The sequence below is a fragment of the Pseudomonas sp. LJDD11 genome (assembly GCF_024584215.1).
Taxonomy (GTDB): Bacteria; Pseudomonadota; Gammaproteobacteria; order Pseudomonadales; family Pseudomonadaceae; genus Aquipseudomonas.
In genome coordinates, this window is the sequence record NZ_JANJFL010000024.1 from 3,757 (window position 1) to 104,595 (window position 100,839).

The 100,839-nt window shown below is 60.6% G+C and carries 90 protein-coding genes, 1 other RNA gene and 4 pseudogenes; 49 read left to right on the forward strand and 46 right to left on the reverse strand.

Features of this window, described 5'->3' with window-relative positions; genetic code table 11:
* Positions 1-52 precede the first annotated feature (52 nt).
* The 4 genes from NRB16_RS22425 to NRB16_RS22440 all read right to left on the reverse strand — a co-directional run bounded on the left by NRB16_RS22425 (position 53) and on the right by NRB16_RS22440 (position 3,626).
* Positions 53-391, reverse strand: a complete 339-nt coding sequence (locus NRB16_RS22425; protein ID WP_045489934.1) for a ribonuclease E inhibitor RraB — start codon at positions 389-391, stop codon at positions 53-55.
* Between the two features lie 248 nt (positions 392-639).
* Entirely contained in the window at positions 640-876 is a 237-nt protein-coding gene (locus NRB16_RS22430) for a hypothetical protein (RefSeq protein WP_045489932.1), read from the reverse strand.
* A gap of 209 nt (positions 877-1,085) precedes the next feature.
* A complete protein-coding gene (locus NRB16_RS22435; RefSeq protein WP_257106977.1) occupies positions 1,086-3,173 on the reverse strand; it encodes an LTA synthase family protein in 2,088 nt (695 codons plus the stop codon).
* Between the two features lie 261 nt (positions 3,174-3,434).
* The gene (locus tag NRB16_RS22440; protein ID WP_045489929.1) at positions 3,435-3,626 is read right to left on the reverse strand and encodes a PLDc N-terminal domain-containing protein; all 192 of its coding nucleotides are present in this window, start codon (positions 3,624-3,626) and stop codon (positions 3,435-3,437) included.
* A gap of 145 nt (positions 3,627-3,771) precedes the next feature.
* On the opposite strand from NRB16_RS22440, the gene NRB16_RS22445 reads away from it, so the two are divergent.
* Complete coding sequence (locus NRB16_RS22445; protein WP_257106978.1) at positions 3,772-4,698, forward strand: ZIP family metal transporter; 927 nt, start codon at positions 3,772-3,774, stop codon at positions 4,696-4,698.
* Position 4,699: 1 nt separating this feature from the next.
* On the opposite strand, the gene NRB16_RS22450 is transcribed toward NRB16_RS22445, so the two are convergent.
* Positions 4,700-5,224 (reverse strand): hypothetical protein, encoded by a 525-nt coding sequence (locus NRB16_RS22450; protein ID WP_045489924.1) that lies wholly within the window; start codon positions 5,222-5,224, stop codon positions 4,700-4,702.
* A 74-nt stretch (positions 5,225-5,298) separates the two neighbouring features.
* Positions 5,299-5,823, reverse strand: coding sequence for an ankyrin repeat domain-containing protein (locus tag NRB16_RS22455; RefSeq protein WP_045489922.1), 525 nt, complete (start codon positions 5,821-5,823; stop codon positions 5,299-5,301).
* A 326-nt stretch (positions 5,824-6,149) separates the two neighbouring features.
* On the opposite strand from NRB16_RS22455, the gene NRB16_RS22460 reads away from it, so the two are divergent.
* The gene (locus tag NRB16_RS22460; protein ID WP_045489921.1) at positions 6,150-6,428 is read left to right on the forward strand and encodes a DUF3509 domain-containing protein; all 279 of its coding nucleotides are present in this window, start codon (positions 6,150-6,152) and stop codon (positions 6,426-6,428) included.
* A 100-nt stretch (positions 6,429-6,528) separates the two neighbouring features.
* On the opposite strand, the gene NRB16_RS22465 is transcribed toward NRB16_RS22460, so the two are convergent.
* The 4 genes from NRB16_RS22465 to aroC all read right to left on the reverse strand — a co-directional run bounded on the left by NRB16_RS22465 (position 6,529) and on the right by aroC (position 10,319).
* Positions 6,529-7,218: a LuxR family transcriptional regulator gene (locus NRB16_RS22465; RefSeq protein ID WP_045489919.1), complete on the reverse strand. Its 690-nt coding sequence runs from the start codon at positions 7,216-7,218 to the stop codon at positions 6,529-6,531.
* A 239-nt stretch (positions 7,219-7,457) separates the two neighbouring features.
* Positions 7,458-7,994, reverse strand: a complete 537-nt coding sequence (locus NRB16_RS22470; RefSeq protein ID WP_257106979.1) for an acireductone dioxygenase — start codon at positions 7,992-7,994, stop codon at positions 7,458-7,460.
* A 76-nt stretch (positions 7,995-8,070) separates the two neighbouring features.
* Entirely contained in the window at positions 8,071-9,231 is a 1,161-nt protein-coding gene (locus tag NRB16_RS22475; protein WP_045489916.1) for an MFS transporter, read from the reverse strand.
* Positions 9,228-10,319 carry a chorismate synthase gene (aroC, locus tag NRB16_RS22480; RefSeq protein WP_045489914.1) on the reverse strand — a complete coding sequence of 364 codons (1,092 nt, stop codon included), beginning with the start codon at positions 10,317-10,319 and terminating at the stop codon, positions 9,228-9,230. The genes NRB16_RS22475 and aroC overlap by 4 nt, the downstream gene beginning before the upstream one ends.
* A 111-nt stretch (positions 10,320-10,430) precedes the next feature.
* Here aroC and NRB16_RS22485 point away from each other — a divergent pair, with 111 nt between their 5' ends.
* Both NRB16_RS22485 and NRB16_RS22490 read left to right on the forward strand, forming a co-directional pair.
* Positions 10,431-11,417 (forward strand): alpha/beta hydrolase, encoded by a 987-nt coding sequence (locus NRB16_RS22485; protein ID WP_257106980.1) that lies wholly within the window; start codon positions 10,431-10,433, stop codon positions 11,415-11,417.
* A 91-nt stretch (positions 11,418-11,508) separates the two neighbouring features.
* The gene (locus NRB16_RS22490; protein ID WP_045489910.1) at positions 11,509-12,297 is read left to right on the forward strand and encodes a hypothetical protein; all 789 of its coding nucleotides are present in this window, start codon (positions 11,509-11,511) and stop codon (positions 12,295-12,297) included.
* 42 nt (positions 12,298-12,339) lie between these two features.
* Here the strand turns inward: NRB16_RS22490 and prmB are convergent, their stop codons facing one another.
* Positions 12,340-13,248, reverse strand: coding sequence for a 50S ribosomal protein L3 N(5)-glutamine methyltransferase (gene prmB, locus NRB16_RS22495; RefSeq protein ID WP_045489908.1), 909 nt, complete (start codon positions 13,246-13,248; stop codon positions 12,340-12,342).
* Between the two features lie 299 nt (positions 13,249-13,547).
* Between prmB and NRB16_RS22500 the strand changes: the two genes are divergently transcribed.
* The 5 genes from NRB16_RS22500 (at position 13,548) to NRB16_RS22520 (ending at position 17,138) form a co-directional block, all read left to right on the forward strand.
* Positions 13,548-14,138 (forward strand): cysteine hydrolase family protein, encoded by a 591-nt coding sequence (locus NRB16_RS22500; RefSeq protein ID WP_045489906.1) that lies wholly within the window; start codon positions 13,548-13,550, stop codon positions 14,136-14,138.
* A 75-nt stretch (positions 14,139-14,213) separates the two neighbouring features.
* Positions 14,214-14,771, forward strand: coding sequence for a Smr/MutS family protein (locus tag NRB16_RS22505; RefSeq protein WP_045489904.1), 558 nt, complete (start codon positions 14,214-14,216; stop codon positions 14,769-14,771).
* 437 nt (positions 14,772-15,208) lie between these two features.
* The gene (gene folE / locus NRB16_RS22510; protein WP_045489902.1) at positions 15,209-15,754 is read left to right on the forward strand and encodes a GTP cyclohydrolase I FolE; all 546 of its coding nucleotides are present in this window, start codon (positions 15,209-15,211) and stop codon (positions 15,752-15,754) included.
* A gap of 60 nt (positions 15,755-15,814) precedes the next feature.
* Complete coding sequence (locus NRB16_RS22515) at positions 15,815-16,186, forward strand: glutathione S-transferase N-terminal domain-containing protein (RefSeq protein ID WP_045494558.1); 372 nt, start codon at positions 15,815-15,817, stop codon at positions 16,184-16,186.
* A 202-nt stretch (positions 16,187-16,388) separates the two neighbouring features.
* Entirely contained in the window at positions 16,389-17,138 is a 750-nt protein-coding gene (locus tag NRB16_RS22520) for a YkgJ family cysteine cluster protein (RefSeq protein WP_257106981.1), read from the forward strand.
* 1 nt (position 17,139) lies between these two features.
* Here NRB16_RS22520 and NRB16_RS22525 read toward each other — a convergent pair whose 3' ends face one another.
* The 3 genes from NRB16_RS22525 to NRB16_RS22535 all read right to left on the reverse strand — a co-directional run bounded on the left by NRB16_RS22525 (position 17,140) and on the right by NRB16_RS22535 (position 19,584).
* Positions 17,140-17,526: a lysozyme inhibitor LprI family protein gene (locus NRB16_RS22525; protein WP_257106982.1), complete on the reverse strand. Its 387-nt coding sequence runs from the start codon at positions 17,524-17,526 to the stop codon at positions 17,140-17,142.
* A 238-nt stretch (positions 17,527-17,764) separates the two neighbouring features.
* A complete protein-coding gene (locus NRB16_RS22530) occupies positions 17,765-18,367 on the reverse strand; it encodes a glutathione S-transferase family protein (RefSeq protein ID WP_045494553.1) in 603 nt (200 codons plus the stop codon).
* A 47-nt stretch (positions 18,368-18,414) separates the two neighbouring features.
* Positions 18,415-19,584, reverse strand: a complete 1,170-nt coding sequence (locus tag NRB16_RS22535) for a PLP-dependent aminotransferase family protein (RefSeq protein WP_045489898.1) — start codon at positions 19,582-19,584, stop codon at positions 18,415-18,417.
* 82 nt (positions 19,585-19,666) lie between these two features.
* Between NRB16_RS22535 and NRB16_RS22540 the strand changes: the two genes are divergently transcribed.
* Positions 19,667-20,125 carry a MarR family winged helix-turn-helix transcriptional regulator gene (locus tag NRB16_RS22540; RefSeq protein WP_045494551.1) on the forward strand — a complete coding sequence of 153 codons (459 nt, stop codon included), beginning with the start codon at positions 19,667-19,669 and terminating at the stop codon, positions 20,123-20,125.
* 114 nt (positions 20,126-20,239) lie between these two features.
* Positions 20,240-21,433, forward strand: coding sequence for a benzoate/H(+) symporter BenE family transporter (locus NRB16_RS22545; RefSeq protein ID WP_045489896.1), 1,194 nt, complete (start codon positions 20,240-20,242; stop codon positions 21,431-21,433).
* A gap of 32 nt (positions 21,434-21,465) precedes the next feature.
* Here the strand turns inward: NRB16_RS22545 and NRB16_RS29835 are convergent, their stop codons facing one another.
* The 3 genes and pseudogenes from NRB16_RS29835 to NRB16_RS22555 form a co-directional block, all read right to left on the reverse strand.
* Positions 21,466-22,347 carry a methyl-accepting chemotaxis protein gene (locus NRB16_RS29835; RefSeq protein ID WP_373568497.1) on the reverse strand — a complete coding sequence of 294 codons (882 nt, stop codon included), beginning with the start codon at positions 22,345-22,347 and terminating at the stop codon, positions 21,466-21,468.
* Positions 22,324-23,427, reverse strand: a pseudogene (locus NRB16_RS29840) (HAMP domain-containing protein); the annotation flags it as partial. The gene NRB16_RS29835 and the pseudogene NRB16_RS29840, both read right to left, overlap by 24 nt.
* Before the next feature lie 182 nt (positions 23,428-23,609).
* Complete coding sequence (locus NRB16_RS22555) at positions 23,610-24,545, reverse strand: LD-carboxypeptidase (RefSeq protein WP_257106983.1); 936 nt, start codon at positions 24,543-24,545, stop codon at positions 23,610-23,612.
* A 162-nt stretch (positions 24,546-24,707) separates the two neighbouring features.
* On the opposite strand from NRB16_RS22555, the gene NRB16_RS22560 reads away from it, so the two are divergent.
* Positions 24,708-25,712, forward strand: coding sequence for an NADP-dependent oxidoreductase (locus tag NRB16_RS22560; protein WP_257106984.1), 1,005 nt, complete (start codon positions 24,708-24,710; stop codon positions 25,710-25,712).
* Positions 25,713-25,715: 3 nt separating this feature from the next.
* Here NRB16_RS22560 and pyrF read toward each other — a convergent pair whose 3' ends face one another.
* Positions 25,716-26,414, reverse strand: coding sequence for an orotidine-5'-phosphate decarboxylase (pyrF, locus tag NRB16_RS22565; protein WP_162484337.1), 699 nt, complete (start codon positions 26,412-26,414; stop codon positions 25,716-25,718).
* 155 nt (positions 26,415-26,569) lie between these two features.
* Between pyrF and NRB16_RS22570 the strand changes: the two genes are divergently transcribed.
* Positions 26,570-26,737: a DUF2897 family protein gene (locus NRB16_RS22570; RefSeq protein WP_084710019.1), complete on the forward strand. Its 168-nt coding sequence runs from the start codon at positions 26,570-26,572 to the stop codon at positions 26,735-26,737.
* A gap of 49 nt (positions 26,738-26,786) precedes the next feature.
* Here NRB16_RS22570 and NRB16_RS22575 read toward each other — a convergent pair whose 3' ends face one another.
* Positions 26,787-27,599, reverse strand: a complete 813-nt coding sequence (locus tag NRB16_RS22575; protein WP_257107008.1) for a transporter substrate-binding domain-containing protein — start codon at positions 27,597-27,599, stop codon at positions 26,787-26,789.
* Between the two features lie 292 nt (positions 27,600-27,891).
* Here NRB16_RS22575 and NRB16_RS22580 point away from each other — a divergent pair, with 292 nt between their 5' ends.
* On the forward strand, positions 27,892-28,434 hold the full coding sequence (locus NRB16_RS22580; protein ID WP_045489888.1) for an exonuclease domain-containing protein: 543 nt from the start codon (positions 27,892-27,894) through the stop codon (positions 28,432-28,434).
* 81 nt (positions 28,435-28,515) lie between these two features.
* Positions 28,516-28,797, forward strand: coding sequence for a pyrimidine/purine nucleoside phosphorylase (locus NRB16_RS22585; RefSeq protein ID WP_045489886.1), 282 nt, complete (start codon positions 28,516-28,518; stop codon positions 28,795-28,797).
* A 73-nt stretch (positions 28,798-28,870) separates the two neighbouring features.
* Here the strand turns inward: NRB16_RS22585 and NRB16_RS22590 are convergent, their stop codons facing one another.
* Positions 28,871-30,637, reverse strand: a complete 1,767-nt coding sequence (locus NRB16_RS22590; protein ID WP_257106985.1) for an ABC transporter transmembrane domain-containing protein — start codon at positions 30,635-30,637, stop codon at positions 28,871-28,873.
* A 215-nt stretch (positions 30,638-30,852) separates the two neighbouring features.
* Here NRB16_RS22590 and NRB16_RS22595 point away from each other — a divergent pair, with 215 nt between their 5' ends.
* Positions 30,853-31,029, forward strand: coding sequence for a PA1571 family protein (locus NRB16_RS22595; protein ID WP_045489882.1), 177 nt, complete (start codon positions 30,853-30,855; stop codon positions 31,027-31,029).
* A 53-nt stretch (positions 31,030-31,082) separates the two neighbouring features.
* On the opposite strand, the gene pdxB is transcribed toward NRB16_RS22595, so the two are convergent.
* Genes pdxB through rlmM form a run of 3 tightly spaced genes read right to left on the reverse strand, consistent with a single transcriptional unit; the run spans position 31,083 to position 33,656 of the window.
* Positions 31,083-32,234 carry a 4-phosphoerythronate dehydrogenase PdxB gene (pdxB, locus tag NRB16_RS22600; RefSeq protein WP_257106986.1) on the reverse strand — a complete coding sequence of 384 codons (1,152 nt, stop codon included), beginning with the start codon at positions 32,232-32,234 and terminating at the stop codon, positions 31,083-31,085.
* Between the two features lie 48 nt (positions 32,235-32,282).
* The gene (gene tusA, locus NRB16_RS22605) at positions 32,283-32,537 is read right to left on the reverse strand and encodes a sulfurtransferase TusA (RefSeq protein ID WP_045489878.1); all 255 of its coding nucleotides are present in this window, start codon (positions 32,535-32,537) and stop codon (positions 32,283-32,285) included.
* Positions 32,538-32,591: 54 nt separating this feature from the next.
* Complete coding sequence (gene rlmM, locus NRB16_RS22610; protein WP_045494544.1) at positions 32,592-33,656, reverse strand: 23S rRNA (cytidine(2498)-2'-O)-methyltransferase RlmM; 1,065 nt, start codon at positions 33,654-33,656, stop codon at positions 32,592-32,594.
* 158 nt (positions 33,657-33,814) lie between these two features.
* On the opposite strand from rlmM, the gene acnA reads away from it, so the two are divergent.
* The 5 genes from acnA to NRB16_RS22635 all read left to right on the forward strand — a co-directional run bounded on the left by acnA (position 33,815) and on the right by NRB16_RS22635 (position 40,958).
* Positions 33,815-36,559, forward strand: a complete 2,745-nt coding sequence (acnA, locus tag NRB16_RS22615; protein WP_253142088.1) for an aconitate hydratase AcnA — start codon at positions 33,815-33,817, stop codon at positions 36,557-36,559.
* A 104-nt stretch (positions 36,560-36,663) separates the two neighbouring features.
* On the forward strand, positions 36,664-37,449 hold the full coding sequence (locus NRB16_RS22620) for a CPBP family intramembrane glutamic endopeptidase (RefSeq protein WP_257106987.1): 786 nt from the start codon (positions 36,664-36,666) through the stop codon (positions 37,447-37,449).
* A 111-nt stretch (positions 37,450-37,560) separates the two neighbouring features.
* Complete coding sequence (locus tag NRB16_RS22625) at positions 37,561-39,126, forward strand: PAS domain-containing methyl-accepting chemotaxis protein (RefSeq protein ID WP_045489873.1); 1,566 nt, start codon at positions 37,561-37,563, stop codon at positions 39,124-39,126.
* Between the two features lie 308 nt (positions 39,127-39,434).
* On the forward strand, positions 39,435-40,091 hold the full coding sequence (locus tag NRB16_RS22630; protein ID WP_257106988.1) for a hypothetical protein: 657 nt from the start codon (positions 39,435-39,437) through the stop codon (positions 40,089-40,091).
* Between the two features lie 402 nt (positions 40,092-40,493).
* Positions 40,494-40,958 carry a hypothetical protein gene (locus NRB16_RS22635; RefSeq protein ID WP_253142065.1) on the forward strand — a complete coding sequence of 155 codons (465 nt, stop codon included), beginning with the start codon at positions 40,494-40,496 and terminating at the stop codon, positions 40,956-40,958.
* A gap of 116 nt (positions 40,959-41,074) precedes the next feature.
* On the opposite strand, the gene NRB16_RS22640 is transcribed toward NRB16_RS22635, so the two are convergent.
* On the reverse strand, positions 41,075-42,715 hold the full coding sequence (locus NRB16_RS22640) for an autotransporter outer membrane beta-barrel domain-containing protein (RefSeq protein ID WP_257106989.1): 1,641 nt from the start codon (positions 42,713-42,715) through the stop codon (positions 41,075-41,077).
* 892 nt (positions 42,716-43,607) lie between these two features.
* Between NRB16_RS22640 and NRB16_RS22645 the strand changes: the two genes are divergently transcribed.
* From NRB16_RS22645 to NRB16_RS22655, 3 genes are all read left to right on the forward strand, one after another.
* Positions 43,608-45,446, forward strand: a complete 1,839-nt coding sequence (locus NRB16_RS22645; RefSeq protein ID WP_257106990.1) for a hypothetical protein — start codon at positions 43,608-43,610, stop codon at positions 45,444-45,446.
* A 230-nt stretch (positions 45,447-45,676) separates the two neighbouring features.
* Complete coding sequence (locus NRB16_RS22650) at positions 45,677-48,463, forward strand: Ig-like domain-containing protein (protein ID WP_373568496.1); 2,787 nt, start codon at positions 45,677-45,679, stop codon at positions 48,461-48,463.
* 80 nt (positions 48,464-48,543) lie between these two features.
* A complete protein-coding gene (locus tag NRB16_RS22655) occupies positions 48,544-49,023 on the forward strand; it encodes a hypothetical protein (protein ID WP_257106992.1) in 480 nt (159 codons plus the stop codon).
* Here NRB16_RS22655 and NRB16_RS22660 read toward each other — a convergent pair.
* Positions 49,020-49,709: an alpha/beta family hydrolase gene (locus NRB16_RS22660; protein WP_045489868.1), complete on the reverse strand. Its 690-nt coding sequence runs from the start codon at positions 49,707-49,709 to the stop codon at positions 49,020-49,022. The genes NRB16_RS22655 and NRB16_RS22660 overlap by 4 nt on opposite strands.
* Before the next feature lie 85 nt (positions 49,710-49,794).
* On the opposite strand from NRB16_RS22660, the gene ccoN (NRB16_RS22665) reads away from it, so the two are divergent.
* From ccoN (NRB16_RS22665) to NRB16_RS22745, 17 genes and pseudogenes are all read left to right on the forward strand, one after another.
* On the forward strand, positions 49,795-51,219 hold the full coding sequence (ccoN, locus tag NRB16_RS22665) for a cytochrome-c oxidase, cbb3-type subunit I (protein WP_045489866.1): 1,425 nt from the start codon (positions 49,795-49,797) through the stop codon (positions 51,217-51,219).
* A gap of 10 nt (positions 51,220-51,229) precedes the next feature.
* Positions 51,230-51,838, forward strand: a complete 609-nt coding sequence (gene ccoO / locus NRB16_RS22670; protein WP_045489864.1) for a cytochrome-c oxidase, cbb3-type subunit II — start codon at positions 51,230-51,232, stop codon at positions 51,836-51,838.
* A gap of 3 nt (positions 51,839-51,841) precedes the next feature.
* Entirely contained in the window at positions 51,842-52,039 is a 198-nt protein-coding gene (locus NRB16_RS22675) for a cbb3-type cytochrome c oxidase subunit 3 (protein ID WP_045489862.1), read from the forward strand.
* On the forward strand, positions 52,036-52,983 hold the full coding sequence (ccoP, locus tag NRB16_RS22680) for a cytochrome-c oxidase, cbb3-type subunit III (protein WP_045489860.1): 948 nt from the start codon (positions 52,036-52,038) through the stop codon (positions 52,981-52,983). The genes NRB16_RS22675 and ccoP (NRB16_RS22680) overlap by 4 nt, the downstream gene beginning before the upstream one ends.
* Before the next feature lie 221 nt (positions 52,984-53,204).
* Positions 53,205-54,653, forward strand: coding sequence for a cytochrome-c oxidase, cbb3-type subunit I (gene ccoN / locus NRB16_RS22685; protein WP_162484336.1), 1,449 nt, complete (start codon positions 53,205-53,207; stop codon positions 54,651-54,653).
* Positions 54,650-55,258, forward strand: coding sequence for a cytochrome-c oxidase, cbb3-type subunit II (gene ccoO / locus NRB16_RS22690; protein ID WP_045489856.1), 609 nt, complete (start codon positions 54,650-54,652; stop codon positions 55,256-55,258). The genes ccoN (NRB16_RS22685) and ccoO (NRB16_RS22690) overlap by 4 nt, the downstream gene beginning before the upstream one ends.
* 4 nt (positions 55,259-55,262) lie before the next feature.
* A complete protein-coding gene (locus tag NRB16_RS22695; RefSeq protein WP_045489854.1) occupies positions 55,263-55,439 on the forward strand; it encodes a CcoQ/FixQ family Cbb3-type cytochrome c oxidase assembly chaperone in 177 nt (58 codons plus the stop codon).
* Positions 55,436-56,398, forward strand: coding sequence for a cytochrome-c oxidase, cbb3-type subunit III (gene ccoP / locus NRB16_RS22700; protein WP_257106993.1), 963 nt, complete (start codon positions 55,436-55,438; stop codon positions 56,396-56,398). The genes NRB16_RS22695 and ccoP (NRB16_RS22700) overlap by 4 nt, the downstream gene beginning before the upstream one ends.
* Before the next feature lie 214 nt (positions 56,399-56,612).
* Positions 56,613-56,774, forward strand: a pseudogene (locus tag NRB16_RS22705) (type II toxin-antitoxin system VapC family toxin); the annotation flags it as partial.
* 162 nt (positions 56,775-56,936) lie between these two features.
* Positions 56,937-58,352 (forward strand): cytochrome c oxidase accessory protein CcoG, encoded by a 1,416-nt coding sequence (gene ccoG, locus NRB16_RS22710; protein WP_257106994.1) that lies wholly within the window; start codon positions 56,937-56,939, stop codon positions 58,350-58,352.
* Positions 58,353-58,367: 15 nt separating this feature from the next.
* On the forward strand, positions 58,368-58,895 hold the full coding sequence (locus NRB16_RS22715; protein ID WP_257106995.1) for a FixH family protein: 528 nt from the start codon (positions 58,368-58,370) through the stop codon (positions 58,893-58,895).
* 38 nt (positions 58,896-58,933) lie between these two features.
* Positions 58,934-61,402, forward strand: coding sequence for a heavy metal translocating P-type ATPase (locus NRB16_RS22720; RefSeq protein ID WP_257107009.1), 2,469 nt, complete (start codon positions 58,934-58,936; stop codon positions 61,400-61,402).
* Positions 61,381-61,581 carry a cbb3-type cytochrome oxidase assembly protein CcoS gene (ccoS, locus tag NRB16_RS22725; RefSeq protein WP_045489846.1) on the forward strand — a complete coding sequence of 67 codons (201 nt, stop codon included), beginning with the start codon at positions 61,381-61,383 and terminating at the stop codon, positions 61,579-61,581. Before NRB16_RS22720 ends, ccoS begins: the two co-directional genes overlap by 22 nt.
* Complete coding sequence (locus NRB16_RS22730; protein ID WP_045489844.1) at positions 61,574-62,248, forward strand: sulfite exporter TauE/SafE family protein; 675 nt, start codon at positions 61,574-61,576, stop codon at positions 62,246-62,248. The genes ccoS and NRB16_RS22730 overlap by 8 nt, the downstream gene beginning before the upstream one ends.
* A gap of 81 nt (positions 62,249-62,329) precedes the next feature.
* Positions 62,330-63,712: an oxygen-independent coproporphyrinogen III oxidase gene (gene hemN, locus NRB16_RS22735; protein ID WP_257106996.1), complete on the forward strand. Its 1,383-nt coding sequence runs from the start codon at positions 62,330-62,332 to the stop codon at positions 63,710-63,712.
* Between the two features lie 101 nt (positions 63,713-63,813).
* Complete coding sequence (fnr, locus tag NRB16_RS22740) at positions 63,814-64,548, forward strand: fumarate/nitrate reduction transcriptional regulator Fnr (RefSeq protein ID WP_257106997.1); 735 nt, start codon at positions 63,814-63,816, stop codon at positions 64,546-64,548.
* Positions 64,549-64,785: 237 nt separating this feature from the next.
* A complete protein-coding gene (locus NRB16_RS22745) occupies positions 64,786-65,334 on the forward strand; it encodes an adenine phosphoribosyltransferase (RefSeq protein WP_045489838.1) in 549 nt (182 codons plus the stop codon).
* A gap of 70 nt (positions 65,335-65,404) precedes the next feature.
* Here NRB16_RS22745 and recR read toward each other — a convergent pair whose 3' ends face one another.
* The 4 genes from recR to dnaX form a co-directional block, all read right to left on the reverse strand.
* A complete protein-coding gene (recR, locus tag NRB16_RS22750; RefSeq protein WP_045489836.1) occupies positions 65,405-66,007 on the reverse strand; it encodes a recombination mediator RecR in 603 nt (200 codons plus the stop codon).
* Between the two features lie 62 nt (positions 66,008-66,069).
* The gene (locus tag NRB16_RS22755) at positions 66,070-67,104 is read right to left on the reverse strand and encodes an NADP-dependent oxidoreductase (RefSeq protein ID WP_045489834.1); all 1,035 of its coding nucleotides are present in this window, start codon (positions 67,102-67,104) and stop codon (positions 66,070-66,072) included.
* A gap of 130 nt (positions 67,105-67,234) precedes the next feature.
* Entirely contained in the window at positions 67,235-67,561 is a 327-nt protein-coding gene (locus NRB16_RS22760) for a YbaB/EbfC family nucleoid-associated protein (protein ID WP_045489832.1), read from the reverse strand.
* A gap of 64 nt (positions 67,562-67,625) precedes the next feature.
* The gene (gene dnaX / locus NRB16_RS22765; protein ID WP_257106998.1) at positions 67,626-69,770 is read right to left on the reverse strand and encodes a DNA polymerase III subunit gamma/tau; all 2,145 of its coding nucleotides are present in this window, start codon (positions 69,768-69,770) and stop codon (positions 67,626-67,628) included.
* Positions 69,771-69,942: 172 nt separating this feature from the next.
* Here dnaX and NRB16_RS22770 point away from each other — a divergent pair, with 172 nt between their 5' ends.
* Entirely contained in the window at positions 69,943-70,686 is a 744-nt protein-coding gene (locus tag NRB16_RS22770; protein ID WP_045489828.1) for an ABC transporter substrate-binding protein, read from the forward strand.
* Here NRB16_RS22770 and NRB16_RS22775 read toward each other — a convergent pair.
* From NRB16_RS22775 to NRB16_RS22805, 7 genes are all read right to left on the reverse strand, one after another.
* The gene (locus tag NRB16_RS22775; RefSeq protein WP_257106999.1) at positions 70,662-71,405 is read right to left on the reverse strand and encodes a GNAT family N-acetyltransferase; all 744 of its coding nucleotides are present in this window, start codon (positions 71,403-71,405) and stop codon (positions 70,662-70,664) included. The genes NRB16_RS22770 and NRB16_RS22775 overlap by 25 nt on opposite strands.
* A 186-nt stretch (positions 71,406-71,591) precedes the next feature.
* Positions 71,592-71,688: signal recognition particle sRNA small type (gene ffs / locus NRB16_RS22780), an RNA gene on the reverse strand.
* Between the two features lie 176 nt (positions 71,689-71,864).
* On the reverse strand, positions 71,865-73,028 hold the full coding sequence (locus NRB16_RS22785; RefSeq protein ID WP_253110073.1) for a putative zinc-binding metallopeptidase: 1,164 nt from the start codon (positions 73,026-73,028) through the stop codon (positions 71,865-71,867).
* A gap of 163 nt (positions 73,029-73,191) precedes the next feature.
* Positions 73,192-75,552 (reverse strand): NAD-dependent DNA ligase LigA, encoded by a 2,361-nt coding sequence (gene ligA, locus NRB16_RS22790; protein WP_257107000.1) that lies wholly within the window; start codon positions 75,550-75,552, stop codon positions 73,192-73,194.
* 100 nt (positions 75,553-75,652) lie between these two features.
* Positions 75,653-76,543 (reverse strand): cell division protein ZipA, encoded by an 891-nt coding sequence (gene zipA / locus NRB16_RS22795; protein WP_045489821.1) that lies wholly within the window; start codon positions 76,541-76,543, stop codon positions 75,653-75,655.
* A 239-nt stretch (positions 76,544-76,782) separates the two neighbouring features.
* The gene (smc, locus tag NRB16_RS22800; RefSeq protein WP_253140193.1) at positions 76,783-80,271 is read right to left on the reverse strand and encodes a chromosome segregation protein SMC; all 3,489 of its coding nucleotides are present in this window, start codon (positions 80,269-80,271) and stop codon (positions 76,783-76,785) included.
* A 4-nt stretch (positions 80,272-80,275) separates the two neighbouring features.
* Positions 80,276-80,935: a GntR family transcriptional regulator gene (locus tag NRB16_RS22805; protein WP_045489817.1), complete on the reverse strand. Its 660-nt coding sequence runs from the start codon at positions 80,933-80,935 to the stop codon at positions 80,276-80,278.
* Positions 80,936-81,091: 156 nt separating this feature from the next.
* Between NRB16_RS22805 and guaD the strand changes: the two genes are divergently transcribed.
* Entirely contained in the window at positions 81,092-82,414 is a 1,323-nt protein-coding gene (guaD, locus tag NRB16_RS22810) for a guanine deaminase (RefSeq protein ID WP_253140192.1), read from the forward strand.
* A gap of 10 nt (positions 82,415-82,424) precedes the next feature.
* Here the strand turns inward: guaD and NRB16_RS29845 are convergent.
* Positions 82,425-82,940, reverse strand: a pseudogene (locus NRB16_RS29845) (methyl-accepting chemotaxis protein); the annotation flags it as partial.
* 339 nt (positions 82,941-83,279) lie between these two features.
* Positions 83,280-84,458, reverse strand: a pseudogene (locus NRB16_RS29850) (HAMP domain-containing protein); the annotation flags it as partial.
* A 460-nt stretch (positions 84,459-84,918) separates the two neighbouring features.
* Between NRB16_RS29850 and NRB16_RS22820 the strand changes: the two are divergent.
* On the forward strand, positions 84,919-85,983 hold the full coding sequence (locus NRB16_RS22820) for an LLM class flavin-dependent oxidoreductase (protein WP_257107010.1): 1,065 nt from the start codon (positions 84,919-84,921) through the stop codon (positions 85,981-85,983).
* Positions 85,984-85,996: 13 nt separating this feature from the next.
* The gene (locus NRB16_RS22825) at positions 85,997-86,944 is read left to right on the forward strand and encodes an ABC transporter substrate-binding protein (protein WP_257107002.1); all 948 of its coding nucleotides are present in this window, start codon (positions 85,997-85,999) and stop codon (positions 86,942-86,944) included.
* Between the two features lie 29 nt (positions 86,945-86,973).
* On the opposite strand, the gene NRB16_RS22830 is transcribed toward NRB16_RS22825, so the two are convergent.
* From NRB16_RS22830 to NRB16_RS22845, 4 genes are all read right to left on the reverse strand, one after another.
* Positions 86,974-89,172, reverse strand: coding sequence for a TonB-dependent siderophore receptor (locus NRB16_RS22830; protein WP_045489809.1), 2,199 nt, complete (start codon positions 89,170-89,172; stop codon positions 86,974-86,976).
* Positions 89,173-89,357: 185 nt separating this feature from the next.
* Positions 89,358-90,305, reverse strand: coding sequence for a DNA-binding transcriptional regulator DsdC (gene dsdC, locus NRB16_RS22835; protein ID WP_253140185.1), 948 nt, complete (start codon positions 90,303-90,305; stop codon positions 89,358-89,360).
* Between the two features lie 32 nt (positions 90,306-90,337).
* Entirely contained in the window at positions 90,338-91,687 is a 1,350-nt protein-coding gene (locus NRB16_RS22840; RefSeq protein WP_045489805.1) for a D-serine ammonia-lyase, read from the reverse strand.
* An 18-nt stretch (positions 91,688-91,705) separates the two neighbouring features.
* Positions 91,706-93,049, reverse strand: a complete 1,344-nt coding sequence (locus NRB16_RS22845; protein WP_045489803.1) for a gluconate:H+ symporter — start codon at positions 93,047-93,049, stop codon at positions 91,706-91,708.
* 322 nt (positions 93,050-93,371) lie between these two features.
* Between NRB16_RS22845 and NRB16_RS22850 the strand changes: the two genes are divergently transcribed.
* The 3 genes from NRB16_RS22850 to NRB16_RS22860 all read left to right on the forward strand — a co-directional run bounded on the left by NRB16_RS22850 (position 93,372) and on the right by NRB16_RS22860 (position 96,601).
* The gene (locus NRB16_RS22850) at positions 93,372-95,003 is read left to right on the forward strand and encodes a methyl-accepting chemotaxis protein (RefSeq protein WP_257107003.1); all 1,632 of its coding nucleotides are present in this window, start codon (positions 93,372-93,374) and stop codon (positions 95,001-95,003) included.
* A 102-nt stretch (positions 95,004-95,105) separates the two neighbouring features.
* Complete coding sequence (locus NRB16_RS22855; RefSeq protein WP_257107004.1) at positions 95,106-95,927, forward strand: aldo/keto reductase; 822 nt, start codon at positions 95,106-95,108, stop codon at positions 95,925-95,927.
* Positions 95,928-96,073: 146 nt separating this feature from the next.
* Positions 96,074-96,601 (forward strand): hypothetical protein, encoded by a 528-nt coding sequence (locus tag NRB16_RS22860; protein ID WP_253110053.1) that lies wholly within the window; start codon positions 96,074-96,076, stop codon positions 96,599-96,601.
* 30 nt (positions 96,602-96,631) lie between these two features.
* Here NRB16_RS22860 and NRB16_RS22865 read toward each other — a convergent pair whose 3' ends face one another.
* Together NRB16_RS22865 and NRB16_RS22870 are read right to left on the reverse strand one after the other, a co-directional pair.
* Positions 96,632-97,612, reverse strand: coding sequence for an arsenic resistance protein (locus NRB16_RS22865; protein ID WP_253110051.1), 981 nt, complete (start codon positions 97,610-97,612; stop codon positions 96,632-96,634).
* Between the two features lie 36 nt (positions 97,613-97,648).
* Positions 97,649-98,269: a hypothetical protein gene (locus NRB16_RS22870; RefSeq protein ID WP_253110048.1), complete on the reverse strand. Its 621-nt coding sequence runs from the start codon at positions 98,267-98,269 to the stop codon at positions 97,649-97,651.
* Positions 98,270-98,523: 254 nt separating this feature from the next.
* On the opposite strand from NRB16_RS22870, the gene NRB16_RS22875 reads away from it, so the two are divergent.
* Positions 98,524-99,270, forward strand: coding sequence for a transporter substrate-binding domain-containing protein (locus tag NRB16_RS22875; RefSeq protein WP_257107005.1), 747 nt, complete (start codon positions 98,524-98,526; stop codon positions 99,268-99,270).
* A gap of 19 nt (positions 99,271-99,289) precedes the next feature.
* On the opposite strand, the gene NRB16_RS22880 is transcribed toward NRB16_RS22875, so the two are convergent.
* Entirely contained in the window at positions 99,290-99,919 is a 630-nt protein-coding gene (locus NRB16_RS22880; protein ID WP_257107006.1) for a LysE family translocator, read from the reverse strand.
* Positions 99,920-100,051: 132 nt separating this feature from the next.
* On the reverse strand, positions 100,052-100,839 hold a 788-nt coding region (locus tag NRB16_RS22885; protein ID WP_257107007.1), incomplete at its 5' end, for a transposase.

Below are 100,839 nucleotides of genomic sequence, written 5' to 3' on the forward strand. Positions count from 1 at the left end.
CGGCCCGGCGGGAGCAATGTTCCCGCCGGGCCGTCAAGGGTGAATCTGCTGTTCAGTTCAAGCGTCTGAGTTCATGTTTGACTCCCCAGCCTTCAACCTCCCCGTCAAGCGGGGAAATCGCAGACTGCAGGTCTTGCTCAAAGTCCCCGATCCCGTGGTAAGTGGCGTACATCATTTTGCTGACCTGTAAATGCCAGGCACCGTCATCGCGCTCGTTGACCTGAGCGTTCAGCGATTCGCCGCGAAATTTTTGCGCGGCCTGGCGAGCGCGTTTTTCGTCGGGAAAGATGGCGTAGAACTCAATGGGATGAATCCGGGCAAAATCAAAACCGCCCTCTTTCATGCAACGCAGCACGTGAGTGCTGATGTCTTCAGGGTGGGCTGTGCTCATGAAACATCCTCCTATGCAACGATAGATAGAGTTTCAACGCTGGCTGTGCGGCCGTGCCGCCAGCCTGGCGATCAAGCATGGAGCTGGGTGAAGTCGGCCTGCAAAGGGCCGGACACCCGCCGGGAAGAGTCCGTCAGACGATGCACTCAAGTGGCTGTTCAGCGACTTTACGTACGCCCTCTGGCGGCCCCGTTTGCAGAGTAGCCTTAGCCTGAGCACCTGCCAAGCGGTTGGCAGAGCATGGTCGCTCAGGAAAGCTCTGTAATCGAAAGGATCTGCACGCTGTTCTGCTCTCTGAGCGTCTTCACCGTCGGCTCTGACGCTCGCCCCTCCAGATCATTGAGATCGAGTTCACCGGCCACCGGGAACAGTTTCGGGCGCAGCAGACGGGCAGCCTCCTCATGTGTAGGGCACTGCTGCGAATCAATCTCCAGGCGTTGTTGCACGCCATCCTTATCCAGATACGAAACGGCCCACAGTTTCATCAGTACCTCCGCAACAGCCGGACAATCGGCTTACGTGATCTTGACCGGTCCGTGAGGCGGTTTGTTCAGCCTGATACAGGGTGTTTTTTTACCAGACGGCGGCAAGGTCGGGCAGACACTTGGGTGACGCCCAAGCAAACGGGAATCTGCATGTCGGCGGTTTTTACACCGGCAGAAAAAAGGCCCCGGAGGGGGCCTTTTCATGCTGCTCAGTTCTTGCTGGCCTCTACGCCTGCGGTGTTGTCCAGCAGGCTCTTGGTCGCGGTTTGCAGGAAGCTTTCAAGTTTTTGCTTGAGTTCTTCAGTCTGCGCCGCATTTTCGATCACTTCGGCCGACGGTGTAGTGCCCAAGGTGTACTTGAGAACCTTCGCAGGCATGTCTACCGGCTCGATCAGGATGTGATTGCCACTGAGAATGGCCACCACCTGCTCACTGCCAGACGGCTTGATCACGCCAAAGCCCTGATCACCCTCGGGCAGGTTCAGCAGGTCACGCCCCCAGCATTGATGACGGGTCTTGCCACCCAGACGGCCCATGATGGTCGGCACCACGTCCACTTGAGTGCCGACGATGCTGCTGCGCTTGCCGAACTTGTCCTGAATACCCGGTGCGATCAACAACAACGGCACGTTGAAGCGGCCCAGGTCCATTTCGGTCAGTTGGCGGTTGTTGCCAAAGCCATGGTCGCCCAGCACCACGAACAGGGTCTCGTTGTAGTAAGGCTCTTTCTTGGCCTTCTCGAAGAACTGCCCCAGCGCCCAGTCAGAGTAACGCATCGCCGTCAGATGCTCGTCCATCGAGCCGTAGCCGGTAACCCGCTCGACCGGCAAATCCTTGGGCAAGGCATACGGCGTATGGTTGGACAGACTCTGCAGCAAGGCATAGAACGGCTTGCCCTGGCCCTGACGGGCTTTGAGCTCTTCAGCACCACGGTCGAACATGTCCTGGTCGGACACACCCCAGGTCGGGTCGGAGAACACCGGGTTGACGAAGTCATTGCGACCGACAAAGTTGGTCATGCCCTGGTTGCTGAAAAAGCCCGACTGGTTGTCCCAGGCGAAGTCGCCGTTATAGACGTAGACGTCGTCGTAATCGCGACCGGTACTGAGCAACTGCGGCAGGCCGGACAACTTGTGGCTGCCTTCAGGTTCTTGCATCAGGTATTCGAAGCCAGGCAGGTTCGGGAAACAGGCCATGGTCGCGAACATGCCCTGATGGGTATGCGTGCCGTTGGAGAAGAAGTGATCGAACAGCAGACCCTCTTCGGCCAGCTTGTCGAAGTACGGCGTAATGTTCGCCTGGCTGCCCAAGGCACCCACCGAGTGACCGGCGAAGCTCTCCAGCAGGATGACCACCACGTTGCGAATTGGCAGCGTGTTCTGCGCCGGCGGGTTGAAGTCACGGCGCACGACAGCGATATCCGGCTCGACCAACTGGTCGTTGGCAGTCAACAGCATGTCACGCACGGTCTGTTGGGCCTGATCCTGTGGCAGGGTGGCTTTCCAGATATTGTCACGGTCCTCCGAGAACCGGCTCTTGCCTGCTGCAATCAGGGTCAGGGTGCCATTAAGGCCCAACTGGTTGGCGAAGTTCGAATCGGTTGTGTAGGCATCGCCCCAGCGCAGTGGCGGGCCTTGACGCAAGGTGCCACGGGCGGCGACCACAGCCACCAGCAGGATGACCACGAACACGCTGGCGCGCATGTACCAAGGGGCGACGGCACCAGAAAAACCGCGGCTGGCAGTCACGCCCTGCGCAGGCCGGGCCAGACGATCGAAACCTTTGAATACCAGGCTCAACAGCCAGGTGACCAGCGCCCAGGCCAACAGGTAGCGAACCACAGGGAAGCCGTACCAGAGCATGCTCAGTACAGTTTTCGGATCTTCTTTGACGTACTGGAACACCAGACCATTGAGGCGCTGGTGGAATTCGCGATAGAAGTCCATTTCCATCAGGCCCAGGAACAGCGTGATACTGCCGACCAGGGTCAGCCAGAAACGGAAAAAGCCCCGGGCACGCATCGCCCGCACGCTGAACACCGAGAAGAACAGCGGAATCAGCAAGTAGATGGTCAGACGCAAGTCAAAGCGCATGCCATTGATCAACGCCTCGACGAAGGTCGAGATCGGCGTATCGCCGATCATCTCGCGGTTATACACCAGCAGTGCAATGCGCAGCAGCGTGTACATGACCATCAGGGTCAGCCCGCTAAGCAGTGTATAAAGCAGATGATGTTTCAGCGTTGGGTCAGGCAGCCGGGACAAGGCATGCCGACTCTGGGCGTCCGATTTGGCCATAAAGGGAGATCCGAAGGATTCAGGGTTGGAATTGTTACAGACCACAGAGGGGTGCAATGCCGATCAGGCTGAAGTGCGCACCGCCCCATCCATGGTGTGCTGCCGACGCACTGCGACGGCGGTCAATGATCGCCGCGCATCATGAGCCACGCAATGTGAAAATTGTGTGGGCTTACAGTCAGTTACGAACAATGTGAAGATAAACAGGCGGTCTGCCGGATCAGACCGCCCACACCCAGCCGCGCCAGGCCTGATAATCGCTCAGACACGCAGGTCGCCGCGCGGCCCGGCAAGGGCCCAGATGATCAACCCCAGCACTGGCAGCAGTGCGATGAGCAGGATCCACAACACCTTGATACCCGCCTCGCTGCCACTTTTAAGTACTTGCAGAATGGCCCAGATATCCAGGGCCAGAATAATCAAGCCGATCAGGCTGTTGAAAGTCGATCCCACCGATATTGCTCCAAAGCATTTATTGGTACAGGTTGTACGCCAGCAGACCGCTGCGCGAGAAAAAGTTTGCATTGAACCAACCTGCCACCTGCAGGCTCGGACATCCAGATAGCCGCCATTGCTTCCCTATTAAGGTGCCGTTTTCATGCCTACATCTGCGCCATTGCGCTCGCTACGCTCTACCTGGACCGCTCAGTTCCAGTCTTCGCCGCTGCTGAGCCTGGGGTTTTTCCTGGCCCTGCTGATGATCCTGGGCCTGGGCATCGCCAGTCTTTACAACGCCTTTCAGGGCGCCAACAAGATTAACCTTGAGCACGCCCTGCTCGGCGGCAGCGCCGGCTTCGCAGCCACGGCATTGGGCGCTATCGCGGCGGTGTTACTGCGCGACATCAGCCAGCGCACCCAAGACATCATGCTCGGCTTTGCCGCCGGGATGATGCTGGCGGCCAGCTCTTTTTCGCTGATCCTGCCAGGCCTTGCAGCGGCCCGGGAAATCACCGGTAGCGGGCCTCTGGCAGCGACCACGGTCGTCTGCGGGCTGGGGCTCGGGGTGCTGCTTATGCTGGGCCTGGACAAGTTTACCCCGCACGAGCACGAGAGCGTGGGCCGGCAAGGCCCGGCTGCAGAACGCATCAACCGGGTCTGGCTGTTCGTTCTGGCAATTACCCTGCACAACCTGCCCGAAGGCATGGCCATTGGCGTGAGCTTTGCCGGCGGCGACATGAATGTCGGCTTGCCGCTGACCAGCGCCATTGCCATTCAGGACATTCCGGAAGGGCTGGCCGTGGCCCTGGCGCTGCGCTCAACCGGGCTTTCTGCGCTGAAGGCGATGTTGGTGGCGATCGGCTCCGGTCTGATGGAACCACTGGGGTCAGTGGTGGGCCTGGGCATCTCCAGCGGCTTCGCCATCGCCTACCCGCTGAGCCTGGGTCTGGCCGCTGGCGCGATGCTGTTCGTGGTGTCCCATGAAGTGATTCCGGAAACCCATCGCAACGGCCACCAGACCTCTGCCACACTGGGCCTGATGGGCGGCTTTGCGGTAATGATGTTCCTCGATACCGCACTGGGCTGAATCAGGCCTCGCCGCGCAGCGCCTTCAGAGCGGGCGCGGCATGAATACCCAGCTCGGCGGCCAGTTCCAGCACCCGCTGCTCGTCACAGCCATACACCAGCACCGCCTGCAATTCATCGTCCAGTGGCTGGCTGAAGTCCATCAGTACATAGCCACCCGCCTCTTTGTTCATGCTGCTCAACTGCACCTGAATACGGTTGAGTGCCGTCAGTGGCTCGGTTTTGGCCAGTTGTTTAGGCTTGATATTGAAAGCGACGCCCGGACCAAAGGATGCAGTGATCTGGCTGAACAGGTCCATGTAGTTATCGGCCTGGAACAGCACGGTATCGGGCAGGCTGCCCACCACCACCCACTCTCCCAGCGCAATTGGAAAGGTATCGTCATAATTGATGTCGGGATTGGCGGCCAGAAAGCCATCGGCATCGGCGTAAGCCTGGGCCGCTTCATCGGCGATGCGCTGGATGTCCTGCTCGCCCATGCAGCCGGAGCTGATTTTACTGATGAGTTCGACGAGTGCAGCGTTCATTGGCGCAGATCCTTGGGCAAGCGTAAGAGGCGCGCAGGATAGCGGGAAATCCGGCACGCCTCTATCAAATGCGCTCAGATACGAGCCAATTGCTCGGCAGTGTCTGTCGCCCCCATGGCCTGGGCCGCCCCCAGCGGGGTGACACCGCGAGCGTCGCGGGCCTGCGGGTCAGCGCCGTTGGCGATCAGGTAATCAACCATCGCGGTGCGGTTGAACATCGCTGCCATCATCAACGCGGTACGCCCGTCGGCCGAGGCACCTTCAACTTGCGCCCCCGCCTCGACCAGCGCCTGAACAACCGCCAGATCGCCCTTGAAGGCGGCCCCGGCAATCGGGCTCTGGCCGTTGTCATTACGAATTTCCGGATCGGCCTTGAACCTGAGCAGCACCTGCACGGCAGCCAGGTGGCCGTGGTAACAGGCCAACATCAGCAAAGTGTCGCCTTTGTGATTACGCAGATTGACCGGCAGGCCTTTTTCCAGCAGACGCTCAAGCATGTAGGCATTGCCTTGGCGAGCAACATCGAACACCTGCTCGGCAAACTCGGCAGCCTCATCGTCGGTCATCAACTGCGGCGGGTTGCGGTGGGCATTGGTCATGAATCACTCCTTGGCAGAATCAGGCTTTACACACTGTGCAAACAATGACCGCCAGTCTGTCCGGGGGTTCGCCTGGGGTCAAAGCAGTGTCTTCTATGGCGCTGATAGAAAATACGTTTTGCAGGGAACCATTCGCGCTTGCAAAGGTACTACGACTGGCAAAATGCAGTGCCCAGGATGGCCATTCATGCAATTTGCACGAAGAGTGAAAAACCAGAAAAATATAAACCCTTGATTTATAAGCATTTTATTTAAATTCAATACTGGCACAGACACTGCAATCCATTGATCAAGTTTGTTAATACTGATCAACGGAGCCGCCAGACATGACTTTCATCCAGGAAAAATTCGCCTCTGTATTCTCCGACTACAACGTCAGCACCCAGGCTCGTCCTGATGGCGGTGTACTGCTGACCCTGCGCGATCAAGAAGGCAAAGTGACCCGCCGTTGCGTGTCCTATGCCCAGCTTCACACCCCGGTCCAGCTGGAATGGGTAATCAGCGCCATCCGTCGTGACCTGGCCGCCCAGGCCAGTGAGCTGCCAGCCATCTCCATGCTGCAAAGCCAGCATCGTTTCGACCTGCCGACCTACCACAGCCGTTGATTGGACCCTGCTGCCTGAGTGCAGCGCTGTTCGCTTTGCGTTTCCACACCCTCGCTTGTACCGCGGCCTCAACGCCGCGGTTTTTTTTGCATGGCAAAAACTAGATCAGGCCGCGGCACAGCGCCTCGCCGACCGCTTGCGCTCTGTTGGCGACTCCCAGCTTGCCGTAGATGGTCTTGAGGTGATATTTCACCGTCGACTCGGAGACCTCGCGGATCAGGGCGATTTCTGCGGTCGTGCGGCCTTCTCGTGCCCAGCGCAGAATTTCCAGCTCACGCTCGGTCAGACTATGGCCACGCATCCGGGTTCCGCGCCCAACCATGTGCAGCACCGGCACCAGGCTGCTCAGCAGGTACTTGTCGTCACTGTTAAGGCTGCGTTGCATAGCGCCCAGGGTACAGACCGAAATCACCCCGGAGGTCGCGCTGCACTGGCTGGTATACCCGTAAGACTGCGCCGGCAGCAGCCCCGAACGCTGGAGCATCTGCAGGTACTCGGCAGACGCCGGGTACTGGCGCAGCGCATCGCGCCAGTCGAGAAAACCCAACTGGTTGCGATAGCAACGAATGACCGGATCTTCTGCAAGCTGGCGTTCGCCACGGAAAAAGTCGGCTTCGGCCGGCGCCAGATTGGACGCCGCGAACGTCAGCAGCAGCGAGCCCTTGAACTGGTAGAACATGGCCCGCTCGCAACGGCACTCTTGCCTGAGCCACTGCAGTGCGTTTTCGATGGCCAACAAACCATCGCGTTCGGAAATGCTGCTGACCATCTGTCGTATCAGTAAGTCCATTGTCGTCTTGATTGTCCTGGCCCTTGCCGGTCGCAGCCATGGCGAAACTCGCCGCAGCCCGCGTGGTGATGAGTGATCCAGAACCAACTTACACGAATAAATCCGTTTAAAACCCTAAGGCAAAACAAACAGGATTTACTGACTTTTATACGAAAAACGTCCTACTTTCCGAACGGATATACCTGACACTCAACACAGATAATGAGCATCAACAGCGCGCCAGTGAGGCCGCTGTGTAATCAATCATCCAGGCGTGGAAAGCGACTGGCCAGCCCGTCACCGCTGGCAACTGCGCGCAGCCCATCTGCGCTGGCCGACAGACGAATGGCCACCAGATAAGGATGCTCACCAACATCGAACCACTGCGCCGTCCCGGCGGGCAGGCTGATCAGGTCGTGCTTTTCACACAGCACGGCGTAGACATACTCTTCCTTGCGCAGATAAAGCAGTCCGCGACCGGCCACGAACCAGCGCACTTCATCGCCCGCATGATGATGCTCCTCACTCAGCAGTCCAACGCCCGCCTCTGCAGGCCGGTCAAGGCTGATGACCTGCTGCACGCTGACCTGGCGCTGCCGGGCAAGTTGCTCAAGCGACGCCTGGCAACTGGCAAGCACCTGTTCGCTGGAACTGCCCGCCGCCACCGCAGTCGAGACCGGCCAGCGCTCGAAGGTGATGCCCTGTTCGGCCAGCGTCGGTGCAATGTCCTCCAGGTGGTTGAGCACTTTCAAAGGGACTTCGGGGCTGGAAACGTGATAGACGAACAGACTGCTCATCAGGCAACTCCTGAACGGAAAATGCAGCGCCACAACGACGCCTGCGAAAAACAACGGCAGAACCGATCGGCAAGGCTCATACCGCCCGCCCTCGCCTGCCAGACAGTATCAATGCGCTTGCCAGCAGCGCCGCCAGACTGGCGATCGCGAACGTCCAGGCCGGCCCCAGGCTGTTCCAGCTATAGCCGGCATACAGCGCGCCCAGCGCCCCGCCGGTTCCGGACAGCGCGGCGTACAGCGCCTGACCCTGGCCTTGCTGGCGTCCGGCAAAACTGCGGCGTACGAAATCAATGGCAGCGGCATGAAAACTACCAAAAGTGGCGGCATGCAGCAGTTGGGCAAACAGCAGCACGACAGGCAATTCAGCCCATTGACCGAGGATCATCCAGCGTAGTGCAGCAAGCAGGAAACTGACCACCAATACCTGACGCACGGAAAAACGCTGCAGGATGCGGCTCATGACCATGAAAATCAGCACTTCAGCCACCACCCCCAGCGACCACAGCAAACCGATTGCACCGCGTCCATAGCCCAGGTACTCAAGGTGCAGGGTCAAAAAGGTGTAGTACGGACCATGGCTGAACTGCATCAAGGCGACACTGAGGTAAAACGCAATGACGCCCGGGCGGGTCAACTGACGAAAAAAACCGTCGCCATCGACCTTGCTCTGTTCATCGACAGGCCGGGCGTTGGGAACCTGCCAACTGGCCAGGACAATACCGGCCAGGATCACCAGCAACAGGTACGGATACAGGTCAAGGCTGAAGTGTTCGAGTAAAAAGCCCACCGCCACCACTGCCAGCAGGAAGCCGACCGAGCCCCAGACCCGCACCTGACTGTAGCGGCCGGGCTGGTCGTGCAAATGCGCCAGGGTAATGACTTCGAACTGGGGCAATACCGCGTGCCAGAAAAAGGCATGCACAGCCATGACCATCGCCAGCCACGCATAGCTTTTATCAAACACAATCAAGGCGAACGCCAGCAGCGTGCAGACCGCGCCGAAGCGCACGATCGCCAGCCGCTGGCCACTGTAATCACCCAACCAACCCCACAGGTTCGGCGCGATGCAACGCATCAGCATCGGAATGGCGACCAGTTCACCGATACGCGCACTGGAGAAGCCTAAATGATGGAAATACAGGGCCAGAAACGGCGCCGAAGAGCCCAGCAGGGCGAAATAGAACAGGTAAAAGCCGGACAGCCGCCAATAAGGCAACTGCCCGCCATGCTCCGTCACAGCTGGCCCAGCACCGGTGTAGTCACTTGCACATCGGCGTTCTGCCCGCGATGGCGCAGCAGGTGGTCAAGCAGCACGATGGCCATCATGGCTTCAGCAATCGGCGTGGCACGGATGCCGACGCAGGGGTCATGACGGCCCTTGGTGATCATCTCCAGCGAATTGCCATCGACGTCAATGGAACGGCCCGGCGTGGTGATACTGGAGGTCGGTTTGAGCGCCAGATGAGCCACGATGGGCTGGCCCGAAGAGATACCGCCGAGAATGCCGCCCGCCTGGTTGGACAGGAATCCGTCCGGTGTCAGTTCGTCGCGGTGCTCGCTGCCACGCTGAGCCACACAGGCGAACCCGGCGCCGATTTCGACGCCCTTGACGGCGTTGATGCTCATCAGCGCGTGGGCCAGTTCGGCGTCCAGGCGGTCGAAAATCGGCTCGCCAAGCCCCGGCATCACACCTTCGGCCACCACGGTGATCTTCGCCCCGACCGAGTCCTGGTCACGGCGCAACTGGTCCATATAGGCTTCCAGCTCAGCAACCTTGTCCGGGTCAGGTGAGAAGAAGGCGTTCTGCTCGACGCTGTCCCAGGTTTTGAACTCGATCGGGATCGGCCCCAACTGGCTCATGTAGCCGCGTACGGTAATACCCTGGCTGGCCAGGTACTTCTTGGCGATCGCACCGGCCGCTACGCGCATAGCGGTTTCCCGCGCAGAGCTGCGGCCACCGCCACGGTAATCGCGGACCCCGTACTTGTGGTGATAGGTGTAGTCAGCATGCGCCGGGCGGAACAGGTCCTTGATTGCCGAGTAGTCCTTGGACTTCTGGTCGGTGTTGCGAATCAGCAGACCGATCGAGGTACCGGTGGTCTTGCCCTCGAAGACGCCGGAGAGAATCTCGACCTGGTCGTCTTCCTGGCGCTGGGTGGTGTGCCGACTGGTGCCGGGCTTGCGCCGGTCCAGGTCGCGCTGTAGATCATCGAGCGACAACTCAACGCCAGGCGGGCAGCCATCGACGATAGCGACCAGCGCCGGGCCATGGCTTTCGCCGGCAGTGGTTACAGTGAAAAGCTTGCCGAAAGTGTTGCCGGACATGCGGGGGCTCCGAGAAAAACCAGTTCGATTTAAGCAGGTGCGCAGTATACACACTAGAACCTTCGCCGAACGCATGCGTCCAAGCGTTACCTTCCTGATGATGGCTTTGTGATGCACCCGAAACGAACCACGATTCAAGCCCTGTCAGCATGGCTATTGCTGGCTGTGGCGCTGCTCAGCACCGCAGCCCAAGCCGCGACACCCAGTGTTATGCAGCGCCCGATCAGTGTGCAGACCGGCAACGGCACGCTGTATGGCACCCTGCTGCTGCCGCGCGCCAGCCGCCCGGTGCCAGTGGTGCTATTGATTGCCGGCTCCGGCCCCACCGATCGTAACGGCAACAACCCCGAAGGCGGACGCAACGACAGCCTCAAGCAACTGGCAATCACCCTGGCCAGACACAACATTGCCAGTGTCCGTTACGATAAACGCGGTGTGGCCGCCAGCAAGCCTGCCACCCCTGATGAGCGCAATCTGAGCGTTGAGCGTTACGTCGCCGATGTGGTGGCCTGGAGTCGACTGCTCAAGGCCGATTCGCGGCTCGGCCCGCTGATACTGCTCGGCCATAGCGAGGGCGCACTCATGGCTTCGCTGGCCGCGGGACCGGCCGGCGCCAGCGCGGTGATTACCATCGGCGGCACGGGCCGGCCGGTGGATCAGGTCCTGCGCGAGCAACTCAATGATCGACTGCCACCGGAGCTGGCGCAGCGCAGCCAACAGTTACTCGACAGCCTCAAGGCCGGCCGCACCGACGCGCAAGTGCCGGCCGAACTGATGGTGGTGTTTAGGCCCAGCGTCCAGCCGTATCTGATCTCGCTGTTACGCCAAGACCCGGCTGCGGCCTTCGCCCGGATCAAGGTCCCGGCGCTGATCGTGCAGGGACGCAACGATATTCAGGTCGGGGTCGAAGACGCGCAACGCCTGCAGCAAGCCAAGCCGGATGCGCAACTGGTGTTGATCGACGGCATGAACCATGTGCTGCGCATCGTACCTGACGATCTGCAGCAACAACTGCAGTCGTATCGCAACCCCGATTTGCCGCTGGCCAGCGAGTTGACCAGGCAGATCCTGCAGTTCATCGAAAATCTGCAGCCTTGAAGGCTGTGCGCTTAAGTGTTGCTGCTGCCAGCCGATAGCGAGGCACTGGCAGAGTGTGTGCCGCAACAGGCCATGGACAGGATCGCCACGAATGACCGATACCATTGACGCTGTAGAAAAGACCGCTGAAAGCGAAAACGCCGCACCGCCAAAGCCATGGGACGATGTCGTCCCGGAACATTTCCAGATGCTGCGCTTGGCGCCCTTGCCCACCGATCGCGCGACCGGCGGCCGCCCGCTGCGCTTCGTCCAGATGGGTCAGGCTGAGCGGCACAGCAAAGAATTGAGCCTGTTGCGCCTGAATATCCAGTTGCCGGGGCAACGGGTGCGGCGCGAACAAAACCACCTGGATATCTGGGTCGACCACCTTGAGCATGTGGTGCGCTTCGGGCCGGACTCGGGCCTGCAGATCGAACCCTGGAACCGCGGCCTGGGTCGTTTTCTGATCGCAACCGGCATCCATTGGGCGCAAAAGCGCTGGGCAACCTACAAGGTCGAGAGTTTTGACCTGGCCAGCAAAGACGGCTTGAATGAAGACACCCGGATGCGCCGCGACCACTTCCTGCGCACCCAGGGTTTCGAGGTCGGCTACGCTGACGCGCAACACATGAAGGGCAGCGTCAAGCAAGTCCAGGTCGGCAACCTGCACAGCACCTGGAACAACGAAAAAGTCCAGATCGTTGAAATACTCGATGCGGCGCAGATGCTTGAAAAAGCCGAGCAGCGGCTACAAGAGCAGGACGTGACCATCCGCAAACATGAAGAGCGGGTCAACAAGTACCGCCGCGATGATGCCGGTTTGCGCTTTACCATCGCCTGCCTGGTGACCTTTGCGGTGTTTCAGGCCGGGCTGTTGATCTGGATCGCCACGCATCGCTAAGCCGATAAGGCCGGGAATTGGCCCGGCCTTGGCGGTAGCGTCTTACAGACGCGACTCGAACAGCGCGCGATGCTCGCGGCACTGCTCGGCCGAGAGCATGAACACCCCGTGACCACCGCGCTTGAAGTCCAGCCAGGCGAAATCGACCTCTGGATACAGCGCCTGGACATGCACCTGGCTGTTGCCTACCTCAACGATCAGCAAGCCTTTCTCGGTCAAGTGGTCAGCCGCCTCGGCGAGCATGCGGCGCACCAGGTTCAAGCCATCGCTGCCGCAGGCCAGGGCCAGTTCAGGCTCATGCTGGAACTCATCCGGCATGTCAGCGAAATCTTCGGCATCGACATACGGCGGATTGGACACGATCAGGTCGAAGCGCTGCCCTGGCAGGCCATCGAAGCCATCGCCCTGCACGGTGTAGACCCGCGAATCCACACCATGGCGCTCGATATTCTGATTAGCCACTTCCAGTGCGGCATAGGACAGGTCGGCCAGCACCACCTCTGCATCCTGGAACACGTCGGCACAGGCAATACCGATACAGCCCGAGCCGGTGCACAGGTCCAGAATCCGCGCTGGCTCCTGGGCCAGCCAGGGTTGAAAACCGTCCTCAATGAGTTCGGCAATCGGAGAACGCGGGATCAACACACGGTCATCGACAATGAACGACATGCCGCAGAACCACGCCTCCCCCAACAGATAAGGGGTTGGCACACGCTCATCGATACGGCGGCGAATAAGCCGCTGCAGTTCGGAAATCTCGTCGATTTCCAGGCGGCAATCCAGATAGCTGTCGGCAATCTCCCAAGGCAGGCTCAGGGCGCCAAGCACCAGTTGCCGTGCTTCGTCCCAGGCATTGTCGGTGCCGTGCCCGAAAAATACGTCTTCCTCGTGAAAGCGGCTGACGGCCCAGCGGATATGATCGCGTATGGTGCGCAAACGGGAAGTGATCATGGGCAAGCTCCTTGGAGGAAAACGGCGGGCGATTCTAGCAGGACTCGCAAACCCGCGAGTGACGTAAAGCAACGGAGTGTCTACCATTGCGCAACATCCAGCAAGGCAAACAGCCATCACCTTTTGCTCCATCTTCTGCCCTGCAGCCCGCTAAAACCGCGGTTCTCAATTGTCAAGATTCACAGAATGACTCGGGGAGAGGACAATGCGCCAAAAAGGGCACCTCTAAACGTGTTGGCAAGGCCGGCAACGCGGGCAGTTTTTAGAGGCGTCCCCAAGCCCCACTTGAAGGAGCCCCCATGTCTTCTCCCAAGACCATGTTTCAACTCAGCGGCCGGGTTCACGCCCAGGCCAGCCTGAGCAATGCCACGCTGATTATCATCGATGCCCAGAAAGAGTACCTCAGCGGTCCGCTGGCGCTGAGCGGCGTCCATGAGGCACTGACCAACATCGGCCTGCTGGTAGAAAAGGCACGTGCCGCCAAATGCCCGATCGTGCACATCCGCCATCTGGGTACTGTGGGCGGTCTGTTCGACCCGCAAGGCGAGCGTGGCCAACTGGTCCCGGAACTGCTGCCGCTGCCCGGTGAACACGTCGTCGAAAAACGCCTGCCCAATGCCTTCAATGGCACCGGCCTGCATGATCTGCTGCAAAGCCTGGGCCGCCTGGACCTGATCGTGTGCGGTTTCATGAGCCATTCGAGCATCAGTACAACCGTACGTGCCACCAAGGACTACGGCTATCGCTGCACGCTGGTCGACGATGCCTGTGCCACCCGCGACCTGCCGACCCCAGACGGCGTGGTCAGCGCGCACGTCGTGCACCGTACCGAAATGGCGATCATGGCGGACAACTTCGCCACCCTCGCACTGACCAAAGACCTGATTTGACGCTTCCCGGGCTGTTTGCCATGAAACAGCCCGCATCATGGCCCGTTGAACTGGATGGCTTAGGGGAGGCCCTGCATGCAAGACGATGATTTTTCCCTGTTCAAGAACGAGATGCGTGGCGTCAAGCGTATCGAGCAGGCTTATGCCGACACCGGCAAGGCAAAGGCTGACCGCCGCCAGCTCAGTCGTTTGCGCGAGTCGGCCACCGCCAGCCACGAGTCGATCAAGGTCGATGGCCTGTCCGATCAGTTCGTTATTGATGTAGGCCCGGAGGACGTTCTGCACTGGGCCCGTGACGGGGTTCAGGAAGGGCAGATGCGCAAGCTGAAACTGGGCCAGATCAGTTTCGAAGGCAGCCTGGACCTGCATGGCATGAACGTGGAAGTCGCTCGCGAAACCCTCTGGGCGTTTCTTGCCGAAGCCACCAGGCTTGAAATCCGCTGCGTGCGTGTCACCCACGGCAAGGCGGTGCGCCTCGATGGCAAGCGGCCGATGATCAAAAGCCACGTCAACACCTGGCTGCGTCAGCACCCGCAGGTGCTGGGCTTTTGCTCATGCCAGGCACGGCATGGCGGAGCGGGCGCGGTCTATGTGATGTTGCGGCGGACCATGCTTGAAGGGCGCGACGAGTAACGTCGCGCCGCAGCCCCCCACATGGCAGACTCAGCGCGGGCCAAAACCTGGCCCACCGCCGCCCGGCCCGCCATGGCCGCCCGGCCCACCCTGATGATGGCCACCACCGCCACCCCCGTGCCCACCCGGCCCCGGCCCCCAGAACGGCCAGCAGCCGGTTACGACCGACAAGACGGCAACGACCATCGCAATTTTCACTACTCGACTCAACATGCGTTTCATACTCTCGAATCAGGGTCAGGAATGACCTGCCGCATGAGACTGCATGGCGGGGTAAAAGTAGGTAGCGAGCGAGTCGCACGATGGTAAGCAAACGGATACACGGACGTAAGACGAGGACATTGTGCCTGACCGATTTGCACAGCGGCCATACACCTGACCGTCCGGCTCGGGTAATATGTGCGCCCTGATCGCTATCCATACGGAAACACAGCCCCGTGACACTGGAACAGAATTACACCGACATCTTGGGTCAACTGGGTGAAGACGTCACCCGCGAAGGCCTGCTCGATACGCCAAAACGCGCTGCCAAGGCCATGCAGTACCTGTGCCGCGGCTATCAGCAGACCCTCGAAGAAGTCACCAACGATGCGCTGTTCAGCTCCGATGCCAGCGAGATGGTGATGGTCAAGGACATCGAGCTGTATTCGCTGTGCGAACATCACCTGCTGCCGTTCATTGGCAAGGCTCACGTGGCCTATATCCCCAACGGCAAGGTACTGGGCCTGTCCAAGGTCGCACGCATTGTCGACATGTATGCCCGCCGCCTGCAGATCCAGGAAAACCTCAGCCGCCAGATTGCCGAAGCCATCCAGCAGGTCACCGGCGCCCTGGGCGTTGCGGTGGTCATCGAAGCCAAGCACATGTGCATGATGATGCGCGGCGTCGAGAAGCAGAACTCGGCGATGATCACCTCGGTGATGCTCGGTGAATTCCGCGACAACGCCGCCACGCGCAGCGAGTTTCTCAGCCTGATCAAGTAAGCCCCAACCCTGCAGGGCACCTGGTGCCCTGCCCGCTCCGCCACACTCAGAGGTATGCCTGTGATCATCAAAGCCCTGCGGGTTGGTCTTGGCCAACTTATCGTCTTCGGCGACTTCATCACCCGCCCGGCCCGCAAGAAGCGCAGCCCGCAGGCCCAGGCCAGTGTCGAGCAGGCCGCCCGAGAGCTGAGCCTGTATCAGTTCCATGCCTGCCCGTTCTGCGTAAAAACCCGCCGCACCCTGCACCGTCTCAATGTGCCAGTGGCACTGCATGACGCAAAGAACGACCAGACCGCTCGCCAGGCTTTGCTCAACGAAGGTGGCCGGATCAAAGTGCCCTGCCTGCGCATTCAGGAAGGCGAAAAAGTGACCTGGATGTACGAATCCAAAGTCATCATCGACTATCTCAATCAGCGCTTCGGCGCAGTCTGAAGCGCTCAATCCTCCTGCCTTGAATACAGCCCCCTGGCCGTCCTGAACGGCACGGGGGCGGTTGTATTCATTTTGATACAAATGTTAACGGTACGGATACAAATCCGCCGGATAAGCTGCCTGCCTCGATAAATCAGCGGGTCGCGGCGTGTTCATCTAATGCCCAAGCCAAAGCGACCGCTCCGGCAGAAGATCGATTGCGATGTCAGATGATGGCTTGAGGTACAACTGCACGGCCTGTGGCAAATGCTGCCGTGGCAAATACGTGCCACTGACGGTCGATGAGGCGCAGGCCTGGGCAGCGCGCGGCGACAATGTGGTACTCATGACCGAAACCATCAGCGACTCGCTGTGGTCAGGAAGGCCAGGAGAGTACCAGCACCAGACCTTGCGCGCGTTTGCGGCCAGCTTTGGAGATCAGGACGCAGAGGTCATCACCCTGCTGGTAGCCGATATCGTTGCCGGCTGCCCCAATCTGGGCGCCGACAACCTGTGTACCATTTATGAACAGCGCCCATTGGTGTGCCGCATCTATCCGCTGGAGATCAACCCGACCATTCTGCCCTCGCCTGTCGGCAAGGACTGCCCGCCCGAAGCATGGGGCACCGGTGAAATCATCTGGCGCGAGGGCAAGTACACCGACCCTCAAGCGGTCGAGCTGATCGAGCGCTCCCGCCAGCAGGATCGACAGGACGCTGAGCGCAAAAAGCGTCTATGCGAAGCGCTGGGCATTCATAAGGCAGGATGGAAAAACGACGGCATACTGGCCTGGCACATTACCCCAGAACAACTGCTAGAGGCCCTGAGCAGCCTGGACGAGCCAAACCTGCCAAGCGAGCAACCCTGGGCAGTGGTCAGTAACTCAGCCAACCTCAAAGCGCATTTGCTGGCTGCCGGGCTCAATGTCACCGAGCACATCAACTCGGACGCGGTGTTTCATTCGATGCACTGAATCAACGCGGGCACCCCTGCTGGCGACAGGCCGTATAGGCCTGCAACTGCCTGACTCTTGCCTCGGTATGCGCGGCCAGACAACGGGCTTGCAGCATCGGCCCAAGGGTTCCGGCATCCGCCAGCTTACCCACCTGATACAGACAGTCAGCATCACGAAAGGCGATCCACTGCCGCTGTGCACTGCGCAATTCGAGTTTTTTTCGGGCGTCCTGTAACCAGGCCAGCTGGTTCTTGAACGTCTCGTTCAGTTGCCGGTCAAGCCTTGCCAGCTCAACCGCCGCACAGCGATTCATCGCCGCCTGGTTGTCGTCGCAGTCGTCGGCCCGTGCCTGAACAGCAAACGTCAGCAAAACAATGACCGCCGCGGTCCGGATTACGTCGAGCATGAGCCCTTACTCCCCTGCTGGAAAAAGCCATTGTGTTGTCGACCTTTGCCAGCAGTGGGCCATGAAAAATCATTGCGATTGATTCCGGAGCGAGAGCGGGTATTGCAGAAACTGCGCCACTGCAAGCCCTACTGAAAAGCCCCTCATCAGTAGGTAAAAAATCTTACGCAAAGAGACGCAGTTTCTATTCGTGCGCGTCTAGGTTTCACTCGCTCGGGCAAGGCGATCCAGCGTCGGATCAGTCCAGCATTCCGACATAACCAGGTTGCGCCCGGACCCGCTCGAGCCAGCTCGAAATGGCCGGATACCGCGCCAGATCAAAACCACCCTGGTGCGCGACATGGGTATAAGCGTAGAGGGTGATATCGGCAATAGAAAACTGCTCAGCCACCAGAAACGGCGTACGTTGCAGTTGCTGCTCCATCACGGCGAGCGCACGGTAGCCTTCCTTGAGCTTGCGCCGATGCTCTTCAGCCCGCTCGGCAGGCAGGCCAAGATAAAACTGGATAAACCGCGCCACCGCGACACTGGGCTCGTGACTGTATTGCTCGAAAAACTGCCATTGCAGCACCTGGGTGCGCAAACGCGCATCGCTTGGCAGGTAGGCGCTGCCATCGGCCAGGAAATTGAGAATCGCATTGGACTCCCACAGGCAGGTGCCGTCTTCGAACTCCAGTACCGGAATCTTGCCGTTGGGGTTCTTGTGCAGGAACTCCGGAGTCTGTGTTTCACCCTTGAGGATATCCACCGGCACCCACTGATAAGGCTGGCCCAGCAAGCTGAGCATCAGCTTGAGTTTGTAGCAATTGCCGGAGTTGTAATCGCCATGAATCTTGTACATCAGCCGTTCCCCCATGAAATCAATGCACTTTTGAAGACGATCGACACTTACTTGACCAGCCCCTTGGCCAGAGCTTGACGCACCACGTCAGCCAGACGCCGTAGCCCCTCGTCCAGACGTGACGGGTCAATATGGCTGAAATTCAATCGCAGGTATCCAGGGTTCGCCTGCGGGTCGGCAAAAAACGGCTCACCCGGCATGAAAGCTACATCCTGGGCCAACGCCGCATCCAGCAAGGTGCGAGTGTCCAGCGGTTGCTTCAGGGTGAGCCAGAAGAACAGCCCGCCTTGCGGTGTGTTCCACTCAGCCAGATCAGTGAAATGGGTCTGCAGGGCGGCGTCAAAGGCATCACGGCGCTCGCGGTAAAAATCGCGCAAAACACCCAGATGATCGCGATATTGCTGGGTGCCGATCCATTGCAGCGCCTGCCACTGACCAATGCGGTTGGTGTGCAGATCGGCCGCCTGCTTCAAGCGCAGCAGGTGCGGGAACAGATCAGGACTGGCAATCAGGTAGCCGACCCGCAGGCCGGGCAACAGAGTCTTGGACACAGTACCGGTGTAGATCCAGCTCGACTTGCGCAAGCGCGCCACGATGGGCCGGGCACGGCCATCATCGAAGGTCAGTTCACGATAGGGTTCATCCTCGATCAGGGTCACACCGAACTCATCGAGTAACGCCGCTACCGCCTCGCGACGTTGTTCGCTGTAACGCACGCCGGACGGATTCTGAAACGTCGGAATCAGGTAGGCGAACGCGGGTGCATGCTGTTCGAGCTTCTGGCGCAACGCTGCCAGGTCGGGCCCTTCGGCTTCTACCGGTACGCTAAGGCAGGCAGCACCGAACAACTGAAAGATCTGCAAGGCGGCCAGATAGGTGGGGCCCTCAACGACAATCTCGGTGCCTCGATCGATGTACAGCTTGGCGGCCAGATCCAGAGTCTGCTGCGAGCCGCTGACAACCAGTACCTGGCTGGCCTGACAGTCAAGCCCCAACGCCCGCGCTTCGGCCGCCAGCGCTTCGCGCAACGCCGGCTCGCCCTCACTCATGCCGTATTGACCCAGACCTACCGGCATCTCGGCCCACTGTACGGCCGGCAGCATCGACTCGGCAGGCAGACCACCGGCAAACGACATGACCTCGGGACGCTGGGCAGCGGCAAGGATCTCGCGAATCAAGGAACCTTTGAGGCGTGAAACTCTTTCAGAAAAAGCCATCACTTTCACCTGTAGCCGGGTAGAAGGGAATACGTCAAAATTGTTGACCAAAACTTACGATGCTATTGGCAGATACGTCAACATGCTTGACCTTAAAAACTGCACCAATCAACAAATGGCCATGGAAGCTTTTTTCTTCGGCTATCAGGCGTTCACCGCAAAACCGGATGAAATGCTGGCCAAACGCGGGTTCAGTCGCGTTCACCAGCGCATCCTGTTCTTCATCGCTCGCTACCCGGAACTCAGCGTCAAGGAGCTGCTGACCGTGCTCGGGGTCAGCAAACAGGCACTGAATGTGCCCTTGCGTCAGTTGATTGCCATGAACATGGTGCACACCACCACGCCCGAAACGGACAAACGCAAGCGTCTGCTGGGGCTCAGTGCCGAGGGGCAGAAGTTCGAGGCCGCCCTGCGTCGCGAGCAGGTCAGGCTCTTGCAGAGAGTATTTGCCGAGGTGGGCCTGGAGGCTGTCGAAGGCTGGCTGACCGTCAACCAGGCGCTGGGCAAGACCCAGCATCCAGGTGACGGGCCGCTGGGCTGACGACAGGCGGCCAACTGTACGGGCCAATACGCCTGTCGCTGTATCGCAATACGCTGCCGGGCTTGGGTTTAGGCTGTGCGCCCTGTTACCTGCGCGCTTTAAGGAAATTCCCGCATGTCCGAGACCGCCCTGCAGACTCCTCTGCGTCCATTGGCTGACTCTTCGCTATCTTCGGTAGTCGCCGGCTTCATCGCGATGATGACCGGCTGCACCAGCTCACTGGTGCTGATGTTTCAGGCCGGCCAGGCGGCGGGCCTGACCGGCGGGCAGATTTCTTCATGGCTATGGGCGCTGTTCATGGGCATGGCGGTGTGCAGCATCGGCCTGTCGTTGCGCTATCGAACACCGATTACCGTCGCCTGGTCGACACCGGGTGCGGCGTTATTGGTGACCAGCCTGGGCGGTGTAAGTTACCCGGAAGCTATAGGCGCCTTTATCACCTGCGCGGTGATGGTGACCCTGTGCGGCCTGACCGGCAGTTTCGAGCGGCTGGTCAAGCGCTTGCCCGCCTCGCTGGCCGCTGCGCTGCTGGCCGGCATTCTGTTCAAGATCGGCAGTGATATTTTTGTCGCCGCGCAACACCGCACCGGCCTGGTGCTGGGCATGTTCTTTACCTATCTGCTGGTCAAACGCGTTTCGCCGCGCTACAGCGTACTGGCAGCGTTGCTGGTGGGGATTGCGCTGGCCGCCGCGCTGGGGCTATTGAATTTCAGCGGCTTCGTTCTGGAGCTGGCCGTACCCGTGTGGACCACACCCAGCTTCTCGCTGGCCGCTACCATCAGCATCGGCATTCCGCTATTCGTGGTCGCCATGGCCTCGCAGAATATGCCAGGGATTGCGGTACTGCGCGCCGATGGCTATCACACCCCCGCCTCGCCACTGATCACCACCACAGGCCTGGCCTCGTTGCTGACGGCACCGTTTGGCTGCCACGGCATCAACCTGGCGGCCATCAGCGCAGCCATTTGCACCGGCCCGCATGCCCACGAAGACAAAAGCAAACGCTATACCGCTGCGATCTGGTGCGGGGTGTTCTATGCCATTGCCGGCCTGTATGGCGCGACCCTGGCCGCGCTGTTCGCGGCCTTCCCGAAAGAGCTGGTGCTATCGATCGCTGCGCTGGCGTTGTTCGGCTCGATCATCAACGGCCTGACCGTGGCCATGAGCGAGCCCAACGAGCGCGAAGCGGCCTTGATCACTTTTATGGTCACTGCTTCAGGCCTGACCCTGTTTTCGGTCGGCTCGGCGTTCTGGGGAATTGTTGCCGGCGGCCTGACCCTGCTGATTCTTAATGTACGCAAGGGCTGAGCAAACGCTACCGCAACGCAACAGCGCCGACGCTACAAACGAAAATGCCCGACCATGCCTTTGAGCTCATTGCCCAGCGCCGCCAACTCTACGCTTGAGGCGGCGTTGCCGCGCATGGCCAGCGCCGATTGATCGGCGCTGCTGCGAATGCTGGTGACGCTGCGGTTGATTTCCTCGGCCACCGAGCTTTGCTGTTCGGCAGCGGCGGCGATCTGCTGATTCATCTGCTGGATGGTCGATACCGCACTGGCAATACTGCTCAATGCACGCTCGGTCTGCTGCGCTTCACCCACCGCGCGCTTGACCAGCTCACCACTGCTCTGGATCTGTTCCACCGAAGCCCGTGCACCGCCACGCAAGCTGGCCACCAGGCTTTCGATTTCCTCGGTGGACTGCTGGGTACGCCGTGCCAACGCCCGCACCTCATCTGCCACCACGGCAAAACCCCGGCCCTGTTCACCGGCCCGCGCGGCCTCGATGGCGGCGTTGAGCGCCAGCAGGTTGGTCTGTTCAGCGACACTTTTGATCACCCCCAGCACCTGATCGATGTTCTGCACCTGCGCGCTGAGGTTTTCGATCCCCTCACAGGCAGACGCCGAAGAGCGTGACAGCGCATCGATACACTGCATGCTCTGACGCACCACAGCCTGGCCACTGCTGACTTTCTCATCAGCGCTCTGCGCGGCCAGCGCGGCCTCTTCGGCATTGCGCGCCACATCATGCACGGTAGCGGTCATCTGGTTCATGGCCGTGGCGACCTGCTCGGTTTCTTCCTTCTGACTGCCGACCTCCAGATTGGTCTGCTCGGTCACTGCTGACAGCTCATGGGCCGAGTGGGCAAGCTTCTCGATGCCCGCCTGCAGGCCACTGACGATCTGGCTCAGGCCGTTACTCATCTGCTGCATGGCCGCCATCAACTGGCCAATTTCATCACGCCGGTCCACCTCAACACGGCCACTGAGGTCTCCGGCAGCGATGCGCTGCGCCTGACCGATCACCAGCCGCAGTGGCGCGACAATCAGCCGGGTGATCAGCCACGAAGCCAGCAGCCCTACCAGCAATGCGGCAATGGAGGAGCCAATGATCAACAGAGTGTCGGCGCGCAGTTGAGCTTGCATTGACTGGTCTTCGGCAGCGTAGGCTTGCCCCACCAGCTCGACCACCTGACGAGCACTCTCGCCCAGTTGTGTCGCCACACCAGCCTGTTTGCCCAGCAGCTCGGTGTACTCCTTGAGCTTTTCGTTGAAATTGGCGATGTGACCGACCACCTCATTGATCACGGCCTGGTAGCCAGGATCGGTGATCGCCGACTTGAGTTCCTCGGCCAGCGCACTGGCCTGCTGCGCTTGTTCGATCGTGCCGGTAGCGGCCTCTTCGCCTGTTCCAGTGCGGCGGTTTTTTTCCAGGCGCACCCTGGCCTCGTCCATGGCGAGCAACATCAGGCGCCCGACCTGGCTGATCTTGCCGGCCTGTTCGATAAATTGCGCGCCATCCTGGCCCTGAGAGTCCTTCAGGGTCCAGGTGCCATCGTCGGTCAGTCCTGACTGCAATAACTCCAGACTGTTGGACACACTGGAGACTGACCAGTTGGCCATTTCCAGTGCCAGGTCTTTGCTTTGGTTGATATCTACATAGGCATCGAACGAACTGCGATAGGCCACCAGGGCTTGTTGCACGCGCTCCACCACCGCAGCATTGCCAGGCATGAGAATCTTGAGGGCCGCAGCACGCTCATCAAGAGCCTGCAACTGCGCATGCAACTGCTCGATGAGCTTCGGATCGCTGCGCAGCGCGTAATCCTGCTCCAGCACACGCACGCCAAGTACCGCCGTATTGAGCGCCGAGGTCTGTTTGAGGCCATCGAAATGCTGAGTGATACGCTGCAGCGACCAGACACCGATACCGGCCACCAAGGCGGTGAGCAGCAACACCAGGCCAAAGCCCAACCCCAACTTCTTGGCCATCCCCAAGTGGGTAAATCCGGTCGACCTCATAGCATCCCATCCCCATATAAGCTCGTCATGCCACGCAAGCCCGCGATATCCGTGCAGATTCGCGCCGGGCGGTCAGCCGCACAAGCAGGGAATGGGTCAGAGGTGGCAATTAGCTATGCGAAGGTCGCTTTCAGGATCAGCAAAGGCCGCCAACGATCGTTGCGGCCCTATGCGGGGGCAGGTCAGGCCACGTTCGCAGACTCGACCAGCAAGGTACCGGCTTCGACGTCCAGCACCGCCCGAGTCCCCAGCGGCACCGCCTGATTGACCTCACCGTGGCCGACCGGCAAACCGCCCAGCACCGCAATGCCCAGGCTGCCAAGACGCTCGAGCAACACATCGGCGGGGCTAATGCTGCCCGCGGCATGCGCCGGCACGCTGAAATCGCCCAAGGCAATGCCGTTGAGCCGCTGCAGCAAACCGCAATTACCCAGATGAGTCAACAACCGGTCCACCCGATACGCGGCCTCACCCACATCTTCCAATAGCAGAATTGCACCGTCCATATCCGGCATGAACGGTGTACCGATACAGGTGCTGAGCATGCTCAGGTTACCGCCCAGCAAGGTGCCGGTCGCCCGACCGCGGGTGCGTACGCTGCCAGTGCCGGCGTTGGGATCAGCCTGCAGCAAAACCGGTTCGGTGCTCATCAACGCATGGCGCAGACCGCTGGCCATCAGGGGATTGTGACCAAGCTGGTTGGCCACCGGCCCGTGCACACTGGCCAGCCGCGCTTGCGCCCAGAGCAGCCCATGCAATGCCGTGATGTCGGAGAAACCACTGAGCAACTTGGGGTCACGGCGCACCGCCTCAAGGTCAACCTCATTGAGAATTCGTTGCACGCCATAGCCGCCACGATTGCAGATCACTGCACGAATGTGCGGGTCGCCAAGCGCGTGATTGAGGTCGCTGATGCGCTGCGCGTCGGTGCCGGCATAGAACGAATGGCGCTCGTAAGCATGGGGGTAGATGCGGGGCCGTAGCCCCCAGCTTTCGAGTACCCGTGCGGCGGCCTCGATCTTCTCGGCGGCCACAGGCCCTGAAGGCGAAACCAGCGCCACCGCATCGCCCGGACGCAGAACCTTGGGGTGAACGGTAGGCAGCGTCAGGCTAGACATCAAGACATTCCAGGCAGTTGGCAAACCTGCAATGTAGAGCAGCCACGCCTGCGACTCAAGCGTGGTGATTGCGCCAGAACGCAGCACAGCAGCTCTTGGCATTTGCTCGCAGGCGCATCAGCGGCTTCAATGAATTTTCACTCTGTCGACCGAGCAACCACCATGACCCAGCCGACCAACCGCCGCTTTGTACTTGCCAGACGCCCTGTCGGCCCGGTAACCCGGGACGACTTCCACTTCGAGCAGGCTCCGCTTGCAGAGCTTGAAGAAGGCCAGATCCTGGTGCGTAACCACTACCTGTCACTGGACCCGGCCATGCGCGGCTGGATGAACGAGGGCAAGTCCTATATCGAGCCTGTGGGCCTGGGCGAGGTAATGCGCGCGCTGGGCGTCGGTGAGGTGCTGGCCTCGCAACACCCGCGCTTTGCGGTGGGCGATCATGTGCAAGGGGCACTGGGCGTACAAGACTACTTTCTCGGGGCGCCCAAAGGCTTCTACAGCATCGACCCGCAATTGGCGCCCCTGCCCCGCTACCTTTCGGCACTGGGCATGACCGGCATGACCGCGTACTTCGCCTTGCTGGAGGTCGGACAGCCACAAACGGGCGAGACCGTGGTGATCTCCGGTGCGGCCGGTGCGGTGGGCAGCATTGCCGGGCAGATCGCCAAAATCAAAGGCTGCCGGGTCGTGGGCATCGCTGGCGGCGCTGAAAAATGCGCCTGGCTGGTCGACGAACTGGGCTTCGACGCAGCCATCGACTACAAAAACGAAGACGTCCCGGCAGCCCTGAAACGCGAGTGCCCCAACGATGTGAACGTGTTTTTCGATAATGTCGGCGGCGAGATTCTCGATCACGTGCTGGCGCGTCTGGCGCCCAAGGCCCGAGTGGTGATCTGCGGCGCTATCAGCCAGTACAACAACACCACGGCGATCAAAGGCCCGGCCAACTACCTGTCGCTGCTGGTCAATCGCGCGCGCATGGAGGGCTTCGTGGTACTGGACTACGCGGCACGCTATGCCGAAGCCAGCCGGGAGATGGCCGGCTGGATGGCCGAGGGCCGCCTGAGCAGCCGCGAGGATGTGGTCGAAGGACTGGAAACCTTTCCCGACACCCTGCTCAAGCTGTTCAGCGGCGAGAACTTCGGCAAACTGGTGCTGAAGATCTGAACCTCAAGCCAGCTCTGCAACCACTGCGGCCAGTGCCTGGGCCGGGTCGGCGGCCTGACTGATCGGACGGCCGATCACCAGGTAATCGGAACCGGCTTGCAGCGCTTGGCGCGGGGTCAGGATGCGGCGTTGATCGTCCTGGGCGCTGCCGGCCGGGCGAATGCCGGGGGTCACCAGTTGCAGCGCCGGATGCACCGCCTTGAGTGCGCGGGCCTCTTGGGCCGAACACACCAGACCATCCATGCCAGCCTTTTCGGCCAGGGCTGCCAGACGCAGAACCTGCTCCTGCGGATCGATATCCAGACCGATACCGGCCAGGTCTTCACGCTCCATACTGGTCAGTACGGTCACCCCGATCAGCAACGGCTGCGGGCCACTGCGCTGGTCAAGGACATCGCGGCAAGCCTGCATCATGCGCAAACCACCGGAACAGTGTACGTTGACCATCCATACGCCCATTTCTGCTGCGGCCTTGACCGCCATGGCGGTGGTGTTGGGGATGTCGTGGAATTTCAGGTCGAGAAATACTTCAAAGCCACGCTCGCACAGGCTGGCGACGATGCCCGATGCGCTGCTGGTGAACAGTTCTTTGCCGACTTTGACCCGGCATAGCTTAGGATCGAGCTGATCGGCGAGGCGCAGCGCCGCTTCACGGGTCGGGAAATCCAGGGCAACAATGACAGGGGACTGGCAAACGGACATGAGCGGGTTCTCAGGTAAGTCGAAATCGGCGCGCATTGTAGCCGATCCGCTCGCCCCACGGGGCATTGGCTGCACGACCGGCGCAAGGGTTAACGCACTGGAACCAATAGCCTCAGCAACATCTCAAACGAGTATCAGCAAAAGGAGTGCACGCTATGCCCTGGTATGCCTGGTTGATCCTGATCATCGCGATCGGTTCTATTGTCGGCGGATTGCTATTGTTGCGTGACACTGCGCACAAACTGCCCCTGACCGAAGAGCAGCTCAAGCGCGTCCATGAACGCAATGCCGAAATGGATGCCAAGGAAGCCAAAGACCGCTAACCCAATACTGTTGTTAGACCGCTGGGAGCAGCCCGACAACTCACAGTATCTACTGCAAATGTGCCGCCGCGTTCGCTGACAGGCCCACCGGGGCTTTCGAACGGGCGGCACTGACCTGCCGAATGTCATAGGGGCTGAAAATCTGCTTCATCTGCCCGCTGTCATGCAACAGGCGCAGCAGTCGGGTCAGTTCGGCACCACTGATAGGGCTGCCGGGCTGTATCAGTGCATAGTGACGATAGACTTGATCCACGCGCTCTGAAATCAGTAATTCATCGGCATTCACCACCCCACGCAGTGCCGCGTCACGCAAGAATGACCGGGTCATCGGGGCAATATCCACCCGCCCCCGGTTGAGCATCAACAGGTTGCTCTCATGCGAGTAGGTCAGTGTCACCTTGAAATGGGCCGTCAGGTAATCGGGGCTGGCATTAAACTGGGCAAACGCATAGTGATAGCCGTTGAACAGCGCCAGATGCTTGCCAGATAGCTCATTAAAGTAGTCCTGCCCACGCCCCGGCACCTGGCGCGCGACGAACACTTCTTCGTCTTCCAGGCCCAGGTCCACCGCGGTATGTGCAATGTCGCGCCAGCCCCATTGCGGGTTCTCAAATATCGCCAGGTCCACGCGCCCTTGGGCAAAGTCGCGAAAGCGACGGGTGACCGAGGTCGGGACCATCACAAAATTGTACGTGGACTGGCTACGGTTGAGGCTGGCCAGCAGTTGCGGGAGCAACCCTTGCTGATCGCTTTTCTCGGGGCGCACGACATAGGGCGGAAAATGCGCAGCGCCGACCCTGACCAACTGAGCAGCGCCAGCATGATCTGCGGCTGTCAGCAAGACTCCTGCTGCCAGGAACATCAACGGGCGAGATAAAGTCATCATGGAACGCGTACAGTGACAAATTGCCACACGCTATGCGGTTTTATCCGTTTACACAACAAGGCTATGTACAACCAGCACGCTCCTGACGCTTCGCCTATGCTGCCCGACGCATCAATGCCCCGGCATAATTCAGACCAATGATCGTCCAGCCTGGCACATTTAATGGTGTTCGCGGTCGATGTAGAACCTCCTTGCGCATACCGGGGCGAACATGACTACGCTGGAGGCTGTTGTCTGTATATCGAAACCGTTGGATGGGAGCTAGAGCATGCCGCATTGGCTGGTGATTGACCTGGAGGCCACCACCGAGGAAGGCGGTTGGCCGGTCGCGGAAATGGAGATCATCGAAATCGGTGCCACCCTGGTGAATCAGTATGGGCGGGAGCTGGACCACTTCGAACGGTTTGTGCGTCCGGCGCGCCGACCGCTGCTGACCCACTTCTGCCGCGAGCTGACGCATATCAGCCAGCACGATATCGACAGCGCCGAGCCGCTGGAGAGTGTCTGGCCGCAGTTCGAACGCTGGCTGAGCCATCATCAGGCGCGGGTGGTGGGCTGGGCCAGTTGGGGTGATTACGATCATCGCCAGTTGCAACAGGAATGGCGCAGCCATCAACTCGATAGCGCCTTGCACGAATTACCCTACGTCAATCTGAAAGACCGTTTTGCCCAGGCCCGCCAGTTGCAGCGCCCGGTCGGGCTCAATAACGCCCTGCAACTGGCCGGCATGCATTTCAGCGGCCAGCAACACCGGGCCCTGGTCGATGCACGCAATACTGCGCGTCTTCTGCCCTTGATACTGCCCAACTGACGCCCGCCTGATAAGAGTGACGCAGGCAAACGGCTTGGGCATACTGAGCGGCCATTTTTCAGCCTTTTCCAAGGATTCACCATGTTCAAGGTCAACGAGTATTTCGACGGCACCGTCAAGTCCATTGCATTCGCTCAGGCTGAAGGTCCGGCTACCATTGGCGTGATGGCCAAGGGTGAGTATGAGTTCGGTACCGCACAGGCCGAAATCATGCACGTCATCTCTGGCGAGCTGATCGTCAAGCTGCCGGGTAGCGAACAGTGGCAGACCTTTGCCTCGGGCAGCCTGTTCAACGTACCGGCCAACAGCAAATTCCAGTTGAAGGTCAGCGTCGACACCGCTTACCTGTGTGAATACCGCTGATTGAATGCCGCTCAGGACCGGTCAGGCTGCTTGGCTGCTCATGCGGCTCGCACCCGGCCGGTCCTGCCCCCAACTACCCCTCCACATTGAATTGCAACGCTGCCAGCCGCGCGTACAGCGGGTTGCTGGCGATCAGTTCGCGGTGCGTGCCTACCGCGACCAACTGCCCCTGATCCAGCACCGCGATGCGGTCGGCGTTTTGAACGGTCGACAGGCGGTGGGCGATGACCAGCGTAGTACGGCCCTGCATCAGGCCGGGCAGAGCCTGCTGAATCAAGTGTTCGCTTTGCGCATCCAGGGCACTGGTGGCTTCGTCGAGCAGCAGGATTGGCGCATCGACCAGCAGCGCACGGGCAATCGCCAGACGTTGCCGCTGCCCGCCTGACAGTCCCAAACCGCCTTCACCCAAGTGGGTACGATAGCCCTCCGGCATCTGCTGGATAAACTCATGGGCGTGGGCCATTCGCGCTGCAGCTTCAACCTGCTCGTCCGTAGCCTGGGGGCGACCATATCGAATGTTGTCTGCAACACTGCCAAAAAACAGTGCCGGAGTTTGCGCGACGATGGCAAAGCTGCGGCGCAGCTCGTGCAAATTCAGTTGCCGCACAGGCACGCCTTCGATACGGATTTCACCCTGCTGCGGGTCGTAGAAGCGCAACAGCAGATCGAACAGCGTCGACTTGCCAGCCCCGGAGGGACCAACCAGCGCCAGCGTTTCTCCGGCCTCGATCTCCAGGCTCAGGCCCTTGAGCACTGGATGCTCGGGCCGCGACGGATAGCTGAAGCCGACATTGTCCAACGCCAGGCGACCGCTGACCCGCCCCGGCAAGGCCTGCACCTGGGGGGCGGGGGCAACAATTTCACTGCGTGCCTGCAATAGCTCGGCAATCCGTTGCGCGGCCCCGGCAGCACGTTGCAACTCGCCAATCACTTCACTGATCGTTCCAAATGAGGTGCCGACCACCAAGGCATAGAACACAAAGGCGGCCAGCTCACCGTGGGTAATGCGCCCTTCTATGACGTCCATGCCGCCAACCCGGAGCATGACCGCCACCGCGCCCAACACCAGCACGATCACCAGCGTAATCAGCCAGGCTCGTTGCAAGATGTGCCGACGCGCGATATCGAACGCCTGCTCCACCGTACCGCTGAAGCGCTGCCGGTCCTGGGCCTGATGGTTGTAGGCCTGCACGGTCTTGATCTGACCCAGCGTCTCGGCCACGTAGCTGCCGACATCCGCGACCCGATCCTGATTGAGCCGTGACAGGCGCCGAACCCGCCGGCCGAAAATCAGGATTGGCGCCAACACCAAGGGCAGGGAAACCACCACGATACTGGTCAAGCGCGGGTTGGTGACGAACAGCAACACAATGCCGCCAATGACCATCAAGGCGCTGCGCAAAAACATTGACAGCGATGAACCGACCACTGACTGCAACAAGGCGGTATCGGCGGTCAGCCGCGACTGTATTTCCGAGCCGCGATTGTGCTCGTAAAACCCCGGATGCAGGTCGATCAGGTGCTCGAACACCGCTTTGCGCACATCGGCGACCACCCGCTCGCCGATCCACGAGACCAGATAAAAACGCACGAACGTACCGACCGCCAGCCCCAGCGTCAGCAGCAAAAACAAACCAATGGACTGGTTCAGCAGTTCGGTCGAGCGGGTCATGAAGCCCTGATCGACCAGCAAACGGATGCCCTGCCCCATCGACAGGGTAATCCCTGCCGTGACCAGCAGTGCCAATAGCGCCGCCCCAACCCGCCAGCGATAAGGAGAAATAAAGCGCCACACCAGGCTCAGAGACTGAGCCGGATTACCGCGTAACACTGAAACCATGAACTTTGGCCACCTGTTAAGCTCACACAATAGGCGCAGGCTACACACCTTGTGACGGCGAGTCTGCCCGCAAGCGCTGTGTTCGCTGGTCACCGACTGGAGATTTACGCAAACCTCTGCTGCAATCAGGCATCGGCCCAACGGTGGGCGGATGTCATGGCGCAGTCACAGAGCATGGCTAGTTTGAACGGCTACACCTGATAAGGAGAAGGATCATGAGCTTGCAAGACAACAGCAACCAGGTCGAAGTCATTCGTTCCACTCCGAGCCTGCCGGTCGGCGGGGCAGTATTGGATGAGCACGGCAAAGAAGTGCTGATTACCGAAGCGATGGTGCAGCAGGCCTGTCAGGAATGCGACAAGCACTGGATCACTCCTGACAAACAGGAATAACCACCGCTCAAAAAAAGCCCGACTTTTCAGTCGGGCTTTTTTTTGCCTGCTGGTCAGAGCACCGTGGCACCCAGTGCCTTGACCATCTGCTGCAACAGTTGAGCATGAGCGCCCTGCCCTTGCAGCCGGACCTGCAACGCATCGATCTCACGGCGCGGCGGGTAGTGTTTGCGCAGCGCATCGAATGCCAGGCGCTGGCTATCGGTGCCGCCTTCCAGAGTGCGCCGAAAATCCGCATCGTCGCGGCGCGGGTCATAAACACCCCGGCACAGCATGGCCAGCGCCCAGGCCGGGTCCGTTTCGGCATCCAGACCAACCTGGGCCAGCCATGGGCGGGGCAGCAGGTCTTGCAGTTCAATGCTGGCCGGCTGACCGAGAAACGCGCACAGCGCCTGATAGATCTGTGCGGTGCCGCGCTGCCGGCCATCAAGGCTGTAACCGGCGATGTGTGGGGTCGCCAGTGTACACAGCTCGGCCAGCGCGACATGCACCTGCGGCTCACCTTCCCAGACATCCAGCACCGCCTGCAGGTCATCGCGGGCAAGCAGCACATCGTGCAGCGCCTGGTTATCCACCACCGCACCGCGACTGGCATTGATCAGCCAGGCGCCTGGACGCAGGTTTTGCAAGCGCTGGCGGTCGAACAAGTGCCAGCTCGGATGGTCCCCGCCACGCTCCAGCGGGGTATGCACGCTGATGACGTCGCACCGGCGGATGATCTCTTCAAGACTGACAAAGTCGCCACCTTCGGCCTTTTGCCGAGGCGGGTCACACACCAGCACGTTCCAGCCCAGGCCACGCAGGACGCTGACCAGCCGCCCACCCACCTGGCCGGCGCCGACCACGCCGTAGGTGCGGCCGGGCAACTCGACGCCTTCGATTTCCGCCAGGGTCAGCAGGCTGCCCAGCACATAGTCCACCACGCCACGGGCATTGCAGCCCGGCGCGCTGGCCCACTGAATGCCGGCCTCGGCAAAGTAACCAAGCTCCAGGTGATCAGTGCCGATCGTGCAGGTGCCGACAAATCGCACCGGGCTGCCTTCAAGCAAGGCGCGGTCGACCTGGGTCACCGAACGCACCAGCAGGATATCGGCATCCGCCACCGCCGCACGGTCGATGGCCCGGCCGGGCAGGCGGCGAATGCTGCCAAGCCCGGCGAAGAAGGCGTCAAGCAGCGGGATATTTTCGTCAGCAACGATCTGCATGGGATGCTCCGCAATCGGGAATAAAATGATAAGCCGCCGTTATGACCGTCAATCGGCTTTCTTGCGGATCCAGTACAGGTAAGTGCTGCCAGCCACCTGCTGCTCGATCAGTTCGTGGCCCAGAAACACACAAAACTTGGGAATGTCACGCTGGGTCGAGGGGTCGGTGGCGATCACCTTGAGCAAACCGCCGGCAGCCAGGTCACGGACCTTCTGGTGCAGCATCATTACCGGCTCGGGACAATTGAGGCCGCTCGCGTCCAGGGTGGCGTCGGCAGCAAGGTTTTCAACGGGTTCAGACATGGATGACTCCACAAACGAGCAAATAGTGTCGGGATGCTTCAGCTATCGGATCGCTCAAGAGCGAACCAGATCCAGCCGACGCAAATGGCAGGTCACTTCCTCGCGGTCGTGATACAGCTGCTTGCAGCCGATCGAAACCCTCACCCCGCGCGCCTTGAAACCCTCTTCAATGCGATCGAGCAGGCGCCGCACCTCAGCGTAGCGCTGTTTCATCGGCAACTTGAGGTTGACCACCGCTTCACGGCACAACCCCTCGCCCAGCCAGGTTTCCAGCAGCGCAGCGCTGCGCGCCGGCTTTTCAACGATATCGCAGACCATCCAGTCGACAGTCTGGCGCGGCTTCCAGGTAAAACCGTCGGTCATCAGGTGCTGCACCAGGCCGGTGTCCATCAGGCTTTCGGCCATCGGGCCGTTGTCGATGGCGGTGACCAGCATGCCGCGACGCACCAGTTGATAGGTCCAGCCACCGGGTGCTGCGCCCAGGTCAACACCGGTCATGTCATCAGACAGCCGCTGCTCCCATTGGTCGCGCGGGATGAAGTGGTGCCAGGCCTCTTCGAGCTTGAGGGTCGACCGGCTGGGCGCCTCGCGGGGAAACTTCAGGCGCGGGATGCCCATCGGCCACATGGCGCTGTTAGCGGCCTCAGCCAGCCCCAGAAACACCTCGCGACCACTCTTGAACGTCAGCAGCAGGCGCGGCAGGCTGGCGTCGTCGCGCAGCTTGCCAGCCTTGCTCAAGGCTTTGCGCAGCGGCACTTCGAACTTGCGGCAGAAGGTCGACAGCTCTTTACCGTCATTGGTGTCCAGCACCTCCAGCCACAGGCTGCCGCACACCGGCCACTCCTGCAGATGCTCCAGCAGCACGCTGATGCGGTCGGTCTCCGGTAACTCGACAAACGCCCCCCGCGCCCACTGACGCGGGAAGATCAGCCGGTCAAAGCGCTGGCCTTGCATCAGCCTTGCAGCGCCGTCGGGCTCCAGGCAAATGAACTGCGCGCAAGCACTGTCAGGTTTGGCCTTGGCGTAACCGGCCACATTCAAGCGGGCTGCGACATCGGATATCTCCGAACAGACTTCGCCCTCGAAACCCGGCCGGCAATGCATAAACAGCGTATTCACGGGCAACTCCCAGCCTGCGCAATCAAAGCCGCGCATGATAGCTGAAAAGCTGAACCTCTGACGTGCCGCGTGGGTCCACAACAACAGTAGCGCTTGAGCCAGACCTGTCACAAAAGCTCGCCTGCCACCGTTCGCTTACCGTTTAAAGGAGTCGTTAAATGCCCTCCCTGGATAGCCTGAAAAGCCACAAGACCCTGGACCTTCATAACAAGACCTACCACTACTTCAGCCTGCCCGATGCCGCGCGCACTCTGGGTGATCTGGACAAGCTGCCCATGTCGCTCAAAGTGCTGCTGGAAAACCTGCTGCGCTGGGAAGACGGCCAGACTGTCAGCGGCGAGGACTTCCAGGCGCTGGCCGACTGGCTCAAAGAACGCCGCTCGGATCGGGAAATTCAGTACCGCCCGGCCCGGGTCCTGATGCAGGACTTCACCGGCGTGCCGGCGGTGGTCGACCTAGCCGCGATGCGAGCAGCAGTGGCCAAGGCCGGGGGCGACCCACAGCGGATCAACCCGCTGTCGCCAGTGGATCTGGTGATCGACCACTCAGTGATGGTCGACACCTATGCCTCGGACGACGCATTCAAGCAGAACGTCGACATCGAGATGCAGCGCAATGGCGAACGCTATGCGTTCTTGCGCTGGGGCCAGGACGCGTTCGACAACTTCAGTGTGGTGCCGCCGGGCACGGGTATTTGCCATCAGGTCAACCTTGAATACCTGGGCCGCACGGTGTGGACCAACGAACAAGACGGCCACACTTACGCATTCCCTGACACGCTGGTGGGCACGGACTCACACACCACCATGATCAACGGCCTGGGGGTGCTGGGCTGGGGCGTCGGCGGTATCGAGGCGGAAGCGGCAATGCTGGGCCAACCGGTGTCGATGCTGATTCCTGAAGTGATTGGCTTCAAGCTGACCGGCAAACTCAAGGAAGGCATCACCGCCACCGACCTGGTGCTGACCGTGACCCAGATGCTGCGGAAAAAGGGCGTGGTGGGCAAATTTGTCGAGTTCTACGGCGACGGCCTGGCTGAACTGCCGCTGGCGGATCGCGCCACTATCGCCAACATGGCCCCGGAATACGGCGCCACCTGCGGCTTCTTCCCGGTTGACGAGGTCACTCTGGAATACCTGCGCCTGTCGGGCCGCCCTGCCGAGACGGTCGAACTGGTAGAAGCCTATTGCAAGGCTCAGGGCCTGTGGCGCCTGCCAGGCCAGGAGCCGCTGTTCACCGACACCCTGGCGCTGGACATGGGTGAAGTACAGTCCAGCCTGGCCGGGCCGAAACGCCCGCAAGACCGGGTTGCACTGGCCGATGTTGCCCAGGCTTTCGATGATTTTCTCGGCCTGCAACTCAAGCCGGCCCAGGTCGAAGAAAGCCGTCTGGAAAGCGAAGGCGGCGGTGGCGTGGCAGTGGGCAATGCCGAACAACTGACCGGTGAAGCCGAATACCAGCACAACGGCCAGAGCTATCGTCTGAAAAACGGCGCGGTGGTAATCGCGGCGATTACCTCGTGTACCAACACCTCCAACCCCAGCGTGATGATGGCCGCCGGGTTACTGGCGAAAAAAGCCGTGGAGAAGGGCCTGCAACGCAAGCCATGGGTAAAAAGCTCGCTGGCGCCAGGTTCCAAGGTGGTCACCGACTACTATAACGCCGCCGGGCTGACCCGTTACCTGGACGAACTGGGCTTCGACCTGGTCGGCTATGGCTGCACCACCTGCATCGGCAACTCAGGTCCGCTGCTCGAACCGATTGAAAATGCTATCCAGCGCTCCGACCTCACGGTGGCGTCGGTGCTGTCAGGCAACCGTAACTTCGAGGGCCGTGTGCATCCGCTGGTCAAAACCAACTGGCTGGCCTCCCCGCCGTTGGTGGTCGCCTACGCGCTGGCCGGTAACGTGCGCGTTGACCTCAGCCGCGATCCGCTGGGTGAAGGCAGCGATGGCCAGCCGGTCTACCTGCGCGATATCTGGCCCAGCCAGCAGGAAATCGCCGAGGCCGTGCAACAGGTCGACACTGCCATGTTCCACAAGGAATACGCCCAGGTCTTCGAGGGCGACGCGCAATGGCAAGCGATCGAGGTGCCGCAGGCCGCGACGTATGTCTGGCAGGCCGACTCGACCTACATCCAGCATCCGCCGTTTTTCGAGGGTATCGATGGCCCTCTGCCGGTGATTGAAGACATCCAGAACGCACGCATCCTGGCCTTGCTGGGCGACTCGGTCACCACCGACCATATTTCGCCGGCCGGTAACATCAAGGCCGACAGCCCGGCAGGCCGTTACCTGCGCGAGCAAGGCGTGGAACCGGTGGATTTCAACTCCTACGGCTCACGGCGCGGCAACCATGAAGTCATGATGCGCGGCACCTTCGCCAATATCCGCATTCGTAACGAAATGCTGGGCGGCGAAGAAGGCGGCTATACCCTGCATATCCCTACCGACGAGAAGCTGCCGATTTTCGATGCCTCAATGCGCTATCAGCAGGAAGGCACGCCACTGGTGATCGTTGCCGGTCAGGAATACGGCACCGGCTCCAGCCGTGACTGGGCAGCAAAAGGCACCAACCTGCTGGGGGTCAAGGCGGTGATCGCCGAGAGTTTCGAGCGAATCCACCGCTCCAATCTGGTCGGCATGGGCGTCTTGCCGTTGCAGTTCAAAGCGCCACACACCCGCAAGAGCCTGGGCCTGACCGGCCGGGAAACCCTGAGCCTGACCGGTTTAAGCCAGGCTGAGCTGCGCCCGGGCATGAACCTGACGCTGCATATCCGCTTCGAAGACGGTCGTCAGCAAGAAATCGAATTGCTATGCCGGATCGATACCCTCAATGAAGTCGAGTACTTCAAATCCGGTGGCATTCTGCATTACGTGCTGCGCCAGTTGATCGCTGCCTGACCGCTCTGCCCGCCGTCCACCAAAAAGGGCGGCGGGCAGCAAACTCTCACCCGCTCATGCACCCGTCTCAGTAGAATCGCCCGCCTGATCTGCGGGAGATTCTGATGAGCATTACGCGCTGGGTGGCCCTGGCTTTGCTGGGCCTCGGGTATGGCATCGCCCTGAGTCACGGCGCACTGCAAGCGCCAGCGCTGCTCGCCTTCGGGCTGCTGGTGTTGGCCGCCATGGCAGTGCGCCACACAAACCCGCCATGGCTGCGCTGGCTGGGTCATGTGCTGTTTATTGTCACCGGCCTGGCGCTGGCGTTGCATGGGCTACCGGGCTTCGATAATGCGCCGATCATGGAATACAGCCGCTCCAGCCCGGATGCAGCACCCTTTATCAGCAACCTGAACCTGGACAAGCCGCTGATCGGCCTGTGGCTGCTGTTGGCCTGCCCGTGGATCTTGCACGGCCAGAGCAGGGCCTACCGCCAAGCAGCGGTCGTCGTCATTGCAACCATCAGCCTGACTCTGGCCCTGGCCTGCATGGTCGGCCTGACCACATGGGCGCCGAAGTGGCCGCCCTACGCCATGCTCTGGCTGCTCAACAACCTGCTGTTGGTGACCTTGACAGAAGAATTGCTGTTTCGTGGCTATATTCAGGGCGCGTTGCAACATTACTGTCATCGTCGGCGACTGCAGGGCATACTGCCAGTAGTCATTACCGCCGTGTTATTTGGCATGGCCCATATCGGCGGTGGCTGGCTTTGGGCAGTGCTGGCCGGTTTGGCCGGCGTCGGTTATGGACTGGCCTGGCGCTATGGAGGGCTCTGGGCTGCGGTGTTGGCCCACTTTGGCCTGAACCTTGTGCATTTTTGCCTGTTTGCCTACCCAATGCTGGCACCTTGAGTATTGATCGCTGACAAGCATTGCGCTCATAAATGTGAGCGGCACCTCAATTTTTTATCGTCCCTGCCGATAACCCGCCAAAGCCTATTGGATCGAAGGATCGAACAGCCCATGCGCAACAATCAGCCCATCACCCAACGTGAGCGGACATTCGCAGCACAACAGCGGTTGATTTCCACGACCGACACCAAAGGCGTGATCACCTACTGTAATGAAGCGTTTCAGCAGATCAGCGGCTTCAGCCAGGATGAACTGCTCAGGGCGCCGCACAATCTGGTCCGCCATCCCGATGTTCCGCAAGCCGTCTTCGAACACATGTGGAGCACCCTGAAAAAGGGCCTGCCGTGGATGGGGATCGTCAAGAACCGTTGCAAGAATGGCGACCACTATTGGGTTAACGCCTACGTAACGCCGATTCTGGACGGCGGCAAGGTTGTCGGTTACGAGTCAGTGCGGGTCAAACCGACTGCCGAACAGGTACGCCGTGCCGAGGCCCTGTATGCCCGCCTCAATGCCGGCAAGTCGGCGTTGCCCAAACGCGATACCTGGCTGCCGGTGCTACAGGACTGGCTGCCATTTATCATGGTCAGCCAGATCGGCTTCTTGATCGGCATCTGGCTCAACTCCTGGTGGGGCTTCATCCTCGCCGCCACCCTGTCGGTCCCGCTGGGGCTGCTTGGCCTGAGCTGGCAGCAGCGCGGTATCAAGCGTCTGTTGCGGCTGGCGGAACAGACCACCTCCGACGCCCTGATTGCGCAGATGTACACCGACAGCCGCGGTGCGCAGGCACGTCTGGAAATGTCGATCCTCAGCCAGGACGCACGCCTGAAAACCTGCCTGACCCGTCTGCAGGACACCGCCGAGCACCTGAACACCCAGGCGCGGCAGTCCAACGATCTGGCCAACGCCAGCTCTGTCGGCCTGGAACGCCAGCGCGTCGAAACCGAGCAAGTGGCCGCCGCCATTAACGAAATGGCCGCGACCACCCAGCAGGTGGCCGGGCATGTGCAAAACACCGCCGACGCCACCCAGCAGGCCAACGCTCTGACCCGCCGGGGTCGCGACATCGCCGGGGAAACCCGCGAAGCGATTGAGCGCCTGTCGGCGTCGGTGGGCGAGACCGGCCTGACCGTCACCCAACTGGCCAAGGACAGCGATGAAATTGGCGGCGTGGTCGATGTGATCAAAGGCATCGCCGACCAGACCAACCTGCTGGCCCTCAACGCGGCTATCGAAGCGGCCCGCGCCGGTGAAATGGGTCGTGGTTTTGCCGTGGTCGCCGATGAGGTCCGGCAATTGGCGCAACGCACCAGCGAATCCACCGGGCAGATTCACAGCCTGATCGCCAAGCTGCAGCAAACCGCCAACAACGCCGTACAAACCATGAACGCCGGCCACCGCCAGGCCGAAGAAGGCGTGGCCCGGGTACTGGAAGCCGACCAGGCATTGGTGGGCATCAGCGAAGCAGTGGCCAACATCACCGACATGGCCACCCAGATCGCTGCAGCCACTGAACAGCAAAGCTCGGTGGCCGACGAGATCAGCCGCAATATCTCCAACATTGCCGACCTCGCCGACCAGACCTCCGACGGCGCCCAGCGCTCGGCAGTGCTCAGCGCCGAACTGACCCATACCGCCAACTCGCAATACTCGTTGGTAGAGCGTTTCAACCGCTAAGCCGCGCGTTTATAAAAACCCCGTCAGGTGCAGGCCTGACGGGGTTTTTTATTGGTGTTTGCTCAGGGTCTGGCGGGACAGAACAGTAACTTATGAATAGAACAGAGTAGGCTCTTTCAATTAGAGCCGGTAGGAGACTTCTTAAATCTCTAACAAACAGGGAAAGTTCCCGCAGAGGTGTTGACAGAGGGATTACCAGGCGATTAGGTAATTTACCAGGCAAGTCAATTGACCACCGCATAAATCAAACCTTGCCTTAAGCAATTGCAAGATCACGACCTTCTACGAACCCCACAGTGAAAGCACCTATGTACAACCAAAAAAACTTTCCACTCATGCCACCCACCGTCCCTGTAGCCGAAGCAGATGGACTGATCAAACTAATCGATCTGGCGCATGATCTTCTCGTCATGTGCCCTATCTGGCAAGAGCCGAAACCAGGAGATATCTGTCAATTAATAGTCAACCATTCGCCAGTTGGAGTAGCGTTCCCGTTACCCGGTACGATTCCAGAAGACCCCATCAAACTGAAACTTCCCCTTGAGGCACTACAAGCAGAAGGTACTTACCGAATCGGTTATCGTTTGACGGGCTATCCTGGCGGAGTCGCTATCGATTCTCCGACCGTACTGATCCGCATCGACCGAACCGCCCCTGGCGCCGCCCTGCTCGCCCCCATGATGTTCCGGCAGATCAATTTCGGCGATGCGCTGGCCGGCCATGTACCGGGCTACGCGCACATGGCTGCCGGAGACACGCTCATGACCCTGTGCAATGGCGTGCAGGGTCCGATCTATCAGGTCGGCAACGAAGACCTGGCCGAGCGAGCCATGCAGATCAGCTTCAGCCGTGATTTTCTGCAAAGCCTGCAGAGCCCTACCATCACCATGACCTATCAGGTCACCGACCGGGCCGGTAATCAGTCCCGGCTGGCCAGCCCCGTCACTCTGTCCATGCCGCAATGAAACAAACGACGGCCAATCCGTCTGAGCACCAAAAAATTCATCCTGCACCTATTTGAGTGCAGGATGACTTGCAAAATGTTGAAGGATTTTTCTGATGATTTCAGTGGATTCGAGACACTGGAGATTATTCCTACTTATAAATAAGCAGCTCTGTAATCCTCTTCCTACCTGCAGAGCCGTATGAAATCTCAGCACTTATTCCTGCACAATTGGAAAACCCTTTAACTACGGGGCTATGCTAGACGCCACTAAATAGCCACCGAGAAATAATTGAAATATCCAGAAACACCAAAACAAAAACCGCTCAAGAAAACCATCATTTTGGCATCTCTTGATCAAAGCTCTGACAGATGGATTAAATATCCCCGCACAATCGCAACCACTCACAACATAGAGGCTCTAATGGACGACATAGAAAAAAACACACCCAACACTGACAAGCCACTCGCTACCACTCAGGAACAACAAACCATCAAACGCCAGTTCATTAAAGACCCTGATCTGCTGCGCTCATTGCCGACCATTTCAGCCAGTCTCAAAGCGCCACAATTGCCCAACGCCAACCCCGAAGCCATCACCCTGGAACAGGCCAATAGCGGCGTCACCGTACTGATTCCGGGCTCGCCACAGATGCGCAAGGAAGATGTCATTCTGTTCTACTGGGGCAACCATGAATGCTACCAACCCCTGCATCACAACAGCGGCGATCAGGACGTCGTCTGGCTGCTATGCCTGGCATATCCACTGATCGACCGACCGCAGTACGGCACTTTGAACCTGTACTACGAGGTTTATCGCGCTGACCAATTGATCGGCACATCACCCGTCCTGCAAGTGGTCGTGGAGCAGCCAACGACCATCGGCTAAAGCACAAAGCCCCCGGTGATCACTCACCGGGGGCTTTGCTCAACCAAGGTTCAGATGGATGCCTCTAACAACGCAGGCGAGGCCGCCTGCAGGCAGAGTTTAAAGATGCCCTTTTGTCAGAATGCAAAACGCAGCCCCACATTAGCCCCCCAGGGTTGCTCGACCCGCTTGCCGTTCATGTAATCGAAATCGGCATGCAACTGCAGGCGCTCAGACAACGCCACCGATACCCCGGCGCCGACCTCCATCCGCGACCCGGACAGGTCGTTGTCAAAGTGGCGATCATTGACCTTCACCTCATTATTGCGTGAGAACTCCTGGGCTGCGGCCAGCCGCACATAGGGTTGCAATACACCACCATCCTTGAGCGCAATATCCCGCCCTAACGAGGCACCGGCCTTGGCCAGCACCGATCGGGTGTGGCTGTTATCGGCCCGCAAACCATTGTCCAGCTGGTAGCCCTCGCCCTGCACATCCACCATTGCCAACTGAGTATACGGCTCGACGAACCAGCCATCGGCCAGGCGGATCTGGCGGCCAAATTCCAGCGACGCGCCCACCGCCGTATTGGCGTAATCGCCCTTGGCCCTGGTGCTGTCACTCATCGCCACTTTGGCCTTGTTGCGTAACCGATTGAGCTTGAGCACCGCATCCAGGTAGTAGCCCTGCTCACTCAACCAGGTGCCATAGGTGCCGACATACACACTGTCAATCGTGCCGCTGGAGCCGCGACTCAAATCCAGATCCGACTGGCTATGACCCGCCATCACACCCAGCGACAACTGACCATTGCCCACCGGTACCGGCACATCCGCCCCCAGGCTGAAGCCTTGCTGCTGGTGCCGGTAATCAATGCCGTTACTGGTCGAAGCCTCAAAGCGGTTGCCATAAGCACGCATCCAGCCGCCGCCCAGACCGGTGCCCCGCACCTCGCCCATGCGGCTGCGCAGGGTCGACAACTCACCCATCCAGACCACCGGTGCAGCATTGAACAACGCCAGGGCGCTGCCCGTGGAAGGGCTGATGGTTTTGTCCTCACCGACAATGAACCAGTCATTGCCCTGCTGTTCCAGACCGTAGGAGTAGACGCCCAGGTCGACCCGGTCGCCAATCAGGTTGAACTGCGCACTCCCCCCCTCGGTGTGCACCACACGCAGCGGCTGCAGATCCGGCGAAACCACCTCATGCCCGGTGTTCTGCACGCGCAAACCGAATTGCCCGTTGGCCTGACCATTGACGTTCAGCAGATCGCCAATACCGTGGTCCAGATCGACCCGCATAGCGAAATTGCCATGCCCCGACAGCTCGTTCAGCGACAGGGTCTTGAACCCCTCGTCACCAAAACCGACCGCACCGCCATCCATGTTCAGCGTCTTGAGGCTGTTATCCCCGGTCATTTGCCAATAGCCACCGGAAGCCAACGCCAACCGGTTGCCGTTGATGATATTGCCGGTGAGTTGCGCGTTGTTTTGCAGGGTGACGTTAAGGGTGCTGGTGTCATCGGCAACGAGGTTGCCGGTCAGGCGGCTGTTGTCGACGGTGAAATGGGTGGTGCTTTGATTGAAGGTTTCTAGAAGGTTGCCATTGCCGGAGAGTAAAATAGAGCCAGCACTGATATCAATATCGGCTTTGTGAGCGATTCCATCCCGCCCTTCTACCCTGATCGCTGCCCCCTTAAAAGACTCAAGAGTAGAGTTGTTAACCTGAACTTTGCCGTAGTTGTAATTGACTCCGACAGCTGTCTCAGGATGAGTCATGTAAATCGCATACTCATCGCCTGTTATGTGGCTACCGCGAGAAATACTTGCCTCCCCCCCCAAAACGCCAATCCCCCAACCTGACCAATGGTCGAAAACGCCTCCGTTCCCAAAGACCTTTACATTTTCCAAATAAGCATAGCTAAACGCTACGCTTAGCCCAGCCCCATGACCAGCGAGCACGCTATCGGTGATATAAGCTCGAAACCCATTATGAAGAGTCAGTCCAATCGCGCGCTCGTTGGTTATAGATGAATCGCTGACAGTCAGCCTTCCTTTGCCACCAATTTTCATTCCACCAAATATTCGGGTACCACGCTCAACATCTACATCAGAGTTCATCACTGACATGTGCTTTATTTCAGCTCCTGTCGCCAACACGTATGCCCCATTAATCACACTGTAAGACTCAACCGGATAAGAGGCATCAATGGTAAAACGCTCATTATCTATAGGCACCCAATAGGCACTACTTTCAGCCATCAAAGGAGCACAGACCAACATCATCCCACCTCCAAGCCCGCTCCTAAAACGCTTTTTTTGCATTGTATTAACGCTCAATCCTTTACTCACTCTAATTAAACAGATGACAGCCTCACTCTAGAGATCAGAAACGTCCTTCAGACCGTCCTACATTTCCATATTTTGTAGTCTTTTTCCTGGCCTCCAAGCCAATCTCTCCTACAGAAAAAAGACTCCATAAACACTTGCAAAAAACAGCACTGACTATTTTCTAAAAAACCCCTGCAGGCTCCAAAAAAATCATTGACACAGAAAGATAGTTGCGATTACGTAATTAACAGTTGTGAAGACCTTCACTCATGAGAGTGACATCTCAACTTATAGACATACAGTTATTTTCAAATACCATTCACAAACCAGGAACAACGACATGAATAATAGCCACATCAACAAACGTGTACGACGCCCCAAGCTTCTTAAAGAGCTAATTATTCCACCACCGCTGGTCCCGATTGCTGACCCAGTAGATGGTTTGATCAAGACAGCTGACCTTGCATCAGACATTACCGTTGAGTTCCCTCTGTGGGAGGGCGCCAGAGAGAACGACACTTACCAGCTGCGATTGAATGATCATACAGTCGGGATAGAGGGTTTGCTTAAGCCAGTCCCCCCTATCGGAACAATCTTGCAACTCGATATCCCCGTAGACACTGAGTTGCAAGCAGACGGCGCCTACAAACTTGATTACGTGGTAACTGGTTTCCCAGGAGGCGTGCCCGATGAGTCACCGGCTACAACAATTATTGTCGACCGGACCCCGCCCGGCACTCACCAGCTCGGTTATATGGATTTCCCTGCTGAAGCCAAGGATGGCCTTACCGCCGAAGAACTACTTAACATGGGGGATGTACTGACAGGCAGTATCTTCGGCTACTCCGGCCTGCAGCGCGGCGATGTAATCAAATCATATTGGGGAGAGGTACCTGGCCCGGAACTTATTTTGAGCGGTGAGGAAGATGAAAATGATTCTATTGATATTGGCTTTACCAAAGCATTTCTTGGAAGCCTCCCGAACCCTGCAGGCGCGACCTATTACACCGTGACTGACCGGGCAGGAAACACCTCGGCCGACTCAAAGAAAATTACAATCCCGCTGTTCCTGACAGAAATCACACCCGACCTGCCTGCGCCAGTGATTGACGACAATGATGGTTTAATCACTCACATTGAAGCTCTGAACGGTATTGAAGTAAAAATCCCAAGCTCCGAGATCATCATGGATGGAGATCAAATCGTCCTGCATTGGGGGAGTGAATTGCTGGGTCCCGTTCCCGTTGCTCCGGAAGATCTTGAGGAGCCTTTCATCCTGATTTTCGACGTCGAGTATCGCACCATTGAAATCGCTGGAGATGGTGCCATTCAGCTTAAATATGAAGTTCTAAGAGAAGGCCATCCTGTCGGCATTTCAACCCAACTTCCAGTCAACGTTCACATCACACTCCCCGTCCCAACGCCTTTAAGTAGCCCAATCATCAAGGGTGCCAGCAGCACGCCAAGCAACGAAGACAACTTCATCGATGAAAATGACTTCGAGCTAAACGCGACCATCATGATTAATTGGAACCCCGGCTTCAAGGCTTCACAGCTGATAACTGTATTCTGGGAGGGGGTAACGGTGCTTGAACAACCTTACCTCATCACCAATACCGACGTCGTCGCCGGTCGCCCGCTGCTCTTAACTGCACTAAACTCGCTATTCACGCCTGTCGGCACAGGAAGTGACATTCGGGTTAATTACACAGTCTCGTCATCGGGCAATCCAAACGTATCAACTTCTGAAACGCAGTCAATCGTCGTCCAATCCAAGGATGAACTTCCGGGCGGCCCTGACGGCCCCGCAGCACCCGAGTTTACTGCAATCGGTGATAACAACACCCTCAACCGTATCAATAGCATCAATGGTGCACCTGTATTTATCAAGCCCTATCTAAATATCGCACCAGGACAAACTGTCCATTTCATCTACGAGGCTTATGACAGCTTGGTCGGCGGCGAAGTTAAATTTGAATGGACACACACATCTGCCGAACTAACAGAAAACGAAGTCCAAAATGGCTACCACTTGCTTATCCCTCGCAGCATTTTGAATCAGCATTGCTTCGGCCACACCGAAGCTCACTTCAAAGTCAGAAGCGACAAAGGTCAAGGAAATTCGAAGAAGCAAAATAGTTTTGTAGACATGCGTGAGTTTGGCATCTGCCCAATTTAACTCCTCAGAAAAGAGGTGAGTTCAGCTCACCTCTTCCTCAACGATAAAGACCAATCATTATGAATACCACAAGAGCCTTGCCCGAACTGAAAATCCTGAGTCATTATCCGGAAGGTGTCGGCGATACTGACGTGGCCGACCCGTCAAAATCACTTGAGGTTCTCATCGGCCCCCTGCTTCTAAGCCAACAAGATCGCCTCGATCTTTTTTGGGGAAATAGTGAATTACCGGTGGATAGTTATATTCACTCTCCTGACGCACCAAATACCAATGGCATTTTCTCGTTGTACGTCGATCCACGGTGGATCCAGTCAGGCACCACCTATGTCAGATACATCTACACGCCCTATCCTGCGAATATTCCTGAACCCTCCCCCATCAAAACCGTCACCGTTAAACTCTCCATCCCCGGCGGTCGGGACCCTGACCCCGAATCGCCTTACGAAAACGAAAAACTGCCCAAGCCTGCCGTTAATCCCCCAGGCGTCATCATCTCGCCAGACGGTGTTTCGGTCACGGTATTGCCATGGGAAAACATGAGTGAAGGGGATCTGCTTTCGGTTTACTGGCATGGCCTTCAAGTGCGTGTGCCTGCGCTGCAACTCGGGCAGGTCGGCCATCCGGTGGTGGTGGATATTCCCCGCGAGGTGGTCATCGAAGCCGGTGACTCGGAAAACATCGTGGTGCGCTACGACATTCGTGATGTGGTGAACAACTGGTCGCGCTTCTCACTGCCAACTTATGTGGAGGCCGAGGCCGGTAATTCGACGCTGCCTGCCCCCATCGCGCCTCAGGCTCCGAACATGGAACTGGATCTGGATAAGTTGGGCGGTGCTGGCGTTCAAGCGCTGGTGTTGGCCAATGCGAACATCGGCATTGGCGACATCATCCAGTTCACTGTCGAACGTAATACTGCCGAGGGTATTGCACTGCAGCCTTATACCGATACAAGGCAGGTCAGCATTCCGGGCAGCTTTGTCGAATTTTTGATCCCCAATGAACAGTTTCAGCCGATTGCTCAGGGTCGTGCGCGGCTGAAGTATGTGGTGAGAAAAGCATCCGGCGAGCAACTGCGCTCCAAGAGCTTGCCGCTAAGCATCCTGGGCCGTGCGCAGGAGTTGGCGCTGCCAGTCGTTCCTGCTGCGGTGAACGGTTTGCTGGATCCAACCTTGCGCAAGGTGATCGCTCAGGTTCCGGCCTACCATTTCATGGCCGATGGACATGATGTGACGCTGGTATGGAGGGGTAAGACCGCCAGTGGGTCTACGGTGGTTCACGAAGAAGTCAAAAATCTCAATCAGGCGGATGTCGGCAAGACTCTGGAATTCCTGATCCCGGATGAGAAAGTCATCACGCTGGCCGGGGGGACGCTGGAAGTCAATTACACCGTCAGCACCTTTGCCAAGGAATTTTTCAAGTCTCCTGTCCTGCATCTGCTGGTCGACACCGATCACAACGATCTGTTGCCCGCCCCGCAGGTGGATAAGGTCAATGAAGAGGGCGTGCTTGACCCGGACGACGTGGTGCTTGAAGCCGTGGTCAGGGTGCTGCCTTACCAGGCCATGGCGGTGGGCGACCGGGTCGCGGTGCACTGGGATGGCCGCAATGCGGATGGCAGCTATAACACTTACACGGTGATCAACAGCGGTACCGTGAACAAAGAGGTCATCTTCAGGGTGCCACGCAGCTTCGTTATCGCCAACCTCAATGGCAGCATCGACGTCTGGTATGACGTGCAGCGCGGCGGTCGGACATCGGCATCGGTCAAGCAACGGATCAGCATTCGGCAAACGGCGCCTGCCCCATTGCCCACCCCAACAGTAAAAGAAGCACAAGGCAACCAGCTCGACCCCGCCCTTGCGCCTTACGGTGCCACTGCCCAGGTCGCAGCCAGTGCCGATTTGCGAGTCGGTGACCGGGTAACCATGACCTGGCAAGGCCCCAAGGGCAGTGACAGCAAGGAAAAAACCATTGCTCAGGACGAGGCCGGCAAGCCGCTGGCGTTGCTGTTCGCCTATGCCTTGGTCATCGCCTATGCCTTGGTCATCGCCAATGCCGGTCAGACCGTGGCCATTGCCTACACCGTGAACCGGGTCAATGGCCAGGTTCAGACTTCCGAAACCCTTAACCTGCATATTCTCGACCGGCTCGATGACCTGCCGGCCCCGAGCATGGACACTGTCGGGGCCGACGGTGTGGTGGACCCGGCGCGCATCCCTGAGTCGGGCGCCACGGTGCGGGTGCGCTATCCGGGTATGAGCAGTGATGACCGGGTGGTGGTCAACTGGCGCGGTGCGGTGCATCAGGACACGCCCGAACAAAGTGTCGGCAACCAGCCTGAGTTGTTGTTCAAGCTGCCCAAAGCGCTGATCCTGGCCAGTATCGGCAGCACCGCAACCCTGGGCTATACCGTCACCCGGGCCGGTCGCCCGCAGAGCTCGGCACCGTTGTGGCTGACCGTTCGTCAAGGCTTGAGCCTGGACACCCGGCCGGTGACGCTGGACGGCAAGGTGTACCTGCTACCCGGCACGCCCGACCTGCTGCCGAATATGCCGGCGGGCACGACGGTTCAGCGTACCGCCAGTGGCGGCCAGGCGCCTTACACCTATAGCACCAGCAATCCGTTGGTGGCCAAGGTCGATGGCAACGGGTTGGTGACCGTCCGTGGCAAAGGCATCGCACATATCACGGCAACCGACAGCCGCGGAGAAAAACTCAGCTATCAGGTTACCGTGACCGGGGTGATTCATGCGCTGGGCTTGGGCAACGGCAGCGTTGCCACGGTTGTCGCGGCGGCCACTCAACTGGGCGCACGGCTGTGTTCGATCCATGAATTGCGGGAGTTGCATACCGCCTATGGCAGTCGCTGGCCGATGGGCAACGCCTTGTACTGGTCGTCAACCGTCGCCCAACAGAACCTGGCGGGCTGGCAGTGGTTCTTCCTGAAAAACCTGGTGACCGGTACAGAAACCAACCTGCTGCACCATAAACCCGCGCTGGGGGTTGGCCTGCGCTGACCGCTACTCACACCACAGCAAGGCGCTACCGACTAGGTAGCGCCCTTTTGTTCGTCTTTATTATTGCCATGATGCATACCATGCCCGAACTCTGTACCCGCCACCCCGGTAATGTCCCGCCGGTTATCAACCCTGAGCTTTTCCGTGTTTGTGTCAATGGCACGCCGGTCCATATCGACGCGCTGCTCGGCTGCCTGACCTTGCGCCCGGAACTGTCCAAACCCAGCGGCCACTGGATCTGGAAGATCATCGCCAAAGGCAAAGCCGGCCGAATGCGCGTCAGCATTGGTCTTTATCTGGACCACGATCTGCAGCCGGGCCACCACGCCCTGGTAGGCAACCCGAAAATCCAGGTGGTCTATAACGACACGCCCAACGCCCGCAACCGGATCTATCACTCCCGGCATCTGCAAAGTGGCACCCTGAACTTACAGAGGGTTGATCGGGAACACCGCCACTTGCAGGGTGAGTTCGAGTTCGGAATTTCCGCGCTCGGCTTTCGGGTCAGTGGCGGGCGCTTCAATTTGCCGTGTCCGTGGCAGGCTGAGCCACAACGTTAGCGACGCAAGAATCGGGCAATGCGTTGCGCCGTTTCGCTCAAGCATTGGGCGTGGCTCAGGCCGCTGGCTTTCAATGGCTTGAGGTCGTGGTCCGCTGTCGGCAACCAATGCACGTCGATGGCGGCCGACAACGCATAACCCTGCACCGCGTCTTTATTACCCAGCGCATCACGCTCGCCTTGCACGATCAGGGTCGGAGTCTGCAGATCGGCCAGATGCGCAACCCGGGGCTTCTCGGGTTTGCCCACTGCATAGAACGGATACCCCAGACACACCAGTGCATCGGCGTGCAGCTCATCGGCCAGCAGGCTGGCCATCCGCCCGCCCATCGACTTGCCGCCTACGGCCAGACGCCCAGCGACATGAAGTCGCACCCTGGTATACACCCCACGCCAGACATCAAGCAGTTGGCCTTGCGGGTTAGGTGGCCTTTTGCTGCCTCCGAGCCGCCGCTGAGCCATGTAGGGGAACTCGAAACGCAGCACGTTCACCCCCAGTTCTGCCAGGTATCGGCTCATTTCGCTCATAAATTCGCTATCCATGGGCGCACCAGCGCCATGCGCCAGGATCAGGGTCGGCGGCGTCTGCCCGTCGATGACCGCCCCCCTGGTCCACAACCAGCCCTGGTCATGCGCCCATTGTGCGCATTGATCCCTGTCAATACAGGCAGTTAGCCCATTACCCATGCTTGCCTCGCTTCTGATGAGTCTGCCAACACCTTTGGACCGTAGGGCGCTGGCTCCGACCACGCTGGATGGGATACCGCTAAAAATGAATACAACACACCGCTCTGCCTATCACTATCAGGTGGTTCGCCAGTTCGCCATTATGACGGTGGTCTGGGGAATTGTCGGGATGGGGTTAGGCGTTTTTCTGGCTGCACAGCTTGTCTGGCCAGAGTTGAACTTTGATCTGCCATGGACCAGCTTCGGGCGCCTGCGACCGTTGCACACCAACGCCGTGATCTTCGCCTTCGGCGGCTGCGCGCTGTTCGCCAGCTCCTATTACTCGGTGCAGCGCACCTGCCAGACGCCGCTGTTCATGCCCAAACTGGCAGCGTTCACCTTCTGGGGCTGGCAACTGGTGATCGTGCTGGCGGCCATTACCCTGCCGCTGGGCTACACCTCTTCCAAGGAATACGCCGAGCTGGAATGGCCGATCGACATTCTGATCACCATTGTCTGGGTCGCGTACGCCGTGGTGTTCTTCGGCACCCTGGCCACGCGCAAGACCAAACACATCTATGTGGGCAACTGGTTCTTCGGCGGTTTTATCCTGACCGTGGCGATCCTGCACATCGTCAACAACCTGGAACTGCCGGTCAGCCTGACCAAGTCCTACTCGATCTACGCCGGCGCCACCGACGCGATGATCCAGTGGTGGTACGGCCACAACGCCGTGGGCTTTTTCCTCACCGCAGGTTTTCTGGGCATGATGTATTACTTCGTGCCCAAGCAGGCCGAACGTCCGGTGTATTCCTACCGGTTGTCGATCGTGCACTTCTGGGCGCTGATCACCCTGTACATCTGGGCCGGCCCTCATCACCTGCACTACACCGCGCTGCCGGATTGGGCGCAGTCGCTGGGCATGATCATGTCGCTGGTGCTGCTGGCACCGAGCTGGGGCGGAATGATCAACGGCATGATGACCTTGTCCGGCGCCTGGCATAAGTTGCGCAGCGACCCGATCCTGCGCTTTCTGGTGGTGTCGCTGGCGTTCTACGGCATGTCGACCTTTGAAGGGCCGATGATGGCGATCAAGACCGTCAACGCCCTGTCGCACTACACCGACTGGACCATCGGCCACGTACACGCCGGGGCGCTGGGCTGGGTGGCGATGATTTCCATCGGTGCCATGTACCACATGATCCCGCGCCTGTTCGGCCGCCCGGCCATGCACAGCATCGGTTTGATCAACGCGCACTTCTGGCTGGCGACCATCGGCACCGTGCTGTACATCGCCTCGATGTGGGTCAACGGCATCGCTCAGGGCCTGATGTGGCGGGCGATCAACGACGACGGCACGCTCACCTACTCCTTCGTCGAAACCCTGGTGGCCAGCCATCCGGGCTTTATCGTGCGGCTGGTCGGCGGTGCGGTGTTCTTCAGCGGCATGTTGCTGATGGCCTGGAACACCTGGCGCACGGTGCGCGCCGCGCAGCCTGACGAAATCGCATCTGCCGCGCAGATGGCCTGAGGAGAGCGCCATGAAACATGAAGTGATCGAAAAGAACGTCACCCTGCTGATGATCCTGATGGTGCTGGCCGTCAGCATCGGCGGCCTGACCCAGATCGTGCCGCTGTTCTTCCAGGACGTGGTCAACACCCCGGTCGAAGGCATGAAGCCCTACACCGCGCTGCAACTCGAAGGCCGCGACATCTATATCCGTGAAGGCTGCGTGGGTTGCCACTCGCAGATGATTCGCCCGTTCCGCGCGGAAACCGAACGCTACGGGCATTACTCGGTGGCCGGCGAAAGCGTCTGGGAGCACCCGTTCCTGTGGGGCTCCAAGCGCACTGGCCCGGACCTGGCCAGGGTCGGTGGCCGTTACTCGGACGACTGGCACCGTGCCCACCTGTACAACCCGCGCAACGTGGTGCCGGAGTCGAAGATGCCGTCCTATCCCTGGCTGGTGGAGCACCCGGTCGACAGCCGTGACACGGTGGCCAAGCTAAAAGCCATGCGCACGCTGGGCGTGCCATACACCGACAGCGACATCGAAGGCGCCGTGGCCAGCCTCAAGGGCAAGACCGAAATGGACGCGCTGGTCGCCTACCTGCAGGTGCTGGGCACCGCCATCAAGAGCAAGAGGTGAAACATGGACATCGCAGACCTGCGCGGGCTCGGCACCCTGGTGGTGGCCATCGCGTTCCTTGGCATGTCGCTGTGGGTATGCAGCAGCCGCCGCAACGAGGACTTCGCCAAAGCGCGCATGGCGCCCTTTGCCGACGAACCCCTGGCCTCACAGCCGCCAGTCGATAAAGCACAATCCGTTGAGCGGAGTAACCAGCCATGAGTACCTTCTGGAGTATCTACATCAGCGTGCTGACCCTGGGCAGCCTGTTTGGCCTGACCTGGTTGCTGATCGGTACCCGCAAAAGCCAGCCGGCCGACGGCGCCGACAAGACCATGGGGCACAGCTTCGATGGCATCGAGGAATACGACAACCCGCTGCCACGCTGGTGGTTCCAGCTGTTTGTCGGCACCCTGGTGTTCGCGCTGATCTACCTGGTGTTCTACCCAGGCCTGGGCAACTGGAAAGGCATCATGCCCGGTTATGAAAACGGCTGGACCAGCGATGCCGAGTGGCAGAAGGAGATGCAGCAGGCTGACGCAAGGTTCGGCCCGATCTTTGCCCGCTATGCCGCCATGCCGCTTGAGGACGTGGCCAAAGACCCGCAGGCACTGCGCATGGGCGCTCGGCTGTTCGCCTCCAACTGCTCGGTGTGTCACGGCTCCGACGCCAAGGGGGCTTTCGGTTTTCCAAACCTGACCGACGACAACTGGCGCTGGGGCGGCAATGCCGACACCATCAAGGCCAGCATCATGGCCGGGCGCATCGCCGCGATGCCCGCCTGGGGGCCGGTGCTGGGTGAAGAAGGCGTAAAAAATGTTGCAGCCTATGTACGTCACTCACTGGCGGGGCTGCCACTGCCAGAAGGCAATCAGGCTGACCTGGCCGCCGGGCAGCAAGCGTACAGCACTACCTGCGTGGCTTGTCACGGCGCGGGCGGCAAGGGCATGGCGCTGATGGGCGCGCCCGACCTGACCCAACCAGGCGGTTTTATCTACGGCACCAGCCTGGCGCAACTGCAACAGACTATCCGTCAGGGCCGTCAGGGTCATATGCCGGCACAGGCTGAGCTGCTCGGTAATGACAAAGTGCAATTACTGGCGGCCTATGTTTACAGCCTGTCCAAACCCACCGCAGCGACCCAGGCTCAGGCAGGCGCCCACTGAGACCCTGTCTCCTGTAACCCTGTCTCTTGTGAGAATGACGCACCCCGATCGGGGTGCGTTTTTTTTGCCCGCGATTTAGCCGCACACTGCGCGCTTCCCTCCCCGCATTCGAGGCATTAAGCTGGCCGGCGTTGAATTTTCCAGCACCCTGCTCGTCCATTGCGAATGTCGCGGCGTTCGACTGCATTGTTGTCGTTTCTTCAGGAGTTTTGACCCCCTTAATGAATAGCACCGCCTACAACTACAAGGTGGTCCGCCAGTTCGCCATCATGACGGTGGTCTGGGGGATCGTGGGCATGGGGCTCGGGGTGTTCATCGCCGCGCAACTGGTCTGGCCGCAATTGAACCTCGACCTGGAGTGGACGACCTTCGGCCGATTGCGGCCCTTGCACACCAACCTGGTGATCTTCGCCTTCGGCGGCTGTGCGCTGTTTGGCACTTCCTACTACGTGGTGCAGCGCACCTGCCAGACGCGGCTGATGTCCGACCGGCTGGCGGCCTTTACTTTCTGGGGCTGGCAGGCGGTGATTGTCGCGGCATTGATCAGCCTGCCGATGGGCTACACCACGACCAAGGAATATGCCGAGCTGGAATGGCCCATCGCAATCTTGCTGGCGGTGGTCTGGGCGGTATACGCCACCGTGTTTTTCGGCACCCTGATGCGCCGCCGCACGCCGCATATTTATGTCGCCAACTGGTTTTACGGTGCGTTCATTGTGGTAACCCTGATGCTGCACGTGGTCAATCACCTGGCCGTACCGGTCAGCCTGTTCAAGTCATACTCGATCTATGCCGGGGCCACCGATGCGATGATTCAGTGGTGGTACGGGCACAACGCGGTGGGCTTTTTCCTCACCACCGGTTTTCTCGGCATGATGTATTACTTCGTGCCCAAGCAGGCTGAACGCCCGGTGTACTCGTACCGGTTGTCGATCGTGCACTTCTGGGCGCTGATCACCCTGTACATCTGGGCCGGCCCGCATCATTTGCACTACACCGCCCTGCCAGACTGGGCGCAGTCGCTGGGCATGGTCATGTCGGTGATCCTGCTGGTGCCGAGCTGGGGCGGGATGATCAACGGCATGATGACCCTGTCCGGCGCCTGGCATAAGTTGCGCAGCGATCCGATCCTGCGCTTTCTGGTGCTGTCGCTGGCGTTCTACGGTATGTCGACCTTCGAAGGGCCGATGATGGCGATCAAGACCGTCAACGCCCTGTCGCACTACACCGACTGGACCATCGGCCACGTACACGCCGGCGCGCTGGGCTGGGTGGCGATGATCACCATCGGCGCGACCTATCACATGATCCCGCGGCTGTTCGGCCGCACGGCGATGCACAGCGTCAGTCTGATCCACGCGCATTTCTGGCTGGCAACCATCGGCACGGTGCTCTACATCGCCGCGATGTGGGTCAACGGCATTACCCAGGGGCTGATGTGGCGGGCAGTGAATGCCGACGGCACCCTGAGCTTTTCCTTCGTCGAGTCGGTGGTCGCCAGCCATCCCGGCTATGTGGTGCGGATGATCGGCGGCGCGCTATTTGCCAGCGGCATGCTGCTGATGGCCTGGAACACCTGGCTCACCGTACGCGGCGCCGACCCGCAGGCCGCTGCCGAGGCCGCGCGCATTCAGGTGTCAAAGGCACCCGCGTCAGGTGCTCAGTCATGAAGCACGAAGTCGTCGAGAAAAACGTCGGGCTGCTGACCCTGTTGATGGTGCTGGCGGTCAGCATTGGCGGTCTGACCCAGATCGTGCCGCTGTTTTTCCAGGACACGGTCAACACCCCGGTGGACGGCATGAAGCCCTACACCGCCCTGCAACTCGAAGGCCGCGACGTCTATATCGCTAACGGTTGCGTGGGCTGTCACTCGCAGATGATCCGCCCGTTTCGTGCTGAAACCGAGCGTTACGGCCATTACTCGGTGGCCGGTGAGAGCGTGTGGGACCATCCGTTTCTATGGGGTTCCAAACGTACCGGGCCGGATCTTGCGCGAATCGGCGCACGTTATTCGGATGAGTGGCACCGCATTCACCTGATCAACCCGCGCGATGTAGTGCCCGAGTCGAAGATGCCGGCCTATCCGTTCCTCGCCCATAAACCGGTGAACGCCAGCCAGACCGCAAAGAAGATGCAAGCCCTGCGCAGCCTGGGCGTGCCGTATACCGATGCCGATATCGCCGGTGCCCAGGCCGCCGTGACCGGCAAGACCGAACTGGACGCCCTGGTGGCCTACCTGCAAGGTCTGGGCGTGCAGATCAAGAGCAAGAGGTGAGCGCATGGACAGCGGAATGATTCGTGGCCTGGGTACGCTGGTGGTGCTGTTGGCGTTCATCGGCCTGGCGCTCTGGGTGTTCAGTCCCAAACGCAAACAGGACTTCGACGAAGCGACCCTGCTGCCGTTCGCCGATGAACCCGACAGCCTTGACCCTGACCACCGGAAGCCCGACGCATGAGCAGCGGCTGGAGCCTGTACGTTACCCTGCTGACCCTCGCAACCCTGGCGGGCCTGACCTGGCTGTTGCTGGCGACCCGCAAGGGCGAGCGCCAGGATCAGACCGATGAAACCCTCAAACACAGCTTTGACGGTATCGAGGAATACGACAACCCGCTGCCGCGCTGGTGGTTCAACCTGTTCATCGCCACCTTGCTGTTCTCGCTGATCTACCTGCTGCTGTATCCGGGCCTGGGCAACTGGCGCGGGCTGTTGCCGGGCTACCAATGGCTGGATGCCGACAATAAAGTGCGCTTCGCCGACGGCCAGCAAGGCTGGAGCGGCGTGCATGAGTGGGAAAAGGAAATGCAGCGGGCCGAGGCGCGTTATGCGCCAACCTTTGCGCGCTTCGCCGCGATGCCGATCGAGGCCGTCGCCAAAGACCCCGAGGCACTGCAAATGGGGGCGCGCCTGTTCGCCTCCAACTGCTCTGTGTGTCATGGCTCTGACGCCAAGGGCGCCTACGGTTTTCCCGACCTGACTGACGAGCATTGGCGCTGGGGCGGCGATCCGCAATCGATCAAGACCAGCATTCTCAATGGTCGCCAGGCGGTGATGCCGGCCTGGGGCGCGGTGCTCGGCGAGCAAGGGGTGAGAGACGTCGCGGCGTATGTGTACACCGGCCTGGGCCGCGAGCTGCCGGCCGATGCCAAGGCCGACCCGTTGGCCGGCCAGACGCTCTACGCCACGACCTGCATCGCCTGTCATGGCCCTGAGCTCAACGGCCAGCCGCTGCTCGGCGCGCCGGCCCTGAAGCACCCTGAGGCGTTTATCTACGGCACCAGTTTTGCCCAGTTGCAGGAGAGCATCCGCAATGGGCGCCAAGGACAGATGCCGGCCCAGAAAGCGACTCAGGGTGATGACCGGGTGCATGTGTTGGCGGCTTACATTTACAGCTTGTCGCAGAAACCTGAACCGTAGGAGATCACCCACCGCCTCGGCGCCGCGCGCTCGCAGCATTCGTCGGCTGAGCCGACTCCCACCGGAGCCGCGTCATGCCCACTTTCTGAGTACACCGTTCCCGCGTCGGGCTCAAGTAGCCGGCACGACTCTGATCCGGTGAGAGCCAGCTTGCTGGCGAAGGGGTCGGCGAGATCACTGCATCCGCTATGTCTGTATTCGTTGGCAAGCTCGCCCCCCAATGCAATGCGATGCCCTGATCGCCGCCACCGCACGGGTTCATGGGTTGACGGTGGTGACCCGTAACACTCAGGATCTCCAGCATTGCCGCGTGCCGGTTCTCAACCCATGGTTCAGCCCGTTGCATGAAGATTGGCCCGGCTATTCGTCTATTTAGTGTGTCAATTGATCCAGGTCACCTGCACAGAGCGCCACAAGGGGGCAAAGCGACCCAATGTCGCAGGCCCTTGCCAAGGTCCGGGCGTATCATCGAGGCATAAGAAAGCACTGCTCGACCCGGCCTGAACCGGGCACTTTCGTACTGCCGTGGGACGTTGCGATGAGTCATCGGATACCGCTTCAAGACATTACCCCGCCACCTGACAAGGGCAGCAACAGCGTCGAGCTGTACGCCGCCCGCGAAAAGATCCATACCCGGGCGTTCAAGGGTTTGTTCCGCAACCTGCGCATGGCCGGTGGTGCGTTGCTGTTTCTGATCTACTTCGGCACCGTGTGGCTCGACTGGAACGGCCGCCAGGCGGTGTGGTGGAACCTGCCGGAGCGCAAGTTCTACATTTTTGGTTCAACCTTCTGGCCCCAGGACTTCATCCTGCTGTCGGGTATCCTGATCGTCGCGGCCTTTGGCCTGTTTTTCATCACCGTCTATGCCGGCCGGGTGTGGTGCGGCTACACCTGCCCGCAAAGCGTGTGGACCTGGATTTTCATGTGGTGCGAGAAGGTCACCGAAGGCGACCGCAACCAGCGCATCAAGCTCGACAAGGCGCCGCTGAGTGCCAACAAGCTGCTGCGCAAAGGCGCCAAGCACAGCCTGTGGTTATTGATAGGCATTGCCACCGGCCTGACCTTTGTCGGCTATTTCGCGCCGATCCGTGAGCTGTGCATCGAATTGCTGACCGGCCAGGCCGACGGCTGGGCGTATTTCTGGGTAGCGTTCTTCACCCTGGCCACCTACGGCAACGCCGGCTGGCTGCGTGAGCAGGTGTGCATCCACATGTGCCCGTACTCGCGCTTTCAGAGCGTGATGTTCGACAAGGACACCCTGATCGTCTCCTATGACCCGCGCCGTGGCGAGCAACGCGGCCCACGGCGCAAGCAGGCTGATCACAAGGCCGAGGGCCTGGGTGACTGCATCGACTGTACCTTGTGCGTGCAGGTGTGCCCGACCGGTATCGATATCCGCGACGGCCTGCAAATCGAGTGCATTGGTTGCGCGGCCTGTATCGACGCCTGTGACAACGTGATGGACAAGATGAACTACCCGCGCGGGTTGATCAGCTATACCACCGAGCACAACCTGTCCGGCCAGGTCACCAAGACCCTGCGCCCCCGGTTGATCGGTTATGCCGTGGTCTTGCTGGTGATGATCGGCGCGCTGGTCAGCGCGTTCCTGTTGCGTCCGCTGGTGGGCTTCGATGTCAGCAAGGATCGCATGCTGTATCGTGAAAACGCGCAAGGCCGGATCGAGAACGTCTACAGCCTGAAAATCCTCAACAAGGACCAGAAACCGCACAGCTATCTGCTGCAAGCCAGCGGTCTGCCTGACCTGCGCCTGCAGGGCCAGCAGGAAATCCGGGTGCCGGCCGGCGAAAGCCTGAGCCTGGCGGTGGAGCTGTCCAGCGCTCCTGAGCAGATGCCGTCGTCCACCAACGAGGTGACGTTCACCCTTCAGGATATCGACGACAACAGCAGCCGTATCGAAGCCAAGAGCCGTTTCATTGGCCCGCAGATTCGCTAACAGGAAGTACTCGACATGCACCTTACCTCCCCCGTCGCCCCTTGGTACCGGCATCGCTGGCCCTGGTTCATCATCGGCCTGCTGGCCTGTTCGGTGACCCTGAGCCTGAGCATGGTGGTGATCGCGGTGAATAACCCGGTCAATCTGGTCAGCGACAATTACTACGACGCCGGCAAGGGCATCAACCGCTCGCTGGAGCGCGAACAACTGGCGGTGGCCCTGAAGCTGCGCGCCACTCTGCAACTGGACGAACTGACCGGCGAAGTGGACCTGCGCCTGAGCGGCGAGCACCTGCCCGCCACGCTTGAGTTGAACCTGTTGTCGCCAACCCAGCCGGACAAAGACCGTCATGTGGTGCTTAATCGCAGCCCGGCCGAGCCCGGCCGTTATGTCGGGCAGCTCGATGACAAGGTCCAGGGACGGCGCTTTATTGAACTGCTGGGCCGCGAGCAGAACCGTACATGGCGGTTGTTCGAAGAGGAATTCATCGCCCAGGGGCGCACTTTGAGCCTGGGTGACGAGCCTTTGCAGGCGGCACCTTGAGCCACCCCGCTGCGTCAGATGCAGTGGCAGACGGCGGCCTGGCTGACCAGCAAGCCTGCGCCACACCCTGCTACCACTGCGACCTGCCAGTGCCCGGCGCCCGCCCTTTCACGACAGTAGTGCTCGGCGAACCTCGGCAGTTCTGCTGCCCCGGCTGCCTGGCCGTGGCCGAGACCATCGTGGCCAGCGGCCTGGAACACTACTACCAGCACCGCAGCGCGGCGGCCAGCAACCCGCAACAACTACCCGACCTGCTGGCCGATGAGCTGCGGCTCTACGACCGGCCCGAGGTCCAGCAAGGCTTCGTCCGCCAGGACGGCCCACTCAGCGACACCACCCTGCTGGTCGAGGGCATCAGTTGCGCGGCCTGCGGCTGGCTGATCGAGCGCCAGTTGCACAGCCTGCCCGGCGTTGCCCACGCACGGCTGAATCTGACGACACATCGCCTGCACCTGAGCTGGGACGCCGCGCAGTTGCCGCTGAGCCAGATTCTCGAACGGCTGCGCCTGATCGGCTACCTCGCGCATCCCTGGCAAGCTGACCAGGCCAGTGAGCAGTTGGCCCGTGAGAACCGCCAGGCCCTGCGCCGCCTCGGTGTGGCCGGCCTGCTGTGGTTTCAGGCGATGATGGCAACCATGGCGACCTGGCCGGAGTTCAATGTCGACCTCAGCGCCGGGATGCATACCATCCTGCGCTGGGTGGCGATGTTTCTCACCACACCGATCGTGTTCTATAGCTGTGCCCCACTGTTCAGCGGTGCACTGCGCGACCTGCGCAACCGGCAATTGAGCATGGACGTATCGGTGTCGCTGGCCATCGGCCTGGCCTACGGCGCAGGGATCTGGACCGCCATTACCGGCAGCGGCGAGCTGTACTTCGATGCCGTAGGCATGTTCGCGCTGTTTCTGCTCTCTGGCCGCTATCTGGAGCGCCGCGCCCGGCAGCGCACCGCCGCAGCCACCACGCAACTGGTCAGGTTGCTGCCGGCGTCATGCCTGCGCCTGACTGCCGATGGCCAGCAGCAACGCATTCTGCTCAGCGAACTGCAGCTCGACGACCAGGTGCTGGTACTGCCCGGCGCGGTGCTGCCCGCTGACGGCACGATCATCGAGGGGCATTCGAGCATCGATGAGTCGCTGCTGACCGGTGAGTACCTGCCGCAACCCCGTAACCCCGGCGATGCGGTCACTGCGGGCACGCTGAACGTCGACAGCCCGCTGACCGTGCAGGTGCGGGCGCTGGGCCAGAACACCCGGCTGTCGGCCATCGTCCGTTTGCTGGAACGCGCCCAGACAGAAAAACCCCGACTGGCACGCTTGGCCGACCGCGCCGCACAGGTTTTTCTGGTCATCTCGCTGGTGGCGGCGGTGCTGATCGGCGCGCTGTGGTGGCAACTGGACGCCGACCGCGCCTTCTGGATTGTCCTGGCCATGCTGGTTGCCACCTGCCCCTGCGCACTGTCGCTGGCCACCCCCACCGCGTTGACCGCCGCCACCGGCAGCCTGCACAGCCTGGGCTTGCTGGTGACCCGTGGCCACGTGCTCGAAGCACTGGAGCAAGTCGACACCGTGATTTTCGACAAGACCGGCACCTTGACCGAAGGTCGCCTGCAACTGCGCCGTATCTTGCCGCTTGCAGCCCTGGATGCCGATACCTGCCTGGCCCTGGCGGCTGCGCTGGAAAGCCGCTCCGAACACCCCATCGCCCGCGCCTTCGGACCGGCCACACAACGCGCCACGCACACCCAGGCCCACGCCGGAATGGGTCTGGAAGGCAAGGTCGACGGCCGCACCCTGCGCATCGGCCAAGCCGCGTTTGTCTGCGCCCTGAGCGGCCATACGGCGCCGCCCATGCCTGATCAAGCCGGGCAATGGCTGCTGCTGGGCGACCAACACGGGCCGCTGGCCTGGCTGGTGCTCGACGATCGCCTGCGCAGCGATGCCCCGGCGTTGCTCAATGCCTGCCGGGCACGGGGCTGGAAAACCCTGCTGTTGTCGGGCGACAGCTCACCGATGGTCGCCAGCGTGGCCACTGAGCTGGGTATCGATCAATATCAGGGCGGTCTGCGCCCGGCTGACAAACTCGCCGTGCTGCACAGCCTGCATCAGCAAGGTCGCAAAGTGCTGATGCTCGGTGACGGGGTCAACGACGTGCCGGTGCTGGCCGCCGCCGATATCAGCATTGCCATGGGTTCGGCCACCGACCTGGCCAAGACCAGCGCCGATGCCGTACTGCTGTCCAACCGGCTGCAGACGCTGGTTGATGCCCTGCGTCTGGCGCGGCGCAGCAAACGAGTCATCACCCAGAACCTGCTGTGGGCTGCGCTGTACAATGGCCTGATGCTGCCGTTCGCCGCACTGGGCTGGATCACCCCGGTGTGGGCGGCCATCGGCATGTCGCTCAGTTCACTGGCCGTGGTGCTCAATGCCCTGCGCCTGAGCCGCGTGCCGGCCACCTCCGATTCACCTGTGGTCACGGAGCAAACATGCCTGCGCTCTACATCATGATTCCCGCCGCGCTGTTACTGGTCGCCTTGGCCATCTGGATTTTTTTCTGGGCGGTGGACAGCGGCCAGTACGACGATCTCGACAGCCCGGCGCACAGCATCCTGTTCGACGATCAGGACCCCGGTCACCAGGCCGCGATCCGCCAACAACAGGACAAGGACCGCGACCGGCATGCCTGAAATCCTTGCTCTGCTGGGCTCGGCCGTGATGTTCGGGCTGCTCGGCGGCGGGCATTGCATCGGTATGTGTGGCGGGCTGATGGGCGCGCTGAGCCTGTCCGCCCCGAACCCGCGGCGCTGGCCACTGCTGCTGGCCTATAACCTGGGACGGATCAGCAGCTATGGCCTGGCCGGGCTGCTCACCGGGCTGCTCGGTCACGCGGTGGCCAACGGCCCGGCGGCCATGGTGCTGCGGGTCATCGCCGCCCTGTTGTTAATTGCCATGGGCCTGTACCTGGCCGGCTGGTGGAGCGGCCTGACCCGCATCGAGCGCCTCGGCCGTGGCCTGTGGCGCCATCTGCAACCGCTGGCCAGCCGTTTGCTGCCGATCAGCACCCTGCCCCGCGCCGCCGCGGTGGGTGCACTATGGGGCTGGCTGCCATGCGGGCTGGTGTACAGCGTCCTGCTGTGGGCAGCGATTCAGGGCAATGCACTGACCAGCGCCGCATTGATGCTGGCGTTCGGTCTGGGCACCTGCCCGGTACTGCTGCTTACCGGAGCGGCCGCCGAGCGCACCCGTGCACTGCTGCGCCGCCGTGGCCTGCGCACCGCCGGAGGCCTGCTGGTGATTGGTTTTGGGTTATGGAGCCTGCCAGGCCCGCATCAACACTGGTTGATGGGGCATTGACTGCATTGATGTACATCAAGATCCGCCTGCCCACGCTGATCTAGACTCGGGCATCGCCAGCCTAACCAGGGGAATGCCCGCATGCTCGACGTCATTCGTTGGGATTCTGACCTGATCCGTCGCTACGATCTGGCAGGACCGCGTTACACCTCCTACCCCACCGCCGTGCAGTTCAGCACGCAGGTGGGCACGTTCGACCTGCTGCATGCCCTGCGTGACAGCCGCAAGGCGCGTCGCCCGTTGTCGCTGTACGTGCACATCCCGTTCTGCGCCAACATCTGTTACTACTGCGCCTGCAATAAAGTGATCACCAAGGATCGCAGCCGCGCCCCGGCCTATCTGCAGCGCCTGGAGCATGAAATCAAGACCCTGGCCTGCCATCTGGCACCCGATCAGGTGGTCGAGCAACTGCATCTGGGCGGCGGCACGCCGACCTTTCTCAACCATGGTGAGCTACGCCAATTGATGGCCTGCCTGCGCAGCCACTTCAACCTGCTGGAGGATGACTCCGGTGACTACGGCATCGAAATCGACCCCCGCGAAGCCGACTGGTCGTCCATGGGCTTGCTGCGCGAGCTGGGCTTTAACCGGGTCAGCCTCGGCGTGCAGGATCTGGACCCGGCGGTGCAACGCGCCGTCAACCGCCTGCAAAGCCTGGAGCAAACCCGGGCGATTGTTGAAGCGGCGCGCACCCTGCAGTTTCGCTCGGTCAATATCGACCTGATCTACGGCCTGCCACTGCAAACACCGGAAGGCTTCGCGCGCACGGTGGAAGAGATTATCGCCCTGCAGCCAGACCGGCTGTCGGTGTTCAACTACGCCCACCTGCCCGAACGCTTCATGCCGCAGCGGCGCATCGACGATAACGCCCTGCCCAAACCGGAACAGAAACTGCGCATGCTTGAGCGCACCATCGAACAACTGACCGGGGCCGGCTATCGCTACATCGGCATGGACCACTTCGCCCTGCCCGACGACGAACTGGCCATTGCTCAGGAAGAAGGCACGCTACAACGCAATTTCCAGGGCTACACCACTCACGGCCATTGCGACCTGATCGGCCTCGGGGTCTCGGCCATCAGCCAGATCGGTGACCTGTATTGCCAGAACAGCAACGACCTCAGCGACTATCAGAGCCTGCTGGCCAGCGATCAACTGGCGACCAAGCGCGGGCTGCTGTGCAATCAGGACGACCGTATCCGCCGTGCGGTCATCCAGCAACTGATCTGCCACTTCGAACTGAATTTCGCCGCCATAGAGCAAGCCTTTGCCATCGAGTTTCGCGGCTATTTCCATGAACTCTGGCCACCGTTGCTGAACATGTGCCGCGACGGTTTGATCGTGATGGATGACTACGGTGTCCGCGTGCTACCGGCTGGTCGGTTGCTGGTGCGCGCCGTGTGCATGCTGTTTGATGCTTATCTCAACCCGGCGAGCAGCCAACGGTTTTCACGCGTCATATGACATCAATCAGACATCAAGGTAGATCTGCCATGCTGGCCCAAGTCATCACGCCTGAGTTACCCTTACATCCTATGTGTGCTTCTCCCACAAGGAATCAAGTGATGTCCGAGCCAGTCAAGGTACGTGCTCATAATCAGGCTCACTGCAAGGATTGCAGTCTCGCCCCGCTGTGCCTGCCCCTCTCGCTGAACATGGAAGATATGGATGCGCTGGACCAGATCGTCAAGCGAGGCCGTCCTTTGAAGAAGGGTGAGTTCCTGTTCCGTCAGGGCGATACGTTCGAGTCAGTCTACGCCGTGCGCTCCGGCGCCCTGAAAACCTTCAGCATCAGTGACAGCGGCGCCGAACAACTGACCGGTTTCCACCTGCCCAGCGAGCTGGTCGGTATGTCGGGCATGGACGCCGAAGCCTATCCGGTATCGGCCCAGGCACTGGAGACCACCTCGGTGTGTGAAATCCCCTTCGAGCGTCTCGACGAGTTGTCGGTGCAACTGCCGCAACTGCGCCGCCAGTTGATGCGCGTAATGAGCCGGGAAATTCGTGACGATCAACAGATGATGCTGTTGCTGTCGAAAAAAACCGCCGATGAGCGTATCGCGACCTTTCTGGTCAACCTGTCGGCGCGCTTCCGTGCCCGCGGTTTTTCGGCCAACCATTTCCGCCTGAGCATGTCGCGCAACGAAATCGGCAACCATCTGGGCCTGGCTGTGGAAACCGTATCGCGGGTCTTTACCCGCTTCCAGCAGAACGAGCTGATTGCCGCCGAAGGCAAGGAAATCCACATCATCGACCCGATCCAGCTGTGCGCCCTGGCCGGTGGCGCGATGGAAAGCTGAGCCGCTGCCGGTTGCACGCTGAAAGTTGAGAACAACTGGGCGCCTCTAAAAACGTAAGCGAGGCAGCCAGCGCAAGGCGAAGACAGGCGAAGAAGCGGAGTTTACGGGTTGTAAATGAGCATTCTGAGCCTGGCTTCAACGCAGCGATGGCAACGTAGGTAGTTTTTAGGGGTGCCCAACTGCGATCCAGAGCAGTCCAGCTTATACTGTCGGGCAAACCTGTTCTGGATTGTACGCATGTCTTTCGATGTCTCCCTGCTCAAGTCCCATATCCGGCCTGTCGTGGACTTTCCCAAGCCCGGTGTGGTGTTCCGCGATATCACCCCGCTGTTCCAGTCGCCCAAGGCGACCCGCCAGGTGATTGATCATTTCGTACAGCGCTATATCGATGCTGATTTCAACCAGATCGGTGTGATGGACGCGCGCGGTTTTCTGATCGGCTCGGTGGTGGCTTACGAGTTGAACAAACCGTTGGTGCTGTTTCGCAAGCAAGGCAAGTTGCCGGCCGACGTGTTGTCGGAGGGTTACCAGACCGAATACGGCGAAGCCTTTCTGGAAGTACACGCTGACAGCCTGTGCGACGGCGACAGTGTGGTGCTGTTCGATGATCTGATTGCCACCGGCGGCACGCTGACGGCGGCGGTCAACCTGATTCGCCGCATGGGCGCCAGGGTTCATGAGGCGGCGGCGATCATCGACCTGCCGGAGCTGGGTGGCTCAAAACGCCTGAATGACCTGCAAGTGCCGACCTTCAGCCTCACCAGCTTTGCGCTGGATGAGCTGTGATACCGCGCTGACTTTTCCGACCCTTCCGGGCACCCACTGGGGCACGTCAGCCCCGCCGGGAGGAATGGTTTTACAAGGTAATCGGCTTGCGCCCGGCAAAGGAATGCGCGAGGGTGCCGCCGTCGACCAGGTCCAGCTCGCCGCCCAGCGGTACGCCATGGGCGATGCGTGAAGCGATCAGGCCTTTGTCGTTGAGCAACTGGGCGATGTAGTGCGCGGTGGCTTCGCCTTCGACAGTGGGGTTGGTCGCCAGGATGACTTCCGTGAAGGTGCCCTGGCTGTCGATGCGCTCAATCAGTTGTGGAATGCCGATAGCCTCGGGGCCAAGCCCATCGAGGGGCGACAGGTGGCCTTTGAGGACGAAGTAACGACCTCGATAGCCGGTCTGCTCCACCGCGTACACGTCGGTCGGCCCCTCCACCACACACAGCAGCGTATCGTCGCGGCGCGGGTCGGCGCATTGCGGGCAGAGGTCTTGTTCGGTCAGGGTCCGGCAGCTCTTGCAGTGCCCGACCCCGTCCATGGCCTGTTGCAGCGCCAGTGCCAGCCGCGAGCCGCCGCTGCGATCACGCTCCAGCAACTGCAATGCCATGCGCTGGGCGGTCTTCTGGCCGACGCCTGGCAACACACGAAAGGCATCGATCAGTTGGCGAATCAGGGGGCTGAAGCTCATGAACAAAGATCCCGGATAATCGAAAGACGCGGTTTATACCCGCGCCTTGCTGTCAGCGTCAATCAAAGCCGGGAAACCTCGACCACCAGTTTGCCAAAGTTGCGCCCCTCCAGCAGGCCGATCAACGCCTCTGGCGCAGCTTCCAGACCCTGCACCACGTCTTCGCGGAACTTGACCTTGCCGCTGGTGACCAGCGGGGTCATGGCGTCGATGAATTCCTGACGACGGCTGGCGTATTTCTCGAACACGATGAAGCCTTCGATGACGATGCGCTTGGTCAGCAGCGTACGCATCAGCAATGGCAACTGATCGGGGCCAGCAAATTCGCCCTGAGCGTTGTACTGGGCAATCACCCCGCACAGCGGAATACGCGCACGTGGGTTGAGCAGCGGCAGCACCGCTTCGAAGACCTTGCCGCCCACCAGCTCATAGTAGACATCGATGCCCTTGGGGCAGGCCTCGGCCAGTTCACTGGCAAAGTTCTCGCTGCGGTGGTCGATGCAGGCATCAAAGCCCAGCTCCTGGACCACATAACGGCATTTGTCCGCGCCACCGGCCACACCGACCACCCGCAGGCCATGCAGCTTGGCGACCTGACCGACCACCGAGCCGACCGCGCCGGACGCCGCCGCGACCACCAGGGTTTCGCCGGCCTGAGGTTTGCCGATGTCCATCAGGCCCATGTAAGCGGTCATGCCTGGCATGCCGAGCACACCCAGCGCCAGTGACGGGTTGGGCAAGTCGGCAGGCAGCTTGATCAGGGCCGAACCATCGCTGATGCTGTGGCTCTGCCAGCCGGTCTGGCCAACCACCAGGTCACCGGGCTGAAACCGCGAGTCCAGCGACTGCTCAACCACACTGACCGCACCACCTTCCATCACCGCATCAATCGCCACCGGATCGGCGTAGGACGGCGCGTCGCTCATCCGGCCACGCATGTAGGGGTCGAGGGACAGATACAGAGTGCGCAGTTGCACCTGGCTGCCCTTGAGCTCCGGCAGTGCTTCACGCTCCAGACGAAAGTTCTCCGGAACCGGACGGCCTTTCGGGCGCGAAGCCAGCACAATACGTTGGTTGAGGATCAGCTCTTGGGTCATCGGGACCTCTCCTTGAATGCATTGGGGGTATAAAAAGCAGACCACCTTCGCCACCTGATGTTCGATCAACAATGGCCAGAAAGCACGATGCCAGGGCAAGCCTGGCATCGTGTACAGCAGCGAGCGACCGTTAGAACGGCAGCTTCATGCCTGGTGGCAGCTGCATGCCAGCGGTCATGCTGGCGGTCTTTTCGGCACTGGACTGCTCGATCTTGCGTACCGCGTCATTGACGGCGGCGGCGATCAGGTCTTCCAGCACTTCCTTGTCTTCCTGCATCAGGCTGTCATCCAGCGTGATGCGCTTGACATCGTGACGGCCGGTCATCACCACGCTGACCAGGCCTGCGCCCGACTGGCCGGTGACTTCCGCGTTGGCCAGCTCTTCCTGCATCTTGGCCATTTTTTCCTGCATTTGCTGGGCCTGCTTCATCAGGCCAGCCATGCCACCTTTCATCATGGGATATCTCCTCGAAATAGCGGGTTACTTGGTTTGCACACCGTCACTGACAGCGTGCCGTCAATCATTGCGCGGCGTCCACCGGAGTGATCGTATCTTCACGCACCACCGCGCCAAACTGCTGCATCAGTTGCTGGATCAGCGGATCGGCGTGGATCGAGGCCACCGCCTGGCGCTGACGTTCGGCACGCCGACGTGACGCCGCTTGCGCCGGGGTTTCCTGCTGCGGACGGATCAGCTCGATAGTCAATTGGATCGGACTGCCGTGGTACTGGTTCAACGCCTCACTCAAGCGCCGCTGCTGGGTCGAGTTGAACAGCGCGCCGTGCCCAGGGTCCAGATGCAGCAACCAACGGTCGCCCTCGACGCTGATCAGCGTGCAGTTGGCGGCAATACTGCCGGTCAGGCCAGAGATCGGCAATTGCGCAAAGATTTCCAGCCATTGCGCGGCAAGCCCGGTGGCCGGCATCGCCGCCGGTTCAGGCTCAGGCTCCGGGGCTTCATCGGCATGCACATGATCCTGGGCCAGCTCGTCCAGGTAGCTGAACGAGGCCGGGTCGATATCGATATCCGGCTCGACATAATCGTCATCCTGCGGCGGCTCATCATCACGCTGCTGCGGGGCCGACAGGTAGGCGCTGTCGGGGATGTCTTCGAGCGCACCGGCACTGCGTTGCGCGAGGGCCTCAGGCTCGACCACTTGCGGCGCATCCGGCACCGGACTGGCCGGCGTGGGCACCGGCATCGACGGCAGCGCGGGAGGCTCGGCGACGGTGTCCAGCACCGGCTCAGGAGTGATCGGCGTGGCCGGGACTGGCTGGGCACTGGCAGACGAGTCTTCCCACGGCAGGTCAACGACCTCGGCAGCCTCGGCAACTGGCGCAGGCGCCACAACCGGCGCGGGCTCGACCACCGGTGCAGCCGCGGACTCAGGCCGGGCAATGGCCGGCTGGGCCGGCTGCGGTGCCGGGCGGGCGGGCTCGATGGCGGGCGCCGGTGCCGGCGCGGACTGTTGAGTGGCGGCAGAGACCGGACTGACCGCGGCGGCCGGTGTCGGGCGGGGATCAGCCTTGGCCTGGCTGACCCCCACTGGCTTTAACGCCTGGCTCGGCGCATCGCTGCTGTCGGCGGGACGAAATGCCAGCATGCGCAGCAGGACCATCTCGAAACCACCTCGCGGGTCCGGTGCCAACGGCAGGTCGCGGCGGCCGATCAGGCCCATCTGGTAATAGAACTGCACGTCTTCGCCGGGCAGGGTCTGGGCCAGCGCCAATACCCGGTCGCGGTCACCATGGCCGTTATCGACCGCCTCAGGCAACGCCTGGGCAATCGCCACCCGGTGTAGCACGTTAAGCATTTCCGCCAGCACGCCGTTCCAGTCAGGGCCTTGCTCGGCCAGGTGGCGCACGGCTTCAAGCAGCGCCCGGGCGTCGCCTGCGAGCAACGCACCGAGTACGTCGAACACCTGACCATGGTCCAGGGTGCCGAGCATCGCCCGCACGTCAGCGGCCAACACCTTGCCCTCGCCGAAGGCAATCGCCTGGTCGGTGAGGCTCATGGCATCGCGCATCGAGCCGTCGGCGGCGCGGCCCAGCAGCCACAGGGCATCCTCTTCAAACGGCACGTTCTCGGCACCGAGCACATGACTCAAGTGCTCGACCACCCGCTCCGGGGTCATGTTTTTCAGGGAAAACTGCAGGCAGCGCGACAGAATGGTGGCCGGCAGCTTCTGCGGATCAGTGGTCGCCAGGATGAATTTGACGTAGGGCGGCGGCTCTTCCAGCGTTTTGAGCAAGGCATTGAACGAGTGACTGGAGAGCATGTGCACTTCGTCGATCAGGTAGACCTTGAAGCGCCCGCGGCTCGGTGCGTACTGCACGTTATCCAGCAGTTCACGGGTGTCTTCGACCTTGGTGCGGCTCGCGGCGTCGATCTCGATCAGGTCGACAAAGCGCCCTTCGTCGATTTCCTGGCACACCGAGCAACTGCCGCACGGGGTTGAAGTGATCCCGGTTTCGCAGTTCAGGCACTTGGCAATGATCCGCGCGATGGTGGTCTTGCCCACCCCGCGCGTCCCGGTAAACAGATAAGCATGGTGCAGCCGCTGACTGTCCAGAGCGTTGATCAGGGCCTTGAGCACATGGGTCTGGCCGACCATTTCGCGGAACGAGCGCGGACGCCATTTACGTGCAAGAACCTGATAACTCATTGAAATCCGTCGCGACTGGTAGCAGAAAGACCGCCAATGCTAATGGAGGAAGGCTAAAATTGCATCTGCTCTCGGCCACCCTGAGCAGCGAGAGTACGAACAGAGCCCGATCTACACTGTCAGAATCTTTGCCGATGCCGTCAATTCAATCCGTTGATCCCCGCGAGGCTCCATGCACCGCATTCTGCTGAGCCTGTTATTGCTGGTCAGCCAGGCCAGCACGGCCAATGAGCCTGCGCTGCGGTTTGCGGTGTCCGAAAGCTGGTCGATGCCACTGGCCGAGATCGACGAACATCAGCCTACTTCCGGCATTCTGTTCGATATCATGACCCGCGTGGCACAGCAGGTCGGGCGCCCGGCTGAATTTCATGTGTTGCCGCGCCTGCGCATCCAGGCCGCCCTGGAAAGCGCAGAAATCGACGTGCGCTGCTACACCGCCAAAGCCTGGATCACACCCTTGAAAGGTGATTTTCTCTGGAGCCAGCCGATCCTGATCCAGCGTGACCTGCTGCTTGCCTCGCCGGTCACCGTCGGCCCTTATCCGGACCAGTTCGACAACGAAGTGGTCGGCACCGTGCTGGGCTATAACTACCCGCAACTGCAACACTTGTTCGACCGCCACAATCTGGTGCGTGAAGATGCGCGCAACCAGGAGCATGTGCTGCGCAAACTGGTAGCCGCTCGCTATAACTATGCAGTGAGCAACGAACTGACGATGAACTGGATCAACCGTGAACTGCCCGCCGCGCAGCGCCTGAAAGTGGTGTCAGTAATCAGCGAACAGCCCACCGCCTGCGTGGTACGCAACGACCCGGCACTGCCGGTCAGGCAGATTCTGGACAGCTTGCAGAACATGACCGAATCCGGAGAGATTCAGCAGATCATCGAGCGTTACACGTCCGTACCCGGCGCCTGAACCAGGCGCAGCGGCCGCCGGTCGGCATTCAACGCGCCCTCGCCCAGCCGCTCGGCTACCAATGCATCGGCCTGGCGCGCCAGGCGATCAAGGTTGCGGTCACGGCTCTTCTCGGCATCGATCATCGCCCGCCGACCATGACGGTTCAGCAGGTAGGCGTGGATCTGCTGCACCTGCTCGCTGCGGTAGATCGGCTCGACATCCAGCACCGCCAGCCGCCCATCGGAACTGCGCGAGTGGCTGTTCATCAACACCTGCGGCCCGCGCGCGCCCAGCACCTGAAAGCCCAGCGCCTCAAAGCACGGCACTTTGCTGGCAAAGCAGGCCAGTTCGGCGTGCGGATAACGCGCCAGCATCGCCGCCAGCATGCCCCGCGCCACACCCTGCCGGCGCCGGCTGGCCAGCACCGCCATATAGGCGACCGCGCAAGCCTGGGGATCGTCTTCATAAGGCAAATACAGCAAAAAGCCGACGACCGTGGCCGGATCTTCAGCGTCCAGCGCCAGTACCAGCTCCACCGACAACCCCAACGACCCGTCCATGGCTTCCTGATAACGGTTGACCTCAAAGCCGACCCCGTACTGGTACAGCGGGTACAAGGGGTTGCTGGGCAAGATGCCCGCCATGCCGATATCGGTCACGTAATCGACGACCATCTGCATGATCTGGTTCTTGATCGACTCGGGCGGCGGGTTTTCCAGACGGGTGATGGTGAACATGAATATAGAAAGGCTCGCGGTGGACTGGGCGGCATGATAACCCGGTTATGAGCCTGAAAGAGGCGTATTGGCGTGACAACAAGCCCGGCCGAAGACATACTCGCGATTGACGGAGATGACGGTACTAATGGCCTGAGATTTGTTTTAAGCAAAGACGGCTTGAACAAGCCTTGAGAAAGGTGGCAACCCCACCAGCCACACCCCGGCACACAATGTTCCCGCTATGGCTGCTTCCTTCCGGACCTGACCAGGTTAACGGGTAATCGTTGCGGGGGGACCGGTGGGGTCACCATAACGCAGCTCGCCATCAGCGAGCCGCGCCATTGTACCGGTCCTGAGCCAAGATACAACCTCTGATTACGATTAAAAATTTAATCGGGTCAAGGACTTGGATCTTCGCGGCTGAAGCCGCTCCTACAACATAGGCGTCCCTGGAGCCCGTTTCATCCTCAACAAGCACTAAACCTGTACCACCTCATCCGCCTTGCCGCCGGCCTCCTGGATCACCAGGTGGATAAAGTGCAGCTTGGCGATCACTGCCGGGGTCAGGACGAAGGGGTAGAAGTCCGGTTGGCCCATGCTGCGCGACAGTTCGTTAAGCATGCTGGCCAGTTCGATCCAGGCGTTGACGAAGGCCAGGAACGCAGGACCGCCGGGGTGCTGCGGCTGGTAGAGGGTGTCGAGCGGGAATGGCTGGTAGTCCAGCTCCATGTCACGGGCGCTCATGCCAAAACCCAGTGCAGTGTCGACCGCATCGACCATGTGCAGGTAATGCGCCCAGGTTTCGGCCCAGTCTTCCCAAGGGTGCATGGTGGCGTAGGCACTGACATAGCGGGCCTGCCAGTCGGCAGGTGCACCATTCTGGTAATGCCGCTCCAGCGCATCGGCGTAGCTGGCTTGCTCGTCGCCGAACAACTGGCGAAACGGCGCTTGCCAGTGAGTATTGGCAATCAGCCGGTCCCAGTAGTAGTGGCCGACTTCATGGCGAAAATGCCCGAGCAGGGTCCGATAGGGTTCGCGCATCTGCACCCGCACCGCCTCACGGTGAGCGTCGTCGGCCTCTTTGATATCCAGCGTGATCAAACCGTTGGCGTGGCCAGTGGTGGGCTTGCGGCCCTCCAGGTCGATGCCGATGAAGTCGAAGGCCAGACCGCGCTGTTCATCCACGCTCTTGGGGATGACCTTCAGGCCCAGGCCGATCAGCTGCGCCACCAAGCGCCGCTTGGCGGTCTCGACCTTGCGCCAGCGCTCATGATTTTCCGGGATGCTCATGTCAGGGATGGTGCGATTGAGGCTGCAGGCCACACAGAAGTCACCGGCATCATGTACCGGCAGCAGCCAGTTGCAGGCCGCCGGCGTTGCCAGGTTGGCGCAGCGCCGATAAACACCCTCGCCCGCCTCATCCGCAACCCGCCAGCTACCGGCTTCACCGGCCGGTTCCAGCGCCACGACCCGGCCCTGCTCCGGCAGCCAGCCAAGCGCGGCTTCGCAGGCCAGGCATTGGGTATTGGGGAAAAACACCGACTGGCCGCAACGGCACTGCCAGACTTTGCTATTGCGCCGGGTTTCACCGATGAACGGCGCGGCGATGCGCGAACTCAACTGCTCGAAGAACTGGAACATGGCGGATTCCCCTGTAGGCCTGCATGACTAGATCATGGGTGTTTACAGGGGTTCCGTTTATTCGCTGCCTGGTTTAGCGGCAACTGCCACAACAGGTTTAACGATACAGCGCCCCATTCGCTCCCGCAGAGGCAGCATGAGCGCCGCAAAAAGCCATGCCGCGTCAGACGCTGATGCCCTGCCCGGCCAGAAACTCGACGAAAGCATCTTCATCCAGCACCTTGACCCCCAGCTCATTGGCCTTGGTCAGCTTGGAGCCGGCACCGGGGCCGGCGACGACGGTGTGGGTCTTGCCCGACACGGAGCCTGAGACCTTGGCACCGAGGCTTTCCAGTTTGTCTTTGGCGATATCGCGGCTCATGCGCTCCAGCGTGCCGGTCAGCACCCAGGTCTGACCGGCCAGCGGCAAGCCTTCGGCCACTTTCTTTTCGCTTTGCCAGTGCATGCCGAAGTCCTTGAGCTGGGCTTCGATCTCTTGGGCGCGTTTAACGTTGTCTTGATTGGCAAAGAACTCACGCACCGAGTTGGCCTGTTTCTCTGGCAAAGCCTGGCGCATGTCCAGCCAGTCGGCCTGCAGCACGCCGTCCAGCGAGCCGAAACGCTCGGCCAGCTTCTGCGCACCGCCCGGCCCTACAAACGGGATGTGCAGCTTGTCGAGCAGGCTGCCCAGGGTCGCACTGGCGGCGAAGTCCGCGCTCAGTTCGCCTTCGTCCTGCAGCTTCAGGCCCCGCTCGCCCAGTAAGGCGTCGATGACGTTGCGGTTGTGCTGGTCTTCGAAGAAGTTGTGGATCTCGTGGGCCACTTCCAGGCCGATGTCCGGCAGGTAGGTGAGCACTTGTGGCAAGGCCTGCCTGACCCGCGCCAGCGCGCCCAGCGAGCGGGCCAGAACCTTGGCGGTCTCTTCACCGACATCCGGGATGCCCAACGCGTAGATAAAGCGGGCCAGCGGCGGCTGCCGGCTGTCGTCAATGGCCTTGAGCAGCTTGTTGGTCGACACCTCGGCAAAGCCTTCCAGATCGATGATCTGCTCGTACTTGAGTGCGTACAGGTCCGCTGGCGAGCCGATGAGTTTTTCATCGACCAGTTGCTCGATGGTCTTGTCGCCCAGCCCGTCGATATCCATGGCGCGGCGCGATACGTAATGGATGATGGCCTGTTTGAGCTGTGCACCGCAGGCCAGACGGCCAATACAGCGATACACCGCGCCTTCACTGAGGGTTTCCTTGCCCTTGCTGCGCTTGACCAGCTGGGTGCGCTCGACATGCGAGCCACACACCGGGCAGGCTTCTGGCACTGCGACCGGCCGGGCGTCCTCGGGGCGCCGCTCGGTGACCACTTGTACCACCTGCGGAATCACGTCACCGGCCCGGCGGATAATCACGGTGTCGCCAATCATCACCCCCAGACGGGCCACTTCATCCATGTTGTGCAGCGTGGCGTTGGACACCGTGACCCCTGCCACCTTGACCGGCTTGAGGCGTGCTACAGGCGTGACTGCGCCGGTGCGGCCGACCTGAAATTCCACATCCAGCAGTTCGGTCAGCTCTTCGAGGGCCGGAAATTTGTGAGCAATGGCCCAGCGCGGTTCACGGGCACGAAAGCCAAGTTCACGCTGATAACCCAGGTTATTGACCTTGAATACCACGCCGTCGATTTCATAGGGCAGGGTTAAACGCCGCTCGCCGATATCACGGTAGTACTCAAGACATTGCTCAACGCCATCAGCCAGTTTCAATTCGCGGCTGACCGGCAACCCCCAGGTTTTAAGTTGCTCAAGTACACCTACATGCGTGTCGGAAATATCTGCAGTGACCTGGCCCAGCCCATAACAGCAGAACTCCAGCGGACGACTGGCAGTGATCTTCGAATCCAGCTGCCGCAGGCTGCCAGCCGCCGCGTTACGCGGGTTGGCAAAGGTCTTGCCACCCACTTCTGCCTGGCTGGCATTGAGTTTTTCGAAACCGGCCTTGGACATGAACACTTCACCGCGCACTTCAAGCAGCTCAGGCCAGCCCGTGCCGTGCAACTTGAGCGGCACGTTGCGAATGGTCCGTACGTTGACACTGATGTCTTCACCGGTCGTGCCGTCCCCACGGGTCGCGCCGCGCACCAGTGCACCATCACGGTACAGCAGGCTGACCGCCAGACCATCGAGCTTGGGTTCGCAGCTGTACTGCACCTTGGCGCCGCCACCAAACAGATCGCCGGCCGGCAAATCCAGCCCTTCGGCGACCCGCCGGTTGAAGTCCAGCAGGTCGGTTTCTTCAAAGGCATTGCCCAGGCTGAGCATCGGCAGCTCATGACGGACCTGGCTGAACGCGCTCAGGGCAGCACTGCCGACCCGCTGGGTGGGCGAATCCGGGGTCACCAGATGCGGGTGGTCGGCCTCCAGCGCCTTGAGTTCATGAAACAGTCGGTCGTATTCGGCGTCCGGGATGCTCGGCTCGTCCAGCACGTGATAGCGGTAGTTGTGCTGATCCAGCTCTGCACGCAGTTCCAGGATTCGGGTCTCGACTGCCTTCATGGGAAGTGTTCTCTCAATCTCAAAAAGCAAAAGAGCAGCCGGGGCTGCTCAGTACGCAAGGGTGAAACACGGGCGGGCCTGCATGCCGCGCCCGCCTCGCTCAGCGGCGCTGGGTCAGTGCACGGCGCTCGAATTCGACGATGCGCTGGCGATAATGTTCGATGGTCTGGGCGGTCAGCACGCTGCGCTGATCGTCCTTGAGTTCACCGTTAAGCTCATGGGCCAGCTTGCGCGCCGCCGCAACCATCACGTCAAACGCCTGCTTGGGATGACGCGGACCTGGCAGCCCCAGGAAAAAGCTCACCGCACGGGTGCTGAAATGGTCGATGTCGTCCAGATCGAACACACCCGGCTTGATCGCGTTAGCCATGGAAAACAGCACTTCGCCGTTGCCAGCCATGCTTTCGTGGCGGTGAAAAATGTCCATTTCACCGAAACGCAGGCCGCTTTCCAGGATGTTCTGCAGCAGTGCCGGGCCCTTGAAGCCGCTTTCGTCGCGGGAAATCACGCTGATCACCAGAACTTCTTCCAGCGGTGTCTGCTCTTTGTCGTCAGAAACATTGCCATAGCCGGACGAGGTGCGTGAGGCCGGTTTTTCTTCCGCGACCAGCACTTCTTCGCGGTCACGCTCACGATCACGGGCCGAGAAGCTGGGGGTTTCGTCGTCCAGCTCAAGGTCGCCCGCCTGCGGCTCGTCCTTGCGCGGCTTCTTGTCGTTGTAGCGCCGACGCGGCTCGCGCGTTTCGGCGCTCATCGATGGCAGGTCATGCTCGTCGAGCTCCGGTTCTTTTTGCGACTCCAGCACCCGGGAGGGGCCCAACAGCTCAGGCGACGTGGCTTCGTCGTCATCCGGCAGGTTGGAGTAGCTGCGGTCAAGCCTGAATTTCAATTTACCCTTGCCGCCGCGCATACGGCGCCAGCCGTCGAAGAGAATGCCGGCGATGACGATAATGCCGATGACGATCAGCCACTCACGCAGACCGATTTCCATGTAATCCAGTGCCTCAAATGAGAAATTCGAAAACCAGGGGGTTAAACCCCTTTAAAACGTGGAGCCAAGTCTATGTTCTAACTGGCATTTTGCCCACGCTGAAATAAAAAAGTGGTCATTAAACTAGCACGACCTTCGGTAACTTAACACCGTCTGTATCACCTGTTGTGTCCTGAACCGTTATCTGGCGCACAACCGCCCTATCAAAAAGCCATACTTGCCGCCATGGCGGCCCGCAATCAGGCGTCCACCATGGCCATGGCTTCCTCGACATCCACCGCCACCAAGCGCGAACATCCGGGTTCGTGCATGGTGACCCCCATCAATTGATCAGCCATTTCCATGGCAATCTTGTTGTGGGTGATGTAGATGAATTGCACGGTTTGTGACATTTCTTTCACGAGACGTGCATAGCGGCCCACGTTGGCGTCGTCCAGCGGCGCATCGACTTCGTCGAGCATGCAGAACGGCGCCGGATTGAGCTGGAATATCGAAAACACCAGAGACAAAGCAGTCAGGGCTTTCTCGCCACCGGACAACAAATGAATGGTGCTGTTCTTCTTGCCTGGGGGGCGCGCCATGATTGTCACCCCTGTATCGAGTAAATCTTCGCCCGTCAGTTCCAAATAAGCCGAGCCGCCACCGAAAACTTTTGGAAAAAGCGTCTGCACGCCGCTGTTGATCTGATCGAAGGTGTCCTTGAAACGGTTGCGGGTTTCCTTGTCGATCTTGCGGATCACGTTCTCCAGCGTGTCCAGAGCTTCGACCAGATCGGCGTCCTGGGCATCCAGGTAACGCTTACGCTCAGACTGCTGCTGGTATTCATCAATGGCCGCCAGGTTGATCGCCCCCAGGCGCTGGATGCGTGCGGCGATGTTTTCCAGCTCTTGCTCGGCCTGACGCTCGTCGGCATCGGCCGACAGGGTGGCCAGCACCCCATCGAGATCATAACCGTCCTCGTGCAGTTGATCGCGCAAGGCGGTGCGCCGTACGGTCAGCGACTGCCAGTCCATGCGCTGCTGCTCCAGTTGCCCGCGCAACAGCTGTGCCTGTTGCTCGGCCTGACTGCGGCGTTTCTCGACCTCGCGCAATTCGCGGTCGGCATCTTCCAGGGCATTTTTGGCGGTGCGCATTTCGTCATCGACGACCATGCGCCGCTCCAGCAGCTCTTCGAGCTTCATGCGTAACTCTTCCAGCGGCGCCGCGCCCTCCTCCAGGTTCAGGCTCAGTTGCTCGCGGCGTTCGCTGAGGCGCTCGGACTGCATGCGCAGCCGCTCCAGGGCCTGATGAGTGGAGTTGTGCTGGGCCTTGAGCGAGCCGAGGCGCACCGCCAACTGATGGCTGCGGTCCTTGTGCTGGCGCGCCTCCTGGCGCACCCGGTCGAGCCGCTCGCGCAGGCTGTCGCGGCGCTCTTGCAGCACTTCACGCTGCTCGGTGTCCAGCGCCATGCTGTCGAGCGCTTCCTGCAATTGCAGGCGCGACTCACCGAGGTTTTCATGCTCCAGGCTGCGTTGCTCGGCCAGTTCGGCCAGTTCCTCTTCAAGCCGCACGCGGCGCAGGGTCAGTTGCTCGGCCTTGGCTTTGGCTGCCGACAGGCGTGCCTTGAGCTCGCCCTGCTGGCGGTTTTCGTCCTGTAACTTGCGGCGCAGCTCCTCCCGCTGCTGTTCGTGCTGAGTCTGCTGCTCACGCAACCCCTGCAGACGCTCGTCAAGCTCAGCCAGCGCCGCTTCACGCTCGTCACGCTCGAGCTGCAACTGCTGGATTTCCTGACCACGGGCCAACACCCCGCTCTGCGCCTCGCTGACCCGTCGAACCCGGAGAAAGTCCCGGCCTACCCAATAGCCATCACGGCTGATCAGGCTTTGCCCGCTGCTCAGGGCGCTACGTTTGGCCAGCGCTTCGTCAAGATCCTGCACTGGCAGCACTTGGCCCAGCCAGGCCGACAGGTCAGTATCGCTGCTGACTTTATCCAGCAGGCTTCCCGGCAGCCGCGCCGCGTCACCGGCCGGGCTGACCAGCCGCAGGTCGCCCTGGCTGAAACCGGCCAGATCCAGCCCAGCGAAATCATCGACCAGCACCGCCTGCAAATCGGCGCCCAGCACGGTTTCGACCGCCAGCTCCCAGCCTGATTCGACGCTCAGCCCTTCAGCCAATCGTGGCCGCTGGCTCAACTGCTGATCACGCAGCCACTCGGCGGTCCCGCTATCGGGGTCCAGCGCAGCCTGTTGCAGGGCCTCCAGCGAAGCCAGGCGACCGTGCAGCCGCTGCAGTTCGCCTTGCGCCTGCTGCTGGTCGTGGGTGCTGCGCTGCAGCGTTGCACGCACGCTTTCCAGTTGCTCGACGACCTGCTCCTCGCTCATGTGCAGGTCTTCAAGGGTCAATTGGCGGGTCGCCAACTCTTCGTCCAGCGCCTGGATCGCCGCGTCTTCAGGGTCGGCTGCGAGCAATTGCAACTCTTCTGCCAGCCGCCGCTGGCGCTCGGCCAGCCGTTCCAGGGCCTGCTCCAGTTGTTGAATGCGCGCCTGCTGCACCTGGGCGTGGCGCTGTGGCTCGGCGGACTGCTGGTTGAACTGGTCCCATTGCTCTTGCCAGCCATGCATGGCGGCTTCGGCGTCTTCCAGCGCCACGGCCGACTCTTCGGCAGCGGCGGCGGTCATTTCCTGTTCGGGTTCGAGCATTTCCAGCTCTTCGTTCAGGGTCGCCAGCAAGGTGGTGTCATGGCCCAGGTGCGATTCAGTCTCTTGCCGCGCCCGTTCGGCCTCGCGCAGGTCGTCCTGCAACTGGCGCAGGCGTTGCTGGCCGTGCTGAATGCTCTGCTCGACCCGGGCAATGTCGCCGCCCACCGAATAGAAGCGGCCCTGCACCAGATTGAAACGCTCTGACAGCTCGTGATGGCCGTCACGCAGCCGCTCGATCCCGGCGTCAGCGTTACGCTGCTCAGCCACCAGCGCCTCGAAAGCCACCTCCTGGTCGCCGATCACCGACTCGCGCTGGCGAACCTGATCGTTGAGTGCCTGCCAGCGCAGGGCCGACAGTTGCGCCTTGAGCTGACGCTCCTCGGCCTTGTACTGCTGGTACTTTTCGGCCGCCTGGGCCTGACGGTGCAGACGCTCGATCTGGCGTTCGAGTTCTTCGCGCAGGTCGGTCAGGCGCTCCAGGTTTTCCTGGGTGCGGCGAATACGGCTTTCGGTCTCGCGGCGGCGCTCCTTGTACTTGGAAATGCCGGCGGCTTCTTCGATAAAGTTACGCAGTTCTTCAGGCTTGGCTTCGATCAGCTTGGAGATCATGCCTTGTTCGATGATCGAGTAACTGCGCGGCCCCAGACCGGTGCCCAGGAAGATGTCGGTGATGTCCTTGCGGCGGCATTTGACGCCGTTGAGGTAATAAGTGTTCTGGCTTTCGCGGGTCACCTTGCGGCGAATCGAGATTTCCGCGTAAGCGGCGTATTCACCGACCAGGGTGCCGGCCGAGTTATCGAACACCAGCTCGATACTGGCCTGGCTGACCGGCTTGCGGCTGGTCGAGCCATTGAAGATGACGTCGGTCATCGACTCGCCGCGCAGGTTTTTCGCTGAACTCTCGCCCATCACCCAGCGTACCGCGTCGATGATGTTGGATTTGCCGCAACCGTTGGGCCCGACCACCGCCGCCATGTTGCTGGGGAAGTTCACCGTGGTAGGGTCGACGAAGGATTTGAACCCCGCCAGCTTGATGCATTTGAGGCGCATGGGGTCAGGCTGCCGTCAAAGCAGCCAGCACCAGCTGGCAATTGCGCTGGCCGTATTCGGCGAGCACGCTGCGGATGCGCGCCGGCTCGCGATCAATCACCGCCTGCAGCAATTGCGCGAACAGCACCAGGAAATCGCCCATTTCGGCCTTGCGCTGCTCCAGGGCCAGGTAATAGTTGCGGCTCATCGACGGCTGCAGGTTCTCGATGGTTTCTTGCAGGTACGGGTTGTCGGCGAACGGAAACGCCGCGCGCATGATGCTGAAGCTGTCATCGACAAAGGCCTGGACGTCCTGACGCTCGAAACTGGCGGTCAGGCGCTGCTGGATGGCCAGAAACCCATGCAGGTCACTTTCCGTTTGCCAGCGCTCGGACACCGCGATGGCCAGCAGGATGTACAGCTCGCTCATCAGCTTGCACAGGCTGGTCACATGGTGGGCGTTGAGCGCCGTGACCTGGGCGCCACGGCGCGGCAGGATCACCACCAGGTGCCGGCGCTGCAGCACCAGCAGTGCTTCACGTACCGAGCCGCGGCTGACATTCAGCGCCTGGGTGACTTTCTGCTCCTGGATACGCTCGCCGGGTTTAAGCTCGCCACGGATGATCCGCTCGGCCAAATGTTGGGCAATTTGCTCTGCCAGACTGTCCGGCGCCTTGAACATCATGTAATTCCTTCAGATTCCGCGCTACACATGGCGGCGCAGTGTATCTCAAGCGCACAAACATGGATGAGCAAAACATCCGGAAACTCCAGCGCTGCAAACACGTCGAACCGGCGTCCTGTAACCTGTATTTATCATCCGGTCTTGCAAGAGGTATTCATGAGTCCTGCTTCAGCCCATCGCACTGCTCACCGCGGGGCTTTGCTGCACAGCATCGAGGATCCTGCCCAGGTCGGTATTGAGGCCAGTTACCAGTATTTCGCCGACGGCCTGCTGCTGGTCGAGGACGGGCATATCAGCGCCGTGGGCGAGGCTGGCGACCTGCTGCCGACGCTGGGCAGCGAGGTCAGCGTGATCGAGCACCGCGATGCACTGATCACGCCTGGTTTTATCGACACCCATATTCATTTGCCCCAGGCCGCAATGATCGGCGCCTATGGCGAACAACTGCTGGACTGGCTGAACACCTACACCTTCCCGTGCGAGCGGCAATTTGCCGACCCGCACCATGCCGCCACGGCTGCGCAGTCATTCATTGATGAGCTGCTGCGTAACGGCACCACGACTGCGATGGTGTTCGGCAGCGTGCACCGTGAGTCGGTCGAGGCATTTTTCCGGGCCGCCGAGCAGCATAACCTGCGGATGATCGCCGGTAAGGTGATGATGGACCGCAATGCCCCCGACGATCTGACAGACACGGTGGCGTCAGCCTACGCCGACAGCAAGACGCTGATCGAGCGCTGGCACGGCAAGGGCCGCCTCAGTTATGCGGTGACGCCACGCTTCGCGCCGACCAGTTCCCCTGAACAACTGGCCATGGCCGGACGCCTGTTACAGGAATACCCCGGTCTGTACCTGCAAACCCACCTCAGTGAAAACCTTCAGGAAATCGACTGGGTCAAGGCGCTGTACCCACAGCGCAGCGGCTACCTGGATGTTTATGACCATTATCAGTTGCTCGGCGAGCGCTCGGTGTTTGCCCATGGGGTACACCTGTGTGATGCCGAGTGCGCACGGCTGGCGCAAACCGGGTCGGCCATCGCCTTTTGCCCGACCTCGAACCTGTTTCTGGGCAGCGGCCTGTTCAACCTGCCGATGGCCGAACGGCATCGGGTTCGGGTGGGGCTGGGTACCGATGTTGGCGCAGGCACCAGCTTTTCGATCCTGCAGACCCTCAACGAGGCCTACAAGGTAATGCAGTTGCAAGGTGCAAAGCTGCACCCGTTCAAGTCGCTGTACCTCGCCACCCTGGGCGGCGCCCGCGCGCTGCGCCTGGACGACCGGATCGGTAGCCTCAAGCCCGGCAATGAAGCTGACTTCGTGGTCCTCGATTATCACGCCACGCCGTTGCTCAGCCAGCGTTTGCAACAGACGCGCACTATTGAAGAGATTCTGTTTGTGCTCATGACCCTGGGCGATGACCGGGTGGTGCGCGAAACCTGGTCGGCCGGGCAGCAGGTGCACCGGCGCGACCAGGTGTAATCAATGCGGCTCAGACCTTGAAGCTGTCTACCTGGCGGCTGAGTTCCTGGTAAAGCGCGGAAATCTGCCTGGACTGGCTATGCACCTGATTGGACATGCCGCGCACACCGTCAGTCTGTTCTCTGAGTGAGGTCAGGTTCTCGCTGATGTGATGGGAAACCTTGGCCTGCTCATCGGTGGCCAGCGCAGTCTGCGCCGCCATCTCCTGAACCCGGTCGAACGAGGTGTTGAGGGAGCTGAAAATCGTGCTGACCTGATTGATATGCTCCACCGTGTTACGCGCGTTGCTGCGGCTGTTGCGAATCGCCGTGCTCGACTCGCTGACACTTTGGCGCAGCCGCTCGATCATGGTCTCGATCTCACGGGTGCTGTCCTGGGTACGGGTCGCCAGGGTCCGCACTTCATCGGCCACCACGGCAAAGCCGCGGCCCTGCTCGCCGGCCCGGGCCGCCTCGATGGCGGCATTGAGCGCCAGCAGGTTGGTCTGCTCGGCGATGGTACGGATCACTTCCAGCACCGAGGTGATGGCCGCCGAGCTCTGCTCCAGATCCACTGAGCGCTCCAGAGCCAGTTCGATATCGACCACCAGGCGTTCAATGGCGCTATTGGAAAGACTCACCGCCGTGCCGCCCTGATGGGTCAACTGGCTGGAGTGGCTGGCCTCATCGGCGGTGCCCTTGGCCAGATCGGCCATCTGCTGGTTGGAGACGTTCATCTGGTTGCCGGCGCTGACCATCGAGTCGGACGCGCTCACCAGCCCTTCACTGATCCGCCCGGCCTGGTCGGAAACGGTATTGAGCTCGCCGGTCATGCCACCCAGCGTGACTGACTGGCTCTGGATGGCGCGGATGATTGCGCGCAAGTGCTCGACAAAGCCGTCGAACTCCCTGGCCAGATCACCGAGTTCGTCACGCGAGCCCGAATTGATGCGCTGGGTCAGGTCGCCATCGCCTTCAGCGATTTCCCGGATCCGCCGCGTCACATGCTTGACCTTGCGGGTCAGCATCAACGGCATGTAATAGCCGATCAACAAGGCCACGCCGAAGGCCAGGGCAATGATCACAATCGCAATGTGCTCATAGCTGGCAACCTGCTTGCGAACCGCCTCTTTCTGCTGGCGGGCGTGGGCGGTCACGGACTCACCGGCCTTGTTCAGCACCTCTCGAATGGCGGCAAAGCGCTGATCGGCAATGATTCTGGCCTGCGGCACGCTGGCCTGGGTGCGCGCTGGCGGCGAGTCGAACATCGCCCGGCTGGCTTGCACCCATTGATTGAAAAGCAGATCGAATTGCGCTGACGGCGCGACCAGCTCAGGCTCGCGGATCAGGTAACTGCGGTAGTTATGGAAACGCTGCAGCGCCTGCTCGACATTCTCTTCGAAAAAAGCGCGATTTTCGGCCACATCGCCGGAGCCTGCGGCCATTTTCTGCAGCGCCAGCCGCGCCTGATAGACATCACGGTCGGCATTGAGAACTTCCGAGAGCGCTTCGACATACTGCTGCAAGTCAGCACTGCCATCCGCTTCAGCCTTGCGCTGGCTGGTATGCTCACGCAAGCGCTCGCCGGCCTGGTCAAGCATATCGCGGATGATCTGAAACTGGCTGTCCTGCTCTTGCAAGGTGTTGGCCAGCGAGCGTCCCGCTTCGGCCGAGGCATTCAATGAGGTGCTGGCGTCCAGCCACTCACGATACAACGAGTCGAAATTGACGAAGGGGGCCAGCACCTGAGGTTCATCGGCCATGAAACCGCGAAACTTCTGGAACCGATCAAACACCTGCTGGGCGTTTTCAGTGAATTCGCGCTGGTTGTCGGCGACCTTGCCCTCGCCAGCCATCAGCCGCTCTTGCGCGATCAGTGCCTGATAGATATCCCGATCAGCGTTGAGCACCACCGCCACCGACTCGAAATAGGTCTCCGCCTGACGGCGCATTGCATCCTGCTGCACCTGGGTCATGAGAAACATGAACAGCAGTAAGCCCACCATAATCAGGGCCAGCAGCGCTATGGGCAAAATCATCTGAACACGAATCGAGTGCAGGCGCATCGCAGACTCCTAAAATACCGGCTATTGAGAGCGACCTTGGTTCCAGGTGAGATTGAAGCGGGGTCAGGCTGGAGAATAGCTGCATACCAGCAGAGATAAAGTTCAAGAGGCAATGATCTTTCGCCCAGTGCCACTATTTTGATATCTAAATTTATAAGTCTTTGTTCCTGCTGAGAATTTTACCTACCAGTGCGTGCCTGTACGCTATACCGGGACAAGTAGGCCTGCTCATGCATGACGGCCACGCATGATGACCCCGCTTAAAATTTACTTATTGCATCTTAAATATTGGTTTTGATGCATTTTTAAAATATTAGCTTATATCAAAAACGAATTTCCCTTCGCACAGACTCGCCAATATTCTTATAAGCATCAGGCAGGCTGCATCGCCTTGCTTATAACAGACGACCATATCCTGGCAAACAGCGAAGGAGTTTTCATGAGCGTGGAAATCATCGGCATGATCACCGCAACCCCCAGTGCCGAGGTGGACCAGCCGCTGGGCGACGCAGTAGACGCCGACTTCGTGCGTCGCTTCGCCCAGGCTCATGAACAAGCCGGCTTCGACAAGGCGTTGGTGGGCTATTTCTCCAACGGTGCCGAAGGCGCAGTGGTCAGTTCGTTCATTGCGGCGGCCACGGAGCGTCTGGGTATCCTGCTGGCCTACCGTCCCGGCGTGATCGCCCCGCCACTGGCCGCCCGGCAACTGGCGACCCTTGACCAGTTCAGCAACGGCCGCCTGTCACTTAATGTGATCAGCGGCGGCAGCGACGTCGACCAGCAGCGCGATGGCGATTGGCTGAATCACGATCAACGCTATGCGCGCACCGACGAATACCTGCAAGCGCTCAAGGCGATCTGGACTGCGCAAGGTCCGGTGGACCATCAGGGTGAGTTCTATCACTTCAAGGGCGCGTTGCCCAACGTGCGGCCCAGGCAGAAGCCGCACATCCCGATCTACTTCAGCGGCTCGTCCCCGGCCGCGCTGCAAGTGGCCGCCCGGCACGCCGACACTTACATGCTGTGGGGCGAGCCATTGGCCGATTTTGCCGAACACGTGCAGCACCTGCGCCGGGCCACTCGGGCCAGTGGCCGCCAGCCGCGGATCTCGGTGTCGTTCCGGCCCATCGTCGCCGACACTGAAGAGGCCGCGTGGAAACGCGCCGCCGAGATTCTCGAACGCATCCGCGATAACCGCGAACGCCTCGGCCTGCCGCTGCACGGCCATGCGCCAGGCAACACCGGATCCCAGCGCCTGCTGGCCGCGGCCCAGCGCGGCGAGGTGCTCGATGAGCGCTTATGGACCGGCGTTGCGCGGTTGACCGGTGCGCAGTGGAACTCCACCGCGCTGGTCGGCACGCCTGAACAGGTCGCCGCGTCGCTGGGCCGCTACTGGGAGCATGGGGCGAGCACCTTTCTGATTCGCGGTTTCGATCCGCTGGACGATGCCGAACTCTACGGTCGGGGCCTGATCCCGGCGATCCGTGAACATATTGCCACCTTGCAACCGCGCAAGGTCGGCTAAGGAAACCTGACCTATGAAACTGCCTCGTGTACTGCGCCGCAGCCTTGCGGCGCTGGCGATCATCACCCCGCTCGCCCATGCCGCCGACACCACGGTGCTGCGCATTGGCGATCAGAACTACTACAACGTGCGCGCCTCTGTGGAAGCCTCCGGGGTACTGGAAGGCGCACCTTACAAGGTGCAATGGAAACACTTCCAGTCCGCCGCGCCGGTGGCCGAAGGCCTGGAGGTGGGTGCCCTGGACCTGGGTTTTCTGGGCGACTCGGGCTTTTTGTTTCTGGCCGCCAAAGGCGCACCGGTCAAGTTGATCGGAGTATCCCGGCAGAACCCGGACACCATCGCCCTGCTGGTGGGCAAGGACTCGCCGATCAAGACCATTGAAGACCTCAAGGGCAAGAAAGTCGCCTACTGGCCGGGTGCCTGGAGTCAACAACTGACCCTTCGCGCCCTCGATAAAGCCGGCCTGCCCCATGACTACGTGGAGTTTGTCAAACTGATGCCGATTGACGCGGCAGCCGCCTTTCCACGGGGCAGCATCGACGCCTTCCCGGTCTGGGAGCCCTATATCTCACAGCAGGTAGTGTTCTCAGGCGCCAGGCCGATCATCACTGCCCGTGACCTGATGCCCGGCCTGTCGAGCATCGCGGCCAATGCCGACAGCATCGAGCCCAAGCGTGAAGCCATTGCCGACTTCCTCGGCCGCCTGCACAAAGCCCGCGCCTGGGTCGAAGCCAACAAGCAGACCTACGCTGACCAGTGGGCAAAAAAGGCCAACCTCGACCCGGCCGTGTCACGCCACTGGATCGGCCAGGCCAACATGACCGTCGGCCCGGTGGACGAACAGTCAGCCAGGGATTATCAAGGCACTGCCGATTTTCTGGTGCAGACCGGTGCGCTGCCCAAGGCGTTCGATACCAAGGGCATTATCGATAACTCGTTCAGTGGGGCGTTCAAGCAGTAGTCCATGGTGACTGCTGCCCACCTGAACGTTTAGAAATCAATCGTCCCCGAGAACTTCACCAGACGCGGCTCACCCTGGGTCAGGTAGCCGCCGTTGGCCGAGGCCCAGTAGTTTTTGTCGGTGATGTTTTCCACATTCACACGCAGGGTCAGGTCTTTCCAGGCCTTGAAGCTGTAGCGGGCGCCGGCGTCGAAACGATTCCAGGTCGGCAGGCTCAGGGTGTTGCTGGCGTTGGCGTACTGGCCACCGGTGCGCAGGGCGCGGGCGTTGAGGGCCAGACCTTCGATACCCGGCACGTCCCAATCGACGCTGGCATTGAGCTGGAAGGTCGGCACGCCAATGGCGTGGTTGCCGTCATTGGTGCCGCCTGCGGTGTTTTCCAGCTGCGACCTCATACGGGTGCCGCCGGCCATCAGGCGCAGGCCTTCGACCGGCTCGCCGAACACGCTCAGCTCGATACCTTTGTTGACCTGCTCGCCGTCGCGAATATAAAGCTGCTGGTTGCTGTCAACGTAACCGTCGCTGGGCTTCTCGATGCGGAACACCGCCAGGTTGGCGCCAAAGCTCTGCAGGTCAAGCTTTACACCGGCTTCCAGTTGCTTGGTGCGACCCGGCGGGAAGGCCTGGCCCAGGTTGGTGATGTTGGTCCCTGAAGCGATGGGGCCACGGGCCAGACCTTCAATGCGGTTGGCGTACAACGAAACGCTTTCAACCGGTTTGTAGACGATGCCATAGACCGGAGTGGTAATGGACTCGTCATAGAGCGAACTGCGGCTGCCGTTGTTGGCCGGGTTGATAACCCCGTTGGAACTTGTGCCGTCATACAGGTAGTTTTCGACACGCAGTTGCTGACGGCGCAAACCATAGGTCACCAGCAGCTTGTCATCGAACAGCCCCAGAGTGTCGGAAATCGCCAGGCTGCGGTTGCGGGTCTTGCCGGTCACGCCCGGATCACCCATTTCACCACCGGTGCTGGAAACCACCGTCGGCATCGGCAGGCGCCCGCCGCTGTAGATATTGGTGTTGCCCGGTGTCGAGCGGTAAAAGACGTAGGCGTTTTCCTGCTGGGTCCAGATGGTCGACGCACCAACAGCAATCTGATGGCTGACCGGACCGGTCTGCAGGCGGCCGTTGAGGCCGGCACTGAAGGTGGTGTTGTCTTCGTTGTGCGGAATTTCCGAACCGCCGACGGTTGCCGCGCCGTTGTTGCCTACCAGGGTCGGGGTGCCGTAGATCCCGGTTTCACGGGTGTGCTTGACGCCACCGGCCAGGTAGGCGGTCCAGTTGTCGCTCAGGTCCCACTCGCCGCGCAGCATGCCGAAGGTGTCTTCGGTCTCGCTGTAGGTCCAGTCCTGGCCATAGTTGTGGCTGGCACTCGGCGCGCGGGGTACACGAGTGGCATTGCCGATCTGCACGGTGTTGCGCAGGTGGTTGATGCGCTCTTTCTGGTAACCGAAATCGCTGGATACCCTGAAATTGTCGCCACGGTAGTCCAGGCCGGCCACAAACAGCTTGCTGCGCTGGTCCTGATCGTCGATGGCGGTTTCGCCCTCGCGCTGGCTCAGGTTGACGCGCGCGCCAAAGCGGTTGTCTGCGCCGAAACGCTGGCCCAGATCCAGGTGTTCGCCAATCCGGCCATCAGTGCTGATGTCTTGGGTGTAGCGACGAGTCGGGGTGTCGCCGGCGCGCTTGGGCTGCAGGTTGACACCGCCGCCCAAGCCGCTGCCGGTGGGGGTCACGCCGTTGATAAAGGCGTTCGGCCCTTTGAACACCTCGACCCGCTCCAGCGCATCGATCGAGAGAATCTGGCGTGGCAGCACGCCGTATAGACCGTTGTAGGAAATGTCGTCACCGCTCAGAGGCATGCCACGAATCACGAACACCTGAGACTGGTTGCCGAAACCGAACGACTGACGCACCGACGGGTCGTTGAGCAGCACGTCGCCAACGTCTTCAGCCTGCTGGTCTTCGATCAGCCTGGAGGTGTAGCTGGTCATGATGAACGGCACATTCATGTTGTCCTGATTGCCCAGAATGCCCATCTGCCCGCCGCGCGCGACCTGACCGCCGGCATACGCCTCGGGCTGGGTGCTGGTATTGGCTTTAACGGCCGTGGCATTGACATCAGTAGCGCCCAGCTCGACGACCTGATCAGCAGCGTGAGTGGTGAAGCTTGCGCAGCAGCAGAGTGCGAGCAGGGTCGGGCGGGAAGGAAAACAAAGGGCCATGAAACGGGGTACCTGGGCAAGAGTGATTGAGGCCTTCCTGGCAATACGGACGCTTCTCAAAAGACAAAGAGTAATAAGCGCTTTTGAGAACCGTTCGTATGAAATCACAATTTTTTCACATCTGCCCGAACCTTTTATCGGAAATGCTCTGAAATACTTCTTTCAAGCGCTCTGCGCTGCTGGTTTCAGGGCTGTGTTGCCTCCCCGGCCAGTGCCCGCAGCCAGTCGATCAGCACCTGCAGGCGCTTGGGCATGTTTGAGTGAGCAGGATGGACCAGATAGTAGCCATGGTTGCCACAATCGACGAAGTCACCGAAGGGCAAGACCAGTTCACCGCGCTTGATATGACTACGCACCAGACGTTCGCGGCCAATCGCGATGCCGCCATGGCCCAGCGCACTGGTCACGCACAGGTCTGACCGGTCAAAGGTGATCGAATGTTCCGGCAGATAATCCAGCGCACCCGCCGCCTTGGCCCAGAGTCGCCACTCGGCATCGAACGCGGCGTTTTCCCAGGCTTCGACGTCATGCAGCAAGGTGCAGGCATGCAAGCGAGACGGGGTGTGGAGCAGCGCTAGCCGCCTTGCATACTCCGGGCTGCACACCGGGGCGATGCGTTCGCTCATCAGCAACGTGCTGACCAGACCGGGAAAACCGTCGCTGGAATAGCACAGCGCCAGATCGATCTTGCGCGTACGGTAGTCGATTCGTTCGTTACCGACCCGGATGTCCAGTTGCACCTGCGGATACTGTGCGGCGAACCGGCCCAACTGCGGGACCAGCCAGCAACGCGCAATCGAAGGCCTGACATACAGGGTCAGCGGGCCGGCCACCGGCGCGTCGGCCTGCTGCTGGAACACTTCAGACAAGCTGTCCATGGCGCCCTGCATGATCAGGAAGATCCGTTCGCCATCATCGGTCAGGCTGATTTCCCGGGGCAGGCGCCAGAACAGTTTTACATGCAGGCTGCCTTCGAGCCGGGCAATCCGGTGGCTGACCGCACTGGCCGTAAGACACAGCTCATCGGCGGCCCGGGCAAAGCTCATGTGCCGGGCCACCACCAGAAACGTATGCAAATTGGTCAGGTTGCGGCCGGTCAGCCGTTCTCCTGCCCGGTGTCCCCAGTACGGCATACTCACCTCCTTCGCGAAACTGCGGGCCGCGATTATAAGAGGGTCGGCGCTGGCTGAGCCTTGCGCAAATAGTCACTGAATTCGTCAGCCGGTACCATGCTGCCGCCGGTAGCCCAGATCAGGTGCGTTGCCCTGGCGGCTGTTTCTGGATCAAGCCCGATACGCTTGCGGTACGGCAGGTCCTGCAACACCCTGAGCATCCCTGGCGCGCCAGCCAGTGCCGACGGCTCAAGACGTATGCCTTCGTGCTCGAAAACCCAGCGCAGCAGCCGATAGAGTTGCGCATCGTCCACCGTGTAGTAGCCGTCGATCAGCCGCTGCATGGCCTTGCCGACAAACCCCGACGCACGCCCCACCGCCAGCCCGTCGGCGGCGGTGAGGTTGTCGATGCCGAAATCCTGAACGCTCACCGCATCGTGCAAGCCGGTGTACACGCCCAGCAACATGCAGGGGGAATGAGTGGGTTCAGCAAATACACAATGCACAGCGTCACCGAATACCAGCTTCAAGCCAAACGCCACGCCGCCGGGACCACCGCCCACGCCGCAAGGCAGATAAACGAACAACGGATGCTGCTCGTCGACGACGATGCCCGCTTCGCTCAACTGCCCGGCCAGGCGTTCAGCGGCCACGGCATAGCCGAGAAACAGATGTGGCGAGTTTTCATCATCGACGAAGTAGCACATTGGGTCCGCCTCGGCCTGACGCCGACCCTCGGTAACCGCAACACTGTAGTCAGACTCGTACTCCAGCACCTGCACACCATGCGCGCGCAGCCGGTCTTTCTTCCATTGCCGGGCATCGGCAGACATATGCACGCAGGCCTGGAAGCCCAGCGTGGCACTGATGATGCCGATCGACAGCCCCAGATTGCCGGTCGAGCCTACCGCGATGCGGTACTGGCCGAAAAATGCCCTGGCCGCGTCGCTGTCCAGCTTGCGATAGTCATCGCCCGGAACGATCAGACCGGCCTGCAGCGCGAGGTCTTCGGCATGCTTGAGCACTTCATGAATACCGCCGCGGGCCTTGATTGATCCGGACACCGGTAACTGGTTGTCGGTCTTGAGCCATAACCTGCCACTGTCGTGCAGACCGGCCTCACTCAACAGGTGTCGACGCAACGACTCGACCGGCACCACGCCAGATTCGATGATCCCGCCAGCCTCGGCCGTCTCGGGAAAAACACTGGCCAGGTAAGGCCCGAAGCGGCGCAGCCGGGCACTGGCGGCAGCCACATCCTGCGCGGTCAGCCCCACATCGCCCAGGGCTTGGGCCGTGGGCGCGACAGACGGGTTGAACCACTGGGTTTCGCGCAGTGCGACCATCGTCTCCAGCACCGGGTGAGACTGATACCAGGCGGGCAGGGTCTTGTTGTGAATCATGGGGTATCTCCAGATAGATCAGACAAACCGGGCCAGCAGCAGCGTGGCCAACAATGCAGTGAACGACGCCACAACCGTCGCGCCGGTAAATTTTTTGATGGCCTCCGACAGCGACAGCCCCAGATACTCTTTCACCACCCAAAACGCCGAGTCGGTGACGTGGGTCCAGCCAATCGCACCGGCGCCGATCGCAATGACCATGATTTCCGGGCTGTATTGCGGGTACTGGGCCATGACCGGCAAGACGATGCCGGCTGCACTGATCATCGCCACAGTGACCGACCCGACGGCAAAATGCAGCAGCCCCGCGATCAGCCAGGCCAGGATGATCGGGTTCAAGGATGACTGCTGCAGCACTGCGGCCATTGCCTTGTCCATACCGCTGCCAATCAGCACCTCGTTGAACGCCCCGCCAGCACCGATGATCAGCACGATGCCAGCCAGTGGCGCGAGACAACGTCCGGTCAGCTCAAGCAGTTGCGCCATCCCCTGGCCCTGACGCAGACCGAACGACCAATAGGCGAAGGACACCGCGATCAGCAGCGCAATCAGCGGGCTGCCGAGAAAAGCGACCCATTCATACGCCACGCTGCCTTGCTCCAGCACGGTAATCGCTAGCGTCTTGCCAACCATCAACAGCAGCGGCAGCAACACGGTGAACAGGGTCAGAACGACACCCGGCGCACGAACCTCAAGAGGCTGTTGCTCGTTGTGCCCGGCAAGAAAAGCCTGCTGGCCGGGCGGCGCCAGACGCGGGCAGAACAATCTGGCCCACAAGGGACCGGCGATGACCGCCGTCGGCAGCCCCACCAGTACGCCATAGATGATCACCTTGCCAATGTCGGCGCCGAGCAGGCTGGTCACTGCGGTGGCCGCCGGGTGCGGCGGCAGGATGGCATGCACCACCATCAACGACACGGCCAGCGGCACCCCCAGATAGACCAGGCTCAAACCGGTCTGCCGGGCAACCACATAGATAAGCGGGATCAGCAAGACAAAGCCGACTTCGAAAAATACCGGAATGCCGACAATGAACCCGACCAGCATCATGACCCAGGCTGCACGCTGGCTGCCCAGCGACGACAGCAGGGCTTCGGCGATGCGACGGGCGCCGCCGGACACCTCCAGCAGTTTGCCGAGAATGCTGCCCAGGCCAATGATTCCGGCCAGAAAACCCAGGGTGCCGCCGACGCCTTTTTCGATGGCGGCCAATACCGCCAGCGGCGCCATGCCAGCCCCGACGCCGACCATGAGGCTGGCGGTGAGCAACGCCAGAAACGGATGGATGCGAAAGCGACCGATCATGACGACGATCGTCACGATGGCAGCGCCCAGGATGAGCAGTGAAGTGGTGGGACTCATGCAGTGACCTCCGTGATGCATCTGGCAGTGGATCTGTTGTGCCAGGCAGATTGGAGGCTGGGCAAGCAAGGCTCAAACGATGATCCGTCAGCCCTTGCATGAGCGCAGATCAGCATCAAAAGCCTTAATAAAAAATCATTAGAAACAAAAACTTACAGAGTTAACCCCGAAAAACGAACACGACTAAAGTAGTAGCAACATGACATAAAAATTAACGTGACCGACTTCTAAACTTTGGTCAGCATACGCCGACAGTCTTGATAACAGAGTGCCTTGCTGCTAGCCCCTCCCCCAATAACAACAACATAAGGCGACCAATGCCATGAGCATGCGTAATCTCTCTATCAGCCGGCGTTTGTGGCTGATTCTCGTCGTCTGCATCCTGATGCTTTTCGTGCTTGCCGCAGCGTTGCTCAAGCAGACCCATGACGATCTCTACCAGGCCAAAACCCTGAAAACCATGCATGTGGTGCAGACCGTCAGCGGTATCCTCAAGTATTACAACAGTCTGGAAACTGCCGGCACCCTGACTCGCGAAGCCGCCCAACAGCAGGCGCTGTCAGCCGTGCGCGGGCTGCGCTACGACCAGAATGACTACTTCTGGATCAACGACCTGCGCCCGTTCATGGTCATGCACCCGATGAACACCAAGCTCGAAGGCCAGGACCTGTCGGCCATCAAGGACCCGGACGGGCTGGCGCTGTTCAATGAAATGGTCGCCATAGCCAAGCGCCAGGGCGCCGGGGTCGTCGACTATCGCTGGCCCAAACCCGGTGCCAGCGAGCCGGTGCTCAAGACCTCCTACGTGCAACTGTTCGAGCCATGGGGCTGGGTACTTGGCTCTGGGGTGTACGTCGATGATGTGGCCGCCGAGTTCCGCGGTCAGGTGATCAAGGCTGCGCTGGTGTGCCTGGGCATCAGCCTGATCATGGCGCTGCTGGTGATCGTCATCGTGCGCAGCATCGTATTGCCATTACGCAAGGCGGTTCAGGCCATGGCCAACGTGGCGAGCGGCGAAAGCGACCTTACCCGAACCCTGGAAACCGACGGCAATGACGAAATCACCCTGCTCAGCCAGCACTTCAACACCTTCACCGCCCAGTTGCGCCATGTGATCAGCCAGTTGCAGCAATCGGCCGTCGCGTTGGGCGAAGCCTCGCGGGAAATGGGCGGCAGCGCCGAGCAGGCCCAGGAACGCAGCCAGCAACAATCACAACAGATGGAGCTGGTCGCCACTGCAATCAACGAAGTCACCTATGGCGTACAGGACGTGGCACGCAATGCCGAACACGCCGCCAGCGAAATGCGCAATGCCGAATCCGAGGCGCAACAGGGTCTGGTGAACATCGACGGCAGCCTGCGGCAGATCCAGCAGTTGTCCGGCACCATCGAACAGGCAGTCGAAGTGATTCGCACCCTGTCCAGCGAAACCACCCAGATCGGCGGTGTGCTGGAAGTCATCAGCGGCATTGCCGAGCAGACCAACCTGCTGGCGCTCAATGCCGCCATCGAGGCGGCGCGGGCCGGTGAGCAGGGCCGCGGTTTTGCCGTGGTGGCCGATGAAGTGCGGCTGCTGGCGCAGCGCACGCAGAAGTCCACGGCGCAGATCCAGACCATGATCGAAAGCCTGCAAGGCCATTCCGCCGCCGCCGTGAAAGTGATCGGCGACAGCAGCCGCGCCTCGCAACTGACCATCGACCAGGCCAACCTGGCCGGGCAAAGCCTGAACTCGATCAGCCAGGCATTGCGCAACCTCAATGGCCTGAACACCTCGATCGCCAGCGCCACCCTGCAGCAGTCCCATGTGGTGGATGACATCAACCAGAATGTCACCCAGACCGCGCAACTGTCGCAGAGCACCACCCTGGCGGCCGAGCAGTCCAGCGCCGCCAGCCTCAACCTCGCGCGCCTGAGCCAGCAGTTGAATGACTGGCTGCGGCCTTTCAAGGTCTAGGCAGCGTAGGCTGTCAAGGTGAAGGAACCGAGCCGCCGGCGTTGAACCCGGCGCTCAATTGCCTATCCAAGCCTGTTATCCAGACCAACAGGAGCCCTTGATATGCGTACTCTGAAACTGGCGGGCCAAACCGTGCCCGCGCTGGGCCAGGGAACCTGGCACATGGGCGAGAAAAGTCATCAGCGCTCGGACGAAATTGCGGCGCTATGCCAAGGCATAGGTCAGGGCATGACCCTGATCGGCACCGCCCAAATGTACCCCGATGGGGGCGCTGGAGAGGGGGGTGCTCACGCCATTCGTGGGCAACGCGACAAGCTGTTTATCGTCAGCAAGGTCTACCCGTTCAACGCCAGTAAGCAGGGCACGGCCAAGGCTTGCGAAGCCAGCCTGCGCCGACTGGGCACCGAACATATCGACCTGTATTTACTGCACTGGCGCGGCCAGTATCCACTGGCCGAAACCGTGCAAGCCTTCGAGCGCCTGCGCGAGCAAGGCAAGATTGGCGCCTGGGGCGTGTCCAATTTCGACGTCTCGGACTTGCTGGAGCTGGACGACTCGCGCTGCGCGAGCAATCAGGTGCTGTACAACCCGTCACAGCGCGGGATCGAATTCGACCTGCTGCCATGGGCCGCCGACCGTCATCTGCCGCTGATGGCGTACTGCCCGATCGGCCAGGGCGGCGACCTGCTCTGGCACCCGGCCCTGCAAGCCGTTGCCCGTCGCCACAACGCCACCCCCGCGCAGGTCAGCCTGGCCTGGGTATTGCGCCAGGACAATATGATCGCGATTCCCAAGGCGGTGAATCCCGAGCATATCCGTCAAAACGTCGCGGCGCTGGACATCCGTCTGAGCGAACAGGACCTGGCCGACCTTGACCGCGCCTGGCCCGCGCCGCAGAGGAAGATGCCGCTGGAGATGGTGTAAACACCCGGCACCGTGTGTAAACGCACCGACCTGGCAAGCAGCAGAACTCATCCTTTAATCGGCGGTCAGAGGGGGCGCCCAACGGGATGTTTTCTCGATATCGGTGGCGCGCCTGCTGCGCCGCCAGACCTGCCAGGGAGCGGATGATGCGTTCAAATTTCAAGACCTTCGGCACCTGCCTGTGGCTGGGGGCCGTGCTCGGCATGAGTGGCTGCAGCTCGCTGATGATGGGCAAACAGTATGTCTTTCCCAAGCCCGAAGAACCTTCAGCCACGGTGCGCCTGCAATACACGCCAGGCACTAATCTGCGGCTGATCAGCATTGGCGAAGACCGTTGCTATGCTGGCTACACGCCCGCCCCTGGCGCCAATGGTTTCTTCGACACCCCAGTACACGTCGGTAAAGAACTGGTTCTGGCCTATGCACTGAGCAGTGGCGACAAGGTTTGCCAGGTGCCCTTCTCGTTCATTCCTGAACCGGGCGCGATCTATACCCTGCGAGCCGGAAGCTGGACCCAGCCCAAACAAAGCTTCCTGTTCAATCAGACCGTCGACCAGGAGTACTGCGGCGTACAGGTCATCAAGAGCCAGAACGGCGTAGAGAGCGTCGAGCCAGTGCAACACCTGCGCATGCGCCCGGGGTTGTGTGTGAAGTTCCTCAAGACCGGCACCTGAACCACGGCTGCGGTGCCACCCAGCCGGGTGTTACTGATCAGCCAGCGTGCCCGCGCTGGTTGCACCAAGTCTTGGCAACACCCGTACATACACCAGCTCACTCAGCAACTCGACCAGGGTCTGGGTGATAATCACCGCTGGCAGTACCGCAAGTGCACCTGGCACCGCCAGGCCCAGCGGCAACACCACCAGCGAATTGCGCGTCGCACTGCTGAACGCCACCGCCCTGCCCGCCGCTGACTCCAGGCGCCAGCAGCGGGCGACCCACCATCCTAGCAACGGCGCCGCCACGGCAAACGCCAGGTACACCGGAATCACCGCCAGCGTGGCTGGCAGCGCAGTCTCGATACGCGGGCCCACGGCCGCCACCACGATAAACAGCACCAGCGCAGTGGCCGGCACCGGGCACAGGCCCAACACGCTATTGATGCGCGCAACTGGCGGGCTTTTGCCAGCCAGCAACTGCACCGCAGCGGCCAGCAACAGCGGCGCCGCAATCAGCCAGGCAAACGCATGGGCAAACGGCCCGACCTGCACCACCGCCGCTGCCGCTTCACCGAGAAAGGCATTGAGGTACAGGGGTAAGGCCAGCATCTGGGCCAACAACAGCGCCGGGGTCGCCGCCAGCAGCAAGCGGGCATCACCACGCCCCAGATGGGTGAACGTCACCACATAGTCGATACAAGGCGCCAGCAGCACCAGCAGCACACCCAGCCGGATCAGCGGATCGGCGGGCATCAATGGCAGCAAGGCGAACACCAGCAGCGGCACCACAATGAAATTGGCGGTCAATAACGCACCGAGAAACCTCAGCCGGGTAAAGGCCTGGCCCAGTTCAGCGACCGGCACCTGCAAAAAAGTGACGAACAGCATGAACGCCAGCGCGGGATTGATCAGCGCCTCTAGCTCAGCAGTCGCCGGCAACGCAAACGCTGAAGCACCAGCCAGCAACACGGCAATGAAATAGAGGCTGGTTTGGTTGTTTTCCAGAGCGTCACGAGCGGCCTGCATGCAGGAGTTCCTTTCAAGAGTGAAGACGGCAGGCCTTCAGAAGTCCCCTGCCGGGTTGGCTGCACTGGGCGGATCATCCTTCCAGCACTTCGGGTAGCGCGCGCATACCCCGTAACGCCGATCAAGATCGGCCATGCGTGCCTGATGAATACGGCCATACTCAAGCAGCGCAACCTGAAACTCACGCTTGTATTTATCAGCGAAGATCAGGTTACTCGCCCTGATGGCACGGTAATCAGCATGTTCATTGCCTGGCACGCCGTACTTGAGAAGCGCGGGGTCCCTTTTTTGCAGGCTATCGCGATACCAATCGATGGTCGACTGCAATACACGGTCTTTGCCCGCTTCGACTTCGGTCAGCGCCAGATCCATGTTGCGCCGGTACTCGCTCCAGTACTGAGGACTCAGAGCAATGCCCATTGTCTCTTTGCGTTCGGTGATCGCAGCCTCCAACGCGGCCTCCCGCGCCGACTGCATTGCAGGGCCGGTGAGTGGCTTCATGCCATCGACCACCGCGGCATTGATCGTTTGTTCAATCATTGCCTCGCGAGTCTGTGGGTCAGGCTGTGAGCCACCCCTGTGATTACACGCGCTCAGCACAATGGCAGCGCCTGCCACCATCGCCAGCAGCGCTGTTTTTTTCAGAACAGCAATCATGGGTTATCTTCCTTGAGAAGAAAGCGCAGGGTCCAGCCAGGCATTGTCCTGGCCAAGGTTCAGCGCACTGACTCACACAGCTCGCTCAAGTTCCCTCATGGCAGCCATGCCTGCTTGAAAACCTCCTGCACGTGAGCGTTGCATTGATCCACCCGCCGCAATAGCGATAACAGAACACTACGACGGGCTATTCTTAGCCTGCTGCTTCAAACGATACACGCCTTTGACAGCATTCCCTTGGCCAGGCAGAACACGTGAAAAAATCGACACTCATTGCTGTACTGTTCTGCCTGTCGCTCGGCACCTTCGCCAAGGCCGGGCCGTATCAGGTCGTGACCGAAGAGTGGGCGCCGTACAACTACCTGGAGGGCGACCGGCTCACCGGCATGACCACCGAGATCGTGCGAGCCATCATGAACCTGACCGGTGACGACTTCGAAGTGACACTGCTGCCGTCCATGCGCGCCAGCCTGACCTTGCAGACCCGCTCAAAGACCATCATGTATTCGATGTTTCGCACCGCTGCGCGCGAACCGTTGTACAAGTGGGTCGGCCCCATTGTCGAAGAGTCCATCCATGCCTGGCAACGGGCCGATGCTGCGCCCCTCGAGACCCTTGAACAACTGATGCGGGCCGCGCAAATCACTACCCGGCACGCAGGCCTGCTACCAGACACGCTGCAAGCGCAGGGTTTCACCAACCTCGACAGAAGCGCCACCGAGAACCTGCAGTTGTACCGCATGCTGCTGGCCGGGCGCACCGCAATCATCGTCGGCGACACCGACGCCGGGGTGGCGCACTACAGCCGCCAGTTGCAGATCGCCCCCGGCATGCTGCGGCGGATTCCCGTCGAGTTGTATCGCTCAACGCTCTACATCGCCTTCAGCCTCGACAGCGAAGACCAGCAGGTGGCCGCCTGGTCCCGCGCCCTTGAGCAACTGCGTGTGTCGGGCGAACTGGCGCGGATTCAGCGGCGCTATGAACAGCCTGACGGCCCATGATTGACCTTCGCCGGGGCCTTCAGCCCGAACGTTCAAGAAACAGCAGCCGCACCGCCAGGGCCGTCATCACCCCGGCAAACCCGTAATCCCCCCAGCGTCGGGCCATCCGGCTCCCGCCAAGGCTGGCGCCCAGCCGCGCAGCGCAGATTCCCAATACGGTATTGAAGATCAGTGCGATCAGCGCCAGCAAGGTGCCAAGCATCAGCAATTGCAAGCCAACCTGTCCGTTGGCAACGTTGACGAACTGCGGCAGAAAGACCATGAAAAACAATAATGCCTTGGGATTGAGCAGGCAGTTGAGTGCGCCGCGGATGAAGACCTTGCGCAGCGAGGCCAGCCTTGCCGGGGCCTGATCATCAGCAGACGCGGCGCGCAAGGTCTGCCAGGCAATCCATAACAGATACCCGGCGCCCACCAGGCGCAGCACATCAAACGCGGGCTGCCAGCTCATCACCAAAGCCCCGACGCCGGCACTGACCAGCGCAGTCATCAGCAGATCCGCCACAGAAATCCCCAGCGCCGCGGCAAAGCCGCCGCGCCAGCCATGCGCCATGGCGTGACTGGTGACAAACAGCATGTTCGGGCCGGGAACGATCAGCAGCAGCATCGCCGCGATCAGGAACAGGTAAAGATTGGTCGCGTCCAGCATCAATGCCCCTCCATAGGCTCAGGCTCCGGACAATAGCTCAATGCGCAGACCTGGCAACAGGTACAGTGGCAGGCTGTTTAAGGCCAACATTGACATCCTCCCCGGCCTGAAGGCCGGAGACTCCTACGGCGCTCAGGCACGGCATCGAGCCGCCCCCGAGTCGCTTCGGTGGGTTCCTGCTGCTGGCGCCATGACCTCTGCGCTCACTTCACAGGCTAACCGGGCGTGTCCCGCCCTTAGTACATTCATCGCCCCGACCACATCGGCGTTGCCTTCGAAACCACATCCCACGCACCTGAACAGCGCTTGCGTCTGGCGGTTGGCCGCCGACACATGGCCGCAACAAGGGCACGTGCGGCTGGTATTCTGCGGCGGCACGGCAATCAGCCAGCCGCCGCGCCACGCCAGCTTGTAGTCCAGTTGGCGGCGGAACTCGAACCAGCCCTGATCGAGGATGGCCCTGTTCAGGCCAGATTTGGCCCGAACGTTTCTTCCCGGTGCCTCGGCCGTGCCTGCCGCCGACCTGGACATATTGCGTACCTGCAAGTCCTCGATACACACCATCGCGTGGTTTTGGCTGATCGTGGTGGAGCACTTGTGCAGATAGTCACGGCGGGCATTGCCGATGCGCGAGTGAATGTGCTGGACGCGGGCTTTCGCTTTCTTCCAGTTGCGGCTGAATCTGACCTTGCGGCTCATCGCCTGCTGCGCTTTGCACAGCGCGGTTTCATGGCGTTTGAAGCTGTTCAGTGGTGCGTAGAACGAACCATCCGAAAGCGTGGCGAAGCGGGCAATGCCCATGTCGATGCCGACTGCCGCACCCTGTGCCGTGGGCTGCTCATCGATCTGGCGTTCGGTCTGGATACTCACGAACCACTTGCCACACGACTGGCTCACGGTGATGTTCTTCACCGTGCCAG

Coding starts and splice junctions, on each gene's coding strand:
- NRB16_RS22595 (WP_045489882.1), top strand. CDS start 30,853: ATGAGCTTGCAAGACAACAGCAACCAGGTCGAAGTCATTCGTTCCACT.
- NRB16_RS22525 (WP_257106982.1), bottom strand. CDS start 17,526: ATGCTCGACGTAATCCGGACCGCGGCGGTCATTGTTTTGCTGACGTTT.
- NRB16_RS22555 (WP_257106983.1), bottom strand. CDS start 24,545: ATGTCTAGCCTGACGCTGCCTACCGTTCACCCCAAGGTTCTGCGTCCG.
- NRB16_RS22500 (WP_045489906.1), top strand. CDS start 13,548: ATGTCTTCTCCCAAGACCATGTTTCAACTCAGCGGCCGGGTTCACGCC.
- NRB16_RS22435 (WP_257106977.1), bottom strand. CDS start 3,173: ATGGCCAAATCGGACGCCCAGAGTCGGCATGCCTTGTCCCGGCTGCCT.
- ligA (WP_257107000.1), bottom strand. CDS start 75,552: ATGAAGGCAGTCGAGACCCGAATCCTGGAACTGCGTGCAGAGCTGGAT.
- NRB16_RS22865 (WP_253110051.1), bottom strand. CDS start 97,612: ATGCAGGCCGCTCGTGACGCTCTGGAAAACAACCAAACCAGCCTCTAT.
- NRB16_RS22820 (WP_257107010.1), top strand. CDS start 84,919: ATGATCACCGCAACCCCCAGTGCCGAGGTGGACCAGCCGCTGGGCGAC.
- NRB16_RS22755 (WP_045489834.1), bottom strand. CDS start 67,104: ATGACCCAAGAGCTGATCCTCAACCAACGTATTGTGCTGGCTTCGCGC.
- NRB16_RS22455 (WP_045489922.1), bottom strand. CDS start 5,823: ATGACCAATGCCCACCGCAACCCGCCGCAGTTGATGACCGACGATGAG.
- NRB16_RS22585 (WP_045489886.1), top strand. CDS start 28,516: ATGTTCAAGGTCAACGAGTATTTCGACGGCACCGTCAAGTCCATTGCA.
- NRB16_RS22775 (WP_257106999.1), bottom strand. CDS start 71,405: ATGTTCACCATCACCCGTCTGGAAAACCCGCCGCCCGAGTCGATCAAG.
- NRB16_RS22770 (WP_045489828.1), top strand. CDS start 69,943: ATGCACCGCATTCTGCTGAGCCTGTTATTGCTGGTCAGCCAGGCCAGC.
- NRB16_RS29835 (WP_373568497.1), bottom strand. CDS start 22,347: ATGGCGGCCATGCAGCAGATGAGTAACGGCCTGAGCCAGATCGTCAGT.
- NRB16_RS22645 (WP_257106990.1), top strand. CDS start 43,608: ATGAATAATAGCCACATCAACAAACGTGTACGACGCCCCAAGCTTCTT.
- NRB16_RS22540 (WP_045494551.1), top strand. CDS start 19,667: ATGCTTGACCTTAAAAACTGCACCAATCAACAAATGGCCATGGAAGCT.
- smc (WP_253140193.1), bottom strand. CDS start 80,271: ATGCGCCTCAAATGCATCAAGCTGGCGGGGTTCAAATCCTTCGTCGAC.
- NRB16_RS22430 (WP_045489932.1), bottom strand. CDS start 876: ATGAAACTGTGGGCCGTTTCGTATCTGGATAAGGATGGCGTGCAACAA.
- NRB16_RS22490 (WP_045489910.1), top strand. CDS start 11,509: ATGACCGATACCATTGACGCTGTAGAAAAGACCGCTGAAAGCGAAAAC.
- NRB16_RS22805 (WP_045489817.1), bottom strand. CDS start 80,935: ATGATGTTCAAGGCGCCGGACAGTCTGGCAGAGCAAATTGCCCAACAT.
- zipA (WP_045489821.1), bottom strand. CDS start 76,543: ATGGAAATCGGTCTGCGTGAGTGGCTGATCGTCATCGGCATTATCGTC.
- NRB16_RS22620 (WP_257106987.1), top strand. CDS start 36,664: ATGAGCATTACGCGCTGGGTGGCCCTGGCTTTGCTGGGCCTCGGGTAT.
- NRB16_RS22845 (WP_045489803.1), bottom strand. CDS start 93,049: ATGAGTCCCACCACTTCACTGCTCATCCTGGGCGCTGCCATCGTGACG.
- NRB16_RS22830 (WP_045489809.1), bottom strand. CDS start 89,172: ATGGCCCTTTGTTTTCCTTCCCGCCCGACCCTGCTCGCACTCTGCTGC.
- aroC (WP_045489914.1), bottom strand. CDS start 10,319: ATGTCCGGCAACACTTTCGGCAAGCTTTTCACTGTAACCACTGCCGGC.
- ccoN (WP_162484336.1), top strand. CDS start 53,205: ATGAATAGCACCGCCTACAACTACAAGGTGGTCCGCCAGTTCGCCATC.
- NRB16_RS22530 (WP_045494553.1), bottom strand. CDS start 18,367: ATGTACAAGATTCATGGCGATTACAACTCCGGCAATTGCTACAAACTC.
- NRB16_RS22425 (WP_045489934.1), bottom strand. CDS start 391: ATGAGCACAGCCCACCCTGAAGACATCAGCACTCACGTGCTGCGTTGC.
- NRB16_RS22660 (WP_045489868.1), bottom strand. CDS start 49,709: ATGGGTAATGGGCTAACTGCCTGTATTGACAGGGATCAATGCGCACAA.
- hemN (WP_257106996.1), top strand. CDS start 62,330: ATGCTCGACGTCATTCGTTGGGATTCTGACCTGATCCGTCGCTACGAT.
- NRB16_RS22465 (WP_045489919.1), bottom strand. CDS start 7,218: ATGGACTTACTGATACGACAGATGGTCAGCAGCATTTCCGAACGCGAT.
- ccoG (WP_257106994.1), top strand. CDS start 56,937: ATGAGTCATCGGATACCGCTTCAAGACATTACCCCGCCACCTGACAAG.
- NRB16_RS22715 (WP_257106995.1), top strand. CDS start 58,368: ATGCACCTTACCTCCCCCGTCGCCCCTTGGTACCGGCATCGCTGGCCC.
- pyrF (WP_162484337.1), bottom strand. CDS start 26,414: ATGTCCGTTTGCCAGTCCCCTGTCATTGTTGCCCTGGATTTCCCGACC.
- NRB16_RS22570 (WP_084710019.1), top strand. CDS start 26,570: ATGCCCTGGTATGCCTGGTTGATCCTGATCATCGCGATCGGTTCTATT.
- NRB16_RS22870 (WP_253110048.1), bottom strand. CDS start 98,269: ATGATTGCTGTTCTGAAAAAAACAGCGCTGCTGGCGATGGTGGCAGGC.
- NRB16_RS22575 (WP_257107008.1), bottom strand. CDS start 27,599: ATGTTCCTGGCAGCAGGAGTCTTGCTGACAGCCGCAGATCATGCTGGC.
- NRB16_RS22745 (WP_045489838.1), top strand. CDS start 64,786: ATGTCTTTCGATGTCTCCCTGCTCAAGTCCCATATCCGGCCTGTCGTG.
- dsdC (WP_253140185.1), bottom strand. CDS start 90,305: ATGCCGTACTGGGGACACCGGGCAGGAGAACGGCTGACCGGCCGCAAC.
- NRB16_RS22445 (WP_257106978.1), top strand. CDS start 3,772: ATGCCTACATCTGCGCCATTGCGCTCGCTACGCTCTACCTGGACCGCT.
- ccoP (WP_045489860.1), top strand. CDS start 52,036: ATGAGTACCTTCTGGAGTATCTACATCAGCGTGCTGACCCTGGGCAGC.
- ccoN (WP_045489866.1), top strand. CDS start 49,795: ATGAATACAACACACCGCTCTGCCTATCACTATCAGGTGGTTCGCCAG.
- NRB16_RS22860 (WP_253110053.1), top strand. CDS start 96,074: ATGCGTTCAAATTTCAAGACCTTCGGCACCTGCCTGTGGCTGGGGGCC.
- NRB16_RS22535 (WP_045489898.1), bottom strand. CDS start 19,584: ATGGCTTTTTCTGAAAGAGTTTCACGCCTCAAAGGTTCCTTGATTCGC.
- NRB16_RS22580 (WP_045489888.1), top strand. CDS start 27,892: ATGCCGCATTGGCTGGTGATTGACCTGGAGGCCACCACCGAGGAAGGC.
- NRB16_RS22695 (WP_045489854.1), top strand. CDS start 55,263: ATGGACAGCGGAATGATTCGTGGCCTGGGTACGCTGGTGGTGCTGTTG.
- NRB16_RS22785 (WP_253110073.1), bottom strand. CDS start 73,028: ATGTTCCAGTTCTTCGAGCAGTTGAGTTCGCGCATCGCCGCGCCGTTC.
- recR (WP_045489836.1), bottom strand. CDS start 66,007: ATGAGCTTCAGCCCCCTGATTCGCCAACTGATCGATGCCTTTCGTGTG.
- NRB16_RS22635 (WP_253142065.1), top strand. CDS start 40,494: ATGGACGACATAGAAAAAAACACACCCAACACTGACAAGCCACTCGCT.
- NRB16_RS22630 (WP_257106988.1), top strand. CDS start 39,435: ATGTACAACCAAAAAAACTTTCCACTCATGCCACCCACCGTCCCTGTA.
- tusA (WP_045489878.1), bottom strand. CDS start 32,537: ATGTCTGAACCCGTTGAAAACCTTGCTGCCGACGCCACCCTGGACGCG.
- ccoO (WP_045489864.1), top strand. CDS start 51,230: ATGAAACATGAAGTGATCGAAAAGAACGTCACCCTGCTGATGATCCTG.
- prmB (WP_045489908.1), bottom strand. CDS start 13,248: ATGATCACTTCCCGTTTGCGCACCATACGCGATCATATCCGCTGGGCC.
- NRB16_RS22655 (WP_257106992.1), top strand. CDS start 48,544: ATGCCCGAACTCTGTACCCGCCACCCCGGTAATGTCCCGCCGGTTATC.
- NRB16_RS22840 (WP_045489805.1), bottom strand. CDS start 91,687: ATGATTCACAACAAGACCCTGCCCGCCTGGTATCAGTCTCACCCGGTG.
- NRB16_RS22590 (WP_257106985.1), bottom strand. CDS start 30,637: ATGGTTTCAGTGTTACGCGGTAATCCGGCTCAGTCTCTGAGCCTGGTG.
- NRB16_RS22880 (WP_257107006.1), bottom strand. CDS start 99,919: ATGCTGGACGCGACCAATCTTTACCTGTTCCTGATCGCGGCGATGCTG.
- NRB16_RS22760 (WP_045489832.1), bottom strand. CDS start 67,561: ATGATGAAAGGTGGCATGGCTGGCCTGATGAAGCAGGCCCAGCAAATG.
- pdxB (WP_257106986.1), bottom strand. CDS start 32,234: ATGCAGATCGTTGCTGACGAAAATATCCCGCTGCTTGACGCCTTCTTC.
- NRB16_RS22485 (WP_257106980.1), top strand. CDS start 10,431: ATGCACCCGAAACGAACCACGATTCAAGCCCTGTCAGCATGGCTATTG.
- NRB16_RS22625 (WP_045489873.1), top strand. CDS start 37,561: ATGCGCAACAATCAGCCCATCACCCAACGTGAGCGGACATTCGCAGCA.
- ccoS (WP_045489846.1), top strand. CDS start 61,381: ATGCCTGCGCTCTACATCATGATTCCCGCCGCGCTGTTACTGGTCGCC.
- NRB16_RS22825 (WP_257107002.1), top strand. CDS start 85,997: ATGAAACTGCCTCGTGTACTGCGCCGCAGCCTTGCGGCGCTGGCGATC.
- NRB16_RS22675 (WP_045489862.1), top strand. CDS start 51,842: ATGGACATCGCAGACCTGCGCGGGCTCGGCACCCTGGTGGTGGCCATC.
- NRB16_RS22855 (WP_257107004.1), top strand. CDS start 95,106: ATGCGTACTCTGAAACTGGCGGGCCAAACCGTGCCCGCGCTGGGCCAG.
- guaD (WP_253140192.1), top strand. CDS start 81,092: ATGAGTCCTGCTTCAGCCCATCGCACTGCTCACCGCGGGGCTTTGCTG.
- NRB16_RS22460 (WP_045489921.1), top strand. CDS start 6,150: ATGACTTTCATCCAGGAAAAATTCGCCTCTGTATTCTCCGACTACAAC.
- NRB16_RS22730 (WP_045489844.1), top strand. CDS start 61,574: ATGCCTGAAATCCTTGCTCTGCTGGGCTCGGCCGTGATGTTCGGGCTG.
- NRB16_RS22640 (WP_257106989.1), bottom strand. CDS start 42,715: ATGACTCATCCTGAGACAGCTGTCGGAGTCAATTACAACTACGGCAAA.
- dnaX (WP_257106998.1), bottom strand. CDS start 69,770: ATGAGTTATCAGGTTCTTGCACGTAAATGGCGTCCGCGCTCGTTCCGC.
- NRB16_RS22470 (WP_257106979.1), bottom strand. CDS start 7,994: ATGAGCAGTCTGTTCGTCTATCACGTTTCCAGCCCCGAAGTCCCTTTG.
- NRB16_RS22520 (WP_257106981.1), top strand. CDS start 16,389: ATGTCAGATGATGGCTTGAGGTACAACTGCACGGCCTGTGGCAAATGC.
- NRB16_RS22850 (WP_257107003.1), top strand. CDS start 93,372: ATGAGCATGCGTAATCTCTCTATCAGCCGGCGTTTGTGGCTGATTCTC.
- ccoP (WP_257106993.1), top strand. CDS start 55,436: ATGAGCAGCGGCTGGAGCCTGTACGTTACCCTGCTGACCCTCGCAACC.
- NRB16_RS22450 (WP_045489924.1), bottom strand. CDS start 5,224: ATGAACGCTGCACTCGTCGAACTCATCAGTAAAATCAGCTCCGGCTGC.
- NRB16_RS22505 (WP_045489904.1), top strand. CDS start 14,214: ATGCAAGACGATGATTTTTCCCTGTTCAAGAACGAGATGCGTGGCGTC.
- NRB16_RS22560 (WP_257106984.1), top strand. CDS start 24,708: ATGACCCAGCCGACCAACCGCCGCTTTGTACTTGCCAGACGCCCTGTC.
- acnA (WP_253142088.1), top strand. CDS start 33,815: ATGCCCTCCCTGGATAGCCTGAAAAGCCACAAGACCCTGGACCTTCAT.
- NRB16_RS22545 (WP_045489896.1), top strand. CDS start 20,240: ATGTCCGAGACCGCCCTGCAGACTCCTCTGCGTCCATTGGCTGACTCT.
- fnr (WP_257106997.1), top strand. CDS start 63,814: ATGTCCGAGCCAGTCAAGGTACGTGCTCATAATCAGGCTCACTGCAAG.
- ccoO (WP_045489856.1), top strand. CDS start 54,650: ATGAAGCACGAAGTCGTCGAGAAAAACGTCGGGCTGCTGACCCTGTTG.